The organism is Pseudomonas sp. PA1(2017) (genome assembly GCF_001945375.1).
Classification (GTDB): Bacteria; Pseudomonadota; Gammaproteobacteria; order Pseudomonadales; family Pseudomonadaceae; genus Aquipseudomonas.
In genome coordinates, this window is the sequence record NZ_MSXU01000014.1 from 1 (window position 1) to 110,373 (window position 110,373).

Genomic DNA, 110,373 nt, shown 5'->3' on the forward strand with positions numbered 1-110,373 from the left:
TAAGCTCAACACCAGCTTGCAGTTCATCCATTTGGCTTTTCTCGTACTACTGCTCAAAAGATCGTAAACAGGCTCTAACGTGCGGGTTCGGGCCGTGCAAGCTTGTAGGGTGGACAACGCGAAGCTTGTCCACCATGGTTCAAGCTACACGACGTTCAAGAATGAACCGCCATGCCCAATTACCGCCGTGCCCGCGTTCCCGGCGCTACCTACTTCTTCACCGTCAACCTGCAAGATCGCCGCAGCGATCTGCTGATCCGCGAGATCGATCTGCTGCGCGAGACCGTGCGCGCAACACGGGCTCGGCATCCCTTTCATATCGACGCCTGGGTGGTGCTGCCCGACCATATGCATTGTATGTGGACGCTACCGCCAGGCGATGCCGGCTTCACCCTGCGCTGGAAGGTCATCAAGTTCGCCTTCGCCAAACGCCTCCCCGTCACCGAGACTCGCACAGATAATCAGCAGCGCCGCGGCGAGCGTGGTATCTGGCAACGACGCTATTGGGAACATCTGATCCGGGATGAACGGGATTACCAGCAGCACTTCGATTACATCCACATCAATCCACTAAAACATGGCTATGTCGAGCAGCTGGCGGATTGGCCGTATTCGAGTTTTCACCGTGCAGTGGCGATGGGCGTCTATCCCGCTGGCTGGTGTGTAGAGCCCGAGCGGTCGGACAGAAATTATGGTGAGTAAGGGGTTCGACGTTATATCGCTATGGTGGATGAAAAGAGCGTCGGCTACGCGCCCCGATCCACCCTACGTGACCGCGCCCCTACGCGGAGCGTGGAACGATCACTCGGACTTCTGCCCTTTGCCCTTCTTCTTGGCAATCGCCTTCATCCGCGCCGCAGCCTTCTGCACCGTGGCCATCTTCTCCGGCCGCTTCATGCCTCGCCACTTGCGGATTTCCTCCCGCGTGCGCCCACAGCTGACGCACATTTCGCTGTTGAGCTGACACAGCGACACGCAGGGGTTTTCAATGTCCTTGGCCACGTTTGCCCCTTGCCGGCTGCTCGACCGAAAACGCCACGTGCTCATTGATGCGGGCCACGCTGATGCCTACTGCCTCGAACGCGGCCAGGGTCAACGCCAGCATCCTGGCCTTTTCCGCGCCTGCTAAAGCCCGCGCTCTGTTGGCTTCGCTGTCGAACATCCAGGTAACCAGCAGGCTCTCGGGAAAGCGCTGGTAATCGACGTCGTGGGTGAGCCACTGGAAACCGACGATTTCGCTCTTGGCCGTCTCGCAGGCGTCGGTCAGGGTGCGAATCAACTCGCGCTCGATACCTGCATATTTTCGTTTCGACGCTGCCATAAGGCCCTTCTGGATCAATGCTCGATGCGCCGCCATGTTACCCGAGACGGCACGCCCATAGGCCTTCGGCGCCAACGCCCGCAAGCCCTACGGGTTACAATGCCGCCCGCCGTTTTTATCAAGAGCCCGCCCGATGTTCACCCTCACCCACCTCGACGCCCCGCCACCCGAGTCCCTCAAAGCCCAGGTGCTGCAGATGGTGGTGGACTACTTTAGCGATATCAGCCCAGTGCCGCTGACGCCCAGCAACCCGCTGTTCCAGCTGTACCAGTACGTGATCGGCTACGAGGTGCACCTGTATCTGCAGGCCATGAATGGCGAAGCCGATAGCCCGACACAGTTGCTGCTGGCCCTGGACGATCAGGACCCGGTCGTGGTGCTGGGTTTCGCCCTGTACCTGCCCAGCCAGGACGACGCCGAGGCCTGCACCCTCGCCTACATGGCCGTGGCCGCAAGCCACCGCTGTCGGGGTATCGCTCGCGCCATGCTGCAGCGCATCACCGAGCGGCATCCTCATCTGGAGCTGGCTTGCGTCGCCGGCAAGGTGCCGACCTTCGAGGCCATGGGCCTGCAGGTGCTCGCCGCCCAAGGGCCGCAGGTGCTGATGAACACCCGCGACCAGCGCTCCGATGGCCTGGTGGCCGTGCAGGACCTGGCGCCGGTGTTTCAGTCCACCGAAGTGCGGCAGATCCACGCCTACCTGCTCAAGCAGCATGGCAAGAAGGCCATGAGCGAGGCCGAGAAACAGCGTGACTATCACCTGGATCAGCTCGCCCATCAGGCTCGTCAGCTGGTTGCCGAGCGGCTTACGCCGACGCTGCACTGATCACATAGCCGAGGACGCTACCGATTTGCGTGCCGGATCACGCAGCATGACGAACAGATGCCATAACCTGCCGAGATTGCCGAGCAGTTATGGGCAGGAAGCCGGCGCAAAGCCTTTCAATGCTATGCGCCCACGGCCCTGGGAACACCCAGTAGTCAGACCTCTGGACGAGAATGCGCCTATGGACATCCGCTTTCTGACCTTCCCCGATTTTCACAGCGTATATTTCTATCGCGCCATCACCCTGGCGATTCTGATGGCGATTGGCAGCTTGGTGCTGTTCAAGGCATCGGCCATGCGGCTGCCCGAACTGCTGCTGGTTGGCGGCTGCCTGCTGCTTATGGGTTGGCGATTTGCACTGGAATGGCGACGCATGAACAAGGCCGGGCCGGCCTCTATTCACAACGATGAGCTGATCATTGCCAGCGAAAGCAATCAGCGTCAGATACCGCTGAGCAGCGTGCGCGCTGTGGCCTCGAAGCACAGCCTGTTCATGGTGCGGCGCTATCGCTCATGGAGCGAGCATCTGGCGTTCGTGGAATTCACCCTGCACAACGGCGAGCGCCTTTACACGCTGGCCGAAAGTGCGGTGTTCGAGTCGCCGGCGGCCAAGCGCAGCCTGGCGGCGATCCAGGCCGCCGTGTTGGCGGCCAAGGTGAAAAGCGCAGCGGCTGACAGCGCTGCAGCGCTGGCCAGGTAACCGGCGCTGCAGGCCTACGCCGAAAGCTTGGATAACGGCGACAAGCAAGGTCAATGGCGCGCGAAGCGAATACCCACTGTGAGCTCCAATGGTCGGCAACACGACAACCCGCCAGAAGTATCTCGGCTGCTACGGGACATCCATGGAGCTGGCGCATAACGAGACACAAGTCGCAAAAGGAGAGTCAAAACTTTATCAGCGCCGCCTCGGTCATGTGGATTACGAGCGATTGGCTCGTATCGCCATTTCATAACGGGACTGCCAACATGACTCGCAATGATCGTAGTGCTCCAACCAGCTACACCGACCCAGCTCCCCACGACTTAACTGCAGCAGCACCGCTGCTCAAACGCATTTCCTGGAGTGCGGTACTCGCCGGCGTAGTGCTTGCCATGATGGTTTCCCTGCTGCTCAGCGTGCTGGGCACCGCCATCGGAAGCGCGAGCATCGACCCGCTTCAAGAAACCAATCCTACTGCGGGCATGGGTTTTGGCGCAGCCGCCTGGGTGGTGATCAGCTCGGTAATTTCGCTATCGGTAGGTGGCTGGGCAGCTGGCCGCCTGGCACAACGCGAGGGCGCCTTTCACGGCCTGCTGGTATGGGCGAGCGTATCGCTGATCACCGTCTACCTGCTGTCCAACGCCATTACCGGTGTGGTGCGCGGCGGCATGAATCTGGCTGGCAGCGGGATTTCGGCCTTGGGTAGCGGCATCGCTCAGGTGGCGCCGGCGCTAGGCGGCAAGATTCAGGAAGAGCTGCGCGAACAAGGGATCGATTTCAATCTGGACGACATTCAGGGCGAACTCGAAAAAGCCATGCGCCAGACCGGCAAGGCTGAACTGGATCCGGAAAACCTCAGTGAGGACGCCCAGGCCACCCAGCAGGATGCGCAGGAAACCGCACGACGCAGCGTGGAAAATCCACAACAAGCTGACGAGCAACTGAGCGGTTTGCTAGACCGTATCAAGGACAAAGGCGATCAGGTGTGGGACGCGGCTGACCGTGAAGCCCTGGTCAACTTGATCAAAGCGCGTGGAAACAAGACGGACGCCGAGGCCAATCAGATCGTCGATCAGGCTGAGGCCAGCTACCGCGAGGCCTATACCAAGTATCAAGAACTCAAGGCACAGGCCGAGCAAAAAGCTCGTGAAGCAGCAGAAGTGGCCGCCAAACGCGTTTCCCAAGGCGCATGGATCGTACTGATCACCTTGATCATATCTGGTCTGGTAGCTGCTGGGGCTGGTGCACTGGGGCGTCGCACTCAGCCGCCAGCCAAGGCAGTCGCTGCGGTTTGATCGATTTGTGGTAACTGCCGACCGGCCGAACCACCGTGCCCGCATTGGCCTAGAGCCTTGCGGGCGCGGTGGTTTCCGGACAAGTGGCTGGCAGGGAAAACCTGACCATCCCTGCAAGAGGTATCAGCGCGTACATCAGCGCTTCACGCAAACGAACAGCGCGTTGCCGGCGTTCTCGCTGATCGGCAGGATTTTCTGATAGTCGTGCTCTAGCACATGAACCTCGAAGTGCGGCTCGAGCAGCGCCTCAAGCTCAGCGAAGCTGACCGCGACCATGGGGTGTTCGTCGTGCCAGGTCAGGGTTTCATCGCCCGTGATCTTTTCGATGCGTAAGCGCAGCGCCTGCCGTTCCCCCGTCCCGATGTAGTGCCAGCCAGAGCTGAAGGTAAAGCGCCCCGCTTCGACCTGCACGGTGTGCGAGGCGAACAGGCGATTGTCGATGCGGGTGCGGTCGACCGCATTGAAACAGAACAGCCCGCCGGGCTGCAGGGCGCGGTGCACGCTGGCGATGCAGGCGGCGAGGCGCTCGATGCTGGCGCTGTAGTGGATGGAATAAAGAAAGCAGGTGATCAGGTCGACCGGTTCGTCGACGCTGAATGCGCACATGTCCTGTACCGCGAAGTGCGCTTCGGGGCAGCGGATGGCGGCCTTGTCGAGCATCGGCTGGTTGATGTCCAGCCCGCTGCTCTGGAAGCCGGCATCGAGAAAATGCCGCACGTGGGGCCCGGTGCCACAGGCCAGGTCCAGGTGCCGCTTGCCGCCGTTGCCGAACAACTGCTGCAGGCGCTGCACGGCGTGGCTTTGCGCCTGATAGTCGATATCGGCGCACATCAGGTCGTAGTAATCGGACAGGTCCGTATAGAGGGCATTGACGGGCATCGAGACCTGACCATGACGGGGTGTTTTCGAGGGTGGCGGATCATAGCCGAAAACCCGCGTGGCGCTGCCACTATTCGCTGTGCGGCTGCAGCAGGCCGCGGGCGGATAAGCCCGGCTGATGGCCGCCCCGCGCGAAACGCCATGCAGCCTGCCAGACGGCGAACGGCAGCTTACGCGGCGCTGGCGATCCATTAGACTGCCCGGCAAAATGGCGCCCCGCTGCACACCTCCCCTCGCCCGGTCGACTCCGATGCCCAAGGCTCACACCTACCTGCTCCGCTACCCATCCGCCAGCCTGCTGTTCGTGCAGTTGCTGGGCATCGTGCTCTACCCGTTCATGGAACGCCTGTCCGAGGGGCGGGCCATCGTCGGCGCCTTTGGCATCGTGGTGCTGGCAATGTCGCTGCGCATGGTGCGCAGCAGCCCGACCATCCAGTGGATCGCCTTCACCCAAGCGGCGTGCATCCTGATGCTGACCGTGGCCCTGGAGTTCGAATACAACACCGCGCTGTCGATCCTCCTCGCGGCGCTGGAGTCGAGCTTCTATTTCTACGCAGCCGGCGGCCTGATCGCCTACATGATGGAAGACCAGCGCGCGAGCACCGACGAGCTGTTCGCCGTCGGCGCCACCTTCACGCTGCTGGCCTGGGCCTTCGCCCATGCGTTCCATGTATGCCAGTTGCTCAGCCCGGGCAGCTTCACGGCGGCGATCAACCCCGAGGCGCAGCGCACCTGGGTGGAGCTGCTGTTCCTGAGTTTCACCACCCTGTCGGGCGTCGGCCTGAGCGACATCATTCCGCTGCGGCCCTTCGCCCGCGCTCTGGTGATGCTCGAGCAATTCGCCGGGGTCATGTACATCGGCCTGGTGGTCACCCGCCTGGTCAGCCTGACGGTCAGGCCGAAACACAGCTGAACCCGTGGTTGCAGGACTGAACGGGTGGGTATTCATGGCTCGGGAAAAGCCTGCCAGCCACCCGGTTTCGCCCATGACGGCTACGCTCAAACACACGATCGCCGCCGCTCGAATCCAGCGGCGCAGCTCGCTCTCGATTCTTCTACCCGCAGGCCCAGCAGACCATGGCGTTCGACCCCCTAACCATACTGACGATCACCATCGCCCTGGCGTTGGCGGCCGCGTTGTATATGGCCATCGAATGGCAAACCGTACGCGAGCCTTCGCTGCTGTTCTGGAGCGCCGGTTTTGCATTGATCAGCGTAGGCTGCACCCTTGCCTTGCTGCGCAGCAGCGGCCTGCTGCTGATCGGTATCTGGTTCGCCAACGGCCTGCTGATAACCTCGCACTGGCTGTTCTTCGCCGGGGTGGCGCGCTTTACCGAAACGCGGCTGTCGCTGGCCTGGGTCCTGGTGGCCGTGGTCTGGTTCGCGATGTTACTGCTGCCGGAAGGGCCGGAGTGGTCGAAGATCATGCTCGTGGTCAATTCGCTGCTGATCGCGCTGATCACCATCAGGGCCAGTTTCCTGCTGCGCCCTCGGGGTAAATCCCTGGGCGCCGGCGCTGCCCAGTTACGCTTCGTACTGCTGGGCCACGGGCTGTTCTACGTCGCCAAGACCTTTCCGGTACTGGTGCCGGGCACGCTGATCGACCTCGCGGCATTTCGCGGCGAGATCATCCAGATCTCGCTGGTGGAGGGTGTGATGGCATTGATGCTGATCGCCCTGTCGATGACCGGGACCGTGCGTTATCGCCGGGAGAAACGTATCGAACGCCTGGCCGCCCGCGACCCGCTGACCGCCATGTACAACCGCCGCGCCCTGGAAGCGCGAGCGCCCAAACTGCTCGACGGGGTTTCGCCGAAGCACCCTGGCGCGCTGCTGCTGATCGATATCGACAACTTCAAACAGGTCAACGACCTGCACGGCCATACCGCCGGCGACAAGCTGTTGATCGCACTTGGCGAGATGATCCGCCGGGTGCTGCCCGAGGGCTCGCTGGCGGCACGGCTGGGCGGTGACGAGTTCGTGATTCTGCTCAGGGATGCGTCACCAGCGCGTATCACCAGCCTCGGTGACCTGCTGCGCCAGCAATTTCAGAGCACCACCGCGCAGACGTTCGCCACTCCCGAAGCGGTGACCCTGAGCATCGGCGCCAGTCTGTTCGACCAGCCGCCTGCCAGCCTGGCAGCGCTGATCGAACAGGGCGACGTGGCGCTGTATCAGTCCAAACGCGGCGGGCGCGACAGTATTCGGCTGGTCGATCGCACCGCCAACGCCGAACCGCTGGCGGGATAGGGTCTGTTCCCGTTTCAGCGCGAGCCGCGTTGCTGCGAGAAATGGCCTCCGGTTAGGCGCAGGACGCAGGGAATGGTCGTTCCCTTGCCAAGTCCTGCAACGACAGCGGAGGTCATTTCCCGCGCAACCCGGAGGGCCGGGCCAGTTTTTGCGCGATTCGGCGTTACTCGATGGCTCATTTGGCCTGCCAAACTTCGCATCTCGTGCCTTGCCTCGCGCAAAAACTGGCTCCGGCGCGGCCGTGCGTGAAACGGGAATAGACCCTAACTGAACATGCTGTCGTCGTCGAAGAAATCCGAGCTGTCGAAGGCATCGGTATCGATGTCGTTGCTCATGTCGCTGTTGCCCGCGTAAGGGGCGTCATTGGCGAAACTGTCCTGCATGGGCGCGTCTTCGCGGATGACTTCGACGATTTCCTGGGGCTGGTTGTGATGGAACATGTTGGTGAGCAGATCCGCCACCATCACCCCGCCGGCCACGCCCGCCGCCGTCTGCAGCGCGCCGCGCATGAAGCCACCACCCTGGGCTGCCGGCGCCGCGCCGGGCATGGCCGCGGGCGCTGCAGGTGCGGCTGGGGCATTCTGGGAAAAGCGTGTTTCACCCCAGCCAGCCGGGCGCTGGCTCGGCTGCGGCGCGCTGGCCGGCTGCCCGCCACCGAACAACCCGGAAAGAAAGCCGCCGCTGCCCGCGCGCTGGCGCTGCGCGTCAGTCGCCTGGGCTTCCAGTTCACGCACGCGCTTGTCCAGGCGCTTGATGGCCGCTTCCTGAATCAACAGCGCCTGGGCCATGTAGTACGGCGCTGCAGGCTGCCGGGCCAGATGGTTCTTGATCTGCGCCTCGGCCTCGCTATCGCGCAGCCCGCCCTCGTGCTCGGCTTCTTGCAGGCGGGTGAACAGGCCATCGATCAGGGTTTGCTCTTCGGAATTCATGGGTGCCTCGCTTGAGCCATGGAGAAATGCACGTCCCTGTTCAAGGTGCCAGGCGGCGTCTGGCGTCGCTTGAGCGATACATTGGAGTGAACGACAAAATTACAAGTTCCGGGCCGGCCCACTAAACCTGGCGTCGCCCATGGCCTGCCCACGCTGGCCTCGAAACGGCCGGCCGCCAGGTCGTAAACGCCTTCCCAAGCGGCGTATCTGGGCAGGATGACGCACCAATTTGGAGCAATCATCGGGGCAATCCATAACAACAAGGAAAGCCGCGATGAACGACTCGGCGCGCGGCCTGCTGCTGGTTACCAGCGGTATCGTGCTGCTCAGTTTCGATGGCCTGCTGGTGCGCCTGGTGCAGGCCGATGGCTGGAGCATCGTGTTCTGGCGCGGGTTGCTGATGTTCATCGCCCTGAGCGCCTTCTCGCTGTCGGCCCGCAGCCGGGCGAGCCTGCTGGCCAAACCGCTGCCGAGCGCCATATCGGCTGTACTGCTGGCCTTGATCTCGATCTTTTTCGTGCTGGCGATCATTCAAACCACGGTGGCCAATGTGGTGGTCATCCTCAGTACCGCGCCGCTGTTCGCAGCCTTGTTCACGCGCTTCTTCCTGCACGAGGCGGTGGCCGTGCGCACCTGGCTGGCGATCGGCGTGGCGACGTTGGGCATCGTGCTGGTGTTCGCCGGCTCCTTCAGCGCCAGCGACCTGCTGGGCAACGGTTACGCGCTGCTGTCCTCGGCGGCGCTGGGCGCCAACCTCACCTTGCTGCGCCGCCATTCCAGCCTTGCCCGCATGCCGCTGATCGCCCTTGGCGGGCTGGTGGCCGCGCTGATCGCCCTGCCCAAGGCGCAGCCCCTGGGCCTGGACCCGGCCAGCTACCTGGCGCTGGGCATCATGGGGCTGATGCAGATGCCAGTGGCCACCTTGCTGATCAACAGCGCGACGCGCTACCTGCCATCCGCCGAGGTGGCGCTGTTCTACCTGCTGGAAAGCGTGCTGGGCACCTTGTGGGTCTGGTACTTCCTGAGTGAGGAACCAGCCCGAGCCACGCTGTACGGCGGCGCGCTGGTGATCGCCACGCTGGTGGTGCATGCCGGCATCACCCTGCGCGCCCGCCCCGCTCTTGCGGCATGACCAGGCAGCGCGAATACGCACGCCCATGTCGACCCCAGACAACTGAGCGATTCAAACGCCGCCTAAGGTGAACCACTTTCGTCCAACATCAGGAGCCGTTCATGGCCAACAAACCGATTACCGTTCTGCGCGACACCCAGCCCATGCCCGTGGTCGATGCCTGCAAGTGGGAGCGCATCGAGGGCGAGCCGCACACGGTCAACCTCAACGCCTACACCAGCGACGACGGCAGCAAGATCATGGGCACCTGGATCTGCACGCCCGGTAAATGGCGGGTCGAATACGTGAAGTGGGAGTACTGCCACTTTCAGGAAGGCTACTGCATCATCACCCCGGACGGCATGGCACCGATCCACCTCAAGGCCGGCGATATCTTCGTCGTCGAGCCGGGCATGAAAGGCACCTGGGAAGTGGTTGAGACGGTGCGCAAGTACTTCGTGTTCGCCTGACTTCTTTCAGTGATCGGCCATCGCTGTCGCGGTGGCCGATTATCACGTCATCAGACAACCAATCTCGCCCCCGCCATGCACCCCAAGACAACTCCAAGTAAAACAGCTAAATATCAACGAGATAGAAATCAATCTCGGCGACGCCGTTATTCCGTCGCGATAAATCTTTCGCAGTCATCGTACATCTTGTAGCTTGTTCAGGCCGTTTCGGCCCGACAAAGACAAGAAGGGACATGACATGAACGACACCCAGCCAACTGGAAGCTCGCGCCGCCGCTTCCTCAAGCACTCGCTGATCTGCTCCGCCGCTGCCGCCAGCGCCGGCTCGCTGCTGCCACAATTGGCGGGCGCCGCCCAGCCGCTCGGCCTGCGCTACCCTGACAGCGCCGTGCAGGTGCTCGATGACAGCTTCCTGCAACTGCGCCTGTTCAACGCCAGCGTGGAAAAACTCGCCGACGGCCTGCGCTGGGCAGAAGGCCCGGTATGGTTCGGTGATGGCCGTTACCTGCTGGTCAGCGATATCCCCAACAACCGCATCATGCGTTGGGACGAGATCAGCCAGTCGCTCGCCGTCTATCGCCAGCCCTCCAACTACGCTAACGGCCTGGTGCGCGACACCCAGGGCCGGCTGATCGCCTGTGAAGGTTCCACCACCCAGGAGCTGGGGCGGCGCATCACCCGTACCGAGCACGACGGGCGCATCACCGTGCTGGCCGACAAATTCGAGGGCAAGCGCTTCAACTCGCCGAACGACCTGGTGGTCAAGCGTGACGGCTCGGTGTGGTTCACCGACCCGCCCTTCCAGACCGGCAATTTCTACGAGGGCTACAAGATCGAGCCCGAGTTGCCCCATGGCGTCTACCGCATCGATGGCGAAACCGGCCGGGTCACCCGCGTGGCCGACGACCTGGGCGGCCCCAACGGCCTGTGCTTTTCGCCGGACGAAAAGACCCTGTACATCGTCGAAGGGCGCGCCAAGCCCAACCGACTGGTCTGGGCCTACGCGGTGAACGACGACGGCACCCTCGGCCAACGCCGCAAGCACATCGAAGCCACCGACACCGGCGCGCTGGACGGCATCAAATGCGATGAGTTCGGCAACCTCTGGTGCGGCTGGGGCAGCAACGGCACACCAGAAAGCGAGCCGGAAAAGCTCGACGGGGTGCGGGTGTTCAATAGCGAAGGCAAGGCCATCGGCCATATCTCACTGCCTGAGCGCTGCGCCAACCTGTGCTTCGGCGGCGAGAAAGGCAACCGCCTGTTCATGGCCAGCAGCCATGCGATCTACTCGATCTTCGTGAACGCCCGGGGCGCTAACCTGGTGTGAAAACGCCGATCATGCCCGGCCAATCCGGCATGATCGCAAGGTTGCGTCGGCGCAATGCCGGCGCACTGCGCGTGCACTACAAAATATCCCTAGTAGCACGGGGCCAGCTTCGGGCAAAATTGCCCGCATATTCATCTCCTCCCCCAAACCAAACGGCGCAATCGCCAGGACGCGCTGGCAATCTCGTGCGCCAAGGTGGCCCGAAGGACGTTTCAAATGCTGGCTCCAGTCGATCACAGTGATCAGTCCCGGCGCAGGATGTTCAAGACTCTGCTCTGGGTGACCATGTGCTTCGGTGTGCTGTTTTCGGTATTCAACGCCACCCGCGGGCTGTGGTTGCTGGTGGGCATCGAGGTCATCTACACGCTGCTGTCGCTGTACATGCTGGTGGTGGTCGAGCGCACCCGCCACCTGCGCGCCCTGACCATCGTCTACCTGATTCCCTTTCTGGGCGTGATGATGGCCACCCTGGCCAACCCGAACACCTCGGTGGGCATCTTCGCCTGGATCCAGACCATCCCGATCATTCTCTACCTGCTGCTGGGCCTGCGCCTGGGGCTGATCGGCTCGATCCTGTTCGTCAGCCTGGGCCTGTATCTGTACACCCAGCATTACGCCGAGAAAAACCCCAGCGACAGCCTGGGCTTTCTGCTCGACATCGGCATGGCGACCCTGGCGATCACCATCTTCTCGCACACCTACGAACACACCCGCGCGCAGACCGAGAAGCGCCTGATGGAGCTGATCAGCACCGATTACCTCACTGGCCTGGCGAACCGCTCCAAGCTGACCGAGATCTTCGCCCGCGAGCGCGCCCACGCCCAGCGCAACGACACGCCGCTGGCCCTGGTTTACCTGGATATCGATCACTTCAAGCAGATCAACGACCGCTTCGGCCACGAAACCGGCGACCAGGCGCTGCGCCATTTCGCCAGCGTTCTGTCCCAGCGCCTGCGCGCCACCGACCTGCTGTGCCGGCTCGGCGGCGAGGAATTCGCTGCCCTGCTGCCCAACACCACGGCCGCCCAGGCCAGCGCAATCGCCGAGGAGCTGCGCGAGCGTCTGGCCAGCACCCCGATGCTGGTCAATGGCACGCCCATGCAGATGACCCTCAGCGCCGGCGTGGCCAACCTGGGCCAGGATGGTGAGCGCCTGGACGAGCTGATGAACGCGGCCGACAAGCGCACCTATGCGGCCAAACGTGCAGGTCGCAACCGAGTGGTCAGCGATGAGGCACTCGCCCTCGGCTGATCACGGGTTGGCGTTGAAAAACCGGGCTTTTTTGCTGACGAAGCGAGGTCCGGCGCGGCGAAAAAGCCGGCTCGAGGCCTGGCAAGCGTCATCAGCGCGACTATGCTGAAACTCCATATCGTCCCCCCCGGATCGTTCCCAGGAGTTTCATATGGATATCGCCAGCCTGTTTGCCGAATTGCACACCCTGCCCACCGTGCCGAAGGTCGCCCAGGATCTGATCCAGCAGTTCGACAATCCCTCCACCAGCCTGGAAAGCGTGGCGCGCAATATCGAGCGTGACCCGGTGATCGCCGCCAAGGTGCTGCGCCTGGCCAATTCGGCGCGCTTTCGCGGCTCGCGCGATGCCAGCAGCGTAGAGGATGCCGCCATGCGCCTGGGCTTCAACACCCTGCGCACCCTGGTGCTGGCTTCTGCCATGACCGGCGCCTTCAAGGTCGATACCGGCTTCAACCTGAAGAAATTCTGGCTGCGCAGTTTCCGCGTGGCGAGTATCGCCCGCACCCTGGCCAAACAGTCGAAGCTCGACGCGGATGCCGCCTTTACCTGCGGCATGATGCACAACATCGGTGAGCTGCTGATCCAGACCGGCGCCCCGGACTTCGCCCGCCGCCTCAACCGCCACCCGCAACGTGAGGCCGCGGCCCAGGCCGCCGAGGAAACCCTGCAACTGGGCTTCGGCTACCCGGAAGTCGGCGCCGAACTGGCGCGCCGCTGGCAGTTGCCGGCACTGATCCAGAACGCCATCGCTTACCAGAACAAACCCACCCAGGCGCCGGGCGATGGCCAGTATGCGCGCCTGGTGGCGCAGGCTATTCACGTCGAGGAAAGCCTCGAGGCTCATGGGCTGAGCGATGCAGCCAAACAGGACCTGGAAGGCCCGCTGTTCGAAGGCGTGGACCTGAACAAACTGTTCGAAGCGCTGCCCGCCGTACTGGAAGCGGACAAGGCGTTTGGCGACCTGTTGAACTGACCTGGCGTCACGGCGGGCCCCATCCGAGCGGCCCGCCTTGCAGCATTCCTTCCCCTGGTATCGCAGCGCTCAATACGGGCTACATATCGCTCACGCGTTCATGCAGCACTGCTTGTACTTCTTGCCACTGCCACAGGTGCATGGGTCGTTACGGCCAACCTTCGCCTCGTCGCGGCGAACCGGCAGCACCGGTTCCAGGTGCTGCTGCCAGTAGTCGTAAAGTGCCAGGGCCGCTGGCTCGACGGTGGCGACCGAGGCGTCGTATTGCCCATCGGACATGGCGTTGAGCGTATCCACGCCCTCTTCGCTGCCGTGCAGGGTGATGTTCGCCAGTGCTGTCTGCTGCGCCTCGGGTAGCTCGGCATCGATCCAGCCCGCCACCTGGGCGCCGCGCAGATAACCGGCGCACCACTGCGAGACGATGAGTTTCTCGCCCTGGCCATTGTCGTCGGCCAGGAAGATGGCCTCGTAGTCGTCCGGCTCCTCGCCAAGCATGTAGGCGGCTTCGCTCATCAGCTCGACAGCCAGCTTGGTGAAGCGCTCGCCTTCCTTGTCATTGGCCCATTTGGGCAACTGCTCGGCCCAGATGTGCGGATACCAGATGCCGGGATCGATCTGCCGAGGCCCGGACACGATGGCCGCGAAATAACCGTCCAGTTCGCTGGCGGAAAGAATCGAGTCGTCGTTGCCATACTTGAGCAACAACTGATCGAGTTTTTCGAGCCCTCTGTTATCCATCGCAAACGCCCTCCGAAAAAAGGCCGCTACTTTCCCACAGATGGCCGGCCGCCGACAGCCTGACCAGCCGTCCGGCACATCACGGGTGCCGAGGCGGCTATGGCCCGGTACAATGCGCGCCAAACCGTGCCCCAGAGGAACGCTGCAGCGCCTGCAGCCCCTCGCTGCCTATAAAGAAAAACCATGTCCTTGCCCAAGAACCATCTGGAACTGCTCAGCCCTGCCCGCGATGTCGAGATCGCTCGCGAGGCCATTCTGCATGGCGCCGACGCCGTTTATATCGGCGGCCCGAGCTTCGGTGCCCGGCACAACGCCTGCAACGAGGTGGCCGATATCGCCAGGCTGGTGGAGTTCGCCCGTCGCTATCACGCACGTATCTTCACCACCATCAACACCATCCTGCATGACGACGAGCTGGAGCCGGCGCGCACGCTGATCCACCAGCTCTACGACGCGGGCGTGGACGCGCTGATCGTGCAGGATCTCGGCGTGCTGGACCTGGACATTCCGCCGATCGAGCTGCATGCCAGCACCCAGACCGACATCCGCACCCTGGGCCGCGCGAAATTTCTCGACCAGGCCGGCTTCTCCCAGCTGGTGCTCGCCCGTGAGCTGAACCTGCAGGAAATCCGCGCTATCGCCAATGAAACCGATGCTGCCATCGAGTTCTTCATTCACGGCGCGCTGTGCGTGGCGTTCTCCGGCCAGTGCAACATCTCCCACGCCCAGACCGGGCGCAGCGCCAACCGCGGCGACTGCTCCCAGGCGTGCCGCCTGCCCTACACCCTCAAGGATGAAAAAGGCGGCGTGATCGCCTACGAGAAACACCTGCTGTCCATGAAGGACAACAACCAGAGCGCCAACCTGCGCGCCCTGGTCGAGGCCGGCGTGCGCTCGTTCAAGATCGAGGGTCGCTACAAGGACGTGGCCTACGTGAAGAATATCACCGCGCACTACCGCCGCGAGCTCGACGCGATTCTCGAAGACCGCCCGGACCTGGCCCGCGCCTCCAGCGGCCACACCGCGCACTTCTTCGTGCCCGACCCGGACAAGACCTTCCACCGCGGCAGCACCGATTACTTCGTCACCGAGCGCAAGGTGGACATCGGCGCCTTCGACTCGCCGACTTTCACCGGGCTCTCCGTCGGCCATGTCGAGAAGGTGAACAAGCGCGACCTGATCGCCGTCACCTTCGAACCGCTGTCCAACGGCGATGGCCTCAACGTGCTGGTCAAACGCGAGGTCGTCGGCTTCCGCGCCAACATCGCCGAGCTGAAAGGCGAGTTCGAGGAAGATGGCGAGAAACGCTATCGCTACCGCGTCGAGCCCAACGAAATGCCCGAAGGGCTATTCCGTCTGCGCCCCAATCATCCGCTGTCGCGCAACCTCGACCATAACTGGCAGCAGGCGTTGCAGAAGACCTCGGCAGAACGACGCATCGGCGTGAGCTGGAAAGCCGAGCTGCGCGAAAACGCACTCAAGCTCACCGCCACCAGCGAGGAAGGCATCAGCGCCAACGTCAGCCTGGACGGCCCCTTCGGCGCGGCCAACAAGCCAGAGCAGGCGCTCGATGGCCTGCGTGACCTGCTGACCCAGTTGGGCACCACCATCTACCACGCCCAAGGCGTCGCCCTCGATGCACCGCAGGCATTCTTCGTGCCCAACTCGCAGCTGAAAAGCCTGCGGCGCGAGGCCATCGAGGCGCTGACCGCAGCCCGCGTCGCCGCGCACCCACGTGGTGGGCGCAAGGCCGAGAGCAACCCGCCGCCGGTGTACCCGGAATCGCACCTGTCGTTCCTGGCCAACGTCTACAACCACAAGGCCCGCGAGTTCTATCACCGCCACGGCGTGCAACTGATCGACGCCGCCTACGAGGCCCATGAAGAAGAAGGCGAAGTGCCGGTGATGATCACCAAGCACTGCCTGCGCTTCTCATTCAACCTGTGCCCCAAACAGGCCAAGGGTGTTACCGGCGTGAAGACCAAGGTCGCGCCGATGCAGCTGGTACATGGCGACGAGGTGCTGACCCTGAAGTTCGATTGCAAGCCGTGCGAGATGCACGTGATCGGCAAGATGAAAGGCCACATCCTCGACCTGCCCCAACCCGGCAGCGCCGCCACCCAGGTAGTCGGTCACATCAGCCCGGAAGACCTGCTGAAAACGGCGCGGCGCCAGGCGCCGCACTGAGGCAGATGGCGCGAGCGTCAGCCTTCACTGGCTGACGCTTCGCCACCTCCAGGCGCGCAAACTCCACCCCTGCTGCATCCCCGCCGCCGCCATTAGAATGGCCGCGACGCCCAGCCACTGTAGCGCACTGAGCTGGTGGTCGAAGGCGATCCAGTCGACGGCAATCGCCGCGATCGGGTAGATGAAGGACAGCGCGCCGGTCAGCGCCGTGGGCAGCTTCTGAATGGCGCCGTAGAGCAGCACGTACATGCCGCCGGTATGCACCACGCCCAGGGTGAGCAGGATCGACCAGGTCTGCTGGCCCTGAGGCAGCGTGGTGAAGTCGGCCAGCGGCGCCAGCATCAGCACGCCAACGCTCACCTGGATCAGCGCGATCAGGTGCGGCGGAACGCCCTTGAGCTTCTTGATGATCAGTGCAGCCACGGCGTACAGAAAGGCCGCGCCCAGGGCGAAGGCGATGCCCGTCAGGTAGTCGCCGCCGCCCTGCCCGGCGCTGCCGTGGGCGCTGACGATGGCCAGCATGCCGAGAAACGAGATCGACAGCCAGGCGAGCTTCTGCAGAGTGAGTTTTTCGCCGAGAAACAACGCCGCCAGAATCACCAGCATGAATGGCTGGACGTTGTAGACCGCGGTGCCGATGGCGATCGAGGCGCGGGAATAGGAGGCGAACAGCAGCAGCCAGTTGCCGACGATGGCCACCCCGCTGACCACCGCCAGCATCGCCGTATAGCGGCTGAGCAGACCCGGGCGCAGGAAGCCGAGCATGGCGCAAACCACCAGCAGGGTCAGCGCACCGAACACGCAGCGCCAGAACACCACCTCGAGTACCGGCAGGCCGGCGAGCAGAACGAACCAGCCGATGGTGCCGGAAATGAGCATGGCGGCGACCATTTCCAGCGTGCCTCTATGAATCTTCTTGTCCATCATCGTGCTCCTTGAGTGAGGCACGAATTATGGCAATCGGCACAGCGGCGCTCCATGGCGAAAGGCATGCAAAAGAAGCCATCCGGCTTTAGTATCAAGGCCAAAACGCATAATCGCCTTTGGAGCCAATATGATCGACGAAATCGACCAGCAACTGATCGTCGCCCTGACCGAAGACTCGCGTCGCTCGCTTAAAGCGCTGGCGCAGATCAGCGGCCTGTCCTCGCCCAGCGTGGCGGAGCGCCTGCGCAAGCTCGAAGATAAAGGGGTGTTGAAAGGCTACGGCGCGGACATCGACCCACGCGCGTTCGGCTACCAGCTGCAGGCGATCGTGCGCATCCGCCCGCTACCCGGCCAGTTGCATGAGGTGGAACGGCAGATCCAGGCCACACCGCAATTCACCGAGTGCGACAAGGTCACCGGCGAGGACTGCTTCATCGCCCGCCTTCACGTGCGCTCGATGGAGCAGCTGGACGAGATACTCGACCACATCAACGTCTACGCCCTGACCAACACCGCCATCGTCAAGAAGACCACGGTCAAGCGACGGCTGCCGCCGATGGCGTGATCAAAATGGCGAGATGGCTCGCCATCGTCCCCGGCCTCACTTCAACTGGCTGGCAAAACGCTCCACCGCACCGAGCACCTGCTTGGCGCCCTGACGAATCTCGACGATCACCTCGCCCGCCTGATTGGCCAGCTCCAGGCCGGCTTCGGCCTGCTGCCGGCTGCTGGCCATATCGCGCACGGTGGTGTCGACCAGCTTCTGGTTTTCCTGAACTACACCAACTATCTCCTCGGTAGCCTTGCTGGTGCGGCTGGCCAGCTGCCGAACCTCATCGGCGACCACCGCGAAGCCGCGCCCCTGCTCGCCGGCACGCGCTGCCTCGATCGCGGCGTTGAGCGCCAGCAGGTTGGTCTGCTGGGCGATGCTGCCGATGGTCTGCACCATAGTGCTGATCAGCACCGACTGCTTGCCCAGCGCCTCGATCCCTTCGGAGGCCGAGCCCATCTGTTCGGAGATGCGCTGCATGGTCTGCACCGTATCGGTGACCACCTGTGCGCCGCGCTGGGCGGTGGTGTCGGTCTGCTGGGAAATGCCATAGGCGATTCCCGCCGCATCGTTGACCTCTTCCTCGCGGTTGACCTGGTCGGTGATCACGGTGGCGAACTTGACCACCTTGTAGAGCTTGTCCTGGGTGTCGTGGACCGGGTTGTAGGTCGCCTCCAGCCAGACCACATGGCCGTGGCTGTCGATGCGCTTGAAGCGCCCGGCCACGAACTCGCCACGATTGAGGCGCTCCCAGAACTGCTTGTACTCGGGCGAATGGGTTTCCTGGGAATCGCAGAACATGCTGTGGTGCTTGCCCTTGATGCGATCCAGGCTGTAGCCCATGCCGTGCAGGAACTGGTCGTTGGCAGTCAGTACGTTGCCAGCCAGATCGAACTCGATCACCGCCGTGGAACGCAGCAAGGCATTGATGAAATCCTCGTTTTCCCGCGCACGGTTCATGCTTTCGGTGACCTCGGTACCGAAGCACTGCGCGCGGCGCACCTTGCCACTTTCGTCGACAACCGGCTGCCAGCAGGCCTGGATCCACACCAGGGCACCATCGGCGCGGGTAAACCGGTAGCGATCGCTGACCGAACGCCCGGTACGCACCGCCTCGCTCAGTTTCTTGAAGCACGGCAGGTTCTTCACGTACGCCGGCACGATGTCGCTCATCGGCCGGTTGGCCAACTGCTCAGGGGCGTGGCCGATGAAACGTGAGAAGTTGGCGTTGGCCTCGATGATTCGAAAATCGGGATCGATGGTCAGCGTGATCATCTCGTTATCGATGCCTTTGTACAGCTGTCGGAGCAGCGACAGTTCGGCATCCTTGGCCTGCAGTTCTTTCTTGAGGTGACTACCGAACATGCTCTTTCTCCAAAAAGCAACGATGTGGAAGGTCATCGGCTGCCCTGCCGATTTGTTGAGGGGCCGACCATCGGCGCAATTGGATGCCGATCTGCCATCAAGCATAGAAGGTAGGCACACGGTCATCGGGGTTTTGCGCTGGAAAATTGCCGCTCGCCGTCGGCGAGAAGTCGCGTACTCGAACAGACCAGAAACATACGGGCGAAGTTTGATAAAAAATAATTTGAAAACAGATAGTTACGTCAGAAACACCCCCACGGATTGGTACTGCCTCACAAAACCATCTGATCAGCGCTGGCCTTGTCTCTACGCGATGCCTAAGATGGCGCCCCGCTTTAAGGGGGAGCGCCGCGCTCTGTGAGCTCGCCCGCGTTCAACTCTCAGTTTTTCAAGGAAGAAGCATGAAAAAGCTGCTTTATCTCGGCACCCTTTCCCTATTGCTGATGCTGACCGGTTGCGTGTCCATGGTGCCGGCCGGCCCGATCGGCGACCCCGCGCAGAAAGCCACATCGACTCAACCGCGCGCCGCGATGATCGACGACGTGGTGATTACCGACCCCAAAGTACGTGAAGCCCTGCGCAAGACGCTCAGTGCCCAGTTCACCGCGCAGCTGGCTCGCCGTGTGGAGCGTGGCGAGTACTTCGAGGAAGTGATCAGTTTTCCCGCCACCCTCGGCAAGGACGACGTAGCACTCAAGTTCACCTTCACCTCGCTGAAAGCCAAACGTACACCGCACCCAGCCTACTTTCCCGGCGCCCTGCTGACGCTGACCGTGTGGATCTGGGTCAACGGCCCGATCTATGTCGACAAGTACGACCTCGCCGGCAACCTGCAGATCGCCGATGCCCAGGGCAAGCTGCTCAGCAGTAGCGAGCAGGCCGTCAAGCTCAACCAGAACACCGGCCTGTGGGACAACGATTACTTCAACCCTTCGCTCGGCGCCGATCAGTTGAACCAGTTGGTCGAGCAATTGCTGCAAGACGCCACCGGCAAACTCGCCAAACCCTGACAAGGACGTAGCTCATGAAAAAGTTGTTTACCGCCATTCTCGCCACCGCCCTGCTCACGCTGACAGGTTGTGCGTCTTACTCGAATCACAGCCTGCCGGAGGTTGGCCAGTGGCCGTTGGCAGCACCCGCCGAAGCCAAACCCAGCGCGCAATTGAAGGTAGAGAGCGGCTACCTGTTCAATGACCAGAACCGGGCCGGTGGTTTCAATCAGGACAACCTGGAAAAGCTGCTGGTTAAGGAGTTCAAGGACAGCGGGCGCTTCAGTGCAGTGACCACCGCCAAGGAGCGCTCGGACGTCTATGTGAACGTGCGTGTGATCAATCATGAACGCGGCAGCATGGCCAGCGCATTCATAACCGGGTTCACGCTCTTCATCGTCCCTGGCCGCTTCAAGAACGAGTTTACCCTGCAAGCGCAGTTCAAGGACGCCGACGGCAAGGTGCTGGGAACGGTAGAGAAGAGCGAGACCGTCACCACCTGGATGCAATTGCTGCTGATCTTCGCCGTACCGTTCAATGAATCCTCGGATAACGTGCTGGTACAGCTGACCCGCAGCACCTTGGAAGAAGCTGCACGCCAGAAGCTCATCTGACATCCCGCGGGGCGCGCGATGGCTCGCCCCCACTGATGGACCGAACCATGTTTTCGAGGGAATGAAAATGGTGTACTACCCCAGGGAAGAGCAGCGTGACTTCCTGTTCACGCTGTCCTCGCTTTCGATCTGGATGATCCCGGCCTTCGCCTTCATCGCCTTTCTGGCGCAGAGCGGCGCGAGCATCGCGGTCATCAAACTGTGGTCGACCAGCGCAGAAGGCGTGGTCACCGCCGTGACCGCCATCGAGGGCAACAGCAGCGTCGAGCTTTACGAGTACAGTTTCCAGGCTGCAAACGGCACTCAGCTCAGCGGCTCGGCCGAACAGCGCCGGGCGCCGTCTACCCAGGCCTACCGCGAGGGCCAGCAAATCGAGATCGTGCAGTCTGCGCTGCTGCCACGCTTCTACCTGCCGCGAGATATCTACGAAAACAGCCGCATGAACTTCCTGGTGTTCTCGTTCTGCATCGCGGCAATTCTCCTGCTGCTCGCCGTATCGATCTACGCGCTGGTAAAACAGTGCTCCCACGCCCGTGAAGATCTGCATTACTGATCCGCCAACTGGGTTACCCTGAGCCCGTCTTCGGCACGGAGCACATCCATGGCTTACCCACCCCACCTGCAGGCCGGTGATCGTGTCGTGCTGTTCGATGGTGTGTGCAAGCTGTGCAACGGCTGGAGCCGCTTTCTGATTCGCCATGACCGCTCCCGCAGGCTCAAGCTATGCAGCGTGCAGTCGCCTCAGGGCCAGGCGATTCTGGCGTGGTTCGGCATGCCGCTGGATCGCTTCGACACGCTCCTGTATGTCGAAGGCGACAAGGCCCTGCAACGCAGCGACGCCATTCTGGCCATCCTCGGCCAGTTGCCGGCACCCTGGCGCTGGGCGACGGTGGCACGCGTCATACCACGCCGCTTGCGCGACTGGATGTACGATCCCATCGCCCGCAATCGCTACCATCTGTTCGGTCGCCACGACTATTGCCAGGTGCCACGCCCAGAAGACCGCGAGCGTTTCCTGCATGACTGACGCCCGTCTGGCGCGCCTGACAGTGGCCGCGATCTTCATCTACCACGGGCTGGTGCCCAAGCTGCTGATGCGAGACGCCACCGAACTGCAGTTGCTCGATGCCCACGGCCTGCCACACGGTTTGCTGGCTATGGCGGGTGCCGGTGAATTGCTGCTGGGGCTGCTCATCGTCCTGCTGCACCGGCAGCGCTGGCCGCTCTACGTGGCGCAGGCTGCGTTGCTGGTGCTGCTGGTGGATGTGGCGATCTTCGCGCCAGCGCTGCTGACCCAGGCCTTCAATCCGCTGACGTTGAACCTCGCCGCGCTGGTGCTCGGCATGATCGCACTGCGCGGCAGGCCGCACGCCTAAGGCCGCATCACTGGCCGGCCTGCTCCCGTAGCAGCCGCGCGATCTCGGCCTGGCGACGGTAGGCCGGTGCCTCGACGGCGTTGAAGTCGCGGCTGTAGCGCGCCGCGAAGCCAGCCGTGCCCCACTCCCGATACTGTTGCACATGGAGCAGTTCATGGGCCCACAGCGCGGCGTCTTGCTCGGCCATCCGTGCATCGCGAAAGACGATGATGTCGATCAGGGTGACCGCCTGGATGTCCGGGTTCTGCATGACGTTGCGGGCGGCGCTCAGCTCGTCCAGATCCCCCACCTTGTAACGCACCGCATCGAGCAGTTCGGCGGCGTAGAACGGCAGCAGCTGCTGGCGAATCTGCGGCGGGATCGGCAGGGTTCCCTGGCGCGCCGCCGACTCGCGCGAACGCAGGATCCAGCCTTTCAGCGCGCCGGCGGTGATGGTGCCGGCGCGCTCCTGCATCGGCCCGAGCACGCCGTTAGGGTCCGGCACGCAAATGCAACCACCCAGGCACACCTGGGTTTCACCCGGCGCGCAGGCCAATGCGGCAGGCACCGGCAAAACCGTCAACAGCACATACAACAGAACGCGTTTGGACATGCGTCGCACTCGATCGACCAAAGAGGCGACCTTGGCGCCAGCCGCTGCAGTTGTCCAGCCCTGCCGCCGGGTAAACCCGTTGCCTACGCGCCGGACGATGAAGAGCTGAGCATCTGGATTTCGCGGATATCGAAATCGCGACTCAGGTACTCCATGCGCCGCTCGTGAAAGTCGCGCATGTGCGGCAGCGCCGTGTGCACCGCCAGGTGCTCGCGGGACTGCCAGACCTCGAAGAAGATGAACAGCGTCGGATCCTTGGCATCGCGCAGCATGTGGTATTCGATGCAGCCAGACTCGGCACGGCTGGGCTCGACATAAGCGCGAAACAGTTGCTCGAAGGCATCGGCCCGCTCCGGGCGGGTATGGGCGTGAAGAATGAAGCCGTACATGGGAATCTCCGTGTTGAATACTGCTGCACCGTACCGCAGGTAAAAGCTCAGCATTCATGCATTCAAGGCAAAAGTAATTTGCCCTTGCCGGCATTTTTCGCCTGCGCGTGAAGCCGTAACCTAAGTTCATTCAATCAGTTACGGAGACGCCCCATGAAAAAGATCCTGCTCCTCAACGGCGGCAAACAATTCGCCCATTCCGACGGCCGCCTCAACCGCACGCTGCACGAAACCGCCGCTGCGTTTCTCGACCAGGCCGGTAGCGAATTCAAGACCACCGAGATCGACGCCGGCTATGACGTCGCCGAGGAAGTGCAGAAGATCCTCTGGGCCGATGTGGTGATCTACCAGATGCCGGGCTGGTGGATGGGTGCGCCGTGGATCGTCAAGAAGTACATCGACGAGGTGTTCACCGAAGGCCATGGCAGCCTGTACGCCAACGACGGCCGTACCCGCTCCGACGCCTCGCAGAAATACGGCAGCGGCGGCCTGATCCACGGCAAGCAGTACATGCTGTCGCTGACCTGGAACGCGCCGCAGCAGGCCTTCGACGACCCCAGTGATTTCTTCGAGGGCAAGGGCGTGGACGCGGTCTACTTCCCCTTCCACAAGTCCCAGCAATTCGTGGGCATGCGCGCCCTGCCGACCTTCCTGTGCGTGGACGTGATGAAACGCCCGGATGTCGAGCGTGACGTGCAGCGCTACCGCGAACACCTGGCCCGCGTGCTGAAGAGCGCCTGACACGGCATGACAAACGGGGCCGCGACCGGCACTATCGGTCGCTCCACTCTGCCATGGACTGCCCCCATGACCCTCCCCAGCCTTCACACGCCGCGCCTGCTGTTGCAGCCCCTGCAACTGGCCGACGCCGAGCAGATCCAGCCGCTGTTCGGCCAATGGGAAGTGGTGCGCTACCTCAATGCCCAGGTGCCCTGGCCCTACCCGGCCGACGGTGCGCTAGGCTACCTGCGCGATGTCGCCCTGCCCGCCATGGCCGCCGGCCAGGAATGGCACTGGACGCTGCGGCCCATAGCCGAGCCCGAGCGGGTGATCGGCGTGATCAGCCTGATGGATACGCCGGGCAACAACCGCGGCTTCTGGATAGCGCCAGCCTGGCAGCGGCAGGGCCTGATGAGCGAAGCCTGCGTGGCGGTCAACCGATACTGGTTCGAGGTGTTGCAGCGCCCGCTGATGGAGGTGCCCAAGGCGCTGGCCAACGTCGCCTCGCAGCGACTGTCCGAGCGCGAAGGCATGCGCCTGGTGGCGACCGGCGAGAGCGATTACGTGTGCGGCCGGTTGCCCTCCCAGACCTGGGCGCTCAGCCGCGAGGAATGGCTAAACCAGCAGACCTGAAATCTGCCGGTGCTGCATCAAAGCGGCTGTGGCTTGAGCGGCCGGGAAAAGCGGTAGGTGGTCACCCCGCACAGCAGCAGGCCGGCGATGCCAAGCAGGCCGCCGACGATGCCCACATTGGCCACGCCCAATTGGCTGCTCACCAGGCTGCCGAGCAAGGCGCCACCGCCGATGCCGACGTTGAAGATGCCCGAGAACAGCGCCATGGCCACGTCGGTGGCGTCCGAGGCGAGGTTGAGCACCTTGGCCTGCAGTGCCAGGCCGAAGCACATCATGGCGACGCCCCAGATCACGCTCAGTGTGGCCAGCAAAGCGTGCTCGCGGGCCACCGGCAGCAGGAGCAGCATGCACAGGCTCAGCGTGCCGATCGCGGTGATCACGAACCCTCGTGGAAAGCGCGTGCTGTAACGGCTGAACAGAATCGAACCGATGATCCCCGCGCAGCCGAACAGCAACAGCAGCACGGTGACCATATCCGCCGCAATACCGGCGACTTCCAGCGCGAACGGCTCGATGTAGGTGTACGCGGTGAAGTGGGCGGTGATCACCAGGGCGGTAAGCACGTACACGGTGACCAGCGCCGGGCGCTTGAACAGCACCGGCAGGCTGCGCAACGAGCCGGAGTTCTGGCTCGGCAGCAGCGGCAGGCTCTTGATCAGGCACAGCACCACCACCCCGGCCACCACGGCGATAGTGGTGAAGGTCGTGCGCCAGCCCAGCACTTCGCCGATCACCCGGCCCAGGGGAATGCCCAGCACCATGGCCAGTGCACTGCCGGTCGCCAGCAGGCCAAGGGCTTGCGCCTGCTTGCCTGGCGGCGCCACCCGCACCGCCAGGGACGCGGTGATCGCCCAGAACAGCGCGTGGGCCAGGGCGATGCCGATGCGGCTGATCACCAGCACGGTGAAATTCCAGGCGATGCCGGACAGCACATGGCTGGCGATGAACAGCACGAACACGAAGGCCAACAGCTTGCGCCGCTCGATATTGCGGGTCAGCAGCATCAGCGGCAAAGAGGCCAACGCCACCACCCAGGCATAGATGGTCAGCATCAGGCCGACGCTGGCGGTGGTCATCTCGAAGCTGTGGCCGATCTGGCTCAGCAAGCCGACCGGCACGAACTCGGTGGTATTGAAGATGAAGGCGCCCAGCGCCAAGGCGATCACGCTCAGCCAGCTACCGCTGTGCGCTTGTTCCGGTGTGTTCATTCGGCTGATATCCGCCCTTGGGGAACGCCTCGGCTACAACGGCCAATCGCCCGAAGCCGGATGGCAACGAGCGCGGTAGGAAGCGAACGGAAAAAATGTAAACCCCATTCCTGACGAACACGCACACGGCAGCTCGCGCTCCCAATGGCGATGAACGCTGGGAGTGGCGATGCGGAGAGCGGAAAATTATAGGTATGGGATGGCCTGCGGCGGCGATTCTACGCGCGGCCTGGAGGCTGAACAATATGCTCGGGAAAGCGTTATTTGGATGGGCGACGACTGGTCTTCGGAACGATCATCGACTGTCGTTTACGAGTATGGGAAGAGGCAGGTTCAAGGCAGAAGCAGCCACTAAAAACCAACCTGTGGGAGCCCCGACCTCGGGGCGAAACAATTGCAGCCTAGTTACCTATCGGCGGCGCCTGAGCGAATCGCCGCGAGGTCGCGGCTCCCACAGAGGATCGGGTAACGGCCACTCCCGCCACTCCCCTGCCCTAATCCGGCACTTCCACACTGATATGAATCGCATCATGGCGCCAGTACTCCAGGTCGCAGTCGATCAGCCGGCCATGCTGGTCGCGGTTGACCCGGGTGATGCGCAATGCCGGGCTGCCGGCGGCGACCTTGAGCGCCGCAGCGGCATCGGCGTGCAGCGCGGTGGGTACCATGTCGAAGCGCACGCGGCCGTAGCGCACGTCGTATTCGCTGGCGTACAGCTCGGTCAGCGAACGGGTCAGGTCGAAATCGAGAATGCCGGGAAAGTAACTTGGGTTCAGGTAATGCTCGACGTACAGCACCAGGCGCCCGTCGATGCGCCGCGCACGGCGGATCTGGTAGACGCTCGACAGCCCCGACAGGCCCAGCACCTGGCAGATCTGCGCATTGGCCGGCATCAGCCGGGCGCTCAGCACCTCGGTGGCCGGCACCCGTCCCTGCTCGGCGACCATGGCATGGAAGTGGGTGCGCACCGATGGGTTGTAAGCCACCCGCGCCGGCGACACGAACCAGCCGCGGCGCTCCTCGCGGTACACCAGCCCCTGGGCCTCCAGCTGCCCCAACGCTTCACGCAGGGTAATGCGGGTGGTATCGAACAGCTCGCTCAGCCGGCGCTCGGCCGGCAGCTTGCAGCCGGCGAGCAACAAACCGTGTTCGATTTGCTCCTGCAACGCGCGGCAGATGGTGGTAACGGCCCGCGGCGTGTCATCGCGCATCACCTTGATTCCTTTTGGACTAGACCAGCCCTATTACGGGGCATGTCGCAGCCATCTGAGCGGCTGCCTCTGGCCCGGCAAGCCTAGGCACGCACCATGACCGGCAGATGACAGCCAGGCTGCAAGCAGGGCTCATGCCAGACAATTCAACGGCTTGAGCTGGTCTACGCTCTCTAGGCGCAACGCCGATGCCGGATGGCCGATCCCGTCGACACAAAACTGTCATTGGCAGCGCCTACATTGGCTTGGCTCTTGCTGATCTAGACCAACCTCTCAATGCAAAGGAGTTTCCCGATGAAACAACTGCTACTGGCATCGCTGATGGGCAGCGCCATCGCTCTGGCCTCCCACGCCATGGCCGCCGAGACGGATTTAACTGCACTGGAACAGGCCGCACGCAAAGAAGGCGCCGTGAACAGCGTCGGCATGCCGGACAGTTGGGCCAACTGGAAGGACACCTGGCAGGATCTGGCCGACAAGTACGGCCTCAAGCACATGGACACCGACATGAGCTCGGCCCAGGAAATCGCCAAGTTCGCGGCCGAGAAGGACAACGCCACCGCCGACATCGGTGACGTGGGCGCCGCATTCGGCCCCATCGCCGTGCAGCAGGGCGTGACCCAGCCCTACAAGCCGAGCACCTGGGACCAGGTACCCGAGTGGGCCAAGGACAAGGACGGCCACTGGGCGCTCGCCTACACCGGCTCGATCGCCTTCATCGTCAACAAGCAGCTGGTCAAGGACGTGCCGAAAAGCTGGGCCGACCTCAAAACCGGCAAGTACCGCGTGGCAATCGGCGACGTCAGCGCCGCCGCCCAGGCGGTCAACGGTGTGCTGGCCGCGGCCATCGCCAATGGCGGCGACGAAAAGAACATCCAGCCGGGCCTGGATTTCTTCGCCGAGATCGCCGAGCAGGGTCGCCTGTCGCTGGCCAACCCGACCATCCAGACCCTCGAGAAGGGTGAAGTGGAAGTTGGTATCGTCTGGGACTTCAACGGCCTGTCCTACCGCGACCAGATCGACCCGAACCGCTTCGAGGTGCTGATCCCGTCCGACGGTTCAGTGATCTCCGGCTACACCACCATCATCAACAAATACGCCAAGCACCCCAACGCCGCCAAGCTGACCCGCGAATACATCTTCAGCGATGCCGGGCAGATCAACCTGGCCAAGGGCAACGCCCGGCCGATTCGCGCCGAGCACCTGACCCTGCCGGCCGAGGTCCAGGCCAAGCTGCTGCCCAACGAACAGTACGCCAAGGTCAAGCCGATCAAAGATGCCGCCGCCTGGGAAGCGACCTCCAAGGCCCTGCCGCAGCAGTGGCAGGAAAACGTGATCATCAATATGGAGTGATTCGGGAGACCGCATCCACCCGCTACGTGGCACGTAGGGTGGATGACGTTTTTCTATCCACCATTGCGATCGTGAAATGGTGGGCGGATCGGGCCGCGTAGGCAAGCGTCAGCTACGCGCCCCGATCCACCCTACGCTTACGATCTTCTCAACCCAGGACCACCCATGCCGTCCAAGGTCATCCTCGTCCTGCTCGACGGCCTCAATTTCGAGGTCGCCCGGCATGCGCTCGGTCATCTGCAGGCGTATCGCGCTGCTGGCCGTGCCGCGCTGTACAAGCTCGAGTGCGAACTGCCATCGCTGTCCAGGCCGCTCTACGAGTGCATTCTCACCGGCGTCGCGCCCATCGACAGCGGCATCGTGCACAACAACGTGGTGCGCCTGAGCAGCGAGCGCAGCGTGTTCCATTACGCCCGCGCCGCCGGGCTGAGCACCGCGGCTGCCGCTTACCACTGGGTCAGCGAGCTGTACAACCGCGCGCCCTTCGTGGCCGCTCGTGATCGACATACCGTTGAGCCCGAGCTGCCGATCCAGCACGGGCACTTCTATTACGTCGACCATTACCCGGACTCGCACCTGTTCGACGATGCCGAGAGCCTGCGCCTCGCCCATGCGCCGGACTTCCTGCTGGTGCACCCGATGAACATCGACGACGCCGGCCATAAGCATGGCCTGGGCAGCAGCCAATACCGCAATGCCGCGCGCGTCGCCGACATCCTGCTGGCCAACTACCTGCAAGGCTGGCTGGACGCCGGTTACCAGGTGCTGGTGACGGCCGACCACGGCATGAACGACGACCGCTCCCACAACGGCCTGCTGCCCGAAGAGCGCGAAGTGCCGCTGTTCGTGCTCGGTGATGCCTTCAGCCTCAGCGAGGCCGCCGCGCCGCAGCAACTGGAGCTATGCGGCACGATCTGCGAGCTGCTCGGCGTGGCCCATGACAAACCTCTGTGCCGGGAGTTGCTGCGATGAGCACCACCCACAAACCCCGCGGCAAATGGCTGGCAGCGCTGTGCCTGCTGCCCTTCGCGCTGTTCTTCTTCGCCTTTCAGGTCGCTCCGCTGATCTGGGTGGCGATCAACAGCCTCAACACCCCGGACGGCTGGGGGCTGGGCAATTTCGAGAAAGCCTTCGCCTCCAAGTTCTACATGCAGGCGGTCAAGCACAGCCTGCAGATCGCCTTCTGGTCGAGCGTGTTCGGCATGCTCATCGCCATCGTCGGCAGCTACTCGCTGCGCCAGGTGGACTCGAAACTGCGCGATTTCGTGATCGCCTTCTCCAACATGACCAGCAACTTCGCCGGCGTACCCCTGGCCTTCGCCTTCATCATCCTCCTCGGTTTCAACGGCGCGCTGACCCTGCTGCTGATCCAGGCCGGGCTGATCGACAGCTTCAACCTGTACTCCAAGAACGGCCTGATCGTGCTCTACACCTACTTCCAGATTCCCCTCGGTGTGCTGCTGCTCTACCCGGCCTTCGACGCCCTGCGCCAGGACTGGCGCGAGTCGGCAGCCCTGCTCGGCGCCGGCACCTGGGCCTTCTGGCGGCACATTGGCCTGCCGGTGCTGACTCCGGCGCTGCTCGGCACCTTCGTGATCCTGCTGGCCAATGCCCTGGGCGCCTACGCCACGGTGTATTACCTGACCACCGGCAATTTCAACGTGCTGCCGATCCGCATCGCCGCGATGATTTCCGGGGACATTTCCCTCGACCCGAACATGGCCAGCGCCCTGGCGATGATCCTGGTCGGCCTGATGGCGGCGATCACCCTCGTCCATCAGTTGCTGCTGCGAAGGAGCTACCATGTCCCGCGCTGATGTTCCCACCACGAGTCTCTACCACCGCGTGGTGGTCTGGCTGCTGTTTCTGATCCTGCTGCTGCCGCTGGCCGGCACCCTGCTCTACTCCCTGGCCACCAGCTGGTCGGCGACCATTCTGCCGGATGGCCTGACCTTCAAATGGTACCTGGAGCTGTGGGGCGAGCCGCGCTTTCTCAAGGCTTTCGGCCAGTCGCTGCTGGTCTGCTTCGGCGCCCTGGCGTTGTCGGTGGTGCTGATCCTGCCGCTGCTGTTCGTGGTGCATTACCACTTCCCGAAACTCGACGCGGTAATGAACGTGCTGATCCTGCTGCCGTTCGCCGTGCCGCCGGTGGTGTCCGCCGTGGGCCTGCTGCAACTCTACGGCTCCGGGCCCCTGGCCATGGTTGGTACGCCGTGGATCCTGATCGGCTGCTACTTCACCATCGCCCTGCCGTTCATGTACCGGGCCATCACCAACAACCTGCAGGCGATCAACCTGCGCGACCTGATGGACGCCGCCCACCTGCTCGGCGCCAGCACCTGGAAAGCCGCCTTTCTGGTGGTGCTGCCCAACCTGCGCAAGGGCCTGATGGTGTCGCTGTTCCTGTCGTTCAGCTTCCTGTTCGGCGAATTCGTGTTCGCCAACCTGCTGGTCGGCACGCGCTACGAGACGCTGCAGGTATACCTGAACAACATGAAGAACAGCAGCGGCCACTTCAACAGCGCCCTGGTGATCTCCTACTTCTTTTTCGTCCTGGTGTTCACCTGGGCGGCCAATCGACTGAACAGGGACAAGGCATGAGCTTCCTGAGCATCCAGAACCTGCACAAGAGCTACGGCGGCACCGCGATTTTCAGCGACATCAACGCCGAGATCGAGCAAGGCGAATTCGTCACCCTGCTCGGCCCTTCGGGCTGCGGCAAATCCACCCTGCTGCGCTGCATCGCCGGCCTCACCGAAGTCAACGGCGGCAAGATCCTGCTCGGCGGCGAAGACCTGGTGCCGCTGTCGCCGCAAAAGCGCGGCATCGGCATGGTGTTCCAGAGCTACGCGCTGTTCCCCAACATGACCGCCGCGCAGAACGTCGCCTTCGGCCTGCGCATGCAGAAGGTCGGCAAGGAAGAGTCCGCGGCCCGCGTGCAGGAAGCCCTGGCGATGGTCGAGCTGGGCGACTTCGCCAGCCGCTACCCGCATCAGCTGTCCGGCGGCCAGTGCCAGCGCGTCGCCCTGGCCCGCTCGCTGGTCACCCGCCCACGGCTGCTGCTGCTCGACGAGCCGCTGTCGGCCCTCGATGCGCGTATTCGCAAACACCTGCGCGAGCAGATCCGCAGCATCCAGCAGGAGCTGGGCCTGACCACGATTTTCGTCACCCACGATCAGGAAGAGGCGCTGGTGATGAGCGACCGCATCTTCCTGATGAACGCCGGGCGCATCGTCCAGAGCGGCGACGCGGAAACCCTTTACACCGCGCCGGCCGACGCCTTCGCCGCCGGTTTCATCGGCAACTACAACCTGCTCGACGCGCCCACCGCCAGCCGCCTGTTCGGCTATCCGGTCAGCAGCCAGGTGGCCATCCGCCCGGAAGCCATCGTGCTCGGCCAGGGCCCGATCAGCGCAATCATTCGCAGCCACGCCCTGCTCGGTAATATCATCCGCTACCGGGTGGACGCCGGCGGCGTGGAACTGCTGGTCGACGTGCTCAACCGCAGCGCCGACGACCTGCACGCCAACGGCCACCCCATCTCACTGGATATCGCGGCTAGCGCCGTAAAAGAGGTAGCTTGATGGCTTTGGCAATTTTCGATCTCGACGAAACCCTGATCAACGGCGACTGCGCCAGCCTGTGGAGCGAGCACATGGCCACGCTGGGCTGGGTCGACGGCGAGAGCTTCATCGCCAGGGATCACCAGCTGATGGCGCTGTATGCCGAAGGCAAGCTGGCCATGGAAGACTACATGAGCTTCAGCCTGTCGCCGTTGGTGGGGCGCACGCCGGAAGAAGTCGCCTTCGTGGTCGAGCCATTCGTCGAAGACGTGATCGAGCCGATCTTCTTCAGCGACGCCACCCGCTGCCTGGCCACCCACCGCGAGGCCGGCGACCGCATTCTGATCATCTCCGCCTCGGCGCACTTCCTGGTCAGCGCCATCGCCGAACGCCTCAAGGTCGACGAGGTGCTGGCCATCGATCTGCACGAGGAATACGGCCATTACAGCGGCAAGACCGAGGGTGTATTGACCTACCGCGAAGGCAAGGTCACCCGTCTGCACGCCTGGCTGGAAGAACACGGCGAGACGCTGGAAGGCGCCTACTTCTACTCCGACTCACGCAACGACCTGCCGCTGCTGCAGCGGGTCGACAAACCCCACGCGGTCAACCCCGACCCGGTGCTGCGCGAGCATGCCGAACGTGAAGGTTGGCCGATCTTGAGCTGGAGTTGAGGCAGAGGTCGATAGACGCAATGTGGCGGTAGCGGCATTCGCGATCGTGGGAGAGGCTTTAGCCCCAGGCTCTTACGCCTAGCTTGGTGAAAGATCGAGGCTAAAGCGGATCGCCTCCCGGCCTTTCCCACAAATGCTCCGTTCACCGTTCGCTTTCGGCGGCGGACTGTTGCCCAATAAATAAATCTGTCCCCTATTCCGTAAAAGGCTGCCTCGTAGGACTCAGTGTGACTGGCAACCGTCAACTTGTGCTAGCGCGAAGGATTGGCAGAGTATATCGAATCACCTGATACGCCGTTTGCTGGGACGCAGCCAATGACCAACGATGATTTGCAATTCACTGATGACCGGCCAATCACAACGCAGGAGCAAGATCTTCTCGATCGCGCAGGCTTTGCTCAACGCCTAGCCTTGACTGTTAGCTCCTGGAAAAACCAAGAAAGCCTGGTGATCAGCCTCACAGGGGGTTGGGGCAGTGGCAAAACCTCCATCAAGAACATGACTTTGGATCACCTGGCAGTGATTCAAGGTTGCCAGGTTATTGAGTTCAACCCGTGGCAGTGGGCGGGGCAGGATAGCTTGAGCAGCGCCTTCTTTGCAGAAATCTCCCGAGTTATACAGCGCAAGGATTCAAGCGACGACGATAAGAAACTGGCCAAGCTGCTGCAGTCGTATAGCCGGCGCCTCAATACCGGAGCCAGTTTGGCTGACGGCACGGCAAAGTTGTTGCCGATACTCCTTGGGTCGACCTTAGCAACAAGCCTGCTTGGCACCCTGGCGCAGGGGACCGTTGCGCAAATCACATGGTTGGGTGTGGCAGGCGCTAGCGCTCTAGGCAGCCTTTCCCTAATTCTGCAGCGGAGTGGGGCGTGGCTTGCCAGATGGGCCAAAAATTTAGATCAGGATGCCAAAGACTCCGCTCTTACACTCAGTCAACTCCGGGAAAAACTCCAGAAATTGCTTAGCACTCGGGACAAGCCATTGTTAGTAGTTTTGGATGATCTAGATCGGCTGTCAGCGGAGCAGATGAAAAGGATTTTCCAGCTGGTCAAGGCTCACATGGACTTTGCAAATGTTGTGTTCCTCCTGCTGTTTCAACGGGACACTGTCGAGCAGGGATTACGAAAGGAAGGGTTCGATGGAGCCGATTATCTAGAAAAGATCATTCAGGTTCCCTTCAGCGTGCCAACCATCGCGTCCAGTCAGCTGGAGGCCTTGCTATTCAAGAGACTGGACGAAGTCCTGGCCCGAGAGCCGCAGCTACAGCAGCGCTTCGAACAGGATTACTGGAGCCAAGTTTTTCGGCGTGGAATGCGGCCATTTTTTAGCAACCTACGCCACGTCTACAGATACTCCTCTACCTTGGCGTTTCACTGTCGATTACTTCGCGGCACAGAAGTCGCTGAGGTTAATGCGGTCGATCTATTCGCCTTGGAATGCTTGCGTATTTTCGCTCCAGAGGCCTATGCGGAGCTACCAAAACACAAAGTGTTACTGACGGGCAGCGATCCATATTCCCGGCAAGATGAACCACAGCGTGTTCGTATCACTCAGTTAATGGATCAACTAGTCAGACTCGCTCCTGTGCCTCACCAGGCGGCCACGCGCCAGCTGCTACTGGAAATATTTCCGACGCTGGATTGGGTGTTTAAAAACACCACCTACGACCAAGGAGTTCAGCTCCGCTGGTTAGTAAATTCACGCGTGTGTTGTGACGAGGTATTCGATCGCTATTTTGAAATGTCCATTCCTGAGCAGGACGTGCCTAATTCTTTGCTCCACGAATTAGGCCGACGAATCACTGAGCCCGAGCCGTTTACCAGTCTGCTAACCAGTCAAGCGGAAGACCGCCAGGCGGAAATCCTCCAACGCCTACTCGGATTGGCAGAAGAGTTTCCTCTAGATCAATCAGTCGAGGTTGTACGCACGTTACTGCATGCGGGCGAGCACGTTGGTCGCAAAGGATCAATCACAAACTGGTCTCCGCGACAGCAGGTAGCGCGGCTACTACGAGGTTATATCCAGCGTTTTGAGCAGGTGGCTGATCGTAGCCAACCTGTTATTGATGCCTTTGCCTTGAGCCCAGGTTTAGCCGTGACGGAGCAATTGCTAGCAGCCGACTATGCTCTCCGCCGGAAGGGTGATGTCGGTTATTTTGACGATAGCGGGCTAGAGCAGCTGAAAAGCATCTACATGCGGAAACTGCGTGAGAAAGCTGATAGCGACCCGGATGCTTTCCTGGCAGATGAGGACCATGCGTCCTATCTCTATGACCTGAACCATTACAGTGAGGGTGGTGACGAGGGGCACCGTTGGGTTGAAGCCAACGTCACCACTCCTGGCCGGTTCCTCCAATTTTCACAAGGGCAGGTCAACGTTCGAACTGCCTTCGGCGGCGGCACTACTACACGAACCTCTTATATTCCAGTTAGCTCATTGACAGATTTTTTGGGGTTGGAGCACTGGAAAGCATGGGCAGCACGGCTCGATTCATTGGTGCTGGATGAAGATCAATGTCGAACGCTGGCTTTGGTCAAGGAGGCTCTTGCTCAATCGGAGCAGAGTGCTACTGCCGAAGGGTAATAGTAGCCGCGAAAATGGCGTCTAAAGCGCTTCTATCTCTACAGTCCATTTCTGCCGGTAGCGGCCCGTGTCAGCGGCTACATTGCCTTGAAGCGTTCAAGAAGATCCTGAAAAGCCTCCTAGAAAGTCACACCCGCAATCAACGCAATATTGCTGTAAGGCCGGCATTCCCCCGTACGGATCTGCACGCGAGCCTTGGCACAAGCGGCCTTGAGTTCGTCGTGGCTGACCAGTTGGCGCTCACCCAACTCCCCGGCTGCGGTCAGCGCTTCGATGGCCTCGAGCGCCAGGGGCGCAACTTCCAGAGTTTCTCGGGCCAGCAGATGGCCCTGCACCTGCATCTCGCTGAGCACCACCTTGAGCGTGGTGACGAAGTCCGGTACGCCGGCGGTCAGCGCCAGGTCGATGCACGGCGTGCCGGGTGGAATCGGCATGCCGGCGTCGCCGATAACGATCACGTCGCCATGGCCAAGGCGTGCGATGGCGGCGGAGAGTTCGGCGTTGAGCAGCGGGGTCTTTTTCATGCGGGCAACTCGTGGCGATGGGGAATCGAAGGTTGGGCGCCCGGCCGGGTAACGGCCAGGGCGGCGGCCTGTTGGCCCAGGGCGATGGCCTCTTCGAGCGGCAGGCCCTCTGCCAGGCCGGCAGCGAAGCCGCCAACGAAGGTGTCACCGGCGGCGGTGGTGTCCACCGCCGCCACCGGCTCGACCGGCAGATGCAGATGCCGGGTGGCGTCGGCGTACAGCACGCCCTGGCGACCCAGGGTGATCAGCACGCGCCGGGCGCCTGCCGCGAGTAATTGCCGGGCGGCCAGCAGCGCCGTGTCGGGGCCGTCGACCGGCAGCCCGGTCAGCAAGGCGGCCTCGCTTTCGTTGGGGATCAGGTAGTCGACCAGGCCGTACCAGTGCGCGGGCAAGGGGCCGATGGCCGGCGCCGGGTTGAGGATCACCGTGCGGCCCAGGGCATGGGCGCGCGCCAAGGTGGCCTCGACCGTGGCGGCCGGCACCTCCAGTTGCGCGATCACCACATCGGCCGCTGCCAGCAGGGCATCATGGCGCGCGAGGCGCTCGGGGCTCATCTCGCCGTTGCCGCCAGCGACGATGACGATGGCGTTCTGGCCAGCATCGTCGACCAGGATCGACGCAATGCCGCTGGGCACACCGGCGGCCACCTCCACGGCGCTGCAGTCGATGCCTTCGGCCAGCAGGCCGCCGCGCAGTTCGCTGCCGTAGGCGTCATCGCCCACGCAGCCGACCATCGCCACCCGTGCGCCGAGGCGCGCCGCGGCAACTGCCTGGTTGGCGCCCTTGCCGCCCGGCGCCGTGGAGAAACTCTGGCCGGCCAGGGTTTCGCCGCCAACCGGCAGGCGCGGCGCCCGCACGATCAGGTCCATGTTCAGGCTGCCCATCACCACTACATTCGCTTGCATTGCAGGTGTTCCTCTCCATCGACCGCGAGGCGCCGGGCCTTGCGGTGAATCATGCGTCGGGTGCTGCGCTGGATTCGCGCAGCACCAGAATGGGTTCGATCAGCCGCTGGGCGACGGCCAGGCCGGGCGTGCGGATACGTTCCAGCAACCGCGCGGCCACCTGCTCGCCCAGCGCGCCGATGCACTGGCCGACGGTGGTCAGTGCCGGGTGCAGGTAGCGGCTCACTTCGATGTCGTCGAAGCCCACCACCGATAGCTGCTGCGGCACCTGCAACTGACGCTCAGCGGCGGCGCGCAGCACGCCCAGGGCGATCATGTCGTTACCGGCGAAGATCGCCGTGGGCCGCTGCTCGCCTGCCAGCAGCGCCTGGGCGGCGGCATGCCCGGCCGGGCTGGTGAACGGGCAGTCCGCCACCGCCCGGGCTGCGATACCCGCCTCGTCCAGCGCGCGGCGGTAGCCGGCGGCACGTAACTGGGCCACCTGGGTACTGGCCGGGCCGCCGATGCAGGCGATGCGTCGATGGCCCAACTCCAGCAGGTGACGGGTGGCCAGGTAGGCGCCCTGCTCGTGGTCGACCCGCAACTGGTCGGCGCTGACGCCTTCCAGGGAACGGTCGACCAGCACCAGCGGCACCCGCAGGTTGGCCAGGGCTTCGGCAAAGGCCGCGTCACTGGCCACGGTGGCGACGATCAGCCCGTCGATGCGCCGCTCCAGCAACACGCGCAAGTAGCGCAGCTGCTTGTCGGTGTCGTCGTCGGAATTGCACAGGATCACGCTGTAACCGTTGCGCTCGGCGTGGTCCTCGATGCCGCGGGCCAACTCGGCGAAATACGGGTTGCTGGCGTTGGGCACCAACAGGCCCAGGGTGCCGGTGGCGCGCACCCGCAGCGAGCGCGCCACGCCGCTGGGTACGTAGCCCAGTTCGGCGATCGCGGCCTCAACCTTGCTGCGCACCGGGTCGCTGACCGGGCGGGTGCCGTTCACCACGTGGGACACCGTGGTGTAGGAAATGCCCGCCCGGGCGGCGACGTCCTTGATGGTGGCCATGAGCGGTCAGGCCCGGCGCTTGGCGCGGTAGCTGCGGTAGGTGTCGAGAATCACCGCGACGACGATCACCGCACCGGTGATGATGCGCTTGGTCGGCTCGCTGGCGCCGATCTGCGCCAGCCCCGCGGCCAGCACCGAGATGATCAGCACGCCGAAGAAGGTGCTGATCACCGAGCCGCGCCCGCCCATCAGGCTGGTACCACCGATCACCACGGCGGCGATCACTTGCAGCTCCAGGCCAGAACCAGCGTTGGGGTCGGCAGCTTCCAGGCGGGAAATCTGGAACAGCGCGGCCAGGCCGGCGAGCAGCCCCATCAGGGCGAACACCGAGATCTTGTATGGCTTGGGGTTGATGCCGGCCAAACGTACCGCTTCCTCGTTGGTGCCGATGGCCACCAGATAACGGCCGAACACCGTGCGGGTGAGCAGCAGGTGCGCGGCAGCGATCACCAGCAGGGCGATCACGAACGATGGCGAGATGCCCGCAGCGAACGGCGTCGACAGCCAGGCATAGGCGTCGCCGATATAGGCGGTGCGCGAGTCGGTGAGCTGATAGGCCAGGCCGCGGGCCATTTCCAGCACGCCGAGGGAGACGATGAACGAGGGAATGCCCCAGGCCACGGTGATGATCCCGGTCACGCTGCCGGCCAATGCGGCGCAGGCCATGCCCAGTAACGCGGCAGGCAGGATGCCCCAGCCGAAACCGAGGGTGGCGACGCTGACCACGGCAGCCGCCAGGGCCAGTACCGAGCCCACCGACAAGTCGATGCCGCCGATGATCAGGATCAGCGTCATGCCCACCGCCAGCACCATCAGATCGGGAATCTGGTTGGCCAGGGTGGTGAACGTCGCGTAGGACAGGAAGTGGCTGCTCAGGCTAGAGAACAGCACGATCATCGCCAGCAGTGCACCGGCCAGGCCCAGGTAAGTGCCCAGGCCCTGATGCGTGCCGCTGCGCTTGGCCGGCGTGGCGGATGGAGTGGTCATTGGGAAAGCTCCTGTAACGGGGGGGCGACGTCGCCGAGCAAGGCCTCGCGGCTGCGGTAGCCGGCGAAGGCGGCAGCCAGCAGACGGTCCTGGGTCCAGTCATCGCGGTCGAAGGTTTCGATCAGGCGGCCAGCGGACAGCACACCGATGCGGTCGCAGATCAGCATCAGTTCGCGCAGGTCGCTGGACACCACCACCAGGGCCTTGCCCTGGCGCGCCAGCTCACCGAGCAGGCCGTAGATTTCGAATTTGGCGCCCACGTCGATGCCGCGGGTCGGCTCGTCGAAGAGCAGCACCTGGCAGTCACGCTCCAGCCAGCGGCCGATCACCACTTTCTGCTGGTTGCCGCCAGACAGCTCGACCACCGCCTGGTGGGCGCCGTTGCAGCGAATGCGCATGGCGTCGATCTGCCGCTGCGCCAAAGCCTGCTCCGCCGCTGGGCGCATCACGCCGTGCCTGGAAACGGCCGGCATGTTGCCCAGCGCCAGGTTGGCGGCAATCGGCTGGCCGAGCAGCAGGCCTTCGCCCTTGCGGTCTTCGGTGATCAGCGCGATGCCATGGCGCACCGCTTCGGCGGGCGAACGCACCTGCACCGGCACCGGCGGATTGCCGATGGCCACCTGGCCACTGTCGGCGCGGTCGGCGCCGTAGATCAGCCGCAGCAACTCGGTACGGCCCGCGCCGATCAGCCCGGAAATGCCGTAGATTTCCCCGGCCCGCACGCTGAACGACACGTCGTCGACCTTGCCGCGCCGGCACAGCTTGCTGACCTGCAACAACGGTGCGCCAATCTTTCGCTCGCCCAGGTCGATGGCTTCGCCGACCTCACGGCCGACCATCAGGGTGACCAGCTCGTCGCTGCTGTAGCGGTCGATGGGCTCAACCGCCACCAGTTGGCCGTCGCGCAGCACGGCGATGCGCTGCGCCACTTTCGTCAGTTCTTCCAGGCGGTGGGAGATGTACACGATGGCCACACCGGCCTCGCGCAGGCGCTGGATCTGCTCGAACAGCAGATCGACCTCGCGGGCGGTGAGCATGGCGGTCGGCTCGTCGAGCACCAACACGCGGCACTCGCCGATCAGGTTGCGGGCGATCTCGACCATCTGCTGATGACCGACGCCCAACGATGCCACCGGCGTGTCCGGGTCGATGGCCTCCAGGCCGACCCGCGCCATGGCTTCGCGCGCCATTTCGCGCAGGCGGCCACGGGCAATCCAGCCGCCGCGGCTGGGCAGGTTGTCGAGAAACAGATTCTCGGCCACGGTCAGGGTGGGCAGCAGGTTGAGCTCCTGCAGCACCATGCGCACGCCGAGGCGTTCGGCGTCGCGGCGGCTGGCCGGTGCATAGGGCTGGCCGAGAAAGCTCAGGGAGCCCGTGGTCGGTTGCTCCAGCCCACAGAAAATCTTCGAGAGGGTACTTTTGCCGGCGCCGTTCTCGCCGGTCAGCGCCAGCACTTCACCGGCGCGCAGCTCCAGCTCGACCCCGCCCAGCACAGGCTGGACGTAGGTCTTGCCGATATCGCGGGCGGCGAGAACGGTCTCGCCGCCGGTTACCGCATGGGTCACGGCTTGGTCACGAGTTCGACGGGGGTTTCGATCACACCGTCCTTGGCATCGGTGGGCTCACCCTTGACCAGCTTGAGCGCCGCTTCGATGCCGAACACCGCCTGGCGCGCCGCGAACTGGTCGGCGGTGGCGAGCACGCGGCCGTCCTTGAGCATCGGCTTGATGGCGTTGATGTTGTCGTAACCGACCACCTGCACCTGGTCTTTCTTGCCAGCGGCACGCACGGCGGACACCGCGCCGAGGGCCATGCTGTCGTTGCCGGCCAGCAGCGCCTTGAGGTTCGGGTACTCGTTGAGCATGGCCGAGGCCACGGCGTTGCCGCGGTCGATCTCCCAGTTGCCGGACTGCACGCCGACGATCTTCATGCCAGCGGCTTCCATGGCGTCCTTGAAGCCCGCGGTGCGCTGCTGGGCGTTGGTGGTGGTGGACACGCCTTCGATGATGCCGACTTCGTCACCGGCCTTGAGCTTTTCCTTGGCCAGGTACTCGCCGACCAGGCGCGCGCCCTTGCGGTTGTCCGGGCCTACGAACGGCACGTCCAGGCCCTTGCTCTTGACCACTTCCGGATCGAGGCGGTTGTCGATGTTGACCACCTTGATGCCGGCATCGCTGGCCTTCTTGATCACCGGCACCAGCGCCTTGGAATCGGCGGGCGCGATCACCAGGGCATCGACCTTGGCGACGATCATCTGCTCGACGATGCGGATCTGCGCGGAAGTATCGGTTTCATCCTTGATGCCGTTGGCGATCAACTCGAACTGACTGGGGTTCTCTTTCTGGTAAGCCTTGGCGCCGTCTTCCATGGTGCGGAAGAACTCGTTGGCGAGGGATTTCATCACCAGCGCGACGCGCGGCGGCTCGCCTTCGGCGGCATGGGCAGTGGAGAAACTGACGAGGGCTGCGGCACCAAGGGCGATGGCGGCGCACAGACGGGCAGGACGGAAACCGGACATGGGCGAACTCCGTGGTTATTGTCGTTGTTATCGATACGCAAACGTTTGCGTGCCCACAAAATTATGAAATGGGCCGCTCATTGTCAAATTTTCAAGCAGCATCGATACGATTTGAATGCCGTTGCACTATGGAGCTTCGAATAACCGCCAAGCTGGTTTCACCGGCGAACTTTTCGCTACCATAGTCATCAATTCATGCCGCCATGTTTGGCATGGACGGACGCCCCATGGATGAATCTCGAACAAGGAATGTCATCATGTTCAAAACGCGTCTTCTGGGCGCTGGCTTCGCTGTCCTTCTCGCCGGCTGCTCGAACCACCCTACCCAACCTCTGGATCAACGCCTGCTCGGCGAATGGCAAGGCATGCGTGACAAGAACGGTGCGTGCCAGTTCTTCGCCTGGAACTCCAGCTTTCGCCCTGACGGGCGCTTCGAGATCAGCTTCTTTGCCGATGAACAAAGAACGCGTCTGATCCAGACCGAACGCGGAAGCTGGTCGGCCCACGACGGCCAGAACCACCTGACAACCGATGGCGTGAAGACCACCGAGGTGTACGACTATCGCTTCATCGATGCCGACAGCGTCGAGTACGTCAACACCAAGGCCGACCCGACCGCCGATTGCCAGGCGGACTACCGTTTTACCGAGCAACGCGTCGGCAGTTGAAACAGCCTGCCGCGCCTGCCCATGAGCCTCTGGCTCGACAACCCCACCCCGAAAAAACGACAAGGATGATGATCGTGTTGAAAAAACTGATGCTCGGCTCCGCGCTGCTCGCTTCTCTGGTTCTGGCCGGCTGCTCTTCCGTGCCCATGGCTCCAGCCGAGCAGGACGCATCCATGAAGCAGTTCAGCGCACCCGCAGCTGACAAGGCAGGCCTGTACATTTACCGCAACAGCTTCGCGGGCAAGGCATTGAAGAAAAGCGTTTCGCTGGACGGCAAGGTGCTTGGCGAAACTGCCAACAAGGTCTATTTCTACAAGGAAATCGCACCTGGCAAGCACGTGATCTCCACCGAATCTGAGTTCAGCGACAACGCCCTGACCTTCCAAGCCGAGGGCGGCAAGAACTACTTCGTTCGGCAGTACATCAAGATGGGCGTTTTCGTCGGCGGAGCGGGTGTCGAAATGGTCGACGAAACCGAGGGCATGCAGGGCGTACGTGACTCGAAGCTGGCCATTTCCCAGTAACCCCATGCGCGGGCGCTGCAGCTAATCGCACGGCGCCCGCCTCTGCTCGCGGATGAACATCATGAAGAACCTGATAGCATCGATGAGCGTCGGCGCCCTGCTCTGCGGCTGCATGACCCTTTCCGGCACTTATCAACTCTCGCTACAGGATGCCACTGGCAAGCCGCTGCCCCAGAACATCAGCATGACGGCCCAAGGGAGTGGCATCTACAGCGCGCGCAACGCGATGTGCTCGGTCCACCCGGATGCCACGGTCATCATCCGTGACGTCCAAAGTGGTGAAGAGCTCAAGAGCGAAAGCCCCTACAAGTGCTGAGACGCGGGGCGCATCACTCGATGCGAATGCGATACTCGACGGCCCGGCGCTCCTGCTGGTTCGGGAAGGAGGAGAACTTCACCGAATCCTCGCCCGGCTTTTCGCCCGCCAGGTAGACGAAGCGGTCGACCTTGGCCACGTCGCCGTCGACCTGATACTCGCGTTTCCAGCGCCCCAGTTCGGGTGTGCTGTTACCCAGCTTCTCCACCGGCATCCACAGCTCGCGGCGCGTCCTGCGCCCTTCCTCGGTGAGATGGTCGAGGACCACGCAACGCTCACCCGGCCCGACTCGCACCGGTATCACCAGATTGCCGTGCACCTCATCGCGAAACGCAGCGCCGGTGTCCACTTCACAAGCCAGGCTCTGCGCACTGGCCAGCAGCAGCGCCGCTGCACACCAGGCACGACCACTCATTGGCATACCACTTCGCTGGCCGCATAACGCTGCGCCGGCTGGACGATTTGCTCCTGGGCGCTGACCAGCGGCAGGTCACGCGAGCCTTCGGCGGTGGCCCCGACCAGGGCGTACAGCGTGGCGGTAGCCAGTTCCAGGGCCTGGGGCAAAGCATGGCCGGACAGCAAGCGCGCCAGCAGGGTCGCCGAGAACACGTCGCCCATGCCGTTGGGCAGTGGATGCAGCGCCAGGCGCGGTGTGTTCACCAGCCAGGCGCCCTCGCCATTGACCGCCAGGGTGCACAGCTGGTCCGCGGGAATGTCCGGCGTGGCCAGGCTGGTGATCACCACCACGTCCGGCCCGCGACCGCGCAACTGACGCGCCACCCGCACCGCCTCGTCGACGCTGCCCAGTTTGCTGCCGGTGAGCAACTCGAACTCGAACTGGTTGGGGGTGATGATGTTGGCGCAAGGAATCGCCAGGTTACGCAGGAAATCGGGGATCGCCGCATTGACGAACACGCCACGCCCGACGTCGCCCATCACCGGGTCGCAGAGGTAGCGCACGCTGGGATTGTCGCGGCGGATCTCGTCCACCGCCTCGAGAATCACCGCGCCGATGGCCGCATCGCCCAGGTAACCGGACAGCACCGCCGAAACCCGCGACAATGCGCCGCGATCACGCAGGCCGGCGAGCACCTCGCGAATGTGCTCGGCATCGAACACCTGGCCGCGAAACTGGCCGTAGCCGGTGTGGTTGGAAAACTGCACCGTGTGCACCGGCAACACTTCGAAGCCCAGGCGCTGCAGCGGGAACACGGCGGCGTCGTTGCCGACATGGCCGAGGGCAACGTGGGACTGGATGGATAGCACCAGAGGTGGGTGGGTAGCGCTCATGGGCGGGCGGGATCCTGTCATGGACGGCGCAAGGCCAGTGCCGGCATTATTCGCCAATCCCCCCTGAGATTCCATGGCAAACGGAGTGCCCAATGCCCTACCCCATCGACCCAGTCATTCAGGAACAACCCTCGGGTTGCGGTATCGCTGCCTGCGCGGTGCTGACTGGGGTCAGCTACAGCGAAAGCCGGCGTATCGCCAACGGGCTGGGCGTTTACGCCGAGGACCAGGCGCTGTGGTCGGACACCGAGTACGTGACCCGACTGTTGCACGCCCAAGGGCTCGAGGCCCAAGCACCGGCGCCGTTTCCGGGCTGGGAGCGTTTGCCGGATCGCGCATTGCTGGCCATCCGCTGGCGCCTGGAAAAGGGCCGGCCGTTCTGGCATTGGGTGGTGTTCGCCCGCGACGGCGGGCAAGCTCGCGTGCTGGACTCCAAGCGCGCCCTGAAGCACAACGTGCGCACCGACTTCTGGCGCATGCAGCCCAAGTGGTTCATGGCCGTCACTATCGACAAGTAGAGAAAGCCACGCCAATGACCGCACGAACACGCGCCATCGAGGCGGATATCACCACGCTCGAGGTCGATGCCATCGTCAATGCCGCCAACTCGTCACTGCTCGGTGGCGGCGGCGTGGATGGCGCCATCCATCGTGCCGCCGGCAGCGACCTGCTGCACGAATGCCGCCTGCTCGGCGGCTGCAAGACCGGTGAGGCCAAGCGTACCGGCGGCTACCGATTGCCAGCGCGTTTCATCGTGCACACCGTGGGGCCCGTCTGGCGTGGCGGCGAGCACGGCGAAGAGGCGTTGCTGATCGCCTGCTACCGCAACGCCCTGCGCCTGGCGGCCGAGGTGGACGCCCATTCCATCGCCTTTCCGAGCATCAGCACCGGTATCTTCGGCTACCCCATCGAGCAGGCGGCTCGCACCGCGGTGAGCACGGTGCGGGCCGAACTGGCGCGGTATCCCGGCATCGACGAGGCGCTGTTCTGCTGTTTTTCGGCTAATGACTTGGCGGTCTACCAGAAGGCATTAGCCGAACGACACTGATTCAGCCGGGCAGGCACCAGCCAACGGTACGGTCAGGCCCTGGCGATCTCGGGAGCCAACAGCCACTCGGCGCTGTCATTCCAGACGTCCATGCGAGTGATCTTGCCGCTGCGCACTTCGAAACGATCGAGATAGCGGTTACCGGAAAAACTGCTGCCATCCGGCCACTCGCCATACAGCGTGCCGTTCGAATAGACGACGGTGTGGTCGTCACGCTCGGTCCAGTCGAACTGACCGAGGGCCTTTTTCACCCAGGCGTAACGCGAGCCGTTGAAGGCGGTGATGTCCTGGGGCGTGGGCATGTGCCGCCCGCCAGTGAAGGTGATGCGCACGTCATCGCTCATGTAGGTGGCGGCCTTGACGGGATCCGGCGCCATGGAGGCCGCTAGAAAATCGCTAACAATCTGCACCGCTTCATTCATCTCGCTCATGAATTACTCTCCTGCTCTATTGATTTGCCGAGGCACCTTTCGTGCCTGGATGTGGTGCAACATGCACGCTATTCGTGCATATCTGCCCTGATCTGTGCGGGACAACCCCGGCAGCACCAGTCTGCGCGTTATGGCACCAGGCTTGCTAGCAAATTATATACAAATGCTAGCAATCAGGAGAAAGGTCATGCGCAAACTGTTACCTCCACTACGCCGCCTGCTACCTTGCGCGGCGGCCGCCAGCCTGGCCATGGCGCTGAGCGCTACGGTACTCGCCGAGGAGCCGATCAAGGTCGGGCTGGTGGCCGCCCTGTCCGGGCAGTCGGCGAAATCCGGCGAGGCACTGACCCGCGGCTTGACGGTGGCGATAGACGAAATCAACGCCAAGGGCGGCATCCTCGGCCGCCCGGTGCAATTGATTCGTCGCGATGATGAAAGCAACCCGGCCAAAGGCATGCTGGCCGCCCGCGAACTGGCGCAGCGGGAAAAGGTCGCCGTGTTGTTCGGTGGCCTCGACACCCCGGTTTCCCTGGCCATCGTGCCATTGGCCAATCAACTGAAGGTGCCGTTCATGGGCATCTGGGCTGCCGGCACCAAGATCACCGAGAACGGTGCGAAGGACAATTACGTATTCCGCGTCTCGGCGGTGGACGAGCTGGTCGACGAAGCACTGGTCGAGTACGGCGTGAAGAAAGGCATGAAGAAGCCAGGGATGATCCTGATCAACAATCCCTGGGGCGAATCCAACGAACTCGGCTTCAAGGATGCCCTGGCCAAACGCGGCATGGATTACGCCGGCATCGAGCGCATCGAAGACAGCGACCTCGATGTGGTGCCGCAACTCACCCGCCTGAAGAATGCCGGCACCGACACCCTGCTGATGGTCGGCAACGTCGGCCCCTCGGCCCAGGTGGTCAAGTCCCTCGATCGCATGGGCTGGGACGTGCCGGTGGTTTCCCACTGGGGCCCGGCAGGCGGTCGCTTCAGCGAGCTGGCCGGCCCCAACGCCAGCCGCGTGCACTTCATCCAGACCTACGTGTTCACCGAGAACAACAGCGCCAGGGGTGACAGCGTGCTGGCGGCCCTCAAACAGCGCTTCCCGGAGATCAAGAGCCTGGCCGACGTGACCCCGGCAGTAGGAATCGCCAATGCCTACGACGCCATGCACCTGGCCGCCGCGGCCATCGAAAAGGCCGGCGACACCCAAGGCAGCAAGGTTCGCGATGGCTTCTATGCAATCGACAGCTACCAGGGCCTGATCAAGGACTACACCCAGCCCTTCACCCCGACCAAGCACGACGCCCTGGGCCCGGACGACTACGTCTTCACCCATTTCGTCGACGGCCGCATCGTCCCGCTCGCCCCCTGACGCCGTGAACGGGCGAGCCCTTGCGGCGCGCCCGGAGGATTATCGACATGATCACCGCCGCCATCATCACCGGGCTTGGATTGGGCAGCATGTATGCCCTGCTGGCCCTGGGCTTCCACATCACCTACGTGGTGTCACGTACGGTCAACTTCGCCCAGGGCAGCGCCATGATGGTCGGCGCCGTGCTCGGCTACAGCTTCCACATCACCTGGGGCTGGCCGCTGTGGCTGGCGGTTCCGGCCACCCTGGCGCTGTGCGCCCTGTATGGGCTGATCATCGAGCGTTTTCTGGTTCGCCCCTTCCATTCGCGCGGCTCCGAAGCCTGGCTGATGGCGACGGTGGCGGCGGGCATCCTGGTCGACAACCTGGCGCTGTTCACCTTTGGCAAGGAGCCACGGCAGTTCACCTCGGCGCTGGCCAATCAGCATCTGGAACTGCTGGGCAACAACGTCGGCGTGTTGCAACTGCTGATTCCGCTGGTAGGCGGCGGCATCGCCCTGGCGTTGTTTCTGGTACGCCGCCATACCCGCCTGGGCAAGGTGCTGGAAGCCTGCGTGCAGAACCCCAAGGCGGCGATGCTGATGGGCGTCCGCGTCAACCGGGTGGTGGCCGTGGCCTTTGCGGTGTCGACCGTGTTCGCCGCCATCGCCGGCCTGTTGATCGCGCCACTGTTCAGCGTGAATGCCGAGATGGGCCTGCTGTTCGGCCTCAAGGCCTTCGCCGTGGCGATTCTCGGCGGCATCGCCAGCGCTGGCGGGGTATTCGCCGCCGGCCTGCTGTTCGGGTTGGTCGAGGCGCTGGTGACCCTCTATTTCGGCTCGGCCTTCACCCAGTTGTTCACCTTCGCCCTGGTCATCCTGGCCCTGGCGCTGCGCCCCAATGGCCTGTTCGGCAGCAAGACCCTGGTGAAAGTATGACCCTGAAGAATTCGCTGTTCGCTCCCGCTTCCCTGGCCCTGCTGACGCTGGCCTGCATTGCCGCCACGCTGCTGCTCGACAGCTACTCGCTGCTGGTCTTCACCTTCTGCGCGCTGGCCGTGGTGGTTGGCGTGGGCCTGAACATTCTGATCGGCCTGAGCGGACAGATCTCTTTCGGCCACATCGCTTTCTACGCCATCGGCGCCTATGTGTCCGCGCTGCTGACCATGGCCGGCCTGCCCCTGGGCCTGGCGATGATCACCGCCGGCCTGGCCTGCGCGGCCATCGGCGCGTTGCTGGCGATTCCGGCCCTGCGCGTCAGCGGCCCGTACCTGGCGATGATCACCATCGCCTTCGCCCTGGTGGTCCACCACGGTTTGATCGAATGGCGCTCGCTGACCGGCGGGGCCAACGGCCTGATGGGCATTCCCATGCCGGAAATCGGCAGCCTCGATCCAAGCGTGAGCCTGGCCCTGATCGCCACCGCCCTGATGATTGCTGCCCTGGCGCTGTTCCAGCGCCTGCGTCGCAGTGGCTGGGGCATGGCCATGCGCGCCGTGAAATCCACCGAGATCGCCGCCCGCTCCCTCGGCTTCAACCCGGTGCAGACCAAGACCCTGGCCTTCGCCCTGTCCGCCCTGCTGACTGGCCTGGCCGGTTCTCTGGTGGCGCCGCTGATGATGTTCATCAACCCGGCCTCGTTCCCCTTCTCGCAATCGATCCTGTTCGTGCTGGCCGTGATCGTCGGCGGCAGCGGCACCCTGTTCGGCCCACTGCTCGGTGCCCTGCTGATCGTGCTGCTGCCGGAAATGCTCTCGGATTTCGCCGAATACCGCCTGCTGATCTTCTCGGTGCTACTGCTCTGCGTGCTCTGGGCTGCACCGCGAGGGCTGCTCGGCACCCTGGCCAGCCTGTGGCTGCGACCTGCCCACCAGGCCGCCCCGGCGACTTTCGATCAGGCGCAACTGAGCGCCTTCTTCCAGCAGGACAACGCCGCCCCCGAAGGCCTTCAGGTCAAGGACATCGGCATTCGCTTCGGCGGCGTGCAGGCGGCGCAACACGTCAGCCTGCATGCACCGGCGGGCAGCATCACCAGCATCATCGGCCCCAATGGCGCGGGCAAGACCACGGTGCTGAACATGATCAGCGGCTTCTACGCACCCGATAGCGGCAGTATCGACCTGGGCCGCCCCCTGGCCGGCCTGCCGGCCTGGAAGATCGCCCGCGCCGGCATCGCCCGCACTTACCAGACTACCCAGCTGTTCGGCGAACTGTCGGTGCTGGAGAATTTGCTGGTGGCCATGCAGCAGGGTCGTCTCGGCCTGCCCTTGAAGTGCGCCAGCGAAACCCGGCGCCAATTGGCGCTGCAATTGCTGACGTTGGTCGGTTATGGCGGTTCGGTGAACACCCCGGCCGATGACCTGGCCCACGTCGACCGGCGCCTGGTGGAAATCGCCCGCGCCCTGGCCACCTGCCCACGCGTGCTGCTGCTCGACGAGCCGGCTGCCGGGCTCAGCCGCAGCGACACCGATCGCCTGGCGGGCCTGTTCAGAACCCTGGCCGGGTTTGGTATCGCCGTCATCCTGGTCGAACACGATATGGGCCTGGTGATGGCCGTGTCCGAGCGCCTGCTGGTGCTCGACGCTGGCAAGCCCATCGCCTGGGGCGTACCGGAGGACGTGCGCAAGGACGAACGGGTGATCGCCGCTTACCTGGGCGGCACCCGCTATCAGGCCACACCGCGGGCCGAGGCCTGGGATGGCTCGCGCAATGCTCGTCTGTACATCAAGGATCTGGTGATCGACTACGGCGCCGCACCGGTGGTCGACAAGGTCAATATCGTGGTCAACCCTGGCGAGCTGATCGCCATCCTGGGCGCCAACGGAGCCGGCAAGTCGAGCATCCTGCAGTGCCTGGCCGGGCTGCACAGAGCCAGTGGCGGCAGCATTCTGCTCGACAACGAGAACATCGAACACGCCGACGCCAGCACCATCGCCACCCAGGGCCTGGCCCTGGTGCCGGAGGGCCGTCAGGTGTTCGCGCAACTCAGCGTGCGTGACAACCTGCTGCTCGGCGGCTACTCGCGCAAGGAAGCCTTCGATGCCGAGGCGGAAATCGACAGTATCCTGCGGCGCTTCCCGCGTCTGCGTGATCGCATCGACAGCCCGGCCGGCCTGCTCTCCGGCGGTGAGCAGCAGATGGTGGCGATCGGCCGCGGGCTGATGGCCAAACCGAAGATCCTGCTGCTCGACGAGCCTTCCCTGGGCCTGTCGCCCGCCATGATCGGCGAGCTGTACGACGCCCTGGCCGCCCTGCGCGACGAAGGCGTGACCCTGCTGCTGGTCGACCAGATGGCCAACCTCGCCCTGCAGGTGGCTGATCGCGCCTACGTGCTGGAAACCGGACGCATCGTCAAATCTGGCAGCGCCGAAGCGCTACGCGGCGACCCGGAACTGGAAGCGGCTTACCTGGGAGGCGCCGCAGCATGAGCGCACTGACCCTCATCAATGCCCGCCTCGGCGCCGATGCCACGGCACTTGAGACCCTGTACGTGGAAGACGGCCGCTTCGTCAGTGCGCCAGGTGCCGGCGCCGAGATCCTCGACCTGCAGGGCAAGCTGCTGCTGCCCGGCCTGGTGGAAACCCATATCCATCTGGACAAGGCCTGCATCATGCAGCGCTGCCAGCTGAGCGAAGGCACCCTGGCCGAGGCCATCGCCCAGACCCGCTCGGCCAAGGCCGAGTTCACCGAAGCGGACGTTTACCAACGCGGTGCCCAGGTGCTCGACAAGGCCATCATCCAGGGCACCACGCACATGCGCACGCACGTCGAGATCGACCCGCAGATCGGCCTGACCGGCTTCAATGCGGTGCGCCGCCTGCAGGCCGATTACGCCTGGGCCATCAGCCTGGAAATCTGCGTATTCCCCCAGGAGGGCCTGCTCAACAACCCCGGCACCGAAACCCTGCTGTGCGAGGCGCTGGCCATGGGTGCCGAGGTGCTGGGCGGCTGCCCGTACACCGATGCTGACCCTGGCGCACAAATCCGCCGGCTGTTCGAACTGGCGGTGGCGTTCGACCGCGACCTGGATTTCCACCTGGATTTCGATCTCAACCCCGAAAGCATGACCATCGGCGAGGTGATCCGCTGCACCCATCAGCACGGCTGGGGTGGCCGGGTGACCATCGGCCATGTCACCAAGCTGTCGACTTTGCCCAGGGAGACTCTGCTGGCGGTCGCCCAGTCGCTGGCCGAGGCCGGCGTGCAGGTTACCTGCCTGCCGAGTACCGATCTGTTCCTCACCGGCCGCGAACACTTCCACAACCGGCCCCGTGGCCTGGCGCCTTTGCAGCACCTGCACGCCTGTGGCGTGACCTGTTCGCTGTCGACCAACAACATCGGCAACCCCTTCACCCCGTATGGAGACGCCTCGCTGGTGCGCCAGGCCAACCTGTTCGCCAACGTCAGCCAACTCGCGACCGAAACCGAACTGCTGCGCTGCCTGAGCTGGGTGTCGAGTGAGTCGGCCCGCCTGCTGCGCCTGCCCGCCTATGGCCTGACGCCCGGCTGCCGCGCCGACTTCATCGTATTCGATGCGCCGTCGCTGGCCGCCGTGGTGGCTGAGATCAGCCCACCGCTGATGGGCTACAAGGCCGGCCGCAAGACCTTCGAGCGCGCCCAGGCACGGCTGTTCAAGCCATGACGGCGCCCATCGTGAAGGTGACAGGGTCGGCAACCGGGGCTCGTGCGCCAACCTGGGGCCTGTTTATCCGCGCTGCGCAGATATCGCCGTGATTACGTCACGGAAAATACCCAAGCCACTGAATTCAATGACTTTATCAACCTGGAACGGCACGTGCTTGCAGCTCTGCATACGCCACATCTGAAACAGGGAAAACCGATGAAAGACCGCAAACCTGAAAATCGTTGTCTCCAGCTGGATCGTCGCCAGTTGCTGAAGTGGCTGGGCGTGACGGGAAGCGCGCTGACGCTCGGCAGCCTGCTTCCTGCAGGCGCGTTCGCCGATGACGAGGAAATTCGTATCGGTTACTGGCCCATCGTCGGCGGTCTTCCGCTGTATGTCGGCCTGGAACAGGACTTATTCAAGGACGCCGGGCTGAACGTCAAAAGCGTCAAGTTCTCCAGCCCGCAGCAAATCGTCGAAGGCATGATCACCGGTCGCATTCACGGTTGCGCCAACGGCACAGCGACCGGCGCGCTCGGCCTCGGCGCGATCACCATGCCGGGGCTGTTCAAGATCATCTGCTCCAACCCGTCGAACCACCGCCTGGTTCTGGATGAGTTTCTGGTGCCGCTCAACAGCACCGCGCAAAGCATCGGCGATCTGCAAGGCAAGAAGATCGCCTGCGGCCCCGGCATCCAGAACGTCACCATGGCCAAGATCATTCTGGAGAAAAATGGCTTCTCCGACCCGTCGGTCATCGAACTCCCCGTCGGCCAGCACGCACCAGCCCTGGCGGCCGGCCAGATCGACGGGGTCTACACGCTGGAGCCGACCGGCACCGTGGGGCGCATGAAGAACCTGTCGCGCACCCTGGAAACCGGCGTCATCTCCAAGTACGTGCTCGGCAATGCCGATGCGCCCTGGTTCGGTGGTGCGGCGGCGCTGAACAGCAGCTTCATCGAGCGCAAACCGGAGCAGGCGAAGGCCTTCATCGCCGCCTACCAGAAGGCCGTGGAATTCATTGCCGTGCAGCCGGAGCAGGCACGCAAGAACATCGTCGGCTACACCAGCATCGAAGCGGATCTGGTCAACGAGGTGCCACTGCCGGGCTTCGTCATGTATTCCGAACTGCAAGGCGACAACCTGCAGTGGTTCCAGAAGTTCTATGACGTGTTCACAGAGCGGAACATCTTCAGCAAACCGATCGACGTGGCTGCGCTGATCTATCAGGGCTGAGGAGAATCGCCATGACATCACCCTGGTCCTCGCGCCTGCTGCCGCTGATCGGCCCGCTGCTGCTGTTCGCGTTATGGCAGCTGGCCGTCAGCGCACAGTGGCTGAATCCGGTTCTGCTGCCCTCGCCGCTCGAAACCCTGGGTTTCATGTTCCAGTCGTTCAGCGAATCATCCATGCGCACCGACATTGCCTCGACCCTTTACCGCACGTTGGCCGCGTTCGCCTTCGCGGCTGCGGTGGGCGTGCCCCTGGGGGTCATTCTGGGCAGCAGCGAAAAGGTCTACCGCAGCCTGGAGTTCCTGATCGACTTCTTTCGCTCGACGCCCTCCTCGGCGCTGATCCCGCTGTTCATGCTGATCTTCGGCATCAGCGATGCGAACAAGATCGCCATCGCCGCCTTCGCCGCCGTGCTGGTGATTCTGTTCAACAGCGCCTACGGCGTGATGAACGCCAAGAAAACCCGGCTGATGGCCGCCAAGGTGATGGGCATTTCGCGCTGGCACATTTTCAAGGACATCCTGTTGATGGAAAGCCTCGCGCAGACCTTCGTCGGCTTGCGTACCGGGGTGTCCATCGCCCTGGTCATCGTGATCGTCGCAGAAATGTTCATCGGCTCGGAGAACGGCCTGGGCCACCGAATCATCGATGCCCAGCAGGTCTTCAACATCAAGGACATGTACGCCTCGATCCTGATCACCGGCGCCCTGGGCTATCTGCTCAACCTGGCGTTCCTGCTCATCGAGAAAAAAACCGTCCACTGGAGTAGCCAGGCATGACGCACGCGCTTTCCCTCGCCCACACTCTTGGCACCTCACAGGCACCCGGCAACACACCGCGCGCCGATACCCATGTCACCATTCGCGGCCTGAGCAAGGCCTTTGCCGGCCAGCCGTTGTACACCGACCTGGACCTCGACCTGCCGCGCGGCAAGATCGTCTCGACCTTCGGGCCCAACGGCTGCGGCAAGTCGACCCTGATGAACATGATCGCCGGGCTGCTGCCGATGGACAAAGGCGAGATTCTGTTCGATGGCAAGACGCTCGCCCAGACCACGATCGGCTACGTGTTCCAGAACTATCGCGATGCGTTGTTCCCGTGGATGAGTGCCCGCGCCAATATCGCCTATCCGCTGGTTCGCCAGGGCATGAGCAAGGCGGATGTGAACGCACGCGTCGAGGAACTCACGCAGATGTTCGATATCCGCTTCGATCTCGACCGTTATCCCTACGAGCTCTCCGGCGGCCAGCAGCAGACCGTGTGCATCATGCGGGCACTGGCGCCGCGCCCGGAAGTGATGTTCCTCGACGAGCCGTTCTCCGCGCTGGATTTCGAGATGACCTTGTTCATCCGCGACAAATTGCAGGAGGTGCAACTGGCGACCGGCGTCACCATGCTGATCGTCTCCCATGATCTGGAAGACGCGGTATTTCTGGCCGATGAGATCCTGTTGCTGACCCGACGCCCCACCCGGGTTGCCGAAATCGTCAGGTTCGACCTGCCCCGCCCACGGGGTGCGGAGATCATGAGCCATCCGGAGTTCGTGCGGGTCAAGGCGCATACGCTGGAGGTGTTCAGGCGCGAGATGGCGCTTTGAGTCTCACCAGTTGCGCACACATTTATGGCAGATCCATGAGCTACCGCGTTACAGCCCCGCCAATGCCTGACGCAGGTTGATCTCGGGCTCGGCCTGGTCATCCAGGTCCAGCTGGGCTTCGAGTTCGTCCAGGTGTTCGAGCATCACCGCAGCAGCCTGCGCATGGTCGCCCTTCTCCAGCGCGGTGATGATCTGCTGGTGTTCGTCCGAGGCGCAGGACGGCACGTCATTGCGCTGGTAAAGGGCGACGATCAGTGAGCTGCGCACCATCAGGTTGGCGAGGATCTCGCTGAGCACCGAGTTGCCGCTGATCTCGCCGAGCATCAGGTGAAACTCGCTCAGCTCGCGAACGATGGCGCGCCGATCGGTAGCACTGGTGGCCTTGCGCTCGTTGCTCATGTGAGTAGCCACCCGCTGACGCTGCTTGTGCATGATCGCCGGCGTGATGCTTTCGACGATGGCCCGCTCGATGGCGCGCCTCGCCGCGAATATCTCCCGCGCCTCCTTGGCGCTGGGCTGAGCGACCATGGCGCCGCGGTTCGGCTCGATGGTCACCACCCGCTGCAAGGCCAAACGTTGCAGCGCCGCCTGAACATGATTGCGATTGGCCTGCAGGGTCTCGACGATCTGCGCTTCGATCAGGCGCGTTCCGGGCGGCAAGCGATGCTGTGCGATAGCCTTGAACAACACATCGACGATGCGCTGCACTTCAGCTTGCTTGCTGGTGACGGTCTTCGCTGCCATCTGGTCCTCTGATCCCACGTCGACGCGCCAAGATGGCCCGCCACGAACGCTTGCACCGGCGCATTATCCGTCAGCCACGTGAGTCGGGTAAACATGCTTCGCTAGCGCTATGCCAATGCGCGTCCAGCGAACGGGGCTGGGCAGTTTCGACGAACACCTGTGCAGCAAACAGCGCGAGATATCAGATGCTGCTAGCCATAACCAATCGCCTTGCTATCGAAGTGAAAGCCCTGATGGCGCCCTGCGCTGCCACGAAGGCAACGCAGTTACCCATGGCGCACCACGGGCCGCTCAGGTTGCGCTAATCAGAACGCCAGCTTGTAACCGATCACCATCAGCATGATCGCCAGGAACGGGCGCAGCACGTTGTCCGATACGCGCCCGGACAGGTGGCTGCCGAAGAAAATGCCCGGCAGCGAGCCCAGCAGCAGATAACCCAGCACGCCCCAGTCCAGATTGCCGAGCCCAGCATGGCCAAGACCGGCCACCAAGGTCAGCGGCACGGCGTGGGCGATTTCGGTGCCCACCAGGCGGCGCGTGGGCATCAGCGGATAGAGCAGGAACAGCGCCACGGTGCCCAGGGCGCCGGCACCGATGGAGGTCAGGGTGACCATGAAGCCGAGCACCAGGCCGACCACGACCGTCAACGCGTTGAGCCGCCCCGGGCTGAAGTGAAACCCATCGCCGGCATGGCGGCTGGCGAAGGAGAACAGCTGTTTCTTGAACAGGATCGCCGTGGCCGTGAGCAGCAGCACGATACCCAGAGAATGCTTGATCAAGGCGTTGGTGGCATGTTGATCGCCCGGCAGCAGAGTCAGCGCCAGCAGCGTCAACAAGGCCGCAGGCACGCTGCCCGCCGCCAACCAGGCGGTCACCGACCAGTCGATATTGCGGTTGCGCTGGTGGACGAAAACCCCACCAGCCTTGGTGATCGCCGCATACAGCAAGTCGGTGCCGACCGCCGCTGCCGGGTTGATGCCGAACCACAGCAGAATGGGTGTCATCAGTGAGCCGCCGCCCACGCCCGTCATGCCCACGATAAAGCCTACTACCAGCCCCGCGATGACGAAGCCCAAGCCACCAAAATCCATACCTGCCCCAATTGCCGTTGTCGGCTCATTTGTCAGGCGCGCAGGATAACTACTTGAACATAAAGGACATATACCGAGTAAGCATTTGCTTATAACGGTTTATCGACTCAGGCGAATCCATGTCGCCGCGCCTGGAAGATGATCGCTACGGTCACCAATCCCAACCCGGCAGCAGCCCATGGCAAGATCGTGCTGTCGAACCGAGCCAGCAGCAACCCGCCCGCGATACCTCCACCCGCGATGCCGAGATTCCAGGCCGTGACGCACATCGACTGAGCGACATCCGCATCCTTCCCTGATGCGCGGATCAATGCGGTCTGGAACAGCGCGGGTATGCCGCCGAACGCCACGCACCAAGCCGCCACAGCGCCGTACACCAGCGCGGCAGAATCATTCCACAACGCCAAGAGCGTGCAGGCCAGCGCCAGTGTCGCAGCACTGAGCAAACTGAGCGGCCGCAGACTGTGATCGATCAGCAGCCCCGTCAGCCAGATTCCCAGCAGCGCGGCCAGGCCGAATGCCAGCAGCACGCGATCCACCTCACCCGCCATGCCCAGATGAGCGAGAAATGCCGCGATGTAGGTGTAAAGCAGGTTGTGCGCCAGTACGAAGACCAAGATGGCGGCCAACACGGAACGTACACCCGGCAGCCTGACCACGCCGCCCAACGAGGCAGGCCGGGCATCGTCCTGGCCGGGAAAGTCTTTCAACACGACGTGCCCCCAGACCAGCAACAACAGGGTCAGAACACTCATCAGCGCAAAGGTGTAACGCCAGCCCAGCAGCGTCCCGAGCCAGGTTCCCGCCGGTATCCCCAGCGACAGCGCCAACGGCGTACCGACCATGGCCACGGCAATCGCCCGCCCAGCCAGATGAGGCGCGACCATGCGCGCCGCATACCCGGCAACCAGCGCCCAGAGAAGCCCGGCAAACACTCCGGCGAAGAACCGCGCGACCAGCGTCAATCCGTAAAGGCTGGACAACGCGGTGATGCTGTTGACCGCGGCAAAGCCGCCGATCGCCAGTAGCAGCAGTGGTCGCCTGCGCCAACGGCGTGTAGCGATGACCATTGGAATGGCCGCCAACAGCGATCCCAACGCATACAGGGTGACCATCTGACCGGCCATGGCCTGACTGACGTCAAGGTCGGCACTCAGCTGCGGCAGCAGGCCAGCCGGCAAGGCCTCGGTAAGAATGGTGATGAAACCCGCAGCGGCGAGGACCAGCAGCCCGTTGAGCGGCAGCCGCTCGGTGGTCGGCTCGTCTGCCGGACTCGCGATGAGCGTGGAATTGTCGTTGAGCATCGAATGGTGCGCCTGTCAGCTCTCGGTACCGCGACCCGCGGCCGACCGAGCACAGCCAGCGTAGGCAGCCGCATCATCGAGAAAAACAGGCCATTATTCTCAACTTATAGGACACTTGAGTCCGGAATCTTTCAGGCACACTAGCCGTATGGATAACCTCAGCGGCATCGCCGTCTTCGTACAAGTCGCCAACACCTGCAGCTTCACCGACAGTGCCCGGCTGCTGGGTGTTTCCGCCTCCGCAGTAGGCAAAAGCATCGCCCGCCTGGAGCAGCGTCTCGGCGTGCGCCTGCTGCATCGCAGCACCCGCAGCATGACCCTGACCCCCGAGGGCCAGCGGTTTCTGGAACGCTGCCGCAAGGTGCTCTGCGAGCTGGAAGCCGCCCAGCTGGAGATATCCAGTGCCGCCGCCGCCCCCAGCGGACGGCTGCGTATCAGCCTGCCGCGGGTGGGCGAACTGGTGATGCCGGTACTGATCGAATTCATGCAGCGCTACCCGCAGATCGAGCTGGACATCGACCTGTCGAACCGCATGGTCGATATCTTCGAAGAAGGTTTCGACGCGGTAACACGCACCGGCACCCTGCAGGACTCACGCCTGACCGCGCGCCAGCTTGGCAGCTTCAGCCTGAACCTGGTGGCGACGCCTGATTATCTGCATCAGCACGGCACGCCCAGCACACCCGCCGAGCTACGCGAACATGCCTGCCTGATGCACCGCTTCCATGCTAGCGGCAAGCTGGAGCGCTGGCCGCTGCGCGGCAACCACAGCGACCTGCAAGCCACACTAAAGCCCCGCGCGATCTGCAACAGCATCGCCAGCCTGCTGCAGGTTGCCTGCGCCGGCCAGGGTATCGCCTGCCTGCCGGACTTCATGGTCGCTCGGCAGATCGCCACCGGTCGTCTGCAAACCGTCCTCGCCGACCATCTCGACAGTGCGGGAACCTTCTGGATGCTCTGGCCGACCAGCAAGTATGCACTGCCCAAGCTCAGAGCCTTGATCGACCATATGGGCGCCAACCTGTTCGGGGCGCAGCCTGGCTGACTGCCAGCTCGGGACCGGTCGAGGGATGGCTCTCGGACAAGCGTTCAGCCGGACTCGCCTCGATACGCCATATGGATCAGCGGAAACGGTCGGCCTTCACCGTCCAATTCACTACGCCCGGTGTCCCGAAAACCGGACTGGCGATAGAAACCGTGGGCGGCTGGATTCTGCTCGTTGACGTCCACGGTCAGTGGCCCGAGCCGCCTCCGGGCATCGTCCAGCAGCTGCGAGCCCACGCCCTGACCACGGCAATCGGGGTCGACGAAGAGCATTTCCACGTGGCGGTCGCCGAGGCCGATAAAACCGCGCACCTGCCCGCCGGCGTCCGTCCACACGTGCACGGCCACGGCCGGCAGGTACAGCTCATCCATCTGACGATAGAGGCTCTGGACATCCTCGGCAGTGAGAAAGTCATGGGTGGCCAGCACGGCGCGGTGCCAGATATCCAGAAGCACGGCATGGTCGGCCGGTAGGCGTGGGCGAATGGGCATGGTCGCGCTCCGTCGTTGGCAGTCGCGCAGCGTACCTAACGGCACGCGGAGCAGACAACGGTGACTAGGTTCACAGGCCCGTTGCGGCGTCGAATGTAAAGCTTGCTTGACTACGCAAGTACATCACCCTAATGTAAAGCGAACTTTCCATCCACGGTGCAGCGCCATGACCGACTCCAAACGTTTCGCTATCCACTTCTGCCTGGCGATAACCGCCTATATCACAGCCGTGGCCGTCAGCAGCCTGACCCAGGCGCTCTTACCCGAGGGGATCTTGCGGACGCTGTGTGCACTGATCCCCATCGTACCGATGATCGTCGTGGCGATTACGGTGATTCGCCAGATCCGTCAGCTCGACGAACTGGCCCGGACGATTCACCTGGAGGCCCTGGCGCTGGCGTTCGTCGGCACGGCACTGATCACCTTCAGCTATGGCTTTCTGGAAACCGCCGGTTTTCCGCGCCTGTCGATGTTCTTCGTGTGGCCACTGCTCGCCGCCCTGTGGGGCTTTGGCGCGTGGCTGGGCTGGAGGCGCTACCGGTGATCAACCAGGTGCGCGGGTTGCGCAATGGCCAGGGTTGGTCCCAGGCGGAGCTGGGTGAACGCCTGGGCGTCTCCCGGCAGACGGTGAATGCCATCGAAACCGGCCGCTACGACCCCAGCCTGCCGTTGGCCTTCAAGATCGCTCGGCTGTTCGAACGCCCTATCGAAGCCATCTTCCAGGCGCCCGACGCATGAACATCCACACCCGCACGCCGCTCGAGGCGTACCGCTTGGCCGTCGAACAGCAGGGCTTCGTCAGTGATGCCGCCCAGCAGCACGCGGCCGAACAATTGCAGCGCTGCTACGAAGCCCTGCAGCGCGGTGACTTGCCCCAGGGCGTCTATCTCTGGGGGCCGGTGGGGCGTGGCAAGACCTGGCTGATGGACAGTTTCCATGGGGCGCTGCAGGTGCCCGCCCGGCGCCAGCACTTCCATCACTTCATGGGCTGGGTGCACCGCCGCCTGTTCGAGCTGACCGGCACCGCCGAGCCCCTGCAGGTGCTGGCCCGGGAACTGGCGGCTGAGATTCGCGTGCTGTGCTTCGACGAGCTGTTCGTCAGCGATATCGGCGACGCCATGCTGCTCGGGCGGCTGTTCCGTTCGCTGTTCGACGAGGGCGTGGTGCTGGTCGCCACCTCCAACCAGCCGCCGGAGCAGTTGTACGCCGGCGGCCATAACCGCGAGCGCTTCCTGCCCGCCATCGACGCCCTGCTGCTGCACATGCAGGTGGTGGCGGTGGACGGCAGCCAGGATCATCGCCAACACCCCGGCCAAGGGCACCAGCGCTATTGGCTGCGCCAAGCCGGCCAGCCGAGCGCCCTGCCCGGGCTGCTGGCAGCACTGCGCCAGGGCGAGCCGGTCAGCCACGAGCCGCTGCAGGTCGGCCATCGTCGGATCACCGTGCACGACCACAGCGAACGGGTGCTGCACGGCGGGTTCGACCAGCTTTGCGAACAACCGCTGGCGACCGGGGACTTCATTCTGCTCTGTGACCGTTTCAAGGCCATCGTGCTGGGCGATGTACCGGCCCTCAGCGCGCAGCAGCGCCCGGCAAGGATTGCCCGCGGCACCGAAGACGCCGCTGAACGGGTGGAGGCCGGCGACCGCCAGCTGCCAGCGCTGTCGATTCACGATAATGCGGTGCGGCGCTTCATCGCCCTGGTGGACGAGTGCTACGACCGTCGCGTGCCGCTGTACGTGGAAGCCGCCGTGCCGCTGGAGGCGCTGTATACCGAAGGCTATCTGGCCTTCGCCTTCCGACGCACCCTGAGCCGCTTGCAGGAAATGCAGCTGGAGCGTTTCGGCTGAAAGCCTGTGCGGTCAGATAGGTAGCCTGGGTTGAGCGAAACGATACCCAGGTTCGACGGCTCACCCCGTAGCAGCAGGCACCAGCCCGAGAAACGCCTGGATCTGCGCTTTCTTGGCGATGGCGTCCTGGTAGCCCAGTTCGATCAGTTCGCTGCAGTAACCCGGCTCGAACAGCAGGTAGCTAAGCACCCCGCCGCCGCCATCGCGGGTCGCGCCGGGGCCGCGCAGGAACAGGCGCAGCGCCGCCGGCATTTCGCGGCGGTGACGCGCGGCGATCACGTCCAGCGGCTGGCTCGGCGAGATCACCAGCACTTCCACCGGGGTGAGCCCGTAGGTGCGACTGCGCTGCTCGGCGGGCACCAGGCGGCCCAGCTGGTTGAGGCGTTCGAGCAATTCGATGTCGCTTTCCACGTTATCGATGAAGGTGCTGTTGAGCATATGCCCGGCAATCTGCGCCAGGCTCGGCTGCACGCCGCCCGGTACCGGCGCCGGTGCACCGCCGGCCTGGTTGCCGACCGGGTTGCCGCTTACGCCCACCACCAGCACCTTGGTCGCGCCCAGGTGCAGAGCCGGGCTGATCGGCGCCATCTGCCGCACGGCGCCGTCGCCAAAGTATTCGCGGTTGATCTTCACCGGTTCGAAGATCAGCGGAATCGCCGTGCTGGCCAGCAGGTGCGGCAACGCCAGGCGCGTTGGCACGCCGACCCGACGATGGCGGAACCAGGGATCGATGGCTGCGCGGCCCTGATAGAAGGTCACCGCCTGGGCCGACTCGTAACCGAACGCAGTCACCGCCACGGCGCGCAACTGGCGATGGCGAACCGCAGCGGCGATGCCGGAGAAATCCAGTTCCCGTTCGAGCAGCTTGGCCAGCGGCGAGCTGTCGAGCAGCGCCACCGGCACCTGCTTGCCGAGGCCGAGCATGCTGTGGCCGATGAAGCGGCTGGCCTGACGCAGCACGCCGGGCCAGTCGCTGCGGTACACCTGATCGGTATGAAAGCTGCGCCACACGCTGCTCAGGCGCTTGACCGCCTCGCGAAAGTGCAGCGCCCCGCAGGCCAGACTGACGGCGTTGATGGCCCCCGCCGAGGTGCCGACGATGACCGGAAAGGGATTGTGCGACGACGCCTCGGGCAGTAGCTCGGCGATCGCCGACAACACACCGACCTGGTAGGCGGCCCGTGCGCCACCGCCGGAAAGGATGAGCCCGGTGGTAGCCGGGTTGCCGCTAGCGTCCTGCTTCATTGCGTCGATTCCGGTTCGGGTGGTCAGTAGAGCTTGGGCTCGCCTTCTGGACGGGTCTTGAAGCGCCGATGCGCCCACAGATACTGCTCGGGGCACGTGACGATGGCCTGTTCGACCCACTGGTTAACCCGCAGGCAATCGGCCTCTTCGTTCTCACCGGGGAAATCGGTCAGCGGCGGGTGGATGGTCAAACGATAGCCGCCGCCATCAGGCAGACGCATCTGGGTGAACGGCAACACGATGGCGCGGCCGAGGCGCGCGAACTTGGTGGTGGCCGTGACGGTCGCCGCCTGGATGCCGAATAGCGGCGCGAACAGGCTCTGCTTACGGCCATAATCCTGATCGGGTGCGTACCAGATCGCTCTGCCGGCGCGCAGTACCTTGATCATCGCCCGCACATCCTCGCGTTCGATGGCGGTGGCGTCCAGGTTATGACGTTCGCGGCCGCGGCGCTGCACGAAATCGAACACCGGGTTGCCGTGCTCACGGTACATGCCGTCGATGGTGTGCACCTGGCCGAGCAAGGCGGCGCCGATTTCCAGGGTGGTGAAGTGCACGGCCATGAGAATCACCCCCTGCCCTTGTGCCTGGGCCTGCTGCAGGTGCTCGATGCCCTCGATGTGGGCCAGGCGCGCCAGCTTGTGGCGCGGCCACCACCAGCTCATGGCCATCTCGAAGAAGGCGATGCCGGTGGAGGCGAAATTCTCTTTGAGCAGACGCTCGCGCTTGTCTGCCGGCATGTGCGGGAAGCACAGTTCCAGGTTGCGCGTGGCGATGCGCCGACGCGAGCCAGCCGTGCGATACATCAGCCAGCCCAGGCCACGGCCCAGGCGCAGCAGCGCGCCGTAGGGCAGTTGCACGGTCAGCCACAGCAGGCCGAGCCCGACCCACAGCGGCCAGAACCGCGGGTGAAGGAAGGTGCGACGAAAGACGGGACGATCCATTGACGATCCAGGATGGCGTTCAAAGCCGCCTAGTCTACCAGCACGTTCGCCGCTCTCGGGAGTGAGGCGCCAGGACGCTCAGCGCTGCCAGTCTATCTGCAGGGTTTCGTCGGCCACCATGCGCTGCATATGGTCGGCCACCACGGGCTCGAGATGATCGAGCGTGTCGGTGTCTGGCGCCTCGATGACCGCCGTCAGGCCGCCCTCGAAGCGGGTCAGGACAAGGCGCGCCGGGTCGAAGACGATCTCGCCGCGCTGCTCGTCGAGGCTCACCTGGAACTTGTGGCTCCAGTGCCGGCACAGGCGGGTCAGGCAGCGCAGCCCCTGTTCGGTGGTGACCGTTGCACGGGATTCAGCCATGAGAATGATCCTGATGGGTTGATGACGCCCGGAATCTAGCACGCCGCTTCGCTGCACAGCACGCGCCGTCACATACACCATTATCGATGCAACCAATCGGAAATCCTGGACTTGCATGGCGGCTGAGGCGGCGTCAGGATCGTACCAGCCAATAAAAACATCCGCCTATCTGGTCAGGAGAACGTCATGCAAGAAGTCGTCATCGTCGCAGCCACCCGCACCGCCATCGGCAGCTTCCAGGGAGCGCTGGCCGATGTGCCGGCCACCGATCTGGGCGCCGCGGTGATCCGCCGGCTGCTCGAGCAGACCGGTCTGGATGGCGCACAGGTCGACGAAGTGATCCTTGGCCATGTGCTGACTGCCGGCGCCGGCCAGAACACCGCGCGTCAGGCGGCCATCAAAGCTGGCCTGCCCCACGCGGTGCCTGCACTGACCCTCAACAAGGTCTGCGGCTCCGGCCTCAAGGCCCTGCATCTCGGCGCCCAGGCGATCCGCTGCGGTGATGCCGAGGTGATCATCGCCGGCGGCATGGAAAACATGAGCCTGGCGCCCTACGTGCTGCCCAAGGCCCGCACCGGGTTGCGCATGGGCCACGGGCAACTGGTCGACACGATGATCAGCGACGGCCTGTGGGATGCCTTCAACGACTACCACATGGGCATCACTGCCGAGAACCTGGTGGACAAATACGCCATCAGCCGCGAGGAGCAGGACGCCTTCGCCGCCGCTTCACAGCAGAAGGCCATCGCCGCCATCGAGGCCGGGCGCTTCGCCGACGAGATCACCCCGATCCTGATTCCCCAGCGCAAGGGCGAACCCCTGTCCTTCGCCACCGACGAACAGCCGCGCGCCGGCACCACGGCCGAAACCCTGGCCAAGCTCAAGCCCGCATTCAAGAAGGACGGCAGCGTGACCGCCGGCAACGCCTCGAGCCTCAATGACGGCGCCGCGGCGGTGCTGCTGATGAGCGCCAACAAGGCCGAGGCGCTTGGCCTGCCGGTGCTCGCGCGGATAAAGGCTTACGCCAACGCCGGCGTCGACCCGTCGATCATGGGCATCGGCCCGGTATCGGCCACCCGCCGCAGCCTGGAGAAAGCCGGCTGGACGCTGGATCAGCTGGACCTGATCGAAGCCAACGAAGCCTTCGCCGCCCAGGCCCTGTCGGTCGGCAAGGAGCTGGGCTGGGATGCCGGAAAGGTCAACGTCAACGGCGGCGCCATCGCCCTCGGCCACCCGATTGGCGCCTCCGGTTGCCGGGTGCTGGTCACCCTGCTCCACGAAATGCTCAAGCGCGATGCCAGAAGAGGCCTGGCGACCCTGTGCATCGGCGGTGGCCAGGGTGTGGCGCTGCTGCTCGAGCGCGACTGAATACCCCCGGCCCTGCATCAGGCGCGTGCGGCCCTGGCCGTTACGCGCGGCACCCGTCCCAGACCTTCATGACCTGGGTGACCGCCGCGTCCAGCGCGGCGTGCTCGACCCCATCGCGGGCCAGGGTCGAGAGCCCCAGCAGAAAACTGTCGAACACCGAGGTCAACGCCGCGACATCGGTATCGCCAGCCAGCTCACCCGCAGCGATGGCCCGTGTGATGCAGTCGCTCAGCCCTTCTCGCGTACGCTGACGGTTCTCACCCGGCAGCGTCGCCCCTTCCAGCGGCGTGCACACGCCGATCACCCCGAGCGCCACCATGCAGCCGCGTGGGTGGCCGGCCTCGCACTGCATCCTGGCCGAGCGACGTAGCGCCAGCTCGACGGCCTCGCGAGCCGGCAGCGCGCTGTCGAACAGACTTTCGGTGACCCTGCCATGGGTTTGCATGTACAGCGCCATCGCCTCTTTGTAGAGGGCCTCCTTGGAACCGAACGCGGCGTAGAAGCTGGGCGCGGAAATGCCGCCAGCGATGCCGGCCTTCAGCTGACTCAAGGAAGTGGCTTCGTAGCCGTGCTCCCAGAACAGGTGCATTGCCTGTACCAGTGCCGCCTGCCGATCGAATGTGCGTGGGCGCCCCATCTGTGCCATGTGGATCCTCCTGCCTGACGACTTAAATACTAGTCGATACAAAAGTCATTGACCACTGGGAGCCGACAAGCCTACATTTGTACCGAACGATACATAAATGAGGACTCCCCCATGACCGACTCCACGAAACCCGACGCCTTGCCCGTGTCTGCGCTACTTGCCCTGGCGATGACCGGCTTCATCTGCATCCTCACCGAAACCCTGCCGGCGGGCCTGCTGCCACAGATCAGCGCCGGCCTTGGCGTATCTCCCGCCCTGGCCGGCCAGTTGGTGACCCTCTATGCCCTGGGCTCGCTGCTGGCGGCGATTCCGCTGACCATCGCCACCCAGGGCTGGCGGCGGCGCAACGTGCTGTTGCTGGCGATCATTGGCTTTCTGCTGTTCAACTCGATCACGGCCTGGTCGTCGAACTACGTGCTGACCCTGGTCGCACGTTTCTTCGCCGGCATGGCGGCGGGCCTGGCCTGGAGCCTGATCGCCGGTTATGCCCGGCGCATGGTCGCCGCGCCTCAACAGGGGCGCGCTCTGGCGCTGGCCATGGTCGGCACGCCCATCGCGCTGTCCCTCGGCGTGCCTATCGGCACCTGGCTCGGTGGCGCGGTGGGCTGGCGCACGGCGTTCGGATTGATGTCGCTGCTGAGCATCGGGCTGATCGTCTGGGTACTGGCCAAAGTACCGGACTATCCCGGCCAGGCGCGTACCCAGCGTGTGCCCCTGCGGGCGGTATTGCTGACGCCAGGCGTGCGCCCGGTACTGGCCGTGGTGCTGACCTGGATGCTCGCCCACAACATGCTCTACACCTACATCGCGCCCTTCGTCGCCCCAGCCGGGCTGGGCAGCCAGGTCGATATCGTGCTGCTGGCATTCGGGGTCGCCGCACTGATCGGCATCTGGATCACCGGCCGCCTGGTCGACCGCCATCTGCGCCAGGCGGTGATCACCAGCCTCGCCACCTTCGCCCTGGTCGCCCTGCTGTTCGGCCTGTATGCCCAATCAGCCACCGTGCTGTATGCCGGCGTGTTCGTCTGGGGGCTGACCTTCGGCGGCGCCGCGACGCTGTTGCAGACGGCCCTGGCAGATGCCGCCGGCCCCGGCGCCGACGTGGCGATGTCGATGAACGTGGTGATCTGGAACAGCGCCATCGCCGCCGCCGGCCTCAGTGGTGGCCTGCTGCTGGGTCAGTTCGGCGTCGGCGTATTCCCCTGGACGATGCTGGCATTGCTACTGATCGCCCTTTGGATCGCCTCGGCGGCCAGCCAGCACGGTTTCCCTTCCGGCCAGCGTCGCAGCGACGTGCTCGTCGCCGGCCATTGACCTAAACCTTCTGACAGGAGCTCAGCCCATGTCCCACTCGAATCGCCAATCCGTTCTCGTCCTCGGCGGCAGCCGCGGTATCGGCGCCGCCCTGGTGCGCCGCTTCGCCCGTGATGGCGCACAGGTCACCTTCACCTACGCCAGTTCGGCGGCGCCGGCCCTGCGGCTCGCCGAGGAAACCGGCAGCACCGCCGTGCAACTCGACAGCGCCGACCGCCAGGCCCTGATCGCGGGCATCGAAAAACTGGGCGCCATCGACGTGCTGGTGGTCAACGCCGGCATCTTCGTCGCCGGCGACCCGCTGGAACTGGATGCCGACGCCATCGACCGACTCTTCGCCATCAACATTCAGGCACCGTACCACGCTGCCATCAGCGCGGCGCGGCAAATGCCGGACGGTGGGCGGATCATCTTCATCGGTTCGAACATCGCCGACCGGACACCGATGCAGGGCGTCGCCGCCTATGGCGCCAGCAAGGCGGCGCTGACCGGCATGGCCAAGGGTCTGGCTCGCGACTTCGGGCCTCGCGGCATCACCGTGAACGTGGTGCAACCGGGCCCGACCGACACCGACATGAACCCCGCCGACGGCCCGCTGAACGCATTGATGCACAGCTTCATGGCGATCAAGCGCCATGCCCGCAGCGACGAAATTGCCGGCATGGTCGCCTGGCTCGCAGGCAGCGAGGCAGGCCTGGTAACCGGCGCTGCGCTGACCCTGGACGGTGGCTTCAGCGCCTGATGCCCGCTTCGCTCACGTTACCCGCTCGGCCACCGGCAGCTTGGCGATGGCCTCGCGGGTTTCCCGGTCCTGGGCGTCGCGCCAGGTGCGGAACGCATCCAGCTCGCTGCCCCAGGTTTTCATTACCCAGGCCAGCACTGCCAGGTCGTCGATCAAGCCAAGGCCGGGAATGAAATCGGGAATGGCGTCGAGTGGCGACACGAAGTAGATCAGGCCGGCCACGATCGCCACCAGCGCCTGGGGGTTGATCGCCCGGTAGCTACCGCGCCACCAGGCCACGCACAGCTCCTGCAGCAAGCCCAGGTCGCCTTTCAGCGATGACAGGCTGCGCGCCCCGCCCCCGCTCTTGCGGGTCACGGCGAGCAGCAATGCCGGCAGACGACCCCGCTTGAGGAAGCGCTGGGCGATGGGCAGGTAACGGGCAAAATTCCACGGTGCTTTCATGACCACTCCTCGTCAGCCCGCACTGCTGCTGGGCTGTCTGTGGTTATCCACCGTAGCTGTGGATAACCTTGTGAACAGTTATGGGATTAGCTTACCAAAGCCCCCTGTCGTGCGGCCTCGCCACAGATCGGACATTTTTTATCCAGCCGATAAAACCTTGCTAAATCAATTAGTTAAAAAATCAAAAGATTTCGTTAAAAACCTGACCAACTGAATAAGAAGCTTTGTCGCAGTGTGCATAACCGCACTGTCAAGGCTTGCAATTCCTGTTTTTTGCGATTAGGAACCCGCCCAGAAACGACAACGCCCCGACAGGCGGGGCGTTGTTTCAAGCAACTGACGCTTATTGGGCCGGAGCGGCCTCAGGTGCTTGCGGAGCGGCTTGCTCCTGAGCGTTCTGGTCCTTGATGCCCAGCAGCTCGAGGTCGAACACCAGTACCGAGTTGGCGGGAATGGCCGGGCTCGGGCTCTGGGCGCCGTAGGCCAGTTCGGCCGGGATGTACAGCTTGACCTTCTCGCCGACGTGCATCAGTTGCAGACCTTCGACCCAACCCGGGATCACGCCGCCAACCGGCAGGTCGATCGGGGTACCACGCTCGATGGAGCTGTCGAACACGGTGCCGTCGGTAAGCTTGCCTTCGTAGTGAACGGTAACCACGTCATCAGCCTTGGGCTGAGCGCCATCGGCCTTCTTGACCACTTCGTACTGCAGGCCCGAAGCGGTGGTGGTGACGCCGTCACGCTTGCCGTTCTCTTCGAGGAATTTCTTGCCAGCTGCGGCAGCTTCTTCGTTCATCTTGGTCATGCGCTCTTCGGCACGCTTCTGCAGAGAGGCAAAGGCCTCGATCAGCTCTTCGTCCTTCAGGCGCTGTTCTTTCTTGCCGATGGCGTCTTCGATGCCTTGGGCGACGGCCTTCGGATCCAGGTCATCCATACCTTCCTGAGCCAGGCTCTTGCCCATGTTCAGACCGATACCGTAGGACGCCTTCTGCGCCGGAGTTTCCAGTTTTACGTCGCTGGTTTGCGAATCACAACCGGCGAGCACCAGGCCCACCAGGGCGATCGCTGCTGCCAAACGATGCTGTTTCATGCTGATTCCTTGTCCGCTGCGCCCTAGGGCTATCGAGTGAAGGCGCGAGCTTAGGGTGTGTGAGTGTGTCAACGCAAGCCGCGGCGCCTGGATTTATCCAGGCAGATCACACGCGCTCTGCGAGAAGTGGCGAACGGTGGCATCGAAGCCAACCTGATCGTTCAGCACGCCGCGCCGATCTCGCGAAACAGCGACGTAACTGACTAGCCGGTAAGAGTTTTTCTGCTCGCAGAAGTTCACTGATGGCCTGCCCGGGAACGCGCTCGGGCGACTCGCGAGGCGGACTCCCGCCCGAGCACGCGGCTGATGCGCTGCCCCGCCTCGATCAGCCGCGGCAAATCCACCCCGGTCTCGATGCCGAGCCCCTGCAGCAGATAGAGTACGTCCTCGCTGGCCACGTTGCCGGTCGCCCCCTCGGCGTAGGGGCAGCCGCCAAGCCCGGCCACCGATGCATCGAATACCGCGATGCCTTCCAGGAGGCTGGCATAGATGTTGACCAATGCCTGTCCGTAAGTGTCGTGAAAATGCCCGGCCAGGCGATCACGCGGTACTCGCCGGCCCACCACCTCGAACAACCGCCGCACACCAGCCGCGGTGCCCACGCCGACGGTGTCGCCCAGGGACACCTCGTAACAGCCCATGGCCTGCAACTCGCCCGCTACCGCCGCTACCTGTTCGGCGGCGATGGCGCCCTCGTACGGGCAACCGAGCACGCAGGACACATAGCCGCGCACCTGCACGCCATGCTGCCGAGCCGCGTCCATCAACGGTTCGAAGCGCTTCAGGCTCTCGGCGATGGAACAATTGATGTTGCGCTGCGAGAAGGCCTCCGACGCCGCGGCGAACACCGCCACCTCGCGCACGCCGGCCTGCAGCGCCGCCTGCAGGCCCTGCAGGTTGGGCGTCAGCGCCGCATAGGTGACGCCGTGGTGCTGGGCGATGCCGCCGAACACCTCGGCGCTGCCGGCCATCTGCGGTACCCATTTGGGCGACACGAAACTGCCGACTTCTATATAGCCAAGCCCGGCGGCGCTCAGGTCATCGACCAGGCGTATCTTGTCGGCCACGCTGATCGGCTGCTTCTCGTTCTGCAATCCGTCACGGGGGCCGACTTCCACCAGGCGAACACGCCGGGGCAGGCTCATGGCTGTGCCTCCAGCTCGACCAGCACCGATCCCTCGGCGATCAACTCGCCCTCGGCGCAGTAAATGGCTTTGATGGTGCCGGCCTGGGGCGCGCGGACGCTGTGCTCCATCTTCATGGCCTCCAGCACCACCAGCGCGGCGCCCGCCTCGACGGATTGGCCAGGCGCAACCAGTACGCGCACGATGCTGCCGTTCATGGGCGCGGTGAGCCCGCCCTGGTGCGCGGTGTTGGCCGCGGCGGCGGCAAGCGGATCGAAACGACCCACCGCCAGCCACTCCACGCCCCAGCGCAGGTACAACGTATCGCCTTCACGCACCGCGTTTTTCGGCGCGGCTACCGGCTCGACGTGTACGCAACGGGTGACCTCGCCACACGTCAGCGTCATCGGCGTGATAGCAGGCAAGGCGCTGCGCCAGGCATTACGTGCTGCCCAAGGCGAGAACGGATCATCGGCTCGCTGGCGGTCGGCATCGGTGGCCAGCAAGGCGGCACCCGCCTGCTGCCAGAAGGCATCCGGCAGTTCCTGCGCAGGCGGCAGCAACTGCGCCTGATGCCGTTCGATAAAGCCGGTATCCAGCTCGGCAGCGGCGAACGCCGGGTGAGCGAGGATGCGCTGCAGAAACGCCAGGTTGGTCTTGAAGCCCCCCACCAGCGTTTCGGCCAACATGGCCAGCAGCCGCTGCCGCGCTTGCTCACGGTTCTCACCCCAGGCGATAAACTTGGCCAGCATCGGGTCGTAGAACGGCGATACCTCGTCGCCCTGCGCCACACCGCTGTCGACCCGCCGCCCCGGCCCCGCCGCGGGCTCACGGTACAGGTCGAGATGCCCACTGGCCGGCAGGAAGCCACCTTCGGGATCCTCGGCGTACAGGCGCACTTCGATGGCGTGACCCAGCAGCGGCACCTGTTCCTGGCTGATCGGTAGCGGCTCGCCACGGGCCACGCGAATCTGCCAGGCGACCAGGTCGAGGCCGGTGATCGCTTCGGTCACCGGGTGCTCGACCTGCAGGCGGGTGTTCATCTCCATGAAAAAGAAGTCGCCGCGGGCATCGAGCAGGAATTCCACAGTGCCGGCGCCCACGTAGCCGATGGCCTGGGCGGCCCGTACCGCGGCCTCACCCATGGCGCGGCGCAGTTCGGGCGTAAGCCCGGGCGCTGGGGCCTCTTCGACCACCTTCTGATGGCGGCGCTGGATCGAGCAGTCGCGCTCGTTGAGGTACAGGCAGTTGCCATGCCCGTCGGCGAATACCTGGATCTCCACGTGACGCGGTTGCAGCACGTATTTCTCCACCAGCATGCGCCCATCGCCGAACGCCGACTGCGCTTCTCGCTGCGCCGAGGCCAGGGCGTCGGCCAGGTCGGCCTCGCGTTCGACGATCTTCATGCCCTTGCCGCCGCCGCCAGCCGTAGCTTTGAGCAACACCGGGTAGCCGATCTGCTCGGCAGCACGGCGGAAGGTCTCCACGTCCTGATCATCGCCGTGGTAGCCGGGCACCAGCGGCACGCCGGCGGCCTCCATCAGCGCCTTGGCCGCCGACTTGCTGCCCATGGCGTCGATGGCGCTGGCCGGTGGGCCGAGAAAGATCAGCCCGGCGGCTTCGAGCTTGCGGGCGAAGGTGGCGTTCTCGGACAGGAAGCCGTAGCCGGGATGAATGGCCTCGGCGCCACTGGCTCTTGCAGCCTCGATGACCTTGTCCATGAGCAGGTAGCTGTCGCCGGGCTTAGCGCCGCCCAGGTCGATGGCGATGTCCGCTTCGCGTACGTGGCGGGCGCTGCGGTCAATGGCGCTGTGTACCGCCACGGTAGTAAGCCCCAGCGCCTTGGCGGTGCGCATGACCCGGCAGGCGATTTCGCCACGGTTGGCGATCAGCAGTGTGGTGATGGTTTTCATGACTGAGCCTGCCAGGCGGGTGTGCGTTTCTGCAGAAAGGCGTTGAGCCCCTCCTGCCCTTCTTCGCTGATGCGGATGCCGGCGATCACGCTTTCCGTGCGCTGGCGCAGGGCGTCGCTCAGCACGCCGCTGCCGACGCCGTGCAGCAGCGCCTTGGTTTCGCGCATGGCCTGCGGGCTGTTGAGCAGCAGCGTGGCGATCCACTGCTCCAGCTCGCTCTCCAGCTCGGCCTGTGGATAGCACTCGGCGAGTAGGCCCAGCTCTCGCGCCCGCTCACCGCTGAAACGCTCGGCGCTCAGGGCATAACGGCGTGCCGCCCGCTCGCCGATGGCCTGCACAACGAAAGGGCTGATCACCGCGGGCGCCAGGCCGATGCGCACTTCGGAGAGGCTGAACAGCGCGTCACTGGCTCCGATGGCGATATCGCAACAGGCGGTCAGGCCTACCGCACCGCCGAACGCCGCACCCTGCACCACCGCGAGGGTCGGGCACGGCAGGTGATAGAGCAGGCTCATCAACTCGCCCAGCTCATGGGCGTCGTGCAGGTTGGCGGCGTAATCCAGCGTGGCCGAGGCCTGCATCCAGGCCAGATCCGCGCCAGCAGAAAAGTGCTTGCCGCGCCCGCGCAGAATCACGAAGCGCAGGCTGTCGTCGGCGGCCAGTTGGTGCAGGGCCTGGATCAGCTCCGCGATCATCTCGGCATTGAAGGCGTTGTGCTTGTCCGGGCGGTTCAGCCACAGCGTGGCGACGCCACGCGGGTCGATGTGCAGTTCGAGGGTATTGAAGTCGGTCATTGCTCGATCCTCGGCCGGGCTACATGCGGAACACGCCGAAGCGTGTCGGCTCGATGGGCGCATTGAGGCTGGCGGAAATCGCCAGGGCCAGCACATCGCGAGTTTGCGCCGGGTCGATCACGCCGTCGTCCCACAGTCGTGCGCTGGAATAGAAGGCATGGGCCTGTCGTTCGTACTGTTCGACGATGGGCTGTTTGAGGCGCTGCTCGTCTTCGGCGGAAAACACCTGGCCGGCGCGCTGCGCCTGCTCGTGCTTGACCTGCACCAGCACGCCAGCGGCCTGCTGGGCGCCCATCACGCCGATCCGCGCGTTGGGCCACATCCACAGGAAGCGTGGGTCGTAGGCGCGGCCGCACATGCCGTAGTTACCGGCACCGAAGCTGCCGCCAATGATCACCGTGAACTTCGGCACCCTGGCGCAGGCCACCGCGGTGACCAGCTTGGCGCCGTGCTTGGCGATGCCGCCCTCCTCGTATTTCCTGCCGACCATGAAGCCGGTAATGTTCTGCAGGAACAGCAACGGGATGCCTCGCTGGCAGGCCAGTTCGATGAAGTGCGCGCCCTTCTGCGCAGCCTCGGCGAACAGGATGCCATTGTTGGCCAGGATGGCGATCGGGTAGCCGTGCAGGTGCGCGAAGCCGCACACCAGAGTGGTGCCGAACAGCGCCTTGAATTCGTCGAACTGCGAGTCGTCGACGATCCGCGCGATTACCTCGCGCACGTCGAACGGCTGCTTGGCGTCGGCGGGAATCACCCCGTACAGCTCATCGGCGGCATGACGCGGCGCCAGCGGCGTTTGCACCTGCAACTGGCCGAGCTTGCGCCAGTTGAGGTTGGCTACGCAGCGCCGCGCCAGGGCCAGGGCGTGTTCGTCGTTCTCGGCGTAATGGTCGGCCACACCGCTGGTTTTGCAATGCACGTCGGCGCCGCCCAGTTCCTCGGCGCTGACCACCTCACCCGTGGCGGCCTTCACCAGCGGCGGGCCAGCGAGAAAGATGGTCGCCTGCTCGCGCACCATGATGGTCTCGTCGCTCATCGCCGGCACGTAAGCACCGCCGGCGGTGCACGAGCCCATCACAACGGCGAGTTGCGCAATGCCCTGGGCGCTCATGTTGGCCTGGTTGAAGAAAATCCGTCCGAAGTGCTCGCGATCGGGAAATACCTCGTCCTGGCGCGGCAGGTTGGCGCCACCGGAATCCACCAGATAAATGCACGGCAGGCGGTTTTCCAGGGCGATGGCCTGGGCGCGCAGGTGCTTCTTGACGGTCAACGGGTAGTAGCTGCCGCCCTTCACCGTGGCGTCGTTGGCGATGACCATGCACTCGACGCCCTCGACCCGGCCGATGCCGGCAATCACCCCGGCGGCGGCGACCTCTTCGTCATACACCTGATAAGCGGCCAGCGCGCCGATTTCCAGAAACGGCGAACCGGGATCGAGCAGCCGGTCGATGCGCTCGCGCGGCAGCAGCTTGCCCTTCGCGGTGTGCCGCTCCTGGGACTTGGCACCGCCGCCCTCGCGGGTGTGGGCCAACAAGGTGCGTAGCTCATCGACCTGAGCGAGCATCGCCTCGCGGTTGGCGGCGTACTCGCTGGAACGCGTGTTGAGTTGCGTGTGCAGGGTTGCCATGGTGCGGCTCCGACTGACGGACACCGTTAAAAACGCACTGAGCGTTAACGGTGTCCTGAAACAGAAAAACGAGGTGCTCCGATCAAGCCGTTTCGTTGAACAGCTCGCGGCCGATCAGCATGCGGCGGATCTCGCTGGTGCCGGCGCCGATCTCGTAAAGCTTGGCGTCGCGCCACAGGCGGCCGACCGAAAACTCGTTGATATAGCCGTTGCCACCGAGGATCTGGATCGCTTCGCCGGCCAGCCAGGTGGCCTTCTCGGCGGCGTAGAGAATCACCCCGGCGCAGTCCTTGCGCACCTGGCGCACGTGCTCACGGCCCAGCGCATCGAGCTGCTTGCCGACGGCGTACAGGTATGCTCGGCAAGCCTGCTGAGTGGTGTACATGTCGGCGAGCTTGCCCTGGATGAGCTGGAACTCGCCGATGCTCTGGCCGAACTGCTTGCGGTCGTGAACGTAGGGCACCACCACATCCATGGCGGCCTGCATCAACCCCAGCGGCCCACCGGACAGCACGGCGCGTTCGTAATCGAGGCCACTCATCAGCACCCGCGCGCCCTCGCCGACGCCGCCCAGCACGTTCTCGGCCGGCACCTCGACGTCCTGGAACACCAGCTCGCCGGTGTGCGAGCCGCGCATGCCGAGCTTGTCGAGTTTCTGAGCTACCGAGAAACCCTGGCTGCCCTTCTCGACAATGAACGCGGTCATGCCTTTGGCGCCAGCGGCCGGATCGGTCTTGGCGTAGACCACCAGCACGTCGCAGTCCGGGCCGTTGGTGATCCACATTTTGCTGCCGTTGAGTACGTAACGATCGCCCTTGCGGTCAGCGCGCAGCTTCATCGACACAACGTCGGAGCCGGCGTTGGGCTCGCTCATGGCCAGTGCGCCGATATGGTCGCCGCTGATCAGCTTGGGCAGGAAGCGGCACTTCTGTTCGTCGCTGCCATTGCGGTTGATCTGGTTGACGCAAAGATTGGAATGGGCCCCGTAGGACAGGCCGATGCCACCGGCAGCGCGGGAGATTTCCTCCATGGCGACCATATGTGCCAGGTAGCCCATGCCGGCGCCGCCGTATTCCTCGCTGACGGTCAGGCCGAGCAGGCCCATGTCGCCGAACTTGCGCCATAGGTCCATGGGAAACTGATCGTTGCGGTCGGCTTCGGCAGCGCGCGGGGCGATTTCCTTGGCGGCGAAACCGGCGACCGCATCGCGCAGCATGTCGATTTCCTCACCGAGGAAGAAATTCAGTCCTGGCAGGGTGTTCATCTCACGACGCTCCATTGTTGTAGTTGTTGGATGGGTCAAAGGGTGGCGATCAGGCGGTGACGGGAATCTCCTTCAAAGCCGTCAGGCAGCGCTGCTCGGCGGTATCGAGCTCGCGCTGCATCTGTTGGATATCCAGCAGTTGGCGGGCCAGGTGCTCGCGCCGCTCGGCGATCTTTTCCAGAAAGTGGTCGAGCTGCTTGCGGTTGCCGCCCGCCGGATCGTAGAGGTCGATCAATTCCTTGCACTCGGCCAGGGAGAAACCGATGCGCTTGCCACGCAGAATCAGCATCAGCGTCACCCGGTCCCGGGCGCTGTAGATGCGCTCCTGGCCACGCCGCTCGGGCGCGAGCATGCCCTGCTCCTCGTAGAAACGAATGGTGCGGGTGGTGACGCCCAGCTCCTGGGCAAGATCGGAAATGCTGTGGGAAACGCTCATGGTGGGAGGCCAACCAATAATTACCTTTACGTAAACGTAAGCCTGCAAATGCAAGGCTGTCAAATCGATCGGTACTACCTGGCTGAAATTAAAAAGGCATGGCCTTCACGGCCATGCCTTCGATTGATTCAGGGCTGCGGCTTGCCGTCCCACGGCACGCCATCGAGGGGGCGACGACGCGCCATCTCTTCTTCATCGAGGCCTTCACCGGCGCCGATATCACCTTCGCCCACGATGCTCAGGTCACGATCAGCCGGTTTATCGTCACCGCGCTCGTGTGGCGAACGGGCACCGGAATCGTCGATCAGAGTTTCCGGGCTCAGGTCGTCCATGCTCACGCCATCTTCGTGGCGACCTTCCCTGAGGGTTTCGCCGCCGCTCTGCCCGGCTTCGCGGACACGCTCGTCGGGGTATTCGTGTTGCACCTCGTCGGCTGGACGACGGTCGCCGATGCGCCCTTCGCGATCATCCTGGCGGTCGCTGAAGTCGAGCTGCTCGATCGACCCCATGCGATCCTCCATGTCGTCGATCTCCTGGGGCGTGGGCGATTGCTTGGATGTGCTCATGATGGTCTCCGCTGTGGGTCTATCTGGTGGACTCGCCCCACAGCGGGAAAATTCAGGGAAAGTGACGAGCTCAACCCTCGCCGACCAGTTGCTCGAGTGCCTCTTCGATCACGCTGTCGCTGGTAGGCCGCACCAGGCGAGTGACCTCCACGCCATCGCGCAGCAGCACCAGCGTCGGCCACAGCTTGACCCGGAAGGAACGCCCCAAGGGCCGGCCACTGCCATCCTCGATTTTCAGGTGGCGCACTTCGGGGTAATCCGCCAGCACCTTGGCCAGCAGCGGCTGAGCAGCCTGACAATGACCGCACCAGTCGGTACCGAACTCGAGCACGGTCATAGCGGGCATCGCCTGCACCTCGGCGGATGTCGGGGCTGTGGCGCTATAGGAATTGCTCATGGGATCTCCTCGCCGCGAAACCGCCCCGATCAGGCGGGGCGGTGCGGGGTTGCAGCGTATCAAACGCCGTCGGTGACTTTCTTGACGACCGGCTTGACCCGCTCGGCGATCTCGCCTTCCAGGCGGCTCACGGTATCGGTGATGCGGTCCACTTCGGGGCGCATCGAGCGGGCGTCTTCCATGATGCTCTTGAGCCGGCAGTGCCCACTCAGACCGCGAGCCACCAGCATGCCGCCGAATGCTGCGCGCATCAGGCCGAGCACGCCACCGCGCTTGAGGCCGCCGCGGGCCATGGCGATACCGCTGCCGATGGACAGCGCGCGCTCCCAACCCTGGACGTTACTGCTGCCTTGTTTATCAGATATGGACATCGCGTTCGCTCCGCTCGGTGATTGATATGCAAACGACTGACCGAAGCGGCCTGGCGTTCGACCCCGCCGACAGGCGGATGAACGGCCGTCCATGAACGAAAATGGCTGCCCGAGGGCAGCCATCCGTGCAAAGCCGCTTAGCGCCCGATCACACCATGAAGGAAATGGCCCCGGTGATCACCGCCACGAAGGTGATGGCCAGGGACAGCAGCACCGCCCACTTGACCGTAGCCTTCTGGAAGTCGCCGATGTCCTTGTCGACCATGCCGACCAGCAGCAGCGTGGACGCAACCAGCGGGCTCATCAGGTGTACCGGCTGGCCGAGGATCGACGCGCGGGCGATTTCCAGTGGGCTGATGCCGTAGGCCGCTGCCGCCTTCGCCAGGATCGGCACCACGCCGAAGTAATAGGCATCGTTGGACAGCACGAAGGTCAGCGGCATGCTGGTGATCGCCACCACCATCGGGAACAGGTGCCCCCAGGATGGCGGGATCATGTCGACGATGCTCTGTGCCAGCGCGTCGACCATCTTGGTGCCCGAAAAGATCCCGGCGAACACGCCAGCGGCGAACACCAGCAGCACCACGGTCATGGCATTGCCGGCGTGGGACAGGATGCGCTCTTTCTGGATGTCGAGTTGCGGGTAGTTGATCATCAGTGCGATCACGAAACCGACCAGGAACAGCACCGCGGCGTGGGCCAGGCCCATCACCAGAGCGGTCATCACCGCCACCACCAGCAACAGGTTGATCCACACGAAGCGCGGGCGCTTGTAAGGCTGATCGCCAAGAATTTCCTTGATGTAGCAATCACCGCCACCGGTCTGCAGCTCGGTATTGCCGATGCGAGCACGCTCCTTGCGACCGAGGATGTAGGCGATCAGCACCACGCACGCGGCGCCGGCGGCCATGGTTGGCAGCAGCGGGATGAAGTACTCGGAGGCGTCCAGACCCAGAGCGGCGATGGCACGGGTGGCCGGGCCGCCCCAGGGAGTCATGCCGCTCATGATGCTCAGCGACGGCATCGATACCGTGGCGAGAATCATCGGGTTCATGCCGATGCGCCGGTACAGCGGCAACATCGCCGCGCAGGTGATCATGTAGGTGGTGGTGCCGTCGCCGTCCAAGGCCACGGTCAGCGACAGCAGCGCGGTACCGACGGCGATCTTCACCGGGTCGCCATTGACCTTGTGCAGGATCACGCGGATCAGCGGGTCGAACAGGCCGGTGTCGATCATCAGGCCGAAGAACAGGATCGCGAACAGCAGCAACGCTGCCGACGGCGCGACCATCTTCAGACCGTCGAGAATCATCTTGCCGGTGGAATCACCGAAGCCACCAGCAATGGCGAAGACGATGGGAATGAAGGTGAGTGCCACGATGGGCGACATGCGCTTGGACATGATCATGTAGGTGAACACGACCACCATCGCCAACCCGAGTAGAGCGAGCATCTGAATTCTCTCTTGTATTGTTATTGAGACGAGCGTCGGATGCCGCGCCGATACAGCCGGCGCGGCAGAATTTTAGTTGGCCTTCACTTCAACGGCGACTCGGCGGGGGCGGCCGGCTGCCAGCCGGGCTGCTGCTCTGCGCCTGGCGGCTGCGGGCGTTCGTCGAGCACGGCGTGCAGCGTGCGACGATCACAGGCGCCTTCGGAAATCGACACCACCACGGTGGCCACTGCGTTACTGGCCAGGCTGGTGAGCGCACGGGCTTCGGACATGAAGCGGTCGATGCCGATCAACAGCGCCAGGCCGGCCAGCGGCAGGTCGTGCATCACCGACAGGGTCGAGGCCAGCGCCACGAAGCCGCTACCGGTGACGCCGGCGGCGCCTTTCGAGGAGAGCAGCATCACCGCCAGCATGGTGACGATCTGGGTCAGCGACAGGTCGATGTTGCAGGCCTGGGCAATGAACACGGCAGCCAGGGACAGGTAGATGGCCGTGCCGTCGAGGTTGAACGAGTAGCCGGTCGGCAGCACCAGGCCGACCACCGACTTGCGGCAACCCAGGGCCTGGAGTTTTTCCAGCATGCGCGGCAATACCGGCTCGGTCGACGAGGTGCCGAGCACCACCAGGAACTCTTCGCGAAAATAGCGCAGCAGTTTCCACAGGCTGAAGCCGTACAGGCGGCACAGGCTGCCGAGCACCACGAAGACGAAGAACGCGCAGGCGATGTACAGCGTCATGATCAGCTTGGCCAGCGAGCCCAGCGAGGTGATGCCGTACTGGCCGACGGTGAACGCGATGGCGCCAAAGGCGCCAATCGGCGCGAAGCGCATCAGGTACGAGAAGATCTTGAAGACCATCTTCGAGGCGGCTTCGAGCACGTCGAGCACCGGCTTGCCCGCCTCGCCGATCGACGACAGGGCGAAGCCCGACAGCACGGCGATGAACAGCACCGGCAGCACCTCACCTTCGGCGAATGCGCCCATGAACGTGTTGGGGATGATGTGCATGAAGAATTCGACCACGCCGAGCTTGGCCGCCGAATCGGTGTACTGCGACAGCCCTGCTGTGCTCAGCTTGCTGGGGTCGACGTTCATGCCCACGCCCGGCTGGAACAGGTAGACCGCGCACAGGCCGATCAGCAGGCTGAGTACGGTCAGGCCGAGAAACAGCCCCAGGGTCTTGCCCATCAGGCGGCCAAGCGCGCTTTTCTCCGTCATGCCGGCGATGCCGGTGACGATGGTGCAGAACACCACGGGCGCGATCATCATCTTCACCAGCTTGATGAAGGCATCGCCCAGTGGTTTGAGAGCAGTGGCTTGCTGCGCCCAGAAGTGCCCGACCAGTACGCCCAGCAGCACGGCGCAGAGGATCTGGAAATATAACGATCTGACGACTTTCATCAGGCATCACCCATTTATAGAAATTGTTCGGATGCGCAAATTTTCGTGCGGGCCGGTCGCTCAACCGGCCAGACGTTGCCCTTCCGGGGCGTGTACCTCTCCGGAAAACAGCCGGCGGGCGGTGCGTACCACGGAGGCACGGATCGTCTGGCCGTTTTCACCCACGTACGCCAACGCGACTTCGATCGACCCGCTCGGGTGCTCGATGCGTACGTGATCCAGGCGCTCTGCGTTGTCATCGAGACCCAGCAGGTCGGCGGCCACGGTGTTCGGGCTGACGCAGGCAGTCGCCAGACCGATCGAACCGGTGATCGCCAGGGCGCGATGACAGTTGTGAGGCATGAAGTAACGGACCTGGATGGTGCCGCCTGCCGATGCAGGCGCCAGCAGGACCGGCTTGGGAATGACTTTTTCACTGACGTCGCCCAGGCCCATGGCCAGGCCCGCCTGCAGGCGGATCGACTCGAGACGGGCGAGAAAGGCGCTGTCGGCGTCCAGCTCGGCGGGCGACTCCTGGCCGGTCTTGCCCAGGCTGGCGGCGTCGATCAACACCATCGGCATGGCCATGTCGATGCAGGTGGTTTGCACGTCATCGAACCTGTCGCGGGTGTTGCCAGTGGGGAACAGCTTTCCGGTCTTGCTACCCGCCGCGTCCAGAAAGGTCAGCTCGATGGGCGCGGCAACGCCCGGTACGCCGTCGATGCGGGTATTGCCGGCATAGGTGACCACACCGCCCGGAGTCTGCACTTTCGAGCAGACGAAGGTGCCGGTGTTGAGGTTGCGAATACGCACTTCGGTGGTCGACGAGCCGGCCTTGATCAGGCCCTGCTCGATGGCGAACGGGCCGACGGCGCACAGCATGTTGCCGCAGTTCGGCGCGGTATCCACACGGCGCTGGGACACCATGACCTGCACGAAGAGGTAATCGACATCCGCGTCCGGGTGGCTGGACGGGCTGACGATGGCGACCTTGCTGGTCTGCGGGCTGCCGCCCCCGATGCCGTCGATCTCCAGTTCATGCCCTGCCCCCATGACAGACAGCAGCACTTCGTTTCGCTCGTCAATCGACTCAGGCAAGTCGCTGGCAAGGAAAACCGGCCCTTTGGAGGTGCCTCCGCGCATGAGCACACAGGGGATTCGCATGACTTTCTCTCTTGTACTGATCAATCAGGCCGATTGATGCCTTGAGCAAAAGAGTCACACGCGCTGACAATTCCATCAAATGCAAAGATTTCAGAATTTAATGCGCCATGCGCATCAAAAGAACACTTTGATTAGCTGCGTGCGAAACGCTTAATCGCACGAAATCCGTCAAAATAGTGCTTAAAATCTTGGTATATCTGCAAATTCAAGAAAATGACCATCGTGAAAACTGTCATCAGCGAATACATCGCTGTGGCCATATGGCGCTGATCCGATCAACAAAACAGGCTGTCCATTGACAAAAAAATCGGCAAGATTCCGCTCAAAAAACGCCACCCGTGGGCAGCGCTGTTCTTGAATGCAATTTCGCCAACTGATCTCGCGATGGCTTACGCAGGCTTGTCGGTGCCTAGTGCGGTGTAGCCAGGCCACTGCTTGAGCAGGGTATCGACGAACTGCTCGGCGGCCGGGGACAGCGAGGAACCATGGCGCCGCACCAGGCCCAGGGTACGGCTGATCACCGGGTCGACCAGCGGACGCTGCACCAGTATCGGGTGATCCTCGACCGGCATCGCCAGGCTCGGCATGGCGGCGATGCCCAACCCGGCCTCGACCATGCCCAGGGACGTGGACAGGTGCTGAACCTCGTAGAACCAGCTGGGTCGCCAGTCCAGGTGTGCGAGGCCATGATCGAGCAGGACGCGGTTGCCGCTCAAGCGCCCGACGCCGATCAGGCGATAGTCACTCAGCTCACGCCAGGCCACTTGCGGCTGTTCGGCCAGCGGGTGATCGCGCCGGCAGGCCAGCACGAAGGGTTCGTTGACCAGCGGCGTGAAATCGATCTCTGCGTGCTGACCACTGAGCATGTTGATGCCGAAATCCGCCTCGCCACGCAGCACCGCTTCCAGGCCCTCGTGGGCACTCAGGTCGAGAATGCGGATGCGAATTTTCGGGTACTGACGATTGAAATCGCGAATCACCGTGGGCAGGAAATAGAACGCCGCGGTGGGGATGCACGCCAGCGTCACCTGGCCGGACTGGCGCTCGGCCAGTTCGCGAATACCGAGAATCGAGCGTTCGAAATCGTCGAGCAGGCGCCGCGCCTTGGGCAGGAAATCACGACCGACCGCCGTGAGGCTGACCCGCCGCGTGGTGCGATCCAGCAGTTGGGTGCCAAGCCCCTCCTCCAGCTTCTGCATGCGTCGGGTAAGGGCTGGTTGCGAGAGATGGATGGCGTTGGCCGCTTCGTGAAAATTGCCGAACTCGGCGATCTTGACGAAGGCGCGCAGGTCCTGAAGTTCGTAATTCATGCAAAAAACCTATCAATTCATATTTTTATTTTTCAGCGCAGATTAGTGCATTAAACAACATCTGGCGATTTGCACCCAATGGAAGATCATCACAGGCGCATTAATGCATTTAAATTATCAATAAACAAAATATATGCAATTTACAAAACAAACGGCGATAACCACCATTTAGGGAAAGCAACAATAAGCAAATTTATTGCACTGGAGACATCATGCAAGCCATCCCCTGCGTGCTGATGCGCGGCGGCACCTCTCGCGGCCCGTTCTTTCTGGCCAACCACCTGCCCACCGATATCGCTGCACGAGACGAGCTGCTCCTCAACGTGATGGGTTCCGGCCACGAGCTGGAAATCGATGGCATCGGCGGCGGCAGCCCGCAGACCAGCAAGGTCGCCATCGTCAGCACCTCCGACCATCCCGACGCCGATGTCGACTATCTGTTCGTGCAGGTCATGGTCAATCAGCGCCGCGTCGACACAGCGCCCAACTGCGGCAACATGCTCTGCGCGGTCGGCCCGTTCGCCATCGAGCACGGCCTGGTCAACGTCAGCACACCGGTCACCCGGGTGCGTATCCGCAACCTCAACACCAATACGCTGGTCGACTCGGAAGTGCAGACGCCCAAGGGCAAGGTGCGCTACGAAGGTGATACCTGCATCGATGGCGTGCCCGGCAGCGCCGCGCCGATCAAGCTGACTTTCCTCGATGCCGCCGGCGCCAAGACCGGCCAGTTGCTGCCCACCGGCAAGGTGCGCGACAGCTTCGATGGCGTCGCCGTCACCTGCATCGACATGGCCATGCCCATGGTGCTGGTGCATGCCGAAGCGCTGGGCAAGACCGGCTACGAAACCCCGGCCGAGCTGGATGCCGACACCGCCCTGCTCGAACGCTTGGAGCGCATCCGCCTGCAAGCCGGCGCGGCCATGGGCCTGGGCGACGTCAGCCAGATGGTGATTCCTAAGCCGGTGCTGCTTGCCCCACCGCGCAAGGGCGGCACGCTGTCGACGCGCTACTTCATGCCCCACAACTGCCACCGTTCGATCGCGGCCACCGGCGCCATCGGCCTGGCCACCGCCTGCGCACTGCCCGGCAGCGTGGCGTTCGACATCGCTCCCATCACCGGCGCGGCACTGGTACGCCTGGAACATCCGGGCGGCGAGATCGAAGTGTCACTGGCACCCGGCGAAGACGCGCAACCGCACAGCATGCAGGCCTCTCTGGTTCGCACCGCACGCCGCCTGTTCGCCGGCGACGTGTACGTGCCGCAGGCCCTGAGAGGCACGCCCCGCAAGAACTGACGCCAACCAACGCTGCACCACGAGTAAATAATAATGACAACAAAGAACCTGTTTCACGCCGCCGTCACCCCCGCTTTCGTTCTGGCCAGCCTGCCACTGGCCGTCAACACGGCGCTGGCCGATGGTTTCATCGAAGACAGCAAGGCCAACCTGGAACTGCGCAACTTCTACCTCAACCGCGACTTCCGCGACGGCCCGGGGCAAAACAAGCGCGAAGAATGGGCCCAGGGCTTCATCCTCAACATGGAGTCCGGCTACACCAGCGGCACCGTTGGTGTCGGCCTCGACGCACTGGCCATGCTCGGCGTCAAGCTCGATTCCTCACCCGATCGCTCCGGCACCGACCTGCTGCCGCGCGACAGCCAACGACGTGCCGAGGACGACTACAGCAAGCTTGGCCTGACCGCCAAGGTGCGCGTCGCCGACAGCGTGCTCAAGGTCGGCACCCTGATGCCGAAGATGCCCACCTTGCAGTTCAGCAACGCCCGCCTGTTGCCCCAGACCTTCGAAGGCTGGCAGGTGCAGAGCAAGGACATCGAGCGCCTGACCGCTTCCTTCGGGCAGATTTCCCGCGTCGTGCAGCGCGACGTATCGGGCTCCGAGAAGCTGGCCCTGAACAACAAGAACGGCCGCTTTGGCGGCAGCCCAAGCAGTGACCACCTGCGTTTCGGCAGCCTCGATTACGCACTGACGCCCAATACCCAGCTCAGCTATCACCAGGGCGAACTCACCGATATCTACCGCCAGCACTTCTTCGGCCTGCAGCACACCCTGCCCCTTGGCACGGGCAAGCTGAAGAGCGACCTGCGTTACTTCAACAACAGCGAAAGCGGCCAGGCCCGCGCCGGCAATATCGACAACCAGGCGTACAACGCCATGTTCACCTACAGCCTGGCCGGCCATGCGCTGGGCCTGGGCTACCAGCAGATGCGAGGCGACGAGGGCTTCACTTATGTAGACGGCGCCACGCCGTATCTGACCAACTTCGTGCAGATCAACGATTTCGCCGGGCCTGACGAGCGCTCCTGGCAAGTGCGCTACGACTACGACTTCAGCAAGGTGGGCATTCCTGGCCTGACCTTCATGACTCGTTACGTACGCGGCAGTGGAATCGACCTGGCCAACGGCAGCACCGGTGCCGAGTGGGAACGCAATACCGACCTGGCCTATGCGTTCAGCCAGGGCCCGCTGAAGAACCTCACCGTCACTTGGCGCAACGCGGCCTACCGCGCCAACTTCACCCGGGGAATCGATGAGAACCGCCTGATTCTGAGCTACGCCCTGCCGATCTGGTGATACGGCGAACCACCTGCAAATAACTCCAATACAGGTAAAACACCGATGAAAAACCTCAAACACCGCCTTCTTCTGCCCCTTGCCGGCGCCCTGCTGATGACCAGCCTGCAGGCCCATGCCGCACAGCCCAACCGCCCCGAGTGCATTGCGCCCAGCAAGCCGGGTGGCGGTTTCGACCTGACCTGCAAGCTGGCCCAGGCCGGCATGAAGGACAATGACGTGCTCAAGTCGCCAATGCGGGTCACCTACATGCCAGGCGGCATCGGTGCGGTAGCCTATAACGCCGTGGTCGCCAACCGCCGTAACGAGCCCAGCACCCTGGTGGCTTTCTCTGGCGCCTCGCTGCTCAATCTGGCACTGGGCAAATACGGGCGCTTCGACGAGAACGAAGTACAGTGGCTGACCACCATCGGCACCGACTACGGCACCCTGGCGGTGCGTGAGGACTCGCCCTACAAGAACCTCGACGACGTGGTGAAGGCGCTCAAGAAAGATCCGAAAAGCGTCGTCGTCGGCGGTGGCGGCAGCATTGGCGGCCAGGGCTGGATGAAGATCGCCCTGCTCGCCAAGGCTGCCGGCATCAACCCGAGCGAACTGCGCTACGCCGCATTCGAAGGTGGCTCCGAGCACTACATGGCACTGATGGGCAAACACGTCGATCTGGTCACCGGCAGCGCCAGCGAAATCGCTTCGCAGAAAGGCAACAACATCCGCACCCTGGCGGTATTCAGCGAGGAGCGCCTGCCGGGCGACCTGGCCGAGATCCCGACCGCTCGCGAGCAGGGTTACGAGATCCAGTGGCCACTGATCCGCGGCTACTTCCTAGGCCCGGACGTGCCTGAAGAACAGGTGCAATGGTGGCGCGAGGCATTCGCCAAGCTGGAGTCCTCACCTGAATTCGAGCGCTACATGGTCGACCGCGACGTGCTGCCGATGTACGTGAGCGGCGCGGACCTGCAGGCACTGGTCCACAAGCAGGTGGCCGAATACCGCGAGCTGGGCCGCGAGTTCGGACTGGTCGAATAACCCCTTCCAGGCACCCCTGAAACGCAGGCACGCCCCTGCTTTCGGCGGTGCCTTTCGGGCCAGCCGTTCGGCTCTCCCCTACGGAGCACCACCATGCAAGACCGTATCTTTGCGGGCGTCAGCCTGCTGCTTTGTCTCGGCCTCTCGTTGGCCGCCTGGAGCTACCACGCCCCCTTCTCCTACGAACCCGTGGGGCCGCGCGCCTTCCCACTGCTATTGATCGTGATGATCGCCCTGGGCGCCATCTACCTGTTGGTGAAACCCTCACGCGCCAGCGACGAAGCCACCGAGCCGGCGCTGGATCGTCATGTGATCCGCAAGATCGTGCTGTGCATCGTCGCCCTGACGATCTACGCGGCGCTGTTCGAGCTCGCCGGGTTCATCGTCGCCAGCACCGTCTTCGCCATCGCCATGGCACGCCTGTACGAAGGCAGCTGGAAAGCCAGCCTGAGCTCCGGCGTGCTGCTCGCCGTCGGGCTTTACCTGCTGTTCGACAAGGCCCTCGACGTACCGCTGCCACTCGGCCTGCTTTCCGGCCTGGAGTTCTGACCGTATGGATACTTTCAGCTACCTGGGGCAAGGCTTCGGCGTCGCCCTGAGCCCCTACAACCTGTTCACCGCGCTGTGCGGCACCCTGATCGGCACCATCGTCGGCCTGCTACCGGGCCTGGGCCCGATCAACGGCGTGGCGCTGCTGATTCCGATCGCCTTCGCCCTCGGCCTGCCGCCGGAAACCGCGCTGATCCTGCTGGCTGCCGTGTACCTGGGCTGTGAATACGGCGGTCGTATTTCCTCGATCCTGCTGAACATCCCCGGTGAAGCCTCGGCGGTGATGACCACCCTGGACGGCTACCCGCTGGCCCGTCAGGGCAAGGCAGGCGTGGCATTGTCGATCTCCGCCTGGAGCTCGTTCGTTGGCGGCCTGATGGCCACCTGCGGCGTGGTGCTGTTCGCCCCGTTGCTGGCCAAGTGGGCGGTGGCGTTCGGCCCGGCCGAGTACTTCGTGCTGATGGTGTTCGCCATCACCTGTCTGGCCGGCATGGCCGGCAACAAGCCGATGAAGACGGCCATCGCCTGCTGCATCGGCCTGCTGCTGTCGTGCGTCGGTATCGATTCGAACAGCGGTGTATATCGCTTCACCTTCGGCAGCCTGGGCCTGGCCGACGGCATCCAGTTCGTGGTGTTGGTGCTCGGTCTGTTCTCGGTCAGCGAGATCCTCGTGCTGCTCGAACGCACCCACCATGGCCAGAAGGCCATCGAAGCCAAAGGCCGCATGCTGTTCAACCTCAAGGAAGGCCTCTCGGTACTGGCCACCAACCTGCGCAGCGGCGCACTGGGCTTCGGCCTGGGCATCCTGCCGGGCGCCGGTGCGACCCTGGCCAGCGCGGTGGCCTACATGAGCGAGAAACGCCTGGCGGTGAAGGACAACAAATTCGGCGACGGTGACCTGCGCGGCCTGGCCGCGCCGGAAACCGCCAACAGCGCCTCGGCCTGCGGCTCTCTGGTGCCGATGCTGACCTTGGGCGTGCCCGGCTCCGGTACCACCGCGGTGATGCTCGGTGCCCTGACGCTGTACAACATCACCCCCGGCCCGCTGCTGTTCCAGAACCAGCCGGACATCGTCTGGGGCTTGATCGCCTCGCTGTTCGTGGCCAACATCATGCTCATCGTGATGAACGTACCGATGATCAAGATCTTCACCAAGATCCTCGCCGTACCTTACTGGGCCCTGGTGCCGGCCATCGCCATCATCACCTCGATCGGCGTTTACGCCGTGCACGCCACCGCGTTCGACCTGTACCTGATGATCGGCATCGGCGTCGCCGGCTACATCCTGCGCAAGCTGGACTTCCCGCTGTCGGCCATCCTGCTGGGCTTCATCCTGGGCGGTTTGATGGAACAGAACCTGCGCCGCGCCCTGTCACTGTCCAACGGTGACCTGAGCATCCTGTGGAGCAGCTCGATCAGCCTGGCCGTATGGGCGCTGGTGGCTATGATGATAGCCTTGCCCATCTGGCGAATCTGGCGAGCCCGCCGCAACAACGCAGCGGCGCTGCGGAGCGCCAGCTGACCCCCACCGAATCAGGCTCCCTCGGGAGCCTGAACCGTTTTTGGAGCAGCCATGCATATCGTCATTCCCGATGACTACCAGAATGTCATTCGTACCCTCGACTGCTTCGCCACTCTGGCCGATCACCAAGTCAGCGTCTATCACGACGCCGTGGATGACGTGCAGGTGCTGGCCGAGCGCTTCGCCGACGCCGATGCGCTGGTGCTGACCCGCGAGCGCACCCGTATAGATGAAGCGCTGCTGGCACGCCTGCCGAACCTCAAGCTGATCAGCCAGACCGGCAAGGTGTCCGGCCATCTGGATGTCGAGGCTTGCACCCGTCACGGCGTGGCGGTGATGGAAGGCCGCGGTTCGCCCATCGCACCGGCCGAACTGACCTGGGCGCTGATCATCAATGCGCGGCGCCAGTTGTTCCCGGCCATGCAGGCCATGTACGCCGGCCAGTGGCAGACCAACCTTGGTCAGCGTCTGGCCGGGCAAACTCTGGGCATCTGGGGCTATGGCAAGATCGGCCAACGCCTGGCCCGTTATGCACAGGCCTTCGAGATGCCGGTGCTGGTGTGGGGCAGTGAATCATCACGCCAAGCCGCGGTTGCCGATGGCCATCAAGCAGCCTCATCGCGCGAAGCCTTTTTCGCCGAAGCCGATGTACTCACCCTCCACCTGCGTCTGGCCGAGAGCACCCGGCACCTGGTTACCGCTGCCGATCTGGCGCTGATGAAGCCCAGCGCCCTGCTGGTCAACACCAGTCGCGCCGAACTGGTCGAGCCGGGCGCGCTGCTCGAATCCTTGAACAAGGGCCGTCCCGGTTTCGCAGCGCTGGATGTCTTCGAGCAGGAACCGCTGTTCGATGCGAATCATCCGCTGCTGCGTCATTCTCGCATGCTGTGTACCCCGCATTTGGGGTATGTGGAGCGCGAGGGTTATGAGCTGTATTTCGGCGATGCCTTCGCCAATGTGCGTGCTTTCTTCGCTGGTGAAAATTGCGTACTGGCCAACCCGTCAGTCGCCTCGAACAAATGAAAAAGACGCGCCGATAAGCAACGCTGCCTTTCTATGTATCGGCGGGCAGTTATCAACGACAGCCTGCCACCCCTACTTCTCCATATATAGCCATGGTTAAGTTCGACAGTGATATCGTCATGCTGCTTCGACCAAACTCCGCAATGGCAGTTAGCCAGCAACTAATGGTTTATGCCTTTATATGAGAAACGCTTCATTAGAGCCCATTAACAGGCCTGCGCCATTACACGCTACGCATTGCCCAGCGGAAGATTGGACAACATCACGCCAACGCATGACTGGTGGCCAAAGGCCTTCAGGGCAAGGCTTCCAGCCTGTAATCGAGCTGGAAATTTTCGAAATGGCCATATGACTGGCTACTATTGCCAACCATATGCGTGTGCATCAGCAAAAAACTGCCGCCAATATTACGCCAATTATAAGCACTGCTTCTCTGAATATAAGTCGCTGTTCTTAGCCACGATTTGCCACGGCACGAACATTGCTCACTTTATATATCGGCGACGGCAGTTAATCTGGCTGTCATGCGCCAAGCTTATTATCCAACCGACGAAGTCAGCGCACTAAAAGGATAACCGCGATGTTCAACGGGGCGCTCTGCCATGATGACTTACCGCAAGGGCGCACCGGTATGCAGCGAACTCGGCGGTGATGCGCCAGGAACATGCACGAAAAGGTTCAGTGTTTTTTTATGGTGTCGAGGGTCACGAGTTTACTGGCCGCCGGGGAACTTCTTACGAGAGCCGACAACCAATGACTCATGAAAAATGGCCGCAAGTCAATGCGATAGGCAGCTGACATCCCCTTTTGTCAGGCACCCGATCACGATGCCGAGCGGCCTAGCCCATCAAGCGATAGACCCCGGGAAGGGATTTGGCACCATGAAACTCACCAAGATACTGACGGCTTCACTAGCAGGTACGCTGTCTACAGCCAGCTGGGCAACAGACCCACAACACATCGACCTGGCTGGGTTCGAGTTCACGCCAACCCTGAATGTCGGCGAAAGCTACGACAGCAACTACCGCGGCGTGAGCGATAACGTTCGCTCCTCCTGGGTGACCAGCATCAACCCGAAATTCCTCCTTAGCGCCGAGACCCGCAACACCGGCTACCAGCTCGAATACGAAATCGACGATCAGAATTACCACTCCGACGACAACGCCAGCCACACCGATCAGCACCTGCGCTTTCGCAGCATCATGGAATTCAATTCGCGCAACCGCCTGCGCTGGAATCTGGGTTATCACCGCGTCGAGGAAACCACTGACGTGAGAGACCCCGACGACGACGAAAACGACAAGTACAACCGCAGCGTGGCCGGCGCGGTGTACACCTATGGCACCCAGACCGGGCTCAACCAGATCGACTTCGGCGTCAACTACGAGTCCATCCGCTATCGCAACAGCGGCGACCTGAATGAAGACCAGGACCGCGACAGCACCATGTTCAACACCGTCTGGTATCACCGTCTGGGTGGCAGCACCCGCTCCCTGGTGGAGCTGCGCCACACCGTCAACCAGTACGTGCTCAGCGAAAGCGACCGCGACAGCACCGATGACGCCGCGCTGTTCGGCGCCACCTGGGATGCCACCGCCAAGACCTCCGGCACCGTGCGCCTGGGTGCCCAGCGCAAGAATTTCGACAGCAGCAGTCGTCAGGACTACACCAGCCCCATGTGGGAAGTTGGTGTGAAGTGGGAACCGCGCACCTACTCCATCGTCAAACTCGACACGCGTCGCTCTTTCGATGAAGGCGAAGATGGTGCCAGTACCGTTCAGGACACCACCACACGCCTGGGTTGGGAGCACGAATGGTCGGCCTTCATCAGTTCGGAGCTGTTCTATCGCTACTCCGAGCGCGACTACAAGGCAACCGATCGTACGGACGACCGTACCGGCTACGGCCTGGAGCTGACCTATTCGCCGCTTCGCTGGGCTGATGTATCGCTGGGTTACCGCCACACCGAAAACGATTCGAGCGTGCGGGAGAAATCCTATGACCGGAACATCTATCAGCTGTCGTTGAGCTTGAGCCTCTAACACCCGGGCTCCTCAGCAGGGTGACGATGCAGTCGTCACCACCCTTATCAACCTTTTCCCGTTTGTCCTAACAGGCGAGCGGCGGGCGCCCTTTTCCCTGCGCCTGATGACCAAGCAACCACAAGGAGTATGCGGATGTCAGTCCACCATCTGTTCAAAGCCTTCTCGCTGCTGCTGATGCTCGCATTCGCAGCGGGCGCACAGGCCAACCCGCAGTATCGGCTGAGCTCTGGCGACGTGATCAAGATCAGTGTCTTCGGCGAGCCGGATCTGTCCTTCGAGGAAATCCGCCTCAACGATGCAGGCACCTTCTCCTATCCGTTCCTCGGCGCCATCGAAGCCAAAGACAAAACCGCAGCCGACATCGAGCGCATCATCACCGAGCGCCTCAAGGCCGATGGCTACCTGGTCGACCCGCGTGTCTCGGTCGCCGTTTCCACTTACCGCGAGTTCTATATCAGCGGTGAAGTGAAGGCCCCGGGAGGCTACCCCTATCAACCCGGCCTGACCCTGGACCGTGCCATCGCACTGGCTGGCGGCCTGACCGAACGCGCCTCGACCAAACGCATCACCATCGCACGCGGCACGGGCGAATCCCGCGCCTCGGAAAAAGCCACGCTCGACACCCTCGTCAAGCCGGGTGACACCATCACCATCGATCAAGGGTTCTTCTGAATATGAACAGTCCTGCACGAACGATCCGACAGTGGCAGCCCTCGCCCTCGGAAGCAGATAGCGATTACATCGACCTGCGGCGCATCTGGAATGCCGTATGGATGCGCAAGTGGGCCATCGCCCTGTTCGTCGTGGTGGTCACGCTGATCGCCGCGGTAGCCGTCTCCCGCATGACGCCGATCTACCGTGCCGTCGCCTCGGTGATGATCGAGACCAAGGGCACCCAGCTGGTGTCCTTCCAGCAGGTCACCGACACCACCGGTGCGGTGAACGAGTACCTGCAGACCCAACTCGGCCTGATCAAGAGCCGCGTGGTCGCCGAGAAAGTGGTTCGTGAACTCAACCTCACCGAACACCCCGACTTCGACCCGCGCCAGCAGCCGCAACCGCTGATCAATTTCGGTGGCATCACCCGTGGCCTGCAGAGCGCCCTGTCGATCACCGGCCTGGTGGACGAGCCCGAGCCGGCCAAGCCGATGACCGAGGCCGAGCTGCTCGACATCGTCACCAAGATCCTGATGGACCGCACCAACATCTGGGTAGAAGGCAAGAGCCAGCTGGTGAACATCTCCGTCGATCTGCCGGATCGCCTGACCGCTGCCGCCATTGCCAACTCCCTGGCCAGCAACTACATCGACAGCCAGCTCGAAGCGCAGATGGAAATGTCGCTGTCGGCCACCACCTGGATGAACACCCGTCTCACCGAACTGCGCAGCTCGCTGCAGGAAGCCGAGAACCGCCTGCAGGCTTATCGCGAAGCTGAAGGCCTGGTGGACGTCAACGGTGTGGCCACCATCAGCAACAACGAACTGTCGCTGACCGGTGACCGTATGATCGACGCCCGTCGCCAGCGTGCCGAGGCCGAGAGCCAGTACCATCAAGTACAGTCCATGGGCAGTGGCGACTGGCGTCGCCTGGCCAGCGTGCCGGCCGTACTCGGTAACCCGCTGATCCAGCAGTTCAAATCCGAGGAAGCCCGTGCCCGCGCCAAGGTCGAGGAGCTGTCGCGTCGCTATGGTGACCGCCACCCGGCCATGCTCGCCGCCAAATCCGATCTGAGTGCCGCCTCGGCGAGCCTGCGTGCCCAGGTCGAGCAAGTGGTCGCCAGCATCGAGCGTAACTATCAGCTGGCCGTGGCCAACGAAAACTCGCTGAATGCCTCGTTCGACAAGAACAAGGAACAGATCCAGGATATCTCGCGCAAGGAATTCAAGGTGCGTGAGCTGACCCGCGATGTGGAAAGCAACCGCTCGCTGTACGAGACCTTCATGACCCGCCTGCGCGAAACCGCGGCTACTCAGGACGTCAACTCCAGCAACGCGCGCATCATCGACCAGGCCGTTGTCCCGCTGCAGCCGGCTGCACCGAACCAGAAGCTGATCATCGTACTGGCGGCAGGCCTCGCCCTGATCTTCGGCATGGCACTGGCCATCGTCCGCGACATCCTCAACAACACCTTCAAGAGCGCCGACGATGTTGAGACCAAGCTGAACCTGCCGGTACTGGGCATCGTTCCGCTGATCGCCAACAACTCCAAGTACACCGCCGCGCACCTGTTCGAGCATGGCGAGGATCCACGCTTCTGCGAGTCGATCCGCACCATTCGCACCAGCCTGATGCTGGCCGATACCAACCGCTCCCAGAAGGTTCTGGTGGTCACCTCCTCGTCGCCTGGCGAAGGCAAGAGCACCCTGGTGGCCAACATGGCGTTCGCCCTCAGCCAGCTGCAACGCGTGCTGCTGATCGATGCCGACCTGCGCCGCCCGACCCTGGCCAAGAGCTTCGACTTCCCGGTCGGCACCCCTGGCCTGGCCAACCTGATCACCGGCAGCGCCAAGGTCGAAGAGTGCATCCACAACATGGGCACCAACCTGGACATGCTGCCGGCCGGCGCGGTACCGCCGAACCCGCTGGAGCTGCTGGCCTCGCCGCGCTTCGCCAAGTTCCTGGACATGATCAAGGAACGTTACGACCACATCATCATCGATTCACCGCCCAGCCAGGCCGTGAGCGATGCCGTGCTGCTGTCCACCTTCGCCGATGCGGTGATCTACGTGGTCAAGGCCGACGGCACGCCGATCCCGCTGGCCCAGCGTGGCGTCGGCCACCTGCTGCAGAGCGGTGCCTCGGTGATGGGCGTGGTGCTCAACCAGGTGGACGTGGAAAAGGCTGCGCGCTCCGGCGAATACAGCGGCTACTACGACCACTACGGCTACAGCGACCGCAAGGTCTGATAACCGCCATGACCAACCAGCGCATGACAGCAGGAGGTGCCCGATGATCGATCTGCATAATCACCTGCTGCCGGGCATCGACGACGGCCCGGCAGACCTGCCGACCGCGCTGGAGATGGCCCGCATGGCGGTGGCCAACGGCATCAGCCACGTGGTCTGCACGCCCCACATCCACATCGGCCGCTACGACAACGACAGCCGCACCATCGCCGAGACCTGCAGCCGCTTCAACGCCGCGCTGCAGGAGGCAGGCATCGACCTGAAGGTCGGCGCCGCCGCCGAGGTGCGCTTCTCCGGCGAGCTGATGACCCGTGTGCTGGACGGCAGCATCCCGTTCCTCGGTCAATGGGAAGGCAAGAAGGTACTGCTACTGGAGTTTCCCCACGGGGATATGCCCTTCGGTGCCGAACGCCTGACCCAATGGCTGCTCGACAAGGGCATCGTGCCGATCATCGCGCACCCGGAGCGCAACAAGGCGCTGATGAACAACCCGAGCAAGCTCAAGCCGTTCATCGAGCAGGGCTGCCTGCTGCAAGTGACCGCCGCCTCTGCCGCTGGTCGTTTTGGCGAGCGGGCAATGCACCTGGCTCACGAACTGCTGAGCAATCGTGTGGTCAGCATTATGGCGACTGATGCCCACAACCTGGATCACCGCCCTCCCCTATTACAAGAAGGTCTCCTGCAAGCCGCCCGGATCCTGGGCGAGAGAGAGGCCGAACGTCTGGTCATCGACACGCCCTGGCGCATCGCACACCAGCATTTCGCTTAGTTGACTGCCTGATAACGCGTGCCTGTCGGTTCAGGCCGCAGGATTCGTATTTGTTGGAGGTTGGAAAACCATGCGTCGAGAGTTCAGTTTCAGGGCGCAACCCTTTCAGCAGGCGCTGATGCGCTGCACGACCCTGGGCACGCCCGCCACCGCTGCAACCAAGGACATGTCGCCTCTCGTGCGTTCTCCGGAGGCCACTTACTTCATCGAAGATTTGCACGAGGATCGCCGCAAATGATTTCCAAACGGATCAATCCTGCCGAGAACCGCAGGGGACTCACGTTCTGGGGTCAATGGACCTGCGCCATTACTCTGGTCAGCATGCTGCTCTGCTACCTGGTCGTTCAGCGCTACGGTGACGTGCCCACCGAATACCGCCTGCTGATCGTCCTCACGGTACTGGGTTCGGTACCGGCCTACGGTCTGCTGCGCGTGTACCACAAGCGCCTCGGCTACCTGACCGGCCTGGGCCATCTGCTCGGCGGCTGGTTGCTGCTGTTGGCTGGCCTGCTGTTCATCGCCTACTTCAGCCAGAGCCTGGAGCGCTTCTCCTTCGAGATCATGCGTGAATGGGCACTGCTTGGCTTCCTGGCCCAGGCCATCGCCTTCATCCCGCTGCGCTACTTCGCCCGCCTGCATTCGGAGAAGCTGCGCAATGAGCGCGTCTCGCTGATCATCGGCTCGGGCGAGAAGGCCCACGAGCTGGCCGAGCGCCTGACCGCCAACAACCGCGTGCCGCTGGTCGGCCTGATCGCCTCCAGCGACGATGCCCACACCCAGGACGGCCGCTTCCCGATCCTCGGCAAGCTGCAGGAGCTGCGTGACGTCACCGAGCAGCACGGCGTACGCCGCGTCTACATTGCCCTGACCTTGGACGAAATCTCGCACATCGAGAAGCTCTACATCGACCTGCTGGACATGAGCGTCGACGTGGTCTGGGTACCGGACTTCGGCAGCATGCCACTGCTCAACCAGTCGATCTCGCAGATCGAACAGTTGCCGGCCATCTACCTCAACGAAAGCCCGATCAGCTCGCACCCCGCTGCGGTGTTCAGCAAAGAGCTGATGGACCGCACCCTGGCCTTCCTGGCGCTGGTGGCCCTGAGCCCGGTATTCATCATCGCGGCCATCGCCGTGAAGCTGTCCTCGCCCGGCCCGGTGTTCTTCCTGCAGCCGCGCCACGGCTGGAACGGTGGCGTGATCCTGGTGTGGAAATTCCGCTCCATGCGCATGCACGACGACAAGGTCGTCAAACAGGCGACTCGTGAAGACCCACGCATTACCCCGGTTGGCCGCTTCCTGCGCCGCACCTCCATCGACGAGCTGCCGCAGCTGATCAACGTGCTGCGTGGAGAGATGTCCCTGGTCGGCCCGCGCCCGCACGCGGTGGCCCACAACAACTACTACAGCGACAAGATCCTCGCCTACATGGCCCGTCATCGCCTCAAGCCCGGCATCACTGGCCTGGCCCAGGTGACCGGTCACCGTGGTGAAACCGAAACCCTGGAAAAAATGCAGCAGCGCGTGGAGAAGGACCTGGCCTACATCAACAACTGGTCCCTGTGGCTGGACATCAAGATCCTGGTGAAGACGCCCTTCACCCTGTTCTCGCGCGACATTTACTAACGCGCCCGCTTTTGGCGCACGTAACGATTAACGTTAACTCAAGGAAAGTTTATCCATGAATATCACTGTCGTTGGAACCGGCTACGTCGGCCTCGTCACCGGCGCTTGTATCGCCGAGATGGGCAACACGGTTGTCTGCGTGGATGTCGATCCGAAAAAGATCGAGAACCTCAAGAAAGGCATCCTGCCGATTTACGAGCCGGGCCTGGAAACCGTGGTGGAAGAGAACTTCGAGGCCGGTCGCCTGCTGTTCACCACCGCGCTGCCAGAAGCGATGGAGCAATCGGACATCATCTTCATCGCCGTCGGCACGCCGCCCGGCGAAGACGGCTCGGCCGATCTGCGCTACGTGCTGGAAGTGGCGCGCCAGGTCGGCAGCCTGATGACCCGCCACACCACCGTGATCAACAAGTCCACCGTGCCGGTCGGCACTGCCGACCTGGTGCGCGCCGAGATCCTCGAGCAGCTCGAGCTGCGCGGCAAGAGCATCAGCTTCGATGTGGTATCCAACCCTGAATTCCTCAAGGAAGGCGCTGCGGTCGACGACTTCATGCACCCGGATCGCATCATCGTCGGCACCGACAGCGAACGCGCTCGCCAGGTGATGAGCGAGTTGTACGCGCCCTTCATCCGCAACAACCCGCGCATCAAGTTCATGGGCGTGCGTGATGCGGAAATGACCAAATACGCCGCCAACGCCATGCTGGCCACGAAGATCTCCTTCATGAACGAGATCGCCAGCCTGTGCGACCGCCTCGACGTGGACATCGAGAACGTGCGCCTGGGCATCGGCTCGGACCAGCGCATCGGTTATCACTTCATCTACGCCGGCTGCGGCTATGGCGGCTCGTGCTTCCCGAAAGACGTCAAGGCGCTGATCAGCATCGCCCACCAGAACGACTTCGAGCCCAAGCTGCTGCAGGCCGTCGAAGCCCGTAACGATCAGCAGAAGCAATCGCTGTTCAACAAGCTGGCCGCGCACTTCGAGGGCGACCTCAAGGGCCGTACCTTCGCCGTCTGGGGTCTGGCGTTCAAGCCCGGTACCGACGACATGCGCGAAGCACCCAGCGTGGTGCTGATCAACAGCCTGATCAACGCTGGCGCCAAGGTCAAAGCCTTCGACCCGATCGCCCGTGAAACCGCAGCGCGCGAATTCCCTGAGCACTGGCTCAACGAGGGTCGCCTGCAAATCGTCGACGGTCAGTACGAAGCCGCCATCGATGCCGACGCCCTGGTACTGGTCACCGAGTGGAAGCCGTTCCGTCGCCCTGACTTCAAGGCGCTGAAGAAGCTGCTCAAGCAGCCGGTGATCATCGATGGCCGCAACCAGTACGACCTCGGCCAGGTGAACCGCGAGGGCTTCGACTACTACGGCATTGGCCGTAAGCAAGTGAACGGCTGAGCCGCCGCTGACATGGACGTCATCACTCACACCCTCTCGGCCCACCCTGCCCTGCACGCCCACCAGGCGTGCCTGAAGCAGTGCGGCGCAGAACCTTTTGCGCCGGGCCAGCACGCTGCACACCTCGCCTGCCACCGTCACCCGCCTAGCACCCGCTCAGGCGTGCGAAGCGGTGCCCGGCGTGGTGTGCTAGCCGTGATCGGCTCAACCCATTTTCAACAGAGACCGGCTTCGATCCTATGACCGAACAATTGCCCACCATCGTCGTCATCGGCTACAACCGCCCCAAGAGCCTCAGCCGCCTGCTGGGTTCCCTGATCCAGGCGCAGTACCCCGAAGGCAACGTGCGCCTGGTGATCAGCCTCGACAACTCCGGCAACCCGGAGCCACGCAAGGTCGCCGAAGCGTTCGACTGGCCCCACGGGGAAAAGCGCATCATCGCCCATCCGCAGCGCCTCGGCCTGCGCCAGCACGTGCTGAGCTGTGGCGACCTGACCGAGCAATACGGCGACGTGATCATCCTCGAGGACGATCTGTTCGTTTCACCGTTCTTCTATGACTACACCCACAAGGCCCTGCAAGCCTATGCCGATGACGCCGGCGTGGCCGGTATCAGCCTTTACAGCGTGCAGTTCAGCCAGACCGTAGACCTGCCCTTCATGCCGGTCGACGATGGCGACTCCCACGTGCATTTCATCCAGATGGCCGCGTCCTGGGGCCAGGCCTGGTCGCGCCGGCACTGGCAGGGCTTTCGCCAGTGGCTGGAAAGCAACGGCACTGACATCAGCCATATCGATGGCATCCCGGCGGACATCCGCGGCTGGCCGGAGTCCTCGTGGCTCAAGCTGTACACCGCGTACATCATTTCCCGGGATCTGTACTTCGTGTACCCGTTCCGCTCGCTGACCACCAACTTCGGCGATCCGGGTCAGCACTTCAACATCGCCTCGTCGCGCTTCCAGGTGCCGATCCAGCAGAAGGTGGTCGACTACAAGTTCGCTCGCCGCGAGGACAGCCTGTCGGTCTACGACGCCTACTGCGAGCTGCTGCCGGCGTGCATCAAGCGTCGCAACCCGGTGCTCGCCGACTACGATTTCACGGTCAACCTGTACGGCAGCAAAACCTGCAAAGGGCTGCAACTGACCCGTACGAACGCCCGTGGCCTGCACAATTTCGCCCTTTCCATGAAGCCCATGGAACTGAGCATCCTGCACAACATCGAAGGTGAGGGCCTAGCCCTGATCGACTCCGCCGACCTCACCAGCGACAGCAAAGTGCGGCAGAAGGCTGAGTACGACATCTACCGTTTCTTTTACAAGTTTCCGTCGGTACGGATCATTTTTCTCGGCGTCATGGAACGTCTGCAATTGCTGCTCAAGCGCGCCTGATCCACCGACCGCGCGCAGCGATTTGGCTACAGCTCTCTAATCAATTGAATATCGCAGGTATTTTGCAATGGCACAGAAAAAAGCGCTCATCACTGGTATCACCGGTCAAGACGGTTCCTACCTCGCCGAGTTCCTGCTGGAAAAGGGTTACCAGGTGCATGGCATCAAGCGCCGCGCGTCGTCCTTCAACACCCAGCGTGTGGATCACATCTACCAGGATCCGCATGTCGACAACCAGAACTTCATCCTCCACTACGGCGACCTCAACGACTCGTCCAACCTGACCCGCATCATCCAGGAAGTACAGCCTGACGAGGTCTACAACCTCGGCGCGCAATCCCACGTAGCGGTCAGCTTCGAAGCCCCGGAATACACCGCCGACGTCGATGCCATGGGTACCCTGCGCATCCTCGAGGCCATCCGCCTGCTGGGCCTGGAAAAGAAAACCCGTTTCTACCAGGCCTCCACCTCCGAGCTGTACGGCCTGGTGCAGGAAATTCCGCAGAAGGAAACCACCCCCTTCTACCCGCGCTCGCCCTATGCGGTCGCCAAGCTGTACGCCTACTGGATCACCGTGAACTACCGTGAAGCCTATGGCATGTACGCGTGCAACGGCATCCTCTTCAACCACGAGTCGCCGCGCCGTGGCGAGACCTTCGTGACCCGCAAGATCACCCGCGGCCTGGCCAACATCGCCCAGGGCCTGGAGCCTTGCCTGTACATGGGCAACATGGACGCGCTGCGTGACTGGGGTCATGCCAAGGACTACGTGCGCATGCAGTGGATGATGCTACAGCAGGAGCAACCGGACGACTTCGTGATCGCCACCGGCGTGCAGTACTCGGTGCGTGAATTCATCACCTGGTCGGCGGCCGAACTGGGCGTGCACCTGCGCTTCGAAGGCAACGGCGTGGACGAGCAAGGCATCGTCGAACGCATCGACGGCGACAAGGCACCGGCGCTGAAAGTCGGCGACGTGATCGTGCGTGTCGACCCGCGCTACTTCCGCCCTGCCGAAGTGGAAACCCTGCTGGGCGACCCGACCAAGGCCAAGACCAAGCTGGGCTGGACGCCGGAGATCACCGTGCAGGAAATGTGCGCCGAGATGGTCAGCGAAGACCTCAAGGTCGCCCAGCGCCACGCCCTGCTCAAGGAGCACGGCCACGAACTGCCAGTCTCCGTGGAGAACTGAGCATGAGCGCGCTTCTCAACCAGCGCGTCTTCGTCGCCGGCCATCGCGGGATGGTCGGTTCGGCGATCGTGCGCCACCTGCAGAGCCTGGGTTACCAGAGCATCATCACCGCGCCACGCGAAAGCGTGGACCTGGTCGATGCGGCCAGCGTGAAGCGTTTCTTCGCCGAGCAACGCATCGACCAGGTCTACCTGGCCGCGGCGAAGGTCGGCGGCATCCACGCCAACAACCAGTACCCGGCCGACTTCATCTATCAGAACCTGATGATCGAGGCCAACGTCATCAACGCCGCCCACGAGGCCGGCGTGCAGAAGCTGCTGTCGCTGGGCAGCTCGTGCATCTACCCCAAGCATGCCGAGCAGCCAATGCGTGAAGAAGCGCTGCTGACCGGCGTGCTGGAGCCGACCAACGAGCCCTACGCGATCGCCAAGATCGCCGGGATCAAGCTGTGCGAGAGCTACAACCGCCAGCATGGCCGCGACTACCGCAGCGTGATGCCGACCAACCTGTACGGCCCGCACGACAACTACCACCCGGAAAACAGCCACGTCATCCCCGCCCTGCTGCGCCGCTTCCACGAAGCGACCCTGCGTGGCGACGATGAAGTGGTGATCTGGGGCAGCGGTACGCCGATGCGCGAGTTCCTGCACGTCGACGACATGGCCGCGGCCAGCGTCCACGTGATGAACCTGGATGAAGCCACCTACCAGGCGCACACCCAGCCCATGCTCTCGCACATCAACGTGGGCACCGGCCAGGACTGCACCATTCGCGAGTTGGCCGAAACCATCGCGCGGGTCACCGAGTTCCAGGGCTGCCTGAGCTTCGACGCCAGCAAGCCCGACGGCACGCCGCGCAAGCTGATGGACGTCTCGCGCCTGGCCAAGCTCGGCTGGACGGCGAGCATCGACCTGGAAAGCGGCCTGCGTGACGCCTACCGCTGGTTCGTCGACAACATCGACGACGTACGGGGCTGACATGTTCCTGCCGGCCGACACCTTCAAGACCGTGGTCGCCAGCACGCCGCTGGTGTCCATCGATCTGCTGGTACGCAACCCGCAGGGCGAACTGCTGCTGGGCGAGCGGCTCAACCGCCCCGCCCAGGGCAGCTGGTTCGCGCCCGGCGGGCGCATTCTCAAGAACGAAACGCTGGACGCGGCGTTCGCCCGCCTGACCCAGGAAGAACTGGGCCAGGCGTTCAGCCGCGACCAGGGCAAGCTGCTCGGCGTGTACGAGCACTTCTATGACGACAGCGTGTTCGGCACCGCGCCGGATACCCACTACGTCGTCATCGCTTACGCACTGGAGCTGGACGCGCAACAGAACCTGCAGCCGCCCAGCGTGCAACACGGTCGCTACCGCTGGTGGCCGCTCGAGCAGATGCGCAATGAACCGCGCATCCACGGCAACACCCGCGATTACTTGCAGGCGCTGTACTAGATACCTCGCGAGGCACGCCTACGCGGCGTCGCCTGTGAGCCAAGACAATTTCGATATGGGAAGGCGAGCTTGTTCAAGCAACTCCTGGCATACCGCAATCTGCTGCTGATCTTGTTTGTCCTGAACTCGGCCTGTTTCTTTCTGACCGACGACAAGAAGGCTGGCATCCCCTACCTGCGCGAGCTGTGGCTGCTCGGGCTGCTGGGCGCCTCCGCCGCGCTGTTCCTGGTCTGGAAGCGTATCTACCAGTCCAAGACCAGCCTGTGGATCATCTTCATGGGCCTGGCACTGCCGGTCGTCTCGGCGATCATGGCCGAGCTCAACTTCGATCAGCCGTTCATCTATGGCCTGCTCGAAGAGCGCCGCAGTTTCGCCTACCTGGTGTTCTTCCCGGCGCTGTTCCTGATGATCAAGACCGCGCCGACCCAGAAGCACCTGGAGAACTTCTTCCTGTATTCGGGCCTGACGTGCGCCTTCATCGGCTACTGCTACTTCTTCAAGATCATCCCGGAAAACGCCAGCCTGTCCTTCACCATGGACGCCAAGGATGCCGGCGACGCGCTGCTGCGCCCTGACCGTTACCGCATCGGCTCGAGCTACGTGACCATCTGCGCCTTCATGCTGATGTACAGCATGAAGGCGCGTATTTCGCTGCCCAAGGTCTTCACCCTGCTGTTCTTCGCGTCCTACCTGTGGCTGGTACTGCAGACGCGCCAGACCATGATCATCTGGTGTCTGGCCGGCCTGTGGATCTTCCGCGACCGCATCGACTCGCTGCTCAAGCTCGGCCTGCTCGCCGCGACCATTCTGGTAGCCTCGTTCTTCATGTTCCCGGAGTTCTACTACGCGCAGTTCGACAAGTTCCAGGCGCTGCTCGACGAGGCCACCACCGGCCCGGGCGTACGCGACAACACCACGGCGATCATCATCGGCGCGATCGCCGACAACATGTACATCGGCATGGGCTCACTGTCACTGCAGTGGAAAGGCGGCTTCGGTGCCCTCTACAACCCGCACTTCTACCTGTCAGACGTGGGGATCTTCGGCGTTTACTACCGCTACGGCTTCCTCACGCCGCTGATTGCGCTGATCTTCTATTTCGGCTACCTGCGCATCATGAAGCGCTGCCCCGAGAAAGGCCCGCTACTCAGCGCCTTCCAGCTGATCTTCTGGTTCCAGATGCTCAACATGTTCCTGTCCAACTCCCTGATGTACGGCGGCGATATCTTGGGCATCGGTGCCGCCTGCTTCCTGTACTACTCCCGCGCATACGCCGCGCAAGCATCCCCGACTCGTGAGATCAGAGGCACACGCCATGACCCAATTCAGTATCGTAACCATCAACTGGAATAACCTGGAGGGTCTCAAGCAGACCTACCAGAGTGTGGCTGCCCAGACCTACCGCAACTTCCGCTGGATCGTCGTCGACGGTGCGTCCACCGATGGCGGCGCCGAGTGGCTGGCGACCATCGACGAGCCCTACGCCGAGATCACCTCCGAGCGCGACAAGGGCCTCTACGACGCCATGAACAAGGGCCTGATCAAGGGCTCGGCGACCGAGGGCTACACCCTGTTCCTCAACAGCGGCGACTTCTTCTACGACGAGAACGTGCTGCAGAAGGTCGCCGATGCCATCGAGCGCGCACCGGGCAAGCCGCGCTACGTGTATGGCGACTATCACCTGCAGGACGCCGCCGGGCGCCTGACGCCGCAAAAGGCGAAGAAGATCGAGCACCTGGTTCTGGGCATGCCCTCCAGCCACCAGGCGATGTACTTCGAGAACGAGCGCCTGCGCAAGGTGCGCTTTCGCGACGATTTCAAGCTCTCGGCCGACTACTGCATGATCGTCGAATTCCTGCAGGGCCAGGATCATCAGCGCGATGTGCTGAAGATCGAGTCGCCGCTGTGCATCTTCGACACCACCGGCGTTTCCACCAGCCGTCGCTTCGACGCGCTCAAGGAAGACATGCGCATTCGTCGGGAGGTCATGAAACTATCGCCGTTGCATAGCATCTCTTTGTATGTCCTGCACTACGTGCATACCCACAGCAAGTTGCTGAAAGCGGCTTTGGGCAAATGAATCGCGAGCAATACGAATCGTTGCCCGAGCGTGATACGCGCCAGTGGCGCAAAGAGGTGTTGATGAAGGCCTTTGATATCGAGTTCTACGCTGGCACCAAGGATCGCCTGATCGAGGACTTGGTTGAGCACAGCACCGACAAGTACAGCTACATCGTGACGCCCAACGTGAATCACGTGGTGCAGCTGGAAACCGACCGCGACCTCAAACGCGCCTATGCCGTGGCGCGCCACCGCATCTGCGACAGCCGCGTGCTGCTGCCGCTGCTGCGCATGCTCAAGGTGCCGGTCGAGGACGCCATTCCCGGCAGCACCCTGACCGCCGAACTGATCGGCATCGCCGATGAGCGTGCCTGGGACGTGACCATCATCGGCTGCGAAGACGATGACATCGCACGGCTGCGTGAGCGCTTCCCGAACATCAACTTCCACCACCACAACCCGCCGATGGGGTTCATCGACAGCGAAGAAGCGATTCAGGCCTGCCTGTCCTTCGTCGTCGAGCATCCGTCTCATCTGGTGGTGCTCTCGGTGGGTTGCCCGCGCCAGGAAATTCTCGCGCACAAGATCTTCGAGACCGACCAGGCCGTCGGCATCGGCCTGTGCGTCGGCGCCTCGATCAACTTCCTGTCCGGCAAGTTGCAGCGTGCCCCGATGTGGATGCAACGCTACTCGCTGGAATGGCTACACCGTGCTTATACCGAACCACGCCGTCTGGTCGGCCGTTACGTCCGCGACGCGTTCCTGATCCTGCCGATTCTGGTCCGAGAATTCCGCCTTCGGCAATCACTCTTCATGGGAGGAGCTCCACGATGATTCCTGTCATTCTTTCCGGCGGTAATGGCTCGCGCCTGTGGCCGCTTTCGCGCCAACTCAACCCCAAGCAGTTCCTGCCGATCGCCGATGACTCGCTGTCCATGCTGCAAGCGACCATTCGCCGCCTGGAAGGCCTGAAGGTCAGCCAGCCATGCCTGATCTGCAACGAGGAGCACCGCTTCCTCGCTGCCGAGCAACTGCGCACTCTGGGTATCGACAACGCCAGCATCCTGCTCGAGCCCGTAGGCCGCAATACCGCTCCCGCGGTTGCCCTGGCAGCGATCAAGGCGCTGGAAAAGGAACACGATCCGGTGCTGTTGATCCTCGCCGCCGATCACCTGATCAAGGACGTCGACGCGTTCCACCGCGCCGTGGAAACCGCCCTGCCCTTCGCCCAGGCTGGCAAGCTGGTGACCTTCGGCATCGTGCCGACCCATGCCGAGACCGGCTACGGCTACCTGCAGAAAGGCGCCGCGGCGGGCGAAGGTGGCTTCACCGTCGCGAAGTTCGTCGAGAAGCCCGACAGCGAAAACGCCGAGCGTTACCTGGCCTCCGGCGAGCACTTCTGGAACAGCGGCATGTTCATGTTCCGCGCCAGTCGCTACCTCGAAGAACTGCAGCGCTGGCAGCCGGAGATTCTCGAAGCCTGCCGCCGGGCCACTGCGCAAAGCGAAGAAGACATGCACTTCGTGCGCATCGGCAAGGAAGCATTCGCCGCCTGCCCGGAAGACTCCATCGACTACGCGGTGATGGAAAAGACCGAAGACGCCGTGATGGTGCCACTGGACGCCGGCTGGAGCGACATCGGCTCCTGGTCCGCCCTGTGGGACGTCAGCGACAAGGACGAACAGGGTAACGTGCACAAGGGCGACGTGCTCAGCCACGACAGCCAGAACAACTACGTGCATGCCGACTATCGCCTGGTGACCACCGTGGGCGTCGAGGACCTGATCATCGTCGAGACCAAGGACACTGTCATGGTCGCGCACAAGGACAAGGCCCAAGAGGTCAAGCGCATCGTCGAGCAGCTCAAGCGCGAAGAGCGTTGCGAGCATCTCAACAACCGCGAAGTCTATCGTCCGTGGGGCATGTACGACTCCATCGACAACGGTGCGCGTTATCAGGTCAAACGCATCACCGTGAAGCCCGGCGCCAAGCTGTCCGTGCAGATGCACCACCACCGTGCCGAGCACTGGATCGTGGTCAGCGGCACTGCACAGGTGACCAATGGCGATGAGACCTACATGGTCACCGAAAACCAGTCGACCTACATCCCGATTGGCCAGATTCATGCATTGGAAAACCCGGGCATGATTCCGCTCGAGCTGATCGAAGTACAGTCCGGGACGTATCTGGGCGAAGACGATATCATCCGCTTCTCCGACAACTATGGCCGCGTCAAGGAACTCAAGGTTTCCGCGGCCTGAGGTCAGGCCAGCGCTCATGTGCGCAGGCGCCCATCACCGGGGCCCTCTGGGGCCCCTTCGCCGGGTGGTTCGCCACCCCTGCCATGGCTCTGCCAGTTCACACCCGATGGGGCAAGGAATGCCTTACATCTCGCGATCAAACGGATTTCTACAAGAACAAGCAAAGCGCGAAGCCCACGTGAACACACACCGGATAATTCTCCTACTTTCCGACAACGAGGCTCGCCCGTGAAAACTTCCAAACTCCTGTACGACCCCGTTATTCACAAACTGAAGTTGCTGGAAGAACATGATGTGACGCCGTTGCTCGAAGACTTGAGCACTCCGAAGAAACCGACCATCGTCGGCTTTCTCAACCAGCATGGCTACAACCTGATCCAGCAAGACAAGCGCGCTCGCCGCCACTTCCTGCAGATCAACCACCTGCTGCGCGACGGCATCGGCATCAAACTGGCCTGCCAGTTGAACGGCCTGGCGCCCGGCGCCAACCTCAACGGCACCGATTTCATTCCGGCGCTGATCGAGCACGCCCTACAGGACGAACGTAGCGACCAGTACCAGTTGTTCGCCATGGGAACCTGCGAGCCGTGGACCGAGGAAGGTGCCAACGCCCTGTTCCGTGGTCGTGAGCACCACACCATCGATGGTTTCCAGCCGGTGGAGCGCTACCTGGAATTCGTCCAGGAACACCTGCAGCCGGGCAAGATCCCGCTGATCGTGATGGGCATGGGCATGCCACGCCAGGAAGAAGTCGCCGTCACCCTGCAGCGCAACCTCAACCGCCCTGCCCTGATGATCTGCGGTGGTGCGATCCTGGATTTCGCCGCCCAACGCTTCAACCGGGCGCCTGAAGTGTTTCGCAAGGTTGGCATGGAGTGGGCCTATCGCCTGCTGATGGAGCCGCGTCGGTTGTTCGCCCGCTACGTGCTGGGCATTCCGCAGTTCTTCTACTACATCGTACGCAACGGCCGCGACAGCAAGGTCGCGGTCAGTGAGCAAGGCGCCTACGACCGAAAATCCTGAGGTCGACTACCGGTACTACAACGCCCGGACGAGTGCATCTTCCGGGCGTTTTTTTGCGATTATCTCAGGAACATCCGTCTTGGCGCCGGACTGGCAAATCCGTTTGTCTTCTCGTTAGGTGTTTAGACGCAACTGCGTTGTGTGCAGAAACTCCCTGTTTCGCCCCCTCGGACGACTCACTTTTCGTTGAAGCGTGCAAAGAAAAGTAAGCAAAAGAAAGCGCCCCCATCATCCGGCTCCGACTACGTCGGGGTTTATTCGCTCCATCGTCGTTCCGAGGCTCCGAGGGTCGGCTTCCAAGGGCCCATCTTTAAACATACGAAACTCTGGTGAATTGCCTGCGATTTAGAGGGCGTGCAGAGCCCGTCCAGGAGGGCGAATGGAATCGTCGTGGAAGAGGTTGAGCGGCATGGATGCCGCGAGAGCCGCGATGGGCCATGGATGGCCCTTCGCGGCGGGCCTCTGGAACGGCGATGGAATGAGCGAACCCCGGCGCAGCCGGGGCCGGATGATCGGGCGGAGGGTTTTGGTTACTTTTGCCCGCAAAAGTGACTCGCCCGACAGGGCGAAACCGGAGACGTCAGTAGGACGTCGATAAGCCGGTAGGTTGCTTGAGCGCCGAAAACATCCCTAAACGCACACAAACTTGCCAATCCGGTATCAACAGGCGTCCCCCTACAGAAGTCTGGCACGCTGGAAAAGGCGGCGCAGCGGATGCTGCGTCGCCCCTATCCATTTAACGACCTGTCGCCACCGCGACCGGCTTCTCGCTACCCACGCTGCGGCCCTGCTGGATCAGCGCGAACACCTCATTCCACATCGCCTGAGTACGGGTCTTCAGCTCCGCGGAGTGCGCGTTCAAGCGCGCAGACAGCGCCTGCATCTGCACCGGATCGGTAAGGTTGTCGAGGGCGCGGTTCAGCTCCTCGTCGCTCAGGTTGATGTCCAGTACGCCTTCGGAGAATCCGTAGTCGGCGAACAGCATCTGGTACTTGTGGCTCCAGCCGGTGGCCAGCGACGGCACGCCCTGTGACAGCGCACTGACCAGGCCGTGGAAGCGGCTGCCCAGGGTGCCGCGACAAGCGCCAAGGATGCCCTTGATGGCCAGCGGATCGGTCTCGCGCAGGATCGGCAATCCCCCTACGGCTCTGGAGACCTGCTCGGCCAGACGCGCATCGCCCTCGCCTTCGTGGATCAGCAGGAACGGCTTGGCGCCACGCTCGACCAGCGCCTTGGCAGCGCGCTCGAGGAACGGCGCATAGCCCTTGGCGATGCTGTCGTTGGTCTTGTCGAGCATGCGGCAGTTGGGTACCAGGCAGATCTGATGAATTTCGGGGTCGAAATAGTCCGGCACCGGGCCCGAGATCAGGTTGGTGAAATCCGGGGCGATCTTGATGTTGTCGCGCTCGCCGACGATCTCGGTCAGGTAATCGTAGGAAATCTGTTCCCGGGCGAAGATCAGGTCGCAGTTGTCGACGAACGCCTTCACCGCCTCGCGGCTGCGCGGGTCACGGAACGGGCCGAACGCCTGGGGCAGCAGAATCACTTTGGAGCCCTGCTTCTTCCAGCGCTGGCTGGAGCGCGCCAGTTCCTCGGACAGATCCGGGCCCCACTGGTCGCTGTAGGCGAAGCCGGCGGCGTCCAGCACCACGTTGATATCCTTGTCGAGCACGATGCCGTACTGCTCGCGAATGCCAGCCGGTACCAGCGCCGCCAGGTCGCCGAACGGGATGCCCTTACGCCACAGCCAGGCCTTCTGATACAGCCCCAGAGAGGCGCGATTGAAATAGGGATAGGGGCTATTGGCCCGGCCGGGCTCCATCACCACCTTGGCAGCCGGCACGTTCTTGCGCACTTGCTGCAGGGCGGCGTGCAGCATCAGCGCAGCCCCCTTGTTGACGAAACCGGCTTTGCGAATCTCGACGTACATATCACGTTCTCCTGAATTCACGAATCAACTGGGGCACGCTTAGGAACACGTGCAGGCAAATACTCTTGGTCATCATGATGAACAGCGGCCGTGTCTTGCGTGACAGCAGCAAGCTCACGTAACCGGCGATGGAATAGGAAATCAGCGTCGCCCAGGCCGAACCGACCACACCGTGACTCTGGATGAGGTAGTAATTGAGCACGATGTTGCTCAGCGCGCCGAGGCCCTGGGTGACCAGGGAAAAGATGAAGGCCTCCTCGATGATGATCCACTTGCTGAACAGCGCACGCATGAACACGAAGGTCGCGGCGAAGATGTGGATTGCCAGCACCGGGCCGGCATCGGCGTACTGGGCGCCATACAGGACGTGCACGATCCAGTCGGAAAGGAAGAACACCACCACGGCCAGGGCGAAGGCCATGAAGAACAGCACGTCCAGCGCCACCTGCATGAAGCGGTTGTAGCCGGCGGTATCGGTCTTGTGCAGGTCGATCATCTTCGGGAAGACCGACGCCATGAGAATGGTCGGGATCAGGTACCAGGCCTCGGACAGTCGCGACGCCGCCGAGTACACACCCACGGCGTATTCGCCGAGCATGTACTGCAGCATGATCTGGTCGACCTTGAGGTAGATCACCGCCGACAGTGAGCCCAGGAAGATGAGGAAACTCTTCTTGAGCAGGGTCTTGCCCAATGGCCAGGAAAAGTCGAAGCGGAAATCGCGCTTGAGCATCACCGCGTAGCTGACCAGGATCGCCGAGGTGACCATGACCACCACCACGTGAGCCAGGGCGATGTACACCAGGCCCGCGCCGGCGATGGCCAGAATCATCTTCAGGCCGTTGCCGCCCAGCTGGCCGACGAAGCCGGCGACCGCCGCGTACTTGGCCTGCACCCGCGCCTGGAACCAGTCGATGAGCATTTCGAACGGGGTGAAGAACAGCGCCAGGGCGGTGAACAGCAGCACCAGGAAGTTCTGGTCGTTACCGAACAGGTAGGTGCTCATCATGATCGCGAAGGCGATCACCGAGCAGCCCACCTTGATCACGAATACCGTGGAGAGAATCTGGTCTTCG

Annotated in this window: 114 protein-coding genes and 1 pseudogene (1 of these 115 only partly in view); 69 read left to right on the forward strand and 46 right to left on the reverse strand. The window is 63.2% G+C overall.

Translation table 11 applies throughout. The features are described 5' to 3' along the window. Positions 1-171 precede the first annotated feature (171 nt). Complete coding sequence (locus BVH01_RS19320) at positions 172-702, forward strand: transposase (RefSeq protein WP_075931863.1); 531 nt, start codon at positions 172-174, stop codon at positions 700-702. Between the two features lie 99 nt (positions 703-801). Here BVH01_RS19320 and BVH01_RS19325 read toward each other — a convergent pair whose 3' ends face one another. Together BVH01_RS19325 and BVH01_RS19330 are read right to left on the reverse strand one after the other, a co-directional pair. Beyond that, complete coding sequence (locus tag BVH01_RS19325) at positions 802-1,002, reverse strand: DUF1289 domain-containing protein (RefSeq protein WP_027911249.1); 201 nt, start codon at positions 1,000-1,002, stop codon at positions 802-804. Continuing rightward, on the reverse strand, positions 986-1,321 hold the full coding sequence (locus tag BVH01_RS19330) for a hypothetical protein (protein WP_075931864.1): 336 nt from the start codon (positions 1,319-1,321) through the stop codon (positions 986-988). Before BVH01_RS19330 ends, BVH01_RS19325 begins: the two co-directional genes overlap by 17 nt. 133 nt (positions 1,322-1,454) lie before the next feature. On the opposite strand from BVH01_RS19330, the gene BVH01_RS19335 reads away from it, so the two are divergent. From BVH01_RS19335 to BVH01_RS19345, 3 genes are all read left to right on the forward strand, one after another. Then, positions 1,455-2,147: a GNAT family N-acetyltransferase gene (locus tag BVH01_RS19335; protein ID WP_075931865.1), complete on the forward strand. Its 693-nt coding sequence runs from the start codon at positions 1,455-1,457 to the stop codon at positions 2,145-2,147. A 181-nt stretch (positions 2,148-2,328) separates the two neighbouring features. After that, positions 2,329-2,847: a hypothetical protein gene (locus BVH01_RS19340; protein ID WP_075931866.1), complete on the forward strand. Its 519-nt coding sequence runs from the start codon at positions 2,329-2,331 to the stop codon at positions 2,845-2,847. Between the two features lie 266 nt (positions 2,848-3,113). Further along, positions 3,114-4,142, forward strand: coding sequence for a hypothetical protein (locus BVH01_RS19345; protein WP_075932114.1), 1,029 nt, complete (start codon positions 3,114-3,116; stop codon positions 4,140-4,142). Between the two features lie 135 nt (positions 4,143-4,277). Here BVH01_RS19345 and BVH01_RS19350 read toward each other — a convergent pair whose 3' ends face one another. Continuing rightward, positions 4,278-5,021 (reverse strand): class I SAM-dependent methyltransferase, encoded by a 744-nt coding sequence (locus tag BVH01_RS19350; protein WP_075931867.1) that lies wholly within the window; start codon positions 5,019-5,021, stop codon positions 4,278-4,280. 250 nt (positions 5,022-5,271) lie between these two features. Between BVH01_RS19350 and BVH01_RS19355 the strand changes: the two genes are divergently transcribed. Both BVH01_RS19355 and BVH01_RS19360 read left to right on the forward strand, forming a co-directional pair. Beyond that, positions 5,272-5,934: an ion channel gene (locus tag BVH01_RS19355; protein WP_075931868.1), complete on the forward strand. Its 663-nt coding sequence runs from the start codon at positions 5,272-5,274 to the stop codon at positions 5,932-5,934. 164 nt (positions 5,935-6,098) lie between these two features. Further along, complete coding sequence (locus tag BVH01_RS19360) at positions 6,099-7,271, forward strand: GGDEF domain-containing protein (protein WP_075931869.1); 1,173 nt, start codon at positions 6,099-6,101, stop codon at positions 7,269-7,271. A gap of 263 nt (positions 7,272-7,534) precedes the next feature. On the opposite strand, the gene BVH01_RS19365 is transcribed toward BVH01_RS19360, so the two are convergent. Then, complete coding sequence (locus tag BVH01_RS19365) at positions 7,535-8,200, reverse strand: DUF2076 domain-containing protein (RefSeq protein ID WP_075931870.1); 666 nt, start codon at positions 8,198-8,200, stop codon at positions 7,535-7,537. Positions 8,201-8,474: 274 nt separating this feature from the next. Between BVH01_RS19365 and BVH01_RS19370 the strand changes: the two genes are divergently transcribed. The 5 genes from BVH01_RS19370 to BVH01_RS19390 all read left to right on the forward strand — a co-directional run bounded on the left by BVH01_RS19370 (position 8,475) and on the right by BVH01_RS19390 (position 13,332). After that, positions 8,475-9,332 (forward strand): DMT family transporter, encoded by an 858-nt coding sequence (locus BVH01_RS19370; RefSeq protein WP_075931871.1) that lies wholly within the window; start codon positions 8,475-8,477, stop codon positions 9,330-9,332. Positions 9,333-9,433: 101 nt separating this feature from the next. After that, positions 9,434-9,781, forward strand: coding sequence for a cupin domain-containing protein (locus BVH01_RS19375; RefSeq protein WP_070886495.1), 348 nt, complete (start codon positions 9,434-9,436; stop codon positions 9,779-9,781). Positions 9,782-10,019: 238 nt separating this feature from the next. Continuing rightward, a complete protein-coding gene (locus tag BVH01_RS19380; RefSeq protein WP_075931872.1) occupies positions 10,020-11,108 on the forward strand; it encodes an SMP-30/gluconolactonase/LRE family protein in 1,089 nt (362 codons plus the stop codon). A gap of 216 nt (positions 11,109-11,324) precedes the next feature. Further along, the gene (locus BVH01_RS19385) at positions 11,325-12,359 is read left to right on the forward strand and encodes a GGDEF domain-containing protein (RefSeq protein ID WP_075931873.1); all 1,035 of its coding nucleotides are present in this window, start codon (positions 11,325-11,327) and stop codon (positions 12,357-12,359) included. A gap of 151 nt (positions 12,360-12,510) precedes the next feature. Next, positions 12,511-13,332, forward strand: coding sequence for an HDOD domain-containing protein (locus BVH01_RS19390; RefSeq protein WP_027904638.1), 822 nt, complete (start codon positions 12,511-12,513; stop codon positions 13,330-13,332). A gap of 90 nt (positions 13,333-13,422) precedes the next feature. On the opposite strand, the gene BVH01_RS19395 is transcribed toward BVH01_RS19390, so the two are convergent. Beyond that, positions 13,423-14,070, reverse strand: a complete 648-nt coding sequence (locus BVH01_RS19395; RefSeq protein ID WP_075931874.1) for a YecA family protein — start codon at positions 14,068-14,070, stop codon at positions 13,423-13,425. Positions 14,071-14,253: 183 nt separating this feature from the next. Between BVH01_RS19395 and BVH01_RS19400 the strand changes: the two genes are divergently transcribed. After that, positions 14,254-16,257, forward strand: coding sequence for a U32 family peptidase (locus BVH01_RS19400; RefSeq protein ID WP_075931875.1), 2,004 nt, complete (start codon positions 14,254-14,256; stop codon positions 16,255-16,257). A 24-nt stretch (positions 16,258-16,281) separates the two neighbouring features. Here the strand turns inward: BVH01_RS19400 and BVH01_RS19405 are convergent, their stop codons facing one another. Continuing rightward, a complete protein-coding gene (locus BVH01_RS19405; protein ID WP_075931876.1) occupies positions 16,282-17,181 on the reverse strand; it encodes a DMT family transporter in 900 nt (299 codons plus the stop codon). 130 nt (positions 17,182-17,311) lie between these two features. Between BVH01_RS19405 and BVH01_RS19410 the strand changes: the two genes are divergently transcribed. After that, positions 17,312-17,749: an Lrp/AsnC family transcriptional regulator gene (locus BVH01_RS19410; RefSeq protein ID WP_075931877.1), complete on the forward strand. Its 438-nt coding sequence runs from the start codon at positions 17,312-17,314 to the stop codon at positions 17,747-17,749. Between the two features lie 36 nt (positions 17,750-17,785). On the opposite strand, the gene BVH01_RS25285 is transcribed toward BVH01_RS19410, so the two are convergent. Both BVH01_RS25285 and BVH01_RS25290 read right to left on the reverse strand, forming a co-directional pair. Continuing rightward, positions 17,786-18,343, reverse strand: a complete 558-nt coding sequence (locus BVH01_RS25285; protein WP_371915266.1) for a methyl-accepting chemotaxis protein — start codon at positions 18,341-18,343, stop codon at positions 17,786-17,788. Continuing rightward, positions 18,323-19,225, reverse strand: a pseudogene (locus tag BVH01_RS25290) (PAS domain-containing protein); the annotation flags it as partial. The gene BVH01_RS25285 and the pseudogene BVH01_RS25290, both read right to left, overlap by 21 nt. Before the next feature lie 275 nt (positions 19,226-19,500). Here BVH01_RS25290 and BVH01_RS19420 point away from each other — a divergent pair. From BVH01_RS19420 to BVH01_RS19440, 5 genes are all read left to right on the forward strand, one after another. Beyond that, complete coding sequence (locus tag BVH01_RS19420) at positions 19,501-20,109, forward strand: hypothetical protein (protein WP_075931879.1); 609 nt, start codon at positions 19,501-19,503, stop codon at positions 20,107-20,109. A gap of 14 nt (positions 20,110-20,123) precedes the next feature. Continuing rightward, positions 20,124-20,702 carry a hypothetical protein gene (locus tag BVH01_RS19425; RefSeq protein ID WP_075931880.1) on the forward strand — a complete coding sequence of 193 codons (579 nt, stop codon included), beginning with the start codon at positions 20,124-20,126 and terminating at the stop codon, positions 20,700-20,702. Positions 20,703-20,772: 70 nt separating this feature from the next. Further along, positions 20,773-21,255 (forward strand): hypothetical protein, encoded by a 483-nt coding sequence (locus BVH01_RS19430; protein ID WP_139317879.1) that lies wholly within the window; start codon positions 20,773-20,775, stop codon positions 21,253-21,255. A gap of 48 nt (positions 21,256-21,303) precedes the next feature. Further along, on the forward strand, positions 21,304-21,729 hold the full coding sequence (locus tag BVH01_RS19435) for a thiol-disulfide oxidoreductase DCC family protein (RefSeq protein ID WP_075931882.1): 426 nt from the start codon (positions 21,304-21,306) through the stop codon (positions 21,727-21,729). Next, positions 21,722-22,078, forward strand: a complete 357-nt coding sequence (locus tag BVH01_RS19440; protein WP_075931883.1) for a DoxX-like family protein — start codon at positions 21,722-21,724, stop codon at positions 22,076-22,078. The genes BVH01_RS19435 and BVH01_RS19440 overlap by 8 nt, the downstream gene beginning before the upstream one ends. Before the next feature lie 7 nt (positions 22,079-22,085). Here BVH01_RS19440 and BVH01_RS19445 read toward each other — a convergent pair whose 3' ends face one another. Next, complete coding sequence (locus tag BVH01_RS19445) at positions 22,086-22,670, reverse strand: DUF4157 domain-containing protein (RefSeq protein ID WP_075931884.1); 585 nt, start codon at positions 22,668-22,670, stop codon at positions 22,086-22,088. Positions 22,671-22,753: 83 nt separating this feature from the next. After that, on the reverse strand, positions 22,754-23,059 hold the full coding sequence (locus BVH01_RS19450; protein ID WP_075932115.1) for a putative quinol monooxygenase: 306 nt from the start codon (positions 23,057-23,059) through the stop codon (positions 22,754-22,756). Between the two features lie 153 nt (positions 23,060-23,212). On the opposite strand from BVH01_RS19450, the gene BVH01_RS19455 reads away from it, so the two are divergent. After that, positions 23,213-23,800: an NAD(P)H-dependent oxidoreductase gene (locus BVH01_RS19455; RefSeq protein WP_075931885.1), complete on the forward strand. Its 588-nt coding sequence runs from the start codon at positions 23,213-23,215 to the stop codon at positions 23,798-23,800. 66 nt (positions 23,801-23,866) lie between these two features. Beyond that, positions 23,867-24,412, forward strand: a complete 546-nt coding sequence (locus tag BVH01_RS19460; protein ID WP_075931886.1) for a GNAT family N-acetyltransferase — start codon at positions 23,867-23,869, stop codon at positions 24,410-24,412. Between the two features lie 17 nt (positions 24,413-24,429). On the opposite strand, the gene BVH01_RS19465 is transcribed toward BVH01_RS19460, so the two are convergent. Together BVH01_RS19465 and BVH01_RS19470 are read right to left on the reverse strand one after the other, a co-directional pair. Beyond that, positions 24,430-25,620, reverse strand: coding sequence for a sugar transporter (locus BVH01_RS19465; protein ID WP_075931887.1), 1,191 nt, complete (start codon positions 25,618-25,620; stop codon positions 24,430-24,432). A 494-nt stretch (positions 25,621-26,114) separates the two neighbouring features. Continuing rightward, complete coding sequence (locus BVH01_RS19470; protein ID WP_075931888.1) at positions 26,115-26,831, reverse strand: UTRA domain-containing protein; 717 nt, start codon at positions 26,829-26,831, stop codon at positions 26,115-26,117. Between the two features lie 294 nt (positions 26,832-27,125). On the opposite strand from BVH01_RS19470, the gene BVH01_RS19475 reads away from it, so the two are divergent. The 7 genes from BVH01_RS19475 (at position 27,126) to BVH01_RS19505 (ending at position 35,004) form a co-directional block, all read left to right on the forward strand. After that, the gene (locus BVH01_RS19475; protein WP_027904654.1) at positions 27,126-28,184 is read left to right on the forward strand and encodes an ABC transporter substrate-binding protein; all 1,059 of its coding nucleotides are present in this window, start codon (positions 27,126-27,128) and stop codon (positions 28,182-28,184) included. A gap of 165 nt (positions 28,185-28,349) precedes the next feature. Further along, complete coding sequence (locus tag BVH01_RS19480) at positions 28,350-29,156, forward strand: alkaline phosphatase family protein (RefSeq protein WP_075931889.1); 807 nt, start codon at positions 28,350-28,352, stop codon at positions 29,154-29,156. Further along, the gene (locus BVH01_RS19485) at positions 29,153-30,001 is read left to right on the forward strand and encodes an ABC transporter permease subunit (protein ID WP_075931890.1); all 849 of its coding nucleotides are present in this window, start codon (positions 29,153-29,155) and stop codon (positions 29,999-30,001) included. Before BVH01_RS19480 ends, BVH01_RS19485 begins: the two co-directional genes overlap by 4 nt. Beyond that, entirely contained in the window at positions 29,988-30,785 is a 798-nt protein-coding gene (locus tag BVH01_RS19490) for an ABC transporter permease (protein WP_075931891.1), read from the forward strand. The genes BVH01_RS19485 and BVH01_RS19490 overlap by 14 nt, the downstream gene beginning before the upstream one ends. Further along, the gene (locus BVH01_RS19495; RefSeq protein ID WP_075931892.1) at positions 30,782-31,768 is read left to right on the forward strand and encodes an ABC transporter ATP-binding protein; all 987 of its coding nucleotides are present in this window, start codon (positions 30,782-30,784) and stop codon (positions 31,766-31,768) included. Before BVH01_RS19490 ends, BVH01_RS19495 begins: the two co-directional genes overlap by 4 nt. After that, entirely contained in the window at positions 31,768-32,421 is a 654-nt protein-coding gene (locus tag BVH01_RS19500; RefSeq protein WP_075931893.1) for an HAD family phosphatase, read from the forward strand. Before BVH01_RS19495 ends, BVH01_RS19500 begins: the two co-directional genes overlap by 1 nt. 315 nt (positions 32,422-32,736) lie before the next feature. After that, the gene (locus BVH01_RS19505; RefSeq protein WP_075931894.1) at positions 32,737-35,004 is read left to right on the forward strand and encodes a P-loop NTPase fold protein; all 2,268 of its coding nucleotides are present in this window, start codon (positions 32,737-32,739) and stop codon (positions 35,002-35,004) included. A 119-nt stretch (positions 35,005-35,123) separates the two neighbouring features. Here BVH01_RS19505 and rbsD read toward each other — a convergent pair whose 3' ends face one another. Genes rbsD through BVH01_RS19535 form a run of 6 tightly spaced genes read right to left on the reverse strand, consistent with a single transcriptional unit; the run spans position 35,124 to position 40,986 of the window. Beyond that, positions 35,124-35,528, reverse strand: a complete 405-nt coding sequence (gene rbsD, locus BVH01_RS19510) for a D-ribose pyranase (RefSeq protein ID WP_075931895.1) — start codon at positions 35,526-35,528, stop codon at positions 35,124-35,126. Beyond that, the gene (gene rbsK, locus BVH01_RS19515; protein WP_075931896.1) at positions 35,525-36,433 is read right to left on the reverse strand and encodes a ribokinase; all 909 of its coding nucleotides are present in this window, start codon (positions 36,431-36,433) and stop codon (positions 35,525-35,527) included. The genes rbsD and rbsK overlap by 4 nt, the downstream gene beginning before the upstream one ends. Before the next feature lie 49 nt (positions 36,434-36,482). After that, a complete protein-coding gene (locus tag BVH01_RS19520) occupies positions 36,483-37,481 on the reverse strand; it encodes a LacI family DNA-binding transcriptional regulator (RefSeq protein ID WP_075931897.1) in 999 nt (332 codons plus the stop codon). Positions 37,482-37,487: 6 nt separating this feature from the next. Continuing rightward, positions 37,488-38,468, reverse strand: a complete 981-nt coding sequence (locus tag BVH01_RS19525; protein WP_075931898.1) for an ABC transporter permease — start codon at positions 38,466-38,468, stop codon at positions 37,488-37,490. Next, the gene (locus BVH01_RS19530) at positions 38,465-40,033 is read right to left on the reverse strand and encodes a sugar ABC transporter ATP-binding protein (RefSeq protein WP_075931899.1); all 1,569 of its coding nucleotides are present in this window, start codon (positions 40,031-40,033) and stop codon (positions 38,465-38,467) included. The genes BVH01_RS19525 and BVH01_RS19530 overlap by 4 nt, the downstream gene beginning before the upstream one ends. Beyond that, complete coding sequence (locus BVH01_RS19535) at positions 40,030-40,986, reverse strand: sugar ABC transporter substrate-binding protein (protein WP_075931900.1); 957 nt, start codon at positions 40,984-40,986, stop codon at positions 40,030-40,032. The genes BVH01_RS19530 and BVH01_RS19535 overlap by 4 nt, the downstream gene beginning before the upstream one ends. 257 nt (positions 40,987-41,243) lie before the next feature. On the opposite strand from BVH01_RS19535, the gene BVH01_RS19540 reads away from it, so the two are divergent. From BVH01_RS19540 to BVH01_RS19550, 3 genes are all read left to right on the forward strand, one after another. Continuing rightward, a complete protein-coding gene (locus BVH01_RS19540) occupies positions 41,244-41,654 on the forward strand; it encodes a hypothetical protein (RefSeq protein ID WP_075931901.1) in 411 nt (136 codons plus the stop codon). Between the two features lie 68 nt (positions 41,655-41,722). Continuing rightward, positions 41,723-42,178: a DUF2846 domain-containing protein gene (locus BVH01_RS19545; protein WP_139317880.1), complete on the forward strand. Its 456-nt coding sequence runs from the start codon at positions 41,723-41,725 to the stop codon at positions 42,176-42,178. Between the two features lie 61 nt (positions 42,179-42,239). Then, on the forward strand, positions 42,240-42,494 hold the full coding sequence (locus BVH01_RS19550; protein ID WP_075932117.1) for a hypothetical protein: 255 nt from the start codon (positions 42,240-42,242) through the stop codon (positions 42,492-42,494). A 13-nt stretch (positions 42,495-42,507) separates the two neighbouring features. Here the strand turns inward: BVH01_RS19550 and BVH01_RS19555 are convergent, their stop codons facing one another. Both BVH01_RS19555 and pdxY read right to left on the reverse strand, forming a co-directional pair. Next, on the reverse strand, positions 42,508-42,909 hold the full coding sequence (locus BVH01_RS19555) for a hypothetical protein (RefSeq protein ID WP_075931902.1): 402 nt from the start codon (positions 42,907-42,909) through the stop codon (positions 42,508-42,510). Further along, entirely contained in the window at positions 42,906-43,784 is an 879-nt protein-coding gene (gene pdxY, locus BVH01_RS19560) for a pyridoxal kinase PdxY (RefSeq protein WP_075931903.1), read from the reverse strand. Before pdxY ends, BVH01_RS19555 begins: the two co-directional genes overlap by 4 nt. 92 nt (positions 43,785-43,876) lie before the next feature. Between pdxY and BVH01_RS19565 the strand changes: the two genes are divergently transcribed. Together BVH01_RS19565 and BVH01_RS19570 are read left to right on the forward strand one after the other, a co-directional pair. Further along, a complete protein-coding gene (locus BVH01_RS19565; protein ID WP_075931904.1) occupies positions 43,877-44,302 on the forward strand; it encodes a hypothetical protein in 426 nt (141 codons plus the stop codon). Between the two features lie 14 nt (positions 44,303-44,316). Continuing rightward, the gene (locus tag BVH01_RS19570) at positions 44,317-44,832 is read left to right on the forward strand and encodes an O-acetyl-ADP-ribose deacetylase (protein WP_075931905.1); all 516 of its coding nucleotides are present in this window, start codon (positions 44,317-44,319) and stop codon (positions 44,830-44,832) included. A gap of 32 nt (positions 44,833-44,864) precedes the next feature. Here BVH01_RS19570 and BVH01_RS19575 read toward each other — a convergent pair whose 3' ends face one another. Then, complete coding sequence (locus BVH01_RS19575; protein WP_075931906.1) at positions 44,865-45,263, reverse strand: nuclear transport factor 2 family protein; 399 nt, start codon at positions 45,261-45,263, stop codon at positions 44,865-44,867. Between the two features lie 187 nt (positions 45,264-45,450). Between BVH01_RS19575 and BVH01_RS19580 the strand changes: the two genes are divergently transcribed. From BVH01_RS19580 to BVH01_RS19610, 7 genes are all read left to right on the forward strand, one after another. Beyond that, a complete protein-coding gene (locus tag BVH01_RS19580; protein ID WP_075931907.1) occupies positions 45,451-46,632 on the forward strand; it encodes an ABC transporter substrate-binding protein in 1,182 nt (393 codons plus the stop codon). A gap of 47 nt (positions 46,633-46,679) precedes the next feature. Next, a complete protein-coding gene (locus tag BVH01_RS19585; protein WP_075931908.1) occupies positions 46,680-47,549 on the forward strand; it encodes a branched-chain amino acid ABC transporter permease in 870 nt (289 codons plus the stop codon). Then, entirely contained in the window at positions 47,546-50,038 is a 2,493-nt protein-coding gene (locus BVH01_RS19590; protein WP_075931909.1) for an ATP-binding cassette domain-containing protein, read from the forward strand. Before BVH01_RS19585 ends, BVH01_RS19590 begins: the two co-directional genes overlap by 4 nt. Next, the gene (locus BVH01_RS19595; protein WP_075931910.1) at positions 50,035-51,252 is read left to right on the forward strand and encodes an amidohydrolase family protein; all 1,218 of its coding nucleotides are present in this window, start codon (positions 50,035-50,037) and stop codon (positions 51,250-51,252) included. Before BVH01_RS19590 ends, BVH01_RS19595 begins: the two co-directional genes overlap by 4 nt. 198 nt (positions 51,253-51,450) lie before the next feature. After that, positions 51,451-52,470, forward strand: coding sequence for an ABC transporter substrate-binding protein (locus BVH01_RS19600; protein WP_075931911.1), 1,020 nt, complete (start codon positions 51,451-51,453; stop codon positions 52,468-52,470). A gap of 11 nt (positions 52,471-52,481) precedes the next feature. Beyond that, positions 52,482-53,246 (forward strand): ABC transporter permease, encoded by a 765-nt coding sequence (locus BVH01_RS19605; RefSeq protein WP_075931912.1) that lies wholly within the window; start codon positions 52,482-52,484, stop codon positions 53,244-53,246. Then, the gene (locus BVH01_RS19610) at positions 53,243-54,064 is read left to right on the forward strand and encodes an ABC transporter ATP-binding protein (protein WP_075931913.1); all 822 of its coding nucleotides are present in this window, start codon (positions 53,243-53,245) and stop codon (positions 54,062-54,064) included. Before BVH01_RS19605 ends, BVH01_RS19610 begins: the two co-directional genes overlap by 4 nt. Before the next feature lie 48 nt (positions 54,065-54,112). Here the strand turns inward: BVH01_RS19610 and BVH01_RS19615 are convergent, their stop codons facing one another. The 3 genes from BVH01_RS19615 to BVH01_RS19625 all read right to left on the reverse strand — a co-directional run bounded on the left by BVH01_RS19615 (position 54,113) and on the right by BVH01_RS19625 (position 57,203). Beyond that, positions 54,113-54,808: a GntR family transcriptional regulator gene (locus BVH01_RS19615; protein WP_075931914.1), complete on the reverse strand. Its 696-nt coding sequence runs from the start codon at positions 54,806-54,808 to the stop codon at positions 54,113-54,115. Positions 54,809-55,113: 305 nt separating this feature from the next. Continuing rightward, a complete protein-coding gene (locus tag BVH01_RS19620; RefSeq protein ID WP_075931915.1) occupies positions 55,114-55,899 on the reverse strand; it encodes a sulfite exporter TauE/SafE family protein in 786 nt (261 codons plus the stop codon). A 107-nt stretch (positions 55,900-56,006) separates the two neighbouring features. Further along, positions 56,007-57,203, reverse strand: a complete 1,197-nt coding sequence (locus BVH01_RS19625) for an MFS transporter (RefSeq protein WP_075931916.1) — start codon at positions 57,201-57,203, stop codon at positions 56,007-56,009. 148 nt (positions 57,204-57,351) lie between these two features. On the opposite strand from BVH01_RS19625, the gene BVH01_RS19630 reads away from it, so the two are divergent. Then, on the forward strand, positions 57,352-58,248 hold the full coding sequence (locus tag BVH01_RS19630; RefSeq protein WP_075931917.1) for a LysR family transcriptional regulator: 897 nt from the start codon (positions 57,352-57,354) through the stop codon (positions 58,246-58,248). Between the two features lie 44 nt (positions 58,249-58,292). Here BVH01_RS19630 and BVH01_RS19635 read toward each other — a convergent pair whose 3' ends face one another. After that, positions 58,293-58,739, reverse strand: coding sequence for an acetyltransferase (locus BVH01_RS19635; RefSeq protein ID WP_075931918.1), 447 nt, complete (start codon positions 58,737-58,739; stop codon positions 58,293-58,295). Positions 58,740-58,905: 166 nt separating this feature from the next. Between BVH01_RS19635 and BVH01_RS19640 the strand changes: the two genes are divergently transcribed. The 3 genes from BVH01_RS19640 to zapE are packed head-to-tail and all read left to right on the forward strand — an operon-like array spanning position 58,906 to position 60,589. Beyond that, the gene (locus BVH01_RS19640) at positions 58,906-59,283 is read left to right on the forward strand and encodes a hypothetical protein (protein WP_075931919.1); all 378 of its coding nucleotides are present in this window, start codon (positions 58,906-58,908) and stop codon (positions 59,281-59,283) included. Continuing rightward, a complete protein-coding gene (locus tag BVH01_RS19645) occupies positions 59,280-59,477 on the forward strand; it encodes a helix-turn-helix transcriptional regulator (protein WP_075931920.1) in 198 nt (65 codons plus the stop codon). The genes BVH01_RS19640 and BVH01_RS19645 overlap by 4 nt, the downstream gene beginning before the upstream one ends. After that, entirely contained in the window at positions 59,474-60,589 is a 1,116-nt protein-coding gene (zapE, locus tag BVH01_RS19650; protein WP_075931921.1) for a cell division protein ZapE, read from the forward strand. The genes BVH01_RS19645 and zapE overlap by 4 nt, the downstream gene beginning before the upstream one ends. Positions 60,590-60,649: 60 nt before the next feature. Here zapE and BVH01_RS19655 read toward each other — a convergent pair whose 3' ends face one another. The 3 genes from BVH01_RS19655 to BVH01_RS19665 all read right to left on the reverse strand — a co-directional run bounded on the left by BVH01_RS19655 (position 60,650) and on the right by BVH01_RS19665 (position 63,138). After that, positions 60,650-61,834 carry a patatin-like phospholipase family protein gene (locus BVH01_RS19655; RefSeq protein ID WP_075931922.1) on the reverse strand — a complete coding sequence of 395 codons (1,185 nt, stop codon included), beginning with the start codon at positions 61,832-61,834 and terminating at the stop codon, positions 60,650-60,652. A gap of 23 nt (positions 61,835-61,857) precedes the next feature. Then, positions 61,858-62,778 carry a lipid A biosynthesis lauroyl acyltransferase gene (locus BVH01_RS19660; protein ID WP_075931923.1) on the reverse strand — a complete coding sequence of 307 codons (921 nt, stop codon included), beginning with the start codon at positions 62,776-62,778 and terminating at the stop codon, positions 61,858-61,860. A gap of 78 nt (positions 62,779-62,856) precedes the next feature. Beyond that, positions 62,857-63,138: a DUF2218 domain-containing protein gene (locus BVH01_RS19665; RefSeq protein ID WP_075931924.1), complete on the reverse strand. Its 282-nt coding sequence runs from the start codon at positions 63,136-63,138 to the stop codon at positions 62,857-62,859. Positions 63,139-63,324: 186 nt separating this feature from the next. Between BVH01_RS19665 and BVH01_RS19670 the strand changes: the two genes are divergently transcribed. Beyond that, positions 63,325-64,506, forward strand: coding sequence for an acetyl-CoA C-acetyltransferase (locus tag BVH01_RS19670; RefSeq protein ID WP_075931925.1), 1,182 nt, complete (start codon positions 63,325-63,327; stop codon positions 64,504-64,506). 40 nt (positions 64,507-64,546) lie between these two features. Here the strand turns inward: BVH01_RS19670 and BVH01_RS19675 are convergent, their stop codons facing one another. After that, positions 64,547-65,152: a TetR/AcrR family transcriptional regulator gene (locus BVH01_RS19675; protein ID WP_075931926.1), complete on the reverse strand. Its 606-nt coding sequence runs from the start codon at positions 65,150-65,152 to the stop codon at positions 64,547-64,549. Positions 65,153-65,263: 111 nt separating this feature from the next. On the opposite strand from BVH01_RS19675, the gene BVH01_RS19680 reads away from it, so the two are divergent. Next, the gene (locus tag BVH01_RS19680; RefSeq protein ID WP_075931927.1) at positions 65,264-66,466 is read left to right on the forward strand and encodes an MFS transporter; all 1,203 of its coding nucleotides are present in this window, start codon (positions 65,264-65,266) and stop codon (positions 66,464-66,466) included. A gap of 28 nt (positions 66,467-66,494) precedes the next feature. Next, positions 66,495-67,208, forward strand: coding sequence for an SDR family oxidoreductase (gene bdcA / locus BVH01_RS19685; RefSeq protein ID WP_075931928.1), 714 nt, complete (start codon positions 66,495-66,497; stop codon positions 67,206-67,208). A gap of 12 nt (positions 67,209-67,220) precedes the next feature. Here the strand turns inward: bdcA and BVH01_RS19690 are convergent, their stop codons facing one another. Beyond that, on the reverse strand, positions 67,221-67,652 hold the full coding sequence (locus tag BVH01_RS19690; RefSeq protein ID WP_075931929.1) for a YkvA family protein: 432 nt from the start codon (positions 67,650-67,652) through the stop codon (positions 67,221-67,223). On the opposite strand from BVH01_RS19690, the gene BVH01_RS24545 reads away from it, so the two are divergent. Beyond that, entirely contained in the window at positions 67,651-67,866 is a 216-nt protein-coding gene (locus BVH01_RS24545; RefSeq protein WP_139317881.1) for a hypothetical protein, read from the forward strand. The genes BVH01_RS19690 and BVH01_RS24545 overlap by 2 nt on opposite strands. Positions 67,867-67,995: 129 nt before the next feature. On the opposite strand, the gene BVH01_RS19695 is transcribed toward BVH01_RS24545, so the two are convergent. The 14 genes from BVH01_RS19695 to BVH01_RS19760 all read right to left on the reverse strand — a co-directional run bounded on the left by BVH01_RS19695 (position 67,996) and on the right by BVH01_RS19760 (position 82,540). After that, positions 67,996-68,742 (reverse strand): FKBP-type peptidyl-prolyl cis-trans isomerase, encoded by a 747-nt coding sequence (locus BVH01_RS19695; protein ID WP_075931930.1) that lies wholly within the window; start codon positions 68,740-68,742, stop codon positions 67,996-67,998. A gap of 236 nt (positions 68,743-68,978) precedes the next feature. Next, the gene (locus tag BVH01_RS19700; protein ID WP_075931931.1) at positions 68,979-69,887 is read right to left on the reverse strand and encodes a hydroxymethylglutaryl-CoA lyase; all 909 of its coding nucleotides are present in this window, start codon (positions 69,885-69,887) and stop codon (positions 68,979-68,981) included. Next, positions 69,884-71,779, reverse strand: a complete 1,896-nt coding sequence (locus tag BVH01_RS19705; protein WP_075931932.1) for an acetyl/propionyl/methylcrotonyl-CoA carboxylase subunit alpha — start codon at positions 71,777-71,779, stop codon at positions 69,884-69,886. Before BVH01_RS19705 ends, BVH01_RS19700 begins: the two co-directional genes overlap by 4 nt. After that, the gene (locus tag BVH01_RS19710) at positions 71,776-72,573 is read right to left on the reverse strand and encodes a gamma-carboxygeranoyl-CoA hydratase (RefSeq protein ID WP_075931933.1); all 798 of its coding nucleotides are present in this window, start codon (positions 72,571-72,573) and stop codon (positions 71,776-71,778) included. Before BVH01_RS19710 ends, BVH01_RS19705 begins: the two co-directional genes overlap by 4 nt. Positions 72,574-72,592: 19 nt before the next feature. Beyond that, the gene (locus BVH01_RS19715; protein WP_075931934.1) at positions 72,593-74,200 is read right to left on the reverse strand and encodes a carboxyl transferase domain-containing protein; all 1,608 of its coding nucleotides are present in this window, start codon (positions 74,198-74,200) and stop codon (positions 72,593-72,595) included. Between the two features lie 82 nt (positions 74,201-74,282). After that, positions 74,283-75,464, reverse strand: a complete 1,182-nt coding sequence (locus BVH01_RS19720; RefSeq protein WP_075931935.1) for an isovaleryl-CoA dehydrogenase — start codon at positions 75,462-75,464, stop codon at positions 74,283-74,285. Positions 75,465-75,513: 49 nt separating this feature from the next. After that, a complete protein-coding gene (locus BVH01_RS19725) occupies positions 75,514-75,900 on the reverse strand; it encodes a MerR family DNA-binding transcriptional regulator (protein ID WP_075931936.1) in 387 nt (128 codons plus the stop codon). A 128-nt stretch (positions 75,901-76,028) separates the two neighbouring features. Further along, positions 76,029-76,466, reverse strand: coding sequence for a phosphotransferase system, HPr-related protein (locus tag BVH01_RS19730; RefSeq protein ID WP_075931937.1), 438 nt, complete (start codon positions 76,464-76,466; stop codon positions 76,029-76,031). Positions 76,467-76,536: 70 nt separating this feature from the next. Then, complete coding sequence (locus tag BVH01_RS19735; protein ID WP_075931938.1) at positions 76,537-76,863, reverse strand: thioredoxin family protein; 327 nt, start codon at positions 76,861-76,863, stop codon at positions 76,537-76,539. Positions 76,864-76,922: 59 nt separating this feature from the next. Continuing rightward, positions 76,923-77,234, reverse strand: coding sequence for a YgaP-like transmembrane domain (locus tag BVH01_RS19740; protein ID WP_075931939.1), 312 nt, complete (start codon positions 77,232-77,234; stop codon positions 76,923-76,925). 148 nt (positions 77,235-77,382) lie between these two features. Next, a complete protein-coding gene (locus tag BVH01_RS19745) occupies positions 77,383-78,711 on the reverse strand; it encodes a CitMHS family transporter (RefSeq protein ID WP_371915613.1) in 1,329 nt (442 codons plus the stop codon). Positions 78,712-78,770: 59 nt separating this feature from the next. After that, positions 78,771-80,087: a dicarboxylate/amino acid:cation symporter gene (locus BVH01_RS19750; RefSeq protein ID WP_075931941.1), complete on the reverse strand. Its 1,317-nt coding sequence runs from the start codon at positions 80,085-80,087 to the stop codon at positions 78,771-78,773. A 60-nt stretch (positions 80,088-80,147) separates the two neighbouring features. Next, positions 80,148-81,230: a 4-oxalomesaconate tautomerase gene (locus BVH01_RS19755; protein ID WP_075931942.1), complete on the reverse strand. Its 1,083-nt coding sequence runs from the start codon at positions 81,228-81,230 to the stop codon at positions 80,148-80,150. A 389-nt stretch (positions 81,231-81,619) separates the two neighbouring features. After that, positions 81,620-82,540 carry a LysR family transcriptional regulator gene (locus BVH01_RS19760; protein ID WP_075931943.1) on the reverse strand — a complete coding sequence of 307 codons (921 nt, stop codon included), beginning with the start codon at positions 82,538-82,540 and terminating at the stop codon, positions 81,620-81,622. A 212-nt stretch (positions 82,541-82,752) separates the two neighbouring features. Between BVH01_RS19760 and BVH01_RS19765 the strand changes: the two genes are divergently transcribed. The 22 genes from BVH01_RS19765 to BVH01_RS19865 all read left to right on the forward strand — a co-directional run bounded on the left by BVH01_RS19765 (position 82,753) and on the right by BVH01_RS19865 (position 107,367). Beyond that, complete coding sequence (locus BVH01_RS19765; protein WP_075931944.1) at positions 82,753-83,838, forward strand: 4-oxalomesaconate tautomerase; 1,086 nt, start codon at positions 82,753-82,755, stop codon at positions 83,836-83,838. Positions 83,839-83,871: 33 nt separating this feature from the next. Then, positions 83,872-85,134: an OprD family porin gene (locus tag BVH01_RS19770; RefSeq protein WP_075931945.1), complete on the forward strand. Its 1,263-nt coding sequence runs from the start codon at positions 83,872-83,874 to the stop codon at positions 85,132-85,134. Between the two features lie 45 nt (positions 85,135-85,179). Continuing rightward, the gene (locus BVH01_RS19775; RefSeq protein WP_075931946.1) at positions 85,180-86,160 is read left to right on the forward strand and encodes a tripartite tricarboxylate transporter substrate binding protein; all 981 of its coding nucleotides are present in this window, start codon (positions 85,180-85,182) and stop codon (positions 86,158-86,160) included. Between the two features lie 93 nt (positions 86,161-86,253). Further along, positions 86,254-86,709, forward strand: a complete 456-nt coding sequence (locus BVH01_RS19780; RefSeq protein ID WP_075931947.1) for a tripartite tricarboxylate transporter TctB family protein — start codon at positions 86,254-86,256, stop codon at positions 86,707-86,709. 4 nt (positions 86,710-86,713) lie between these two features. Further along, positions 86,714-88,231, forward strand: a complete 1,518-nt coding sequence (locus BVH01_RS19785; protein WP_075931948.1) for a tripartite tricarboxylate transporter permease — start codon at positions 86,714-86,716, stop codon at positions 88,229-88,231. A 51-nt stretch (positions 88,232-88,282) separates the two neighbouring features. Continuing rightward, complete coding sequence (locus BVH01_RS19790) at positions 88,283-89,254, forward strand: D-2-hydroxyacid dehydrogenase family protein (protein WP_075931949.1); 972 nt, start codon at positions 88,283-88,285, stop codon at positions 89,252-89,254. An 881-nt stretch (positions 89,255-90,135) separates the two neighbouring features. Next, entirely contained in the window at positions 90,136-91,296 is a 1,161-nt protein-coding gene (locus BVH01_RS19795) for an outer membrane beta-barrel protein (RefSeq protein ID WP_075931950.1), read from the forward strand. 135 nt (positions 91,297-91,431) lie between these two features. Continuing rightward, entirely contained in the window at positions 91,432-91,971 is a 540-nt protein-coding gene (locus BVH01_RS19800) for a polysaccharide biosynthesis/export family protein (RefSeq protein ID WP_075931951.1), read from the forward strand. A 2-nt stretch (positions 91,972-91,973) separates the two neighbouring features. Then, complete coding sequence (locus BVH01_RS19805) at positions 91,974-94,205, forward strand: polysaccharide biosynthesis tyrosine autokinase (protein ID WP_075931952.1); 2,232 nt, start codon at positions 91,974-91,976, stop codon at positions 94,203-94,205. 43 nt (positions 94,206-94,248) lie between these two features. Next, positions 94,249-94,974: a tyrosine-protein phosphatase gene (locus BVH01_RS19810; RefSeq protein WP_075931953.1), complete on the forward strand. Its 726-nt coding sequence runs from the start codon at positions 94,249-94,251 to the stop codon at positions 94,972-94,974. Between the two features lie 70 nt (positions 94,975-95,044). Continuing rightward, the gene (locus BVH01_RS24710; protein WP_168172886.1) at positions 95,045-95,212 is read left to right on the forward strand and encodes a hypothetical protein; all 168 of its coding nucleotides are present in this window, start codon (positions 95,045-95,047) and stop codon (positions 95,210-95,212) included. Next, positions 95,209-96,600 (forward strand): undecaprenyl-phosphate glucose phosphotransferase, encoded by a 1,392-nt coding sequence (locus tag BVH01_RS19815; protein ID WP_075931954.1) that lies wholly within the window; start codon positions 95,209-95,211, stop codon positions 96,598-96,600. Before BVH01_RS24710 ends, BVH01_RS19815 begins: the two co-directional genes overlap by 4 nt. Positions 96,601-96,655: 55 nt before the next feature. Further along, positions 96,656-98,002 (forward strand): UDP-glucose/GDP-mannose dehydrogenase family protein, encoded by a 1,347-nt coding sequence (locus BVH01_RS19820; RefSeq protein WP_075931955.1) that lies wholly within the window; start codon positions 96,656-96,658, stop codon positions 98,000-98,002. 239 nt (positions 98,003-98,241) lie between these two features. After that, positions 98,242-99,390: a glycosyl transferase family 2 gene (locus tag BVH01_RS19825; RefSeq protein ID WP_075931956.1), complete on the forward strand. Its 1,149-nt coding sequence runs from the start codon at positions 98,242-98,244 to the stop codon at positions 99,388-99,390. A 67-nt stretch (positions 99,391-99,457) separates the two neighbouring features. After that, a complete protein-coding gene (gene gmd, locus BVH01_RS19830; protein ID WP_075931957.1) occupies positions 99,458-100,582 on the forward strand; it encodes a GDP-mannose 4,6-dehydratase in 1,125 nt (374 codons plus the stop codon). Between the two features lie 2 nt (positions 100,583-100,584). Beyond that, positions 100,585-101,559, forward strand: coding sequence for a GDP-L-fucose synthase (locus BVH01_RS19835; RefSeq protein ID WP_075931958.1), 975 nt, complete (start codon positions 100,585-100,587; stop codon positions 101,557-101,559). Position 101,560: 1 nt separating this feature from the next. Further along, a complete protein-coding gene (locus BVH01_RS19840) occupies positions 101,561-102,022 on the forward strand; it encodes a GDP-mannose mannosyl hydrolase (protein WP_075931959.1) in 462 nt (153 codons plus the stop codon). A 69-nt stretch (positions 102,023-102,091) separates the two neighbouring features. Further along, on the forward strand, positions 102,092-103,375 hold the full coding sequence (locus BVH01_RS19845; protein WP_075931960.1) for a hypothetical protein: 1,284 nt from the start codon (positions 102,092-102,094) through the stop codon (positions 103,373-103,375). Further along, positions 103,338-104,102 carry a glycosyltransferase gene (locus BVH01_RS19850; RefSeq protein WP_075931961.1) on the forward strand — a complete coding sequence of 255 codons (765 nt, stop codon included), beginning with the start codon at positions 103,338-103,340 and terminating at the stop codon, positions 104,100-104,102. Before BVH01_RS19845 ends, BVH01_RS19850 begins: the two co-directional genes overlap by 38 nt. Before the next feature lie 62 nt (positions 104,103-104,164). Continuing rightward, a complete protein-coding gene (locus tag BVH01_RS19855; protein ID WP_075932118.1) occupies positions 104,165-104,917 on the forward strand; it encodes a WecB/TagA/CpsF family glycosyltransferase in 753 nt (250 codons plus the stop codon). Then, positions 104,914-106,344, forward strand: a complete 1,431-nt coding sequence (locus BVH01_RS19860) for a mannose-1-phosphate guanylyltransferase/mannose-6-phosphate isomerase (RefSeq protein ID WP_075931962.1) — start codon at positions 104,914-104,916, stop codon at positions 106,342-106,344. Before BVH01_RS19855 ends, BVH01_RS19860 begins: the two co-directional genes overlap by 4 nt. Before the next feature lie 228 nt (positions 106,345-106,572). Beyond that, a complete protein-coding gene (locus tag BVH01_RS19865) occupies positions 106,573-107,367 on the forward strand; it encodes a WecB/TagA/CpsF family glycosyltransferase (protein WP_075931963.1) in 795 nt (264 codons plus the stop codon). Positions 107,368-108,103: 736 nt separating this feature from the next. Here the strand turns inward: BVH01_RS19865 and BVH01_RS19875 are convergent. Together BVH01_RS19875 and BVH01_RS19880 are read right to left on the reverse strand one after the other, a co-directional pair. Continuing rightward, on the reverse strand, positions 108,104-109,297 hold the full coding sequence (locus BVH01_RS19875; protein ID WP_075931964.1) for a polysaccharide pyruvyl transferase family protein: 1,194 nt from the start codon (positions 109,295-109,297) through the stop codon (positions 108,104-108,106). Position 109,298: 1 nt separating this feature from the next. Continuing rightward, on the reverse strand, positions 109,299-110,373 hold the 3' portion of the coding sequence (locus tag BVH01_RS19880) for a flippase (RefSeq protein WP_075931965.1). It continues 242 nt past the right edge of the window; only the last 1,075 of its 1,317 coding nucleotides appear in the window; its start codon lies off the right edge, out of view; it ends in the stop codon at positions 109,299-109,301.

Excerpts from the sequence above, each read along its gene's own strand:
- BVH01_RS19320 (WP_075931863.1), top strand. The coding sequence starts at position 172 with ATGCCCAATTACCGCCGTGCCCGCGTTCCCGGCGCTACCTACTTCTTC.
- BVH01_RS19330 (WP_075931864.1), bottom strand. The coding sequence starts at position 1,321 with ATGGCAGCGTCGAAACGAAAATATGCAGGTATCGAGCGCGAGTTGATT.
- BVH01_RS19335 (WP_075931865.1), top strand. The coding sequence starts at position 1,455 with ATGTTCACCCTCACCCACCTCGACGCCCCGCCACCCGAGTCCCTCAAA.
- BVH01_RS19340 (WP_075931866.1), top strand. The coding sequence starts at position 2,329 with ATGGACATCCGCTTTCTGACCTTCCCCGATTTTCACAGCGTATATTTC.
- BVH01_RS19345 (WP_075932114.1), top strand. The coding sequence starts at position 3,114 with ATGACTCGCAATGATCGTAGTGCTCCAACCAGCTACACCGACCCAGCT.
- BVH01_RS19350 (WP_075931867.1), bottom strand. The coding sequence starts at position 5,021 with ATGCCCGTCAATGCCCTCTATACGGACCTGTCCGATTACTACGACCTG.
- BVH01_RS19355 (WP_075931868.1), top strand. The coding sequence starts at position 5,272 with ATGCCCAAGGCTCACACCTACCTGCTCCGCTACCCATCCGCCAGCCTG.
- BVH01_RS19360 (WP_075931869.1), top strand. The coding sequence starts at position 6,099 with ATGGCGTTCGACCCCCTAACCATACTGACGATCACCATCGCCCTGGCG.
- BVH01_RS19365 (WP_075931870.1), bottom strand. The coding sequence starts at position 8,200 with ATGAATTCCGAAGAGCAAACCCTGATCGATGGCCTGTTCACCCGCCTG.
- BVH01_RS19370 (WP_075931871.1), top strand. The coding sequence starts at position 8,475 with ATGAACGACTCGGCGCGCGGCCTGCTGCTGGTTACCAGCGGTATCGTG.
- BVH01_RS19375 (WP_070886495.1), top strand. The coding sequence starts at position 9,434 with ATGGCCAACAAACCGATTACCGTTCTGCGCGACACCCAGCCCATGCCC.
- BVH01_RS19380 (WP_075931872.1), top strand. The coding sequence starts at position 10,020 with ATGAACGACACCCAGCCAACTGGAAGCTCGCGCCGCCGCTTCCTCAAG.
- BVH01_RS19385 (WP_075931873.1), top strand. The coding sequence starts at position 11,325 with ATGCTGGCTCCAGTCGATCACAGTGATCAGTCCCGGCGCAGGATGTTC.
- BVH01_RS19390 (WP_027904638.1), top strand. The coding sequence starts at position 12,511 with ATGGATATCGCCAGCCTGTTTGCCGAATTGCACACCCTGCCCACCGTG.
- BVH01_RS19395 (WP_075931874.1), bottom strand. The coding sequence starts at position 14,070 with ATGGATAACAGAGGGCTCGAAAAACTCGATCAGTTGTTGCTCAAGTAT.
- BVH01_RS19400 (WP_075931875.1), top strand. The coding sequence starts at position 14,254 with ATGTCCTTGCCCAAGAACCATCTGGAACTGCTCAGCCCTGCCCGCGAT.
- BVH01_RS19405 (WP_075931876.1), bottom strand. The coding sequence starts at position 17,181 with ATGGACAAGAAGATTCATAGAGGCACGCTGGAAATGGTCGCCGCCATG.
- BVH01_RS19410 (WP_075931877.1), top strand. The coding sequence starts at position 17,312 with ATGATCGACGAAATCGACCAGCAACTGATCGTCGCCCTGACCGAAGAC.
- BVH01_RS19420 (WP_075931879.1), top strand. The coding sequence starts at position 19,501 with ATGAAAAAGCTGCTTTATCTCGGCACCCTTTCCCTATTGCTGATGCTG.
- BVH01_RS19425 (WP_075931880.1), top strand. The coding sequence starts at position 20,124 with ATGAAAAAGTTGTTTACCGCCATTCTCGCCACCGCCCTGCTCACGCTG.
- BVH01_RS19435 (WP_075931882.1), top strand. The coding sequence starts at position 21,304 with ATGGCTTACCCACCCCACCTGCAGGCCGGTGATCGTGTCGTGCTGTTC.
- BVH01_RS19440 (WP_075931883.1), top strand. The coding sequence starts at position 21,722 with ATGACTGACGCCCGTCTGGCGCGCCTGACAGTGGCCGCGATCTTCATC.
- BVH01_RS19445 (WP_075931884.1), bottom strand. The coding sequence starts at position 22,670 with ATGTCCAAACGCGTTCTGTTGTATGTGCTGTTGACGGTTTTGCCGGTG.
- BVH01_RS19450 (WP_075932115.1), bottom strand. The coding sequence starts at position 23,059 with ATGTACGGCTTCATTCTTCACGCCCATACCCGCCCGGAGCGGGCCGAT.
- BVH01_RS19455 (WP_075931885.1), top strand. The coding sequence starts at position 23,213 with ATGAAAAAGATCCTGCTCCTCAACGGCGGCAAACAATTCGCCCATTCC.
- BVH01_RS19460 (WP_075931886.1), top strand. The coding sequence starts at position 23,867 with ATGACCCTCCCCAGCCTTCACACGCCGCGCCTGCTGTTGCAGCCCCTG.
- BVH01_RS19465 (WP_075931887.1), bottom strand. The coding sequence starts at position 25,620 with ATGAACACACCGGAACAAGCGCACAGCGGTAGCTGGCTGAGCGTGATC.
- BVH01_RS19470 (WP_075931888.1), bottom strand. The coding sequence starts at position 26,831 with ATGCGCGATGACACGCCGCGGGCCGTTACCACCATCTGCCGCGCGTTG.
- BVH01_RS19475 (WP_027904654.1), top strand. The coding sequence starts at position 27,126 with ATGAAACAACTGCTACTGGCATCGCTGATGGGCAGCGCCATCGCTCTG.
- BVH01_RS19480 (WP_075931889.1), top strand. The coding sequence starts at position 28,350 with ATGCCGTCCAAGGTCATCCTCGTCCTGCTCGACGGCCTCAATTTCGAG.
- BVH01_RS19485 (WP_075931890.1), top strand. The coding sequence starts at position 29,153 with ATGAGCACCACCCACAAACCCCGCGGCAAATGGCTGGCAGCGCTGTGC.
- BVH01_RS19490 (WP_075931891.1), top strand. The coding sequence starts at position 29,988 with ATGTCCCGCGCTGATGTTCCCACCACGAGTCTCTACCACCGCGTGGTG.
- BVH01_RS19495 (WP_075931892.1), top strand. The coding sequence starts at position 30,782 with ATGAGCTTCCTGAGCATCCAGAACCTGCACAAGAGCTACGGCGGCACC.
- BVH01_RS19500 (WP_075931893.1), top strand. The coding sequence starts at position 31,768 with ATGGCTTTGGCAATTTTCGATCTCGACGAAACCCTGATCAACGGCGAC.
- BVH01_RS19505 (WP_075931894.1), top strand. The coding sequence starts at position 32,737 with ATGACCAACGATGATTTGCAATTCACTGATGACCGGCCAATCACAACG.
- rbsD (WP_075931895.1), bottom strand. The coding sequence starts at position 35,528 with ATGAAAAAGACCCCGCTGCTCAACGCCGAACTCTCCGCCGCCATCGCA.
- rbsK (WP_075931896.1), bottom strand. The coding sequence starts at position 36,433 with ATGCAAGCGAATGTAGTGGTGATGGGCAGCCTGAACATGGACCTGATC.
- BVH01_RS19520 (WP_075931897.1), bottom strand. The coding sequence starts at position 37,481 with ATGGCCACCATCAAGGACGTCGCCGCCCGGGCGGGCATTTCCTACACC.
- BVH01_RS19525 (WP_075931898.1), bottom strand. The coding sequence starts at position 38,468 with ATGACCACTCCATCCGCCACGCCGGCCAAGCGCAGCGGCACGCATCAG.
- BVH01_RS19535 (WP_075931900.1), bottom strand. The coding sequence starts at position 40,986 with ATGTCCGGTTTCCGTCCTGCCCGTCTGTGCGCCGCCATCGCCCTTGGT.
- BVH01_RS19540 (WP_075931901.1), top strand. The coding sequence starts at position 41,244 with ATGTTCAAAACGCGTCTTCTGGGCGCTGGCTTCGCTGTCCTTCTCGCC.
- BVH01_RS19545 (WP_139317880.1), top strand. The coding sequence starts at position 41,723 with ATGATCGTGTTGAAAAAACTGATGCTCGGCTCCGCGCTGCTCGCTTCT.
- BVH01_RS19550 (WP_075932117.1), top strand. The coding sequence starts at position 42,240 with ATGAAGAACCTGATAGCATCGATGAGCGTCGGCGCCCTGCTCTGCGGC.
- BVH01_RS19555 (WP_075931902.1), bottom strand. The coding sequence starts at position 42,909 with ATGAGTGGTCGTGCCTGGTGTGCAGCGGCGCTGCTGCTGGCCAGTGCG.
- pdxY (WP_075931903.1), bottom strand. The coding sequence starts at position 43,784 with ATGAGCGCTACCCACCCACCTCTGGTGCTATCCATCCAGTCCCACGTT.
- BVH01_RS19565 (WP_075931904.1), top strand. The coding sequence starts at position 43,877 with ATGCCCTACCCCATCGACCCAGTCATTCAGGAACAACCCTCGGGTTGC.
- BVH01_RS19570 (WP_075931905.1), top strand. The coding sequence starts at position 44,317 with ATGACCGCACGAACACGCGCCATCGAGGCGGATATCACCACGCTCGAG.
- BVH01_RS19575 (WP_075931906.1), bottom strand. The coding sequence starts at position 45,263 with ATGAGCGAGATGAATGAAGCGGTGCAGATTGTTAGCGATTTTCTAGCG.
- BVH01_RS19580 (WP_075931907.1), top strand. The coding sequence starts at position 45,451 with ATGCGCAAACTGTTACCTCCACTACGCCGCCTGCTACCTTGCGCGGCG.
- BVH01_RS19585 (WP_075931908.1), top strand. The coding sequence starts at position 46,680 with ATGATCACCGCCGCCATCATCACCGGGCTTGGATTGGGCAGCATGTAT.
- BVH01_RS19590 (WP_075931909.1), top strand. The coding sequence starts at position 47,546 with ATGACCCTGAAGAATTCGCTGTTCGCTCCCGCTTCCCTGGCCCTGCTG.
- BVH01_RS19595 (WP_075931910.1), top strand. The coding sequence starts at position 50,035 with ATGAGCGCACTGACCCTCATCAATGCCCGCCTCGGCGCCGATGCCACG.
- BVH01_RS19600 (WP_075931911.1), top strand. The coding sequence starts at position 51,451 with ATGAAAGACCGCAAACCTGAAAATCGTTGTCTCCAGCTGGATCGTCGC.
- BVH01_RS19605 (WP_075931912.1), top strand. The coding sequence starts at position 52,482 with ATGACATCACCCTGGTCCTCGCGCCTGCTGCCGCTGATCGGCCCGCTG.
- BVH01_RS19610 (WP_075931913.1), top strand. The coding sequence starts at position 53,243 with ATGACGCACGCGCTTTCCCTCGCCCACACTCTTGGCACCTCACAGGCA.
- BVH01_RS19615 (WP_075931914.1), bottom strand. The coding sequence starts at position 54,808 with ATGGCAGCGAAGACCGTCACCAGCAAGCAAGCTGAAGTGCAGCGCATC.
- BVH01_RS19620 (WP_075931915.1), bottom strand. The coding sequence starts at position 55,899 with ATGGATTTTGGTGGCTTGGGCTTCGTCATCGCGGGGCTGGTAGTAGGC.
- BVH01_RS19625 (WP_075931916.1), bottom strand. The coding sequence starts at position 57,203 with ATGCTCAACGACAATTCCACGCTCATCGCGAGTCCGGCAGACGAGCCG.
- BVH01_RS19630 (WP_075931917.1), top strand. The coding sequence starts at position 57,352 with ATGGATAACCTCAGCGGCATCGCCGTCTTCGTACAAGTCGCCAACACC.
- BVH01_RS19635 (WP_075931918.1), bottom strand. The coding sequence starts at position 58,739 with ATGCCCATTCGCCCACGCCTACCGGCCGACCATGCCGTGCTTCTGGAT.
- BVH01_RS19640 (WP_075931919.1), top strand. The coding sequence starts at position 58,906 with ATGACCGACTCCAAACGTTTCGCTATCCACTTCTGCCTGGCGATAACC.
- zapE (WP_075931921.1), top strand. The coding sequence starts at position 59,474 with ATGAACATCCACACCCGCACGCCGCTCGAGGCGTACCGCTTGGCCGTC.
- BVH01_RS19655 (WP_075931922.1), bottom strand. The coding sequence starts at position 61,834 with ATGAAGCAGGACGCTAGCGGCAACCCGGCTACCACCGGGCTCATCCTT.
- BVH01_RS19660 (WP_075931923.1), bottom strand. The coding sequence starts at position 62,778 with ATGGATCGTCCCGTCTTTCGTCGCACCTTCCTTCACCCGCGGTTCTGG.
- BVH01_RS19665 (WP_075931924.1), bottom strand. The coding sequence starts at position 63,138 with ATGGCTGAATCCCGTGCAACGGTCACCACCGAACAGGGGCTGCGCTGC.
- BVH01_RS19670 (WP_075931925.1), top strand. The coding sequence starts at position 63,325 with ATGCAAGAAGTCGTCATCGTCGCAGCCACCCGCACCGCCATCGGCAGC.
- BVH01_RS19675 (WP_075931926.1), bottom strand. The coding sequence starts at position 65,152 with ATGGCACAGATGGGGCGCCCACGCACATTCGATCGGCAGGCGGCACTG.
- BVH01_RS19680 (WP_075931927.1), top strand. The coding sequence starts at position 65,264 with ATGACCGACTCCACGAAACCCGACGCCTTGCCCGTGTCTGCGCTACTT.
- bdcA (WP_075931928.1), top strand. The coding sequence starts at position 66,495 with ATGTCCCACTCGAATCGCCAATCCGTTCTCGTCCTCGGCGGCAGCCGC.
- BVH01_RS24545 (WP_139317881.1), top strand. The coding sequence starts at position 67,651 with ATGACCACTCCTCGTCAGCCCGCACTGCTGCTGGGCTGTCTGTGGTTA.
- BVH01_RS19690 (WP_075931929.1), bottom strand. The coding sequence starts at position 67,652 with ATGAAAGCACCGTGGAATTTTGCCCGTTACCTGCCCATCGCCCAGCGC.
- BVH01_RS19695 (WP_075931930.1), bottom strand. The coding sequence starts at position 68,742 with ATGAAACAGCATCGTTTGGCAGCAGCGATCGCCCTGGTGGGCCTGGTG.
- BVH01_RS19700 (WP_075931931.1), bottom strand. The coding sequence starts at position 69,887 with ATGAGCCTGCCCCGGCGTGTTCGCCTGGTGGAAGTCGGCCCCCGTGAC.
- BVH01_RS19705 (WP_075931932.1), bottom strand. The coding sequence starts at position 71,779 with ATGAAAACCATCACCACACTGCTGATCGCCAACCGTGGCGAAATCGCC.
- BVH01_RS19710 (WP_075931933.1), bottom strand. The coding sequence starts at position 72,573 with ATGACCGACTTCAATACCCTCGAACTGCACATCGACCCGCGTGGCGTC.
- BVH01_RS19715 (WP_075931934.1), bottom strand. The coding sequence starts at position 74,200 with ATGGCAACCCTGCACACGCAACTCAACACGCGTTCCAGCGAGTACGCC.
- BVH01_RS19720 (WP_075931935.1), bottom strand. The coding sequence starts at position 75,464 with ATGAACACCCTGCCAGGACTGAATTTCTTCCTCGGTGAGGAAATCGAC.
- BVH01_RS19725 (WP_075931936.1), bottom strand. The coding sequence starts at position 75,900 with ATGAGCGTTTCCCACAGCATTTCCGATCTTGCCCAGGAGCTGGGCGTC.
- BVH01_RS19730 (WP_075931937.1), bottom strand. The coding sequence starts at position 76,466 with ATGAGCACATCCAAGCAATCGCCCACGCCCCAGGAGATCGACGACATG.
- BVH01_RS19735 (WP_075931938.1), bottom strand. The coding sequence starts at position 76,863 with ATGAGCAATTCCTATAGCGCCACAGCCCCGACATCCGCCGAGGTGCAG.
- BVH01_RS19740 (WP_075931939.1), bottom strand. The coding sequence starts at position 77,234 with ATGTCCATATCTGATAAACAAGGCAGCAGTAACGTCCAGGGTTGGGAG.
- BVH01_RS19750 (WP_075931941.1), bottom strand. The coding sequence starts at position 80,087 with ATGAAAGTCGTCAGATCGTTATATTTCCAGATCCTCTGCGCCGTGCTG.
- BVH01_RS19755 (WP_075931942.1), bottom strand. The coding sequence starts at position 81,230 with ATGCGAATCCCCTGTGTGCTCATGCGCGGAGGCACCTCCAAAGGGCCG.
- BVH01_RS19760 (WP_075931943.1), bottom strand. The coding sequence starts at position 82,540 with ATGAATTACGAACTTCAGGACCTGCGCGCCTTCGTCAAGATCGCCGAG.
- BVH01_RS19765 (WP_075931944.1), top strand. The coding sequence starts at position 82,753 with ATGCAAGCCATCCCCTGCGTGCTGATGCGCGGCGGCACCTCTCGCGGC.
- BVH01_RS19770 (WP_075931945.1), top strand. The coding sequence starts at position 83,872 with ATGACAACAAAGAACCTGTTTCACGCCGCCGTCACCCCCGCTTTCGTT.
- BVH01_RS19775 (WP_075931946.1), top strand. The coding sequence starts at position 85,180 with ATGAAAAACCTCAAACACCGCCTTCTTCTGCCCCTTGCCGGCGCCCTG.
- BVH01_RS19780 (WP_075931947.1), top strand. The coding sequence starts at position 86,254 with ATGCAAGACCGTATCTTTGCGGGCGTCAGCCTGCTGCTTTGTCTCGGC.
- BVH01_RS19785 (WP_075931948.1), top strand. The coding sequence starts at position 86,714 with ATGGATACTTTCAGCTACCTGGGGCAAGGCTTCGGCGTCGCCCTGAGC.
- BVH01_RS19790 (WP_075931949.1), top strand. The coding sequence starts at position 88,283 with ATGCATATCGTCATTCCCGATGACTACCAGAATGTCATTCGTACCCTC.
- BVH01_RS19795 (WP_075931950.1), top strand. The coding sequence starts at position 90,136 with ATGAAACTCACCAAGATACTGACGGCTTCACTAGCAGGTACGCTGTCT.
- BVH01_RS19800 (WP_075931951.1), top strand. The coding sequence starts at position 91,432 with ATGTCAGTCCACCATCTGTTCAAAGCCTTCTCGCTGCTGCTGATGCTC.
- BVH01_RS19805 (WP_075931952.1), top strand. The coding sequence starts at position 91,974 with ATGAACAGTCCTGCACGAACGATCCGACAGTGGCAGCCCTCGCCCTCG.
- BVH01_RS19810 (WP_075931953.1), top strand. The coding sequence starts at position 94,249 with ATGATCGATCTGCATAATCACCTGCTGCCGGGCATCGACGACGGCCCG.
- BVH01_RS24710 (WP_168172886.1), top strand. The coding sequence starts at position 95,045 with ATGCGTCGAGAGTTCAGTTTCAGGGCGCAACCCTTTCAGCAGGCGCTG.
- BVH01_RS19815 (WP_075931954.1), top strand. The coding sequence starts at position 95,209 with ATGATTTCCAAACGGATCAATCCTGCCGAGAACCGCAGGGGACTCACG.
- BVH01_RS19820 (WP_075931955.1), top strand. The coding sequence starts at position 96,656 with ATGAATATCACTGTCGTTGGAACCGGCTACGTCGGCCTCGTCACCGGC.
- BVH01_RS19825 (WP_075931956.1), top strand. The coding sequence starts at position 98,242 with ATGACCGAACAATTGCCCACCATCGTCGTCATCGGCTACAACCGCCCC.
- gmd (WP_075931957.1), top strand. The coding sequence starts at position 99,458 with ATGGCACAGAAAAAAGCGCTCATCACTGGTATCACCGGTCAAGACGGT.
- BVH01_RS19835 (WP_075931958.1), top strand. The coding sequence starts at position 100,585 with ATGAGCGCGCTTCTCAACCAGCGCGTCTTCGTCGCCGGCCATCGCGGG.
- BVH01_RS19840 (WP_075931959.1), top strand. The coding sequence starts at position 101,561 with ATGTTCCTGCCGGCCGACACCTTCAAGACCGTGGTCGCCAGCACGCCG.
- BVH01_RS19850 (WP_075931961.1), top strand. The coding sequence starts at position 103,338 with ATGACCCAATTCAGTATCGTAACCATCAACTGGAATAACCTGGAGGGT.
- BVH01_RS19855 (WP_075932118.1), top strand. The coding sequence starts at position 104,165 with ATGAAGGCCTTTGATATCGAGTTCTACGCTGGCACCAAGGATCGCCTG.
- BVH01_RS19860 (WP_075931962.1), top strand. The coding sequence starts at position 104,914 with ATGATTCCTGTCATTCTTTCCGGCGGTAATGGCTCGCGCCTGTGGCCG.
- BVH01_RS19875 (WP_075931964.1), bottom strand. The coding sequence starts at position 109,297 with ATGTACGTCGAGATTCGCAAAGCCGGTTTCGTCAACAAGGGGGCTGCG.